The organism is Faecalibacterium sp. i25-0019-C1 (assembly GCF_042854225.1).
Classification (GTDB): Bacteria; Bacillota; Clostridia; order Oscillospirales; family Ruminococcaceae; genus Faecalibacterium; species Faecalibacterium taiwanense.
This window is the reverse complement of sequence record NZ_AP031428.1, coordinates 1,362,023-1,475,800: the sequence shown is the minus strand read 5'-3', so window position 1 is coordinate 1,475,800 and position 113,778 is coordinate 1,362,023. Positions and strand designations below refer to the sequence as shown.

At 56.0% G+C, this 113,778-nt stretch carries 111 protein-coding genes, 1 riboswitch and 1 other annotated feature (2 of these 113 only partly in view); of the genes, 72 read left to right on the top strand and 39 right to left on the bottom strand.

Going from position 1 to position 113,778, the window contains the following annotated elements:
• The 25 genes from ACGHUK_RS07365 to nrdR form a co-directional block, all read left to right on the top strand.
• Positions 1-642: the 3' portion of a S4 domain-containing protein gene (locus ACGHUK_RS07365; protein WP_097782147.1), read on the top strand. 177 nt of this gene lie to the left of the window's left edge; 642 of the gene's 819 nt are visible here — the last part of the coding sequence; its start codon lies off the left edge, out of view; its stop codon occupies positions 640-642.
• Between the two features lie 21 nt (positions 643-663).
• Positions 664-1,497 carry a DivIVA domain-containing protein gene (locus ACGHUK_RS07360; protein WP_223387554.1) on the top strand — a complete coding sequence of 278 codons (834 nt, stop codon included), beginning with the start codon at positions 664-666 and terminating at the stop codon, positions 1,495-1,497.
• 39 nt (positions 1,498-1,536) lie between these two features.
• The gene (gene ileS, locus ACGHUK_RS07355) at positions 1,537-4,332 is read left to right on the top strand and encodes an isoleucine--tRNA ligase (RefSeq protein ID WP_390573884.1); all 2,796 of its coding nucleotides are present in this window, start codon (positions 1,537-1,539) and stop codon (positions 4,330-4,332) included.
• Positions 4,333-4,422: 90 nt separating this feature from the next.
• The gene (gene lspA, locus ACGHUK_RS07350) at positions 4,423-4,908 is read left to right on the top strand and encodes a signal peptidase II (RefSeq protein WP_390573883.1); all 486 of its coding nucleotides are present in this window, start codon (positions 4,423-4,425) and stop codon (positions 4,906-4,908) included.
• Between the two features lie 3 nt (positions 4,909-4,911).
• On the top strand, positions 4,912-5,844 hold the full coding sequence (locus ACGHUK_RS07345; protein ID WP_005941869.1) for an RluA family pseudouridine synthase: 933 nt from the start codon (positions 4,912-4,914) through the stop codon (positions 5,842-5,844).
• Positions 5,841-6,671 (top strand): HAD family hydrolase, encoded by an 831-nt coding sequence (locus tag ACGHUK_RS07340; RefSeq protein WP_390573882.1) that lies wholly within the window; start codon positions 5,841-5,843, stop codon positions 6,669-6,671. Before ACGHUK_RS07345 ends, ACGHUK_RS07340 begins: the two co-directional genes overlap by 4 nt.
• A gap of 66 nt (positions 6,672-6,737) precedes the next feature.
• A complete protein-coding gene (locus ACGHUK_RS07335; RefSeq protein WP_120079340.1) occupies positions 6,738-7,097 on the top strand; it encodes a ComEA family DNA-binding protein in 360 nt (119 codons plus the stop codon).
• A gap of 41 nt (positions 7,098-7,138) precedes the next feature.
• Entirely contained in the window at positions 7,139-9,526 is a 2,388-nt protein-coding gene (gene ppk1 / locus ACGHUK_RS07330) for a polyphosphate kinase 1 (RefSeq protein ID WP_390573880.1), read from the top strand.
• 151 nt (positions 9,527-9,677) lie between these two features.
• Complete coding sequence (locus ACGHUK_RS07325; RefSeq protein ID WP_390573879.1) at positions 9,678-10,151, top strand: M23 family metallopeptidase; 474 nt, start codon at positions 9,678-9,680, stop codon at positions 10,149-10,151.
• On the top strand, positions 10,148-10,633 hold the full coding sequence (locus ACGHUK_RS07320) for a peptidase (RefSeq protein WP_338428401.1): 486 nt from the start codon (positions 10,148-10,150) through the stop codon (positions 10,631-10,633). The genes ACGHUK_RS07325 and ACGHUK_RS07320 overlap by 4 nt, the downstream gene beginning before the upstream one ends.
• Positions 10,634-10,698: 65 nt before the next feature.
• Positions 10,699-12,561, top strand: a complete 1,863-nt coding sequence (locus tag ACGHUK_RS07315) for a TIGR03960 family B12-binding radical SAM protein (RefSeq protein WP_390573877.1) — start codon at positions 10,699-10,701, stop codon at positions 12,559-12,561.
• Entirely contained in the window at positions 12,536-13,180 is a 645-nt protein-coding gene (locus ACGHUK_RS07310) for a TIGR03936 family radical SAM-associated protein (protein WP_338428403.1), read from the top strand. Before ACGHUK_RS07315 ends, ACGHUK_RS07310 begins: the two co-directional genes overlap by 26 nt.
• 215 nt (positions 13,181-13,395) lie before the next feature.
• Positions 13,396-13,737, top strand: coding sequence for a 50S ribosomal protein L19 (rplS, locus tag ACGHUK_RS07305; protein ID WP_022257134.1), 342 nt, complete (start codon positions 13,396-13,398; stop codon positions 13,735-13,737).
• 170 nt (positions 13,738-13,907) lie between these two features.
• The gene (gene lepB / locus ACGHUK_RS07300) at positions 13,908-14,456 is read left to right on the top strand and encodes a signal peptidase I (protein ID WP_097782138.1); all 549 of its coding nucleotides are present in this window, start codon (positions 13,908-13,910) and stop codon (positions 14,454-14,456) included.
• A complete protein-coding gene (gene ylqF / locus ACGHUK_RS07295) occupies positions 14,453-15,376 on the top strand; it encodes a ribosome biogenesis GTPase YlqF (RefSeq protein WP_005941918.1) in 924 nt (307 codons plus the stop codon). Before lepB ends, ylqF begins: the two co-directional genes overlap by 4 nt.
• Positions 15,373-16,020 (top strand): ribonuclease HII, encoded by a 648-nt coding sequence (locus ACGHUK_RS07290; RefSeq protein ID WP_097777741.1) that lies wholly within the window; start codon positions 15,373-15,375, stop codon positions 16,018-16,020. The genes ylqF and ACGHUK_RS07290 overlap by 4 nt, the downstream gene beginning before the upstream one ends.
• On the top strand, positions 16,017-16,379 hold the full coding sequence (locus ACGHUK_RS07285; RefSeq protein ID WP_120079326.1) for a YraN family protein: 363 nt from the start codon (positions 16,017-16,019) through the stop codon (positions 16,377-16,379). Before ACGHUK_RS07290 ends, ACGHUK_RS07285 begins: the two co-directional genes overlap by 4 nt.
• Positions 16,380-16,478: 99 nt before the next feature.
• Positions 16,479-17,939: a threonine synthase gene (gene thrC, locus ACGHUK_RS07280; RefSeq protein WP_390573875.1), complete on the top strand. Its 1,461-nt coding sequence runs from the start codon at positions 16,479-16,481 to the stop codon at positions 17,937-17,939.
• Between the two features lie 34 nt (positions 17,940-17,973).
• Positions 17,974-18,657, top strand: coding sequence for a metallophosphoesterase (locus ACGHUK_RS07275; protein ID WP_005941928.1), 684 nt, complete (start codon positions 17,974-17,976; stop codon positions 18,655-18,657).
• A 210-nt stretch (positions 18,658-18,867) separates the two neighbouring features.
• Entirely contained in the window at positions 18,868-20,184 is a 1,317-nt protein-coding gene (tig, locus tag ACGHUK_RS07270) for a trigger factor (RefSeq protein WP_249235965.1), read from the top strand.
• 146 nt (positions 20,185-20,330) lie between these two features.
• A complete protein-coding gene (gene clpP / locus ACGHUK_RS07265; protein ID WP_294647389.1) occupies positions 20,331-20,927 on the top strand; it encodes an ATP-dependent Clp endopeptidase proteolytic subunit ClpP in 597 nt (198 codons plus the stop codon).
• A gap of 41 nt (positions 20,928-20,968) precedes the next feature.
• A complete protein-coding gene (gene clpX / locus ACGHUK_RS07260; RefSeq protein WP_005941937.1) occupies positions 20,969-22,291 on the top strand; it encodes an ATP-dependent Clp protease ATP-binding subunit ClpX in 1,323 nt (440 codons plus the stop codon).
• Positions 22,292-22,521: 230 nt separating this feature from the next.
• Positions 22,522-23,805, top strand: coding sequence for an aminotransferase (locus ACGHUK_RS07255; protein ID WP_390573873.1), 1,284 nt, complete (start codon positions 22,522-22,524; stop codon positions 23,803-23,805).
• Positions 23,806-23,985: 180 nt separating this feature from the next.
• Entirely contained in the window at positions 23,986-26,322 is a 2,337-nt protein-coding gene (gene secF / locus ACGHUK_RS07250; RefSeq protein ID WP_298637918.1) for a protein translocase subunit SecF, read from the top strand.
• 38 nt (positions 26,323-26,360) lie between these two features.
• Positions 26,361-26,831 carry a transcriptional regulator NrdR gene (gene nrdR / locus ACGHUK_RS07245; RefSeq protein WP_044953681.1) on the top strand — a complete coding sequence of 157 codons (471 nt, stop codon included), beginning with the start codon at positions 26,361-26,363 and terminating at the stop codon, positions 26,829-26,831.
• 52 nt (positions 26,832-26,883) lie between these two features.
• Here the strand turns inward: nrdR and ACGHUK_RS07240 are convergent, their stop codons facing one another.
• Both ACGHUK_RS07240 and ACGHUK_RS07235 read right to left on the bottom strand, forming a co-directional pair.
• Positions 26,884-27,252 (bottom strand): DUF4363 family protein, encoded by a 369-nt coding sequence (locus ACGHUK_RS07240; RefSeq protein ID WP_291010797.1) that lies wholly within the window; start codon positions 27,250-27,252, stop codon positions 26,884-26,886.
• Between the two features lie 9 nt (positions 27,253-27,261).
• Positions 27,262-27,954 (bottom strand): DUF421 domain-containing protein, encoded by a 693-nt coding sequence (locus tag ACGHUK_RS07235; protein ID WP_101956489.1) that lies wholly within the window; start codon positions 27,952-27,954, stop codon positions 27,262-27,264.
• A gap of 78 nt (positions 27,955-28,032) precedes the next feature.
• Between ACGHUK_RS07235 and ACGHUK_RS07230 the strand changes: the two genes are divergently transcribed.
• The 3 genes from ACGHUK_RS07230 to ACGHUK_RS07220 are packed head-to-tail and all read left to right on the top strand — an operon-like array spanning position 28,033 to position 31,258.
• Positions 28,033-29,493 (top strand): spore germination protein, encoded by a 1,461-nt coding sequence (locus ACGHUK_RS07230; protein ID WP_390573870.1) that lies wholly within the window; start codon positions 28,033-28,035, stop codon positions 29,491-29,493.
• Positions 29,490-30,290, top strand: coding sequence for a hypothetical protein (locus ACGHUK_RS07225; RefSeq protein ID WP_390573868.1), 801 nt, complete (start codon positions 29,490-29,492; stop codon positions 30,288-30,290). Before ACGHUK_RS07230 ends, ACGHUK_RS07225 begins: the two co-directional genes overlap by 4 nt.
• The gene (locus ACGHUK_RS07220; protein WP_390573866.1) at positions 30,287-31,258 is read left to right on the top strand and encodes a hypothetical protein; all 972 of its coding nucleotides are present in this window, start codon (positions 30,287-30,289) and stop codon (positions 31,256-31,258) included. The genes ACGHUK_RS07225 and ACGHUK_RS07220 overlap by 4 nt, the downstream gene beginning before the upstream one ends.
• A gap of 1 nt (position 31,259) precedes the next feature.
• On the opposite strand, the gene ACGHUK_RS07215 is transcribed toward ACGHUK_RS07220, so the two are convergent.
• Genes ACGHUK_RS07215 through ACGHUK_RS07205 form a run of 3 tightly spaced genes read right to left on the bottom strand, consistent with a single transcriptional unit; the run spans position 31,260 to position 35,079 of the window.
• The gene (locus ACGHUK_RS07215) at positions 31,260-32,609 is read right to left on the bottom strand and encodes an ATP-binding protein (protein WP_097775631.1); all 1,350 of its coding nucleotides are present in this window, start codon (positions 32,607-32,609) and stop codon (positions 31,260-31,262) included.
• On the bottom strand, positions 32,606-33,295 hold the full coding sequence (locus tag ACGHUK_RS07210; RefSeq protein ID WP_120079316.1) for a response regulator transcription factor: 690 nt from the start codon (positions 33,293-33,295) through the stop codon (positions 32,606-32,608). The genes ACGHUK_RS07215 and ACGHUK_RS07210 overlap by 4 nt, the downstream gene beginning before the upstream one ends.
• A complete protein-coding gene (locus ACGHUK_RS07205; protein WP_097775629.1) occupies positions 33,292-35,079 on the bottom strand; it encodes a Na/Pi cotransporter family protein in 1,788 nt (595 codons plus the stop codon). The genes ACGHUK_RS07210 and ACGHUK_RS07205 overlap by 4 nt, the downstream gene beginning before the upstream one ends.
• A 297-nt stretch (positions 35,080-35,376) precedes the next feature.
• Between ACGHUK_RS07205 and hprK the strand changes: the two genes are divergently transcribed.
• The 7 genes from hprK to pta all read left to right on the top strand — a co-directional run bounded on the left by hprK (position 35,377) and on the right by pta (position 45,140).
• A complete protein-coding gene (hprK, locus tag ACGHUK_RS07200; protein WP_005941969.1) occupies positions 35,377-36,312 on the top strand; it encodes an HPr(Ser) kinase/phosphatase in 936 nt (311 codons plus the stop codon).
• 28 nt (positions 36,313-36,340) lie between these two features.
• Positions 36,341-37,237 (top strand): UDP-N-acetylmuramate dehydrogenase, encoded by an 897-nt coding sequence (gene murB, locus ACGHUK_RS07195; RefSeq protein ID WP_207698057.1) that lies wholly within the window; start codon positions 36,341-36,343, stop codon positions 37,235-37,237.
• Positions 37,238-37,271: 34 nt separating this feature from the next.
• Positions 37,272-38,135, top strand: coding sequence for an RNase adapter RapZ (gene rapZ / locus ACGHUK_RS07190; RefSeq protein ID WP_005941973.1), 864 nt, complete (start codon positions 37,272-37,274; stop codon positions 38,133-38,135).
• Positions 38,136-38,151: 16 nt separating this feature from the next.
• Positions 38,152-39,081, top strand: a complete 930-nt coding sequence (gene whiA, locus ACGHUK_RS07185) for a DNA-binding protein WhiA (RefSeq protein WP_154255706.1) — start codon at positions 38,152-38,154, stop codon at positions 39,079-39,081.
• On the top strand, positions 39,078-42,587 hold the full coding sequence (locus ACGHUK_RS07180) for a DNA polymerase III subunit alpha (protein WP_390575751.1): 3,510 nt from the start codon (positions 39,078-39,080) through the stop codon (positions 42,585-42,587). The genes whiA and ACGHUK_RS07180 overlap by 4 nt, the downstream gene beginning before the upstream one ends.
• Before the next feature lie 170 nt (positions 42,588-42,757).
• Complete coding sequence (gene pfkA, locus ACGHUK_RS07175; protein ID WP_005941980.1) at positions 42,758-43,732, top strand: 6-phosphofructokinase; 975 nt, start codon at positions 42,758-42,760, stop codon at positions 43,730-43,732.
• A gap of 382 nt (positions 43,733-44,114) precedes the next feature.
• Positions 44,115-45,140, top strand: coding sequence for a phosphate acetyltransferase (gene pta / locus ACGHUK_RS07170; RefSeq protein WP_207698061.1), 1,026 nt, complete (start codon positions 44,115-44,117; stop codon positions 45,138-45,140).
• Between the two features lie 238 nt (positions 45,141-45,378).
• Here pta and ACGHUK_RS07165 read toward each other — a convergent pair whose 3' ends face one another.
• Positions 45,379-46,461: a mechanosensitive ion channel family protein gene (locus tag ACGHUK_RS07165; protein WP_371292879.1), complete on the bottom strand. Its 1,083-nt coding sequence runs from the start codon at positions 46,459-46,461 to the stop codon at positions 45,379-45,381.
• Between the two features lie 168 nt (positions 46,462-46,629).
• A riboswitch (FMN riboswitch) is annotated at positions 46,630-46,749 on the top strand.
• A gap of 150 nt (positions 46,750-46,899) precedes the next feature.
• On the opposite strand from ACGHUK_RS07165, the gene ACGHUK_RS07160 reads away from it, so the two are divergent.
• The gene (locus ACGHUK_RS07160) at positions 46,900-47,499 is read left to right on the top strand and encodes an ECF transporter S component (RefSeq protein ID WP_005941988.1); all 600 of its coding nucleotides are present in this window, start codon (positions 46,900-46,902) and stop codon (positions 47,497-47,499) included.
• 126 nt (positions 47,500-47,625) lie between these two features.
• Here ACGHUK_RS07160 and ACGHUK_RS07155 read toward each other — a convergent pair whose 3' ends face one another.
• Positions 47,626-49,044, bottom strand: a complete 1,419-nt coding sequence (locus ACGHUK_RS07155; RefSeq protein ID WP_390575749.1) for an MATE family efflux transporter — start codon at positions 49,042-49,044, stop codon at positions 47,626-47,628.
• A gap of 171 nt (positions 49,045-49,215) precedes the next feature.
• Here ACGHUK_RS07155 and ACGHUK_RS07150 point away from each other — a divergent pair, with 171 nt between their 5' ends.
• On the top strand, positions 49,216-50,169 hold the full coding sequence (locus ACGHUK_RS07150; RefSeq protein WP_390575747.1) for a phospho-N-acetylmuramoyl-pentapeptide-transferase: 954 nt from the start codon (positions 49,216-49,218) through the stop codon (positions 50,167-50,169).
• Between the two features lie 107 nt (positions 50,170-50,276).
• Here ACGHUK_RS07150 and ACGHUK_RS07145 read toward each other — a convergent pair whose 3' ends face one another.
• Genes ACGHUK_RS07145 through ACGHUK_RS07135 form a run of 3 tightly spaced genes read right to left on the bottom strand, consistent with a single transcriptional unit; the run spans position 50,277 to position 52,341 of the window.
• Positions 50,277-51,131 (bottom strand): bifunctional 5,10-methylenetetrahydrofolate dehydrogenase/5,10-methenyltetrahydrofolate cyclohydrolase, encoded by an 855-nt coding sequence (locus ACGHUK_RS07145; RefSeq protein ID WP_390575744.1) that lies wholly within the window; start codon positions 51,129-51,131, stop codon positions 50,277-50,279.
• 11 nt (positions 51,132-51,142) lie between these two features.
• Positions 51,143-51,778, bottom strand: a complete 636-nt coding sequence (locus tag ACGHUK_RS07140; protein WP_337679064.1) for a cyclodeaminase/cyclohydrolase family protein — start codon at positions 51,776-51,778, stop codon at positions 51,143-51,145.
• On the bottom strand, positions 51,769-52,341 hold the full coding sequence (locus ACGHUK_RS07135; RefSeq protein ID WP_207698063.1) for a 5-formyltetrahydrofolate cyclo-ligase: 573 nt from the start codon (positions 52,339-52,341) through the stop codon (positions 51,769-51,771). Before ACGHUK_RS07135 ends, ACGHUK_RS07140 begins: the two co-directional genes overlap by 10 nt.
• A 250-nt stretch (positions 52,342-52,591) precedes the next feature.
• On the opposite strand from ACGHUK_RS07135, the gene glyA reads away from it, so the two are divergent.
• The 4 genes from glyA (at position 52,592) to ACGHUK_RS07115 (ending at position 56,000) form a co-directional block, all read left to right on the top strand.
• Entirely contained in the window at positions 52,592-53,845 is a 1,254-nt protein-coding gene (glyA, locus tag ACGHUK_RS07130) for a serine hydroxymethyltransferase (RefSeq protein WP_005942005.1), read from the top strand.
• 101 nt (positions 53,846-53,946) lie between these two features.
• Positions 53,947-54,462 carry a cob(I)yrinic acid a,c-diamide adenosyltransferase gene (locus tag ACGHUK_RS07125; RefSeq protein WP_097775481.1) on the top strand — a complete coding sequence of 172 codons (516 nt, stop codon included), beginning with the start codon at positions 53,947-53,949 and terminating at the stop codon, positions 54,460-54,462.
• A gap of 270 nt (positions 54,463-54,732) precedes the next feature.
• Entirely contained in the window at positions 54,733-54,993 is a 261-nt protein-coding gene (locus ACGHUK_RS07120; RefSeq protein WP_390575742.1) for a heavy-metal-associated domain-containing protein, read from the top strand.
• A 35-nt stretch (positions 54,994-55,028) separates the two neighbouring features.
• On the top strand, positions 55,029-56,000 hold the full coding sequence (locus tag ACGHUK_RS07115) for a ketopantoate reductase family protein (protein ID WP_390575739.1): 972 nt from the start codon (positions 55,029-55,031) through the stop codon (positions 55,998-56,000).
• Between the two features lie 66 nt (positions 56,001-56,066).
• On the opposite strand, the gene ACGHUK_RS07110 is transcribed toward ACGHUK_RS07115, so the two are convergent.
• The 3 genes from ACGHUK_RS07110 to ACGHUK_RS07100 all read right to left on the bottom strand — a co-directional run bounded on the left by ACGHUK_RS07110 (position 56,067) and on the right by ACGHUK_RS07100 (position 60,447).
• Complete coding sequence (locus ACGHUK_RS07110) at positions 56,067-58,553, bottom strand: ATP-dependent DNA helicase (RefSeq protein ID WP_390575736.1); 2,487 nt, start codon at positions 58,551-58,553, stop codon at positions 56,067-56,069.
• A 162-nt stretch (positions 58,554-58,715) separates the two neighbouring features.
• The gene (locus tag ACGHUK_RS07105; RefSeq protein ID WP_097781765.1) at positions 58,716-59,801 is read right to left on the bottom strand and encodes a hypothetical protein; all 1,086 of its coding nucleotides are present in this window, start codon (positions 59,799-59,801) and stop codon (positions 58,716-58,718) included.
• A gap of 70 nt (positions 59,802-59,871) precedes the next feature.
• Positions 59,872-60,447, bottom strand: coding sequence for a uracil-DNA glycosylase family protein (locus tag ACGHUK_RS07100; protein ID WP_005942018.1), 576 nt, complete (start codon positions 60,445-60,447; stop codon positions 59,872-59,874).
• A gap of 621 nt (positions 60,448-61,068) precedes the next feature.
• Between ACGHUK_RS07100 and ligA the strand changes: the two genes are divergently transcribed.
• The 22 genes from ligA to tyrS all read left to right on the top strand — a co-directional run bounded on the left by ligA (position 61,069) and on the right by tyrS (position 80,101).
• Positions 61,069-63,069 carry an NAD-dependent DNA ligase LigA gene (ligA, locus tag ACGHUK_RS07095; RefSeq protein WP_390575734.1) on the top strand — a complete coding sequence of 667 codons (2,001 nt, stop codon included), beginning with the start codon at positions 61,069-61,071 and terminating at the stop codon, positions 63,067-63,069.
• 128 nt (positions 63,070-63,197) lie between these two features.
• Positions 63,198-64,091 carry an ATPase, T2SS/T4P/T4SS family gene (locus ACGHUK_RS07090; protein ID WP_294647421.1) on the top strand — a complete coding sequence of 298 codons (894 nt, stop codon included), beginning with the start codon at positions 63,198-63,200 and terminating at the stop codon, positions 64,089-64,091.
• Positions 64,088-64,552 (top strand): hypothetical protein, encoded by a 465-nt coding sequence (locus ACGHUK_RS07085; RefSeq protein WP_294647422.1) that lies wholly within the window; start codon positions 64,088-64,090, stop codon positions 64,550-64,552. Before ACGHUK_RS07090 ends, ACGHUK_RS07085 begins: the two co-directional genes overlap by 4 nt.
• An 18-nt stretch (positions 64,553-64,570) precedes the next feature.
• Entirely contained in the window at positions 64,571-64,765 is a 195-nt protein-coding gene (gene spoIIIAC / locus ACGHUK_RS07080; RefSeq protein WP_005942027.1) for a stage III sporulation protein AC, read from the top strand.
• Complete coding sequence (locus ACGHUK_RS07075) at positions 64,762-65,145, top strand: stage III sporulation protein AD (RefSeq protein WP_097777774.1); 384 nt, start codon at positions 64,762-64,764, stop codon at positions 65,143-65,145. Before spoIIIAC ends, ACGHUK_RS07075 begins: the two co-directional genes overlap by 4 nt.
• Positions 65,142-66,224 (top strand): stage III sporulation protein AE, encoded by a 1,083-nt coding sequence (locus ACGHUK_RS07070; protein WP_154259854.1) that lies wholly within the window; start codon positions 65,142-65,144, stop codon positions 66,222-66,224. The genes ACGHUK_RS07075 and ACGHUK_RS07070 overlap by 4 nt, the downstream gene beginning before the upstream one ends.
• A 3-nt stretch (positions 66,225-66,227) precedes the next feature.
• Positions 66,228-66,698: a hypothetical protein gene (locus ACGHUK_RS07065; RefSeq protein WP_154259852.1), complete on the top strand. Its 471-nt coding sequence runs from the start codon at positions 66,228-66,230 to the stop codon at positions 66,696-66,698.
• Positions 66,695-67,228, top strand: coding sequence for a stage III sporulation protein AG (locus tag ACGHUK_RS07060; RefSeq protein WP_154259850.1), 534 nt, complete (start codon positions 66,695-66,697; stop codon positions 67,226-67,228). Before ACGHUK_RS07065 ends, ACGHUK_RS07060 begins: the two co-directional genes overlap by 4 nt.
• A 32-nt stretch (positions 67,229-67,260) precedes the next feature.
• Positions 67,261-67,887 (top strand): SpoIIIAH-like family protein, encoded by a 627-nt coding sequence (locus tag ACGHUK_RS07055; protein WP_390575730.1) that lies wholly within the window; start codon positions 67,261-67,263, stop codon positions 67,885-67,887.
• Positions 67,888-68,047: 160 nt separating this feature from the next.
• The gene (locus ACGHUK_RS07050) at positions 68,048-68,434 is read left to right on the top strand and encodes an Asp23/Gls24 family envelope stress response protein (protein ID WP_390575727.1); all 387 of its coding nucleotides are present in this window, start codon (positions 68,048-68,050) and stop codon (positions 68,432-68,434) included.
• A 74-nt stretch (positions 68,435-68,508) separates the two neighbouring features.
• Entirely contained in the window at positions 68,509-68,943 is a 435-nt protein-coding gene (gene nusB, locus ACGHUK_RS07045; RefSeq protein ID WP_390575724.1) for a transcription antitermination factor NusB, read from the top strand.
• Complete coding sequence (locus tag ACGHUK_RS07040; RefSeq protein WP_097781770.1) at positions 68,940-69,881, top strand: glycoprotease; 942 nt, start codon at positions 68,940-68,942, stop codon at positions 69,879-69,881. The genes nusB and ACGHUK_RS07040 overlap by 4 nt, the downstream gene beginning before the upstream one ends.
• A complete protein-coding gene (gene xseA / locus ACGHUK_RS07035; protein WP_154259848.1) occupies positions 69,869-71,092 on the top strand; it encodes an exodeoxyribonuclease VII large subunit in 1,224 nt (407 codons plus the stop codon). The genes ACGHUK_RS07040 and xseA overlap by 13 nt, the downstream gene beginning before the upstream one ends.
• Positions 71,070-71,285, top strand: coding sequence for an exodeoxyribonuclease VII small subunit (gene xseB, locus ACGHUK_RS07030; RefSeq protein WP_223387585.1), 216 nt, complete (start codon positions 71,070-71,072; stop codon positions 71,283-71,285). Before xseA ends, xseB begins: the two co-directional genes overlap by 23 nt.
• Positions 71,285-72,166, top strand: a complete 882-nt coding sequence (locus tag ACGHUK_RS07025; RefSeq protein ID WP_120079276.1) for a polyprenyl synthetase family protein — start codon at positions 71,285-71,287, stop codon at positions 72,164-72,166. The genes xseB and ACGHUK_RS07025 overlap by 1 nt, the downstream gene beginning before the upstream one ends.
• 32 nt (positions 72,167-72,198) lie before the next feature.
• Positions 72,199-72,666 carry a divergent PAP2 family protein gene (locus tag ACGHUK_RS07020; RefSeq protein WP_005942054.1) on the top strand — a complete coding sequence of 156 codons (468 nt, stop codon included), beginning with the start codon at positions 72,199-72,201 and terminating at the stop codon, positions 72,664-72,666.
• A gap of 68 nt (positions 72,667-72,734) precedes the next feature.
• Positions 72,735-74,618, top strand: coding sequence for a 1-deoxy-D-xylulose-5-phosphate synthase (gene dxs, locus ACGHUK_RS07015; RefSeq protein WP_154255699.1), 1,884 nt, complete (start codon positions 72,735-72,737; stop codon positions 74,616-74,618).
• A complete protein-coding gene (locus ACGHUK_RS07010) occupies positions 74,615-75,418 on the top strand; it encodes a TlyA family RNA methyltransferase (RefSeq protein WP_005942058.1) in 804 nt (267 codons plus the stop codon). Before dxs ends, ACGHUK_RS07010 begins: the two co-directional genes overlap by 4 nt.
• 38 nt (positions 75,419-75,456) lie before the next feature.
• Positions 75,457-76,308, top strand: a complete 852-nt coding sequence (locus ACGHUK_RS07005; protein ID WP_390575718.1) for an NAD(+)/NADH kinase — start codon at positions 75,457-75,459, stop codon at positions 76,306-76,308.
• An 18-nt stretch (positions 76,309-76,326) separates the two neighbouring features.
• The gene (locus ACGHUK_RS07000; RefSeq protein ID WP_005942062.1) at positions 76,327-76,809 is read left to right on the top strand and encodes an arginine repressor; all 483 of its coding nucleotides are present in this window, start codon (positions 76,327-76,329) and stop codon (positions 76,807-76,809) included.
• 21 nt (positions 76,810-76,830) lie between these two features.
• Positions 76,831-78,495, top strand: a complete 1,665-nt coding sequence (recN, locus tag ACGHUK_RS06995) for a DNA repair protein RecN (protein WP_120079272.1) — start codon at positions 76,831-76,833, stop codon at positions 78,493-78,495.
• 65 nt (positions 78,496-78,560) lie between these two features.
• Positions 78,561-78,816: a binding site (T-box leader), on the top strand.
• Between the two features lie 64 nt (positions 78,817-78,880).
• The gene (gene tyrS / locus ACGHUK_RS06990) at positions 78,881-80,101 is read left to right on the top strand and encodes a tyrosine--tRNA ligase (RefSeq protein ID WP_044953690.1); all 1,221 of its coding nucleotides are present in this window, start codon (positions 78,881-78,883) and stop codon (positions 80,099-80,101) included.
• 92 nt (positions 80,102-80,193) lie between these two features.
• On the opposite strand, the gene ACGHUK_RS06985 is transcribed toward tyrS, so the two are convergent.
• The 5 genes from ACGHUK_RS06985 to asd all read right to left on the bottom strand — a co-directional run bounded on the left by ACGHUK_RS06985 (position 80,194) and on the right by asd (position 84,941).
• Positions 80,194-80,661: an ACT domain-containing protein gene (locus ACGHUK_RS06985; RefSeq protein WP_097775498.1), complete on the bottom strand. Its 468-nt coding sequence runs from the start codon at positions 80,659-80,661 to the stop codon at positions 80,194-80,196.
• A gap of 50 nt (positions 80,662-80,711) precedes the next feature.
• On the bottom strand, positions 80,712-82,019 hold the full coding sequence (locus ACGHUK_RS06980) for a CapA family protein (protein ID WP_390575713.1): 1,308 nt from the start codon (positions 82,017-82,019) through the stop codon (positions 80,712-80,714).
• 54 nt (positions 82,020-82,073) lie between these two features.
• A complete protein-coding gene (dapB, locus tag ACGHUK_RS06975; RefSeq protein WP_097775500.1) occupies positions 82,074-82,832 on the bottom strand; it encodes a 4-hydroxy-tetrahydrodipicolinate reductase in 759 nt (252 codons plus the stop codon).
• 90 nt (positions 82,833-82,922) lie between these two features.
• The gene (dapA, locus tag ACGHUK_RS06970; protein WP_118527234.1) at positions 82,923-83,816 is read right to left on the bottom strand and encodes a 4-hydroxy-tetrahydrodipicolinate synthase; all 894 of its coding nucleotides are present in this window, start codon (positions 83,814-83,816) and stop codon (positions 82,923-82,925) included.
• 42 nt (positions 83,817-83,858) lie between these two features.
• A complete protein-coding gene (asd, locus tag ACGHUK_RS06965) occupies positions 83,859-84,941 on the bottom strand; it encodes an aspartate-semialdehyde dehydrogenase (protein WP_005942078.1) in 1,083 nt (360 codons plus the stop codon).
• Between the two features lie 170 nt (positions 84,942-85,111).
• Here asd and queA point away from each other — a divergent pair, with 170 nt between their 5' ends.
• The 7 genes from queA (at position 85,112) to ACGHUK_RS06930 (ending at position 91,693) form a co-directional block, all read left to right on the top strand.
• Positions 85,112-86,140: a tRNA preQ1(34) S-adenosylmethionine ribosyltransferase-isomerase QueA gene (gene queA / locus ACGHUK_RS06960; RefSeq protein WP_005942082.1), complete on the top strand. Its 1,029-nt coding sequence runs from the start codon at positions 85,112-85,114 to the stop codon at positions 86,138-86,140.
• A 97-nt stretch (positions 86,141-86,237) separates the two neighbouring features.
• Positions 86,238-87,383 (top strand): tRNA guanosine(34) transglycosylase Tgt, encoded by a 1,146-nt coding sequence (gene tgt, locus ACGHUK_RS06955; protein ID WP_005942084.1) that lies wholly within the window; start codon positions 86,238-86,240, stop codon positions 87,381-87,383.
• A gap of 73 nt (positions 87,384-87,456) precedes the next feature.
• Positions 87,457-87,768 (top strand): preprotein translocase subunit YajC, encoded by a 312-nt coding sequence (gene yajC / locus ACGHUK_RS06950; RefSeq protein WP_005942086.1) that lies wholly within the window; start codon positions 87,457-87,459, stop codon positions 87,766-87,768.
• A gap of 75 nt (positions 87,769-87,843) precedes the next feature.
• On the top strand, positions 87,844-88,239 hold the full coding sequence (locus ACGHUK_RS06945) for a TIGR04086 family membrane protein (RefSeq protein ID WP_390575708.1): 396 nt from the start codon (positions 87,844-87,846) through the stop codon (positions 88,237-88,239).
• Positions 88,240-88,264: 25 nt separating this feature from the next.
• Positions 88,265-88,978, top strand: coding sequence for a hypothetical protein (locus ACGHUK_RS06940; RefSeq protein WP_390575707.1), 714 nt, complete (start codon positions 88,265-88,267; stop codon positions 88,976-88,978).
• Between the two features lie 85 nt (positions 88,979-89,063).
• Positions 89,064-90,476, top strand: coding sequence for a DNA repair protein RadA (gene radA, locus ACGHUK_RS06935; RefSeq protein WP_082210849.1), 1,413 nt, complete (start codon positions 89,064-89,066; stop codon positions 90,474-90,476).
• Between the two features lie 11 nt (positions 90,477-90,487).
• On the top strand, positions 90,488-91,693 hold the full coding sequence (locus ACGHUK_RS06930; protein WP_390575704.1) for a tyrosine-type recombinase/integrase: 1,206 nt from the start codon (positions 90,488-90,490) through the stop codon (positions 91,691-91,693).
• 600 nt (positions 91,694-92,293) lie between these two features.
• On the opposite strand, the gene ACGHUK_RS06925 is transcribed toward ACGHUK_RS06930, so the two are convergent.
• From ACGHUK_RS06925 to ACGHUK_RS06900, 6 genes are all read right to left on the bottom strand, one after another.
• The gene (locus tag ACGHUK_RS06925; protein WP_390575702.1) at positions 92,294-93,103 is read right to left on the bottom strand and encodes an N-acetylmuramoyl-L-alanine amidase; all 810 of its coding nucleotides are present in this window, start codon (positions 93,101-93,103) and stop codon (positions 92,294-92,296) included.
• A gap of 166 nt (positions 93,104-93,269) precedes the next feature.
• Entirely contained in the window at positions 93,270-95,681 is a 2,412-nt protein-coding gene (locus tag ACGHUK_RS06920) for an endonuclease MutS2 (protein ID WP_390575699.1), read from the bottom strand.
• 15 nt (positions 95,682-95,696) lie between these two features.
• The gene (gene recO, locus ACGHUK_RS06915; protein WP_390575696.1) at positions 95,697-96,443 is read right to left on the bottom strand and encodes a DNA repair protein RecO; all 747 of its coding nucleotides are present in this window, start codon (positions 96,441-96,443) and stop codon (positions 95,697-95,699) included.
• A 194-nt stretch (positions 96,444-96,637) separates the two neighbouring features.
• Positions 96,638-97,576 carry a GTPase Era gene (gene era / locus ACGHUK_RS06910; RefSeq protein ID WP_154255692.1) on the bottom strand — a complete coding sequence of 313 codons (939 nt, stop codon included), beginning with the start codon at positions 97,574-97,576 and terminating at the stop codon, positions 96,638-96,640.
• A 46-nt stretch (positions 97,577-97,622) separates the two neighbouring features.
• Positions 97,623-98,114 carry an rRNA maturation RNase YbeY gene (gene ybeY, locus ACGHUK_RS06905; RefSeq protein ID WP_097775507.1) on the bottom strand — a complete coding sequence of 164 codons (492 nt, stop codon included), beginning with the start codon at positions 98,112-98,114 and terminating at the stop codon, positions 97,623-97,625.
• 53 nt (positions 98,115-98,167) lie between these two features.
• Positions 98,168-99,127, bottom strand: coding sequence for a PhoH family protein (locus ACGHUK_RS06900; protein ID WP_005942102.1), 960 nt, complete (start codon positions 99,125-99,127; stop codon positions 98,168-98,170).
• Between the two features lie 355 nt (positions 99,128-99,482).
• Between ACGHUK_RS06900 and ACGHUK_RS06895 the strand changes: the two genes are divergently transcribed.
• Positions 99,483-99,677, top strand: a complete 195-nt coding sequence (locus tag ACGHUK_RS06895; RefSeq protein WP_005942104.1) for a DUF3873 family protein — start codon at positions 99,483-99,485, stop codon at positions 99,675-99,677.
• 73 nt (positions 99,678-99,750) lie between these two features.
• Here the strand turns inward: ACGHUK_RS06895 and yqeB are convergent, their stop codons facing one another.
• The 10 genes from yqeB to ACGHUK_RS06845 are packed head-to-tail and all read right to left on the bottom strand — an operon-like array spanning position 99,751 to position 108,933.
• The gene (yqeB, locus tag ACGHUK_RS06890) at positions 99,751-100,566 is read right to left on the bottom strand and encodes a selenium-dependent molybdenum cofactor biosynthesis protein YqeB (RefSeq protein WP_118527061.1); all 816 of its coding nucleotides are present in this window, start codon (positions 100,564-100,566) and stop codon (positions 99,751-99,753) included.
• The gene (locus ACGHUK_RS06885; protein ID WP_390575693.1) at positions 100,563-101,618 is read right to left on the bottom strand and encodes an XdhC family protein; all 1,056 of its coding nucleotides are present in this window, start codon (positions 101,616-101,618) and stop codon (positions 100,563-100,565) included. Before ACGHUK_RS06885 ends, yqeB begins: the two co-directional genes overlap by 4 nt.
• 25 nt (positions 101,619-101,643) lie before the next feature.
• Positions 101,644-101,874: a DUF3343 domain-containing protein gene (locus ACGHUK_RS06880; protein WP_097775510.1), complete on the bottom strand. Its 231-nt coding sequence runs from the start codon at positions 101,872-101,874 to the stop codon at positions 101,644-101,646.
• Between the two features lies 1 nt (position 101,875).
• Positions 101,876-103,015: an aminotransferase class V-fold PLP-dependent enzyme gene (locus tag ACGHUK_RS06875; RefSeq protein WP_390575691.1), complete on the bottom strand. Its 1,140-nt coding sequence runs from the start codon at positions 103,013-103,015 to the stop codon at positions 101,876-101,878.
• Positions 103,012-103,617, bottom strand: a complete 606-nt coding sequence (gene yedF, locus ACGHUK_RS06870; protein ID WP_298637941.1) for a sulfurtransferase-like selenium metabolism protein YedF — start codon at positions 103,615-103,617, stop codon at positions 103,012-103,014. Before yedF ends, ACGHUK_RS06875 begins: the two co-directional genes overlap by 4 nt.
• An 18-nt stretch (positions 103,618-103,635) precedes the next feature.
• Positions 103,636-104,670, bottom strand: a complete 1,035-nt coding sequence (gene selD, locus ACGHUK_RS06865; protein ID WP_390575688.1) for a selenide, water dikinase SelD — start codon at positions 104,668-104,670, stop codon at positions 103,636-103,638.
• Complete coding sequence (yqeC, locus tag ACGHUK_RS06860; protein WP_120079254.1) at positions 104,667-105,374, bottom strand: selenium cofactor biosynthesis protein YqeC; 708 nt, start codon at positions 105,372-105,374, stop codon at positions 104,667-104,669. Before yqeC ends, selD begins: the two co-directional genes overlap by 4 nt.
• Positions 105,371-107,662: a xanthine dehydrogenase family protein molybdopterin-binding subunit gene (locus ACGHUK_RS06855; protein ID WP_390575685.1), complete on the bottom strand. Its 2,292-nt coding sequence runs from the start codon at positions 107,660-107,662 to the stop codon at positions 105,371-105,373. The genes yqeC and ACGHUK_RS06855 overlap by 4 nt, the downstream gene beginning before the upstream one ends.
• Positions 107,659-108,129 (bottom strand): (2Fe-2S)-binding protein, encoded by a 471-nt coding sequence (locus tag ACGHUK_RS06850; protein WP_005942122.1) that lies wholly within the window; start codon positions 108,127-108,129, stop codon positions 107,659-107,661. Before ACGHUK_RS06850 ends, ACGHUK_RS06855 begins: the two co-directional genes overlap by 4 nt.
• Positions 108,130-108,933: a xanthine dehydrogenase family protein subunit M gene (locus ACGHUK_RS06845; protein WP_097781789.1), complete on the bottom strand. Its 804-nt coding sequence runs from the start codon at positions 108,931-108,933 to the stop codon at positions 108,130-108,132.
• A gap of 99 nt (positions 108,934-109,032) precedes the next feature.
• Here ACGHUK_RS06845 and ACGHUK_RS06840 point away from each other — a divergent pair, with 99 nt between their 5' ends.
• Complete coding sequence (locus ACGHUK_RS06840; RefSeq protein ID WP_390575683.1) at positions 109,033-109,692, top strand: NTP transferase domain-containing protein; 660 nt, start codon at positions 109,033-109,035, stop codon at positions 109,690-109,692.
• Between the two features lie 3 nt (positions 109,693-109,695).
• Here the strand turns inward: ACGHUK_RS06840 and ACGHUK_RS06835 are convergent, their stop codons facing one another.
• The 5 genes from ACGHUK_RS06835 to ACGHUK_RS06815 form a co-directional block, all read right to left on the bottom strand.
• Entirely contained in the window at positions 109,696-111,045 is a 1,350-nt protein-coding gene (locus ACGHUK_RS06835; RefSeq protein ID WP_173014053.1) for a uracil-xanthine permease family protein, read from the bottom strand.
• Between the two features lie 299 nt (positions 111,046-111,344).
• Positions 111,345-112,187 (bottom strand): SDR family oxidoreductase, encoded by an 843-nt coding sequence (locus ACGHUK_RS06830; protein WP_390575680.1) that lies wholly within the window; start codon positions 112,185-112,187, stop codon positions 111,345-111,347.
• A gap of 68 nt (positions 112,188-112,255) precedes the next feature.
• Positions 112,256-112,561 (bottom strand): AzlD domain-containing protein, encoded by a 306-nt coding sequence (locus tag ACGHUK_RS06825; protein ID WP_005942135.1) that lies wholly within the window; start codon positions 112,559-112,561, stop codon positions 112,256-112,258.
• A complete protein-coding gene (locus ACGHUK_RS06820) occupies positions 112,551-113,336 on the bottom strand; it encodes an AzlC family ABC transporter permease (RefSeq protein WP_390575677.1) in 786 nt (261 codons plus the stop codon). Before ACGHUK_RS06820 ends, ACGHUK_RS06825 begins: the two co-directional genes overlap by 11 nt.
• Positions 113,337-113,474: 138 nt before the next feature.
• A protein-coding gene (locus tag ACGHUK_RS06815; RefSeq protein ID WP_390575674.1) for an SPOCS domain-containing protein crosses the window boundary here: on the bottom strand, positions 113,475-113,778 show its final stretch. It continues 1,217 nt past the right edge of the window; only the last 304 of its 1,521 coding nucleotides appear in the window; its start codon lies off the right edge, out of view; the stop codon is at positions 113,475-113,477.

Sequence of the window (113,778 nt, the reverse complement as noted above, 5' to 3'; positions counted from 1 at the left end):
GCACTGGGCCGTGCCGGTGTGCAGGAGGGCTTCCGGTTTGAGGGCGGCTGGCTGAATGCGGAGCGCAGGGTGCTCTGCATCGAGCCGGAGTACAGCTGCGGCGAAGCACCCATCTGCTGTGTGCGGCTGCAATGCCGTGCACAGGCGGGGGCTGCGCTGCCCGCCCACAAGGATTACCTGGGCAGTCTGATGGGCCTTGAGCTGCGGCGCGAGGCGCTGGGAGATATCGTTCTGCCGGAGGATCAGCCGGGCACAGCTTATGTGTTTGCGCTGGAACCGGCAGCACAGCTGATCTGCCGGGAACTGTTTCAGGCTGGACACACGGAGCTGACCACGGAACTGCTGACGCTGGACGAGGTGCCGCAGTTTCCGCAGGCGGAGCGTGAGATGCACAGTGCAACGGTATCGTCCCTGCGGCTGGACGCTGTGCTGGCAGCTATGCTGCACTGCAGCCGAGGACAGGCTTCGGAACTGATTGAGGCGGGCAGGGTGGAGATCAACCACCTGCCGGCGGATAAACCTCATGCGCAGGTATATGAGGGCGATGTGTTCACGGTGCGCGGCAAGGGCCGCTTCAACCTGACTGCACTGCCCGGCAAAAGCAGAAAAGATCGGTCAATCATCGAATTTTTTCAATATTAAAAGCAACGGGAGGAAATGACTATGCTGACTCCGCAGGATGTCCGTTCTGTGCAATTTGAGAAAAACCTCCGCGGCTACCGCACAGAGGACGTAGACCGTTTTCTGGATAAGGTGGAAGAACAGCTGCGGGACGACGATGCGCAGGCGGAACAGCTTCGCAAGCAGATTGCGGACCTGACTGCTGAAAACCAGAAGCTGCACGATGAACTGAAGAGCTTTGAGGCAGATGGTGAAATGCTCAAGAGCGCGCTGATCAATGCACAGCGCATGGGCGAAAATGTCATCCGCGAAGCAAACCAGAAAGCAGAAGAGATCATCCATCGTGCAAATCTGCGCGGTGATGATATCATCCGCGATGCCAACGAACTGCTGCAGAAGGCAAACGACCGTGCAGACGAGATCGAGAACGAAGCAAACGAGAAGCGCCTTGCAGAGGAGCGCGAGTATGACCGCGTGCGTCTGGAAGTGACCCGCTTCAAGTCTGATGTGCTCAACCTGTACCGCAGCCATGTGGAGTCGCTGAGCCGTCTGCCGGAGTTCCAGAAGGAAACGGCTGCACAGGATGCCGAACAGGCAGAGCCTGCTGCAGAGGAAAGTGAGCCTGCCGCTGCAGCCCAGCCGCAGGCAGCGGACGTGCAGGAGCCGGAAGCAGAGCCTGCACAGCCCGCACAGGAAGATGCAGAACCTGCTGCCGTTGTTGAAAATGACGACGACAAGGCAGCTGACAGCAGCGAGGATTTCTGGGCAAAGGATGAGAGCCAGCTCAAGCTGGACCCGCCGCCTGCGCCTCCTGCTGATTTTAAGCCGGACGAGCCGGACTACGATGCTTTTCAGGGTGTCAAGTTCAGCGAGTAAGGCAACCCCATAAGGAAATATAGAGGAGAGTGTAAACCATTGGCTAAGAACAAATCGCAGTACGATAGTACTCTGAACCTGCCCAAGACTCTGTTTGAAATGCGTGCCGGCCTGCCCAAGAAGGAGCCGGTCATGCTCAAGGATTGGGACGACAACGACCTGTACAATCAGCTCATGAAGCACAACGAGGGCAAGCCGCAGTTCATCCTGCACGACGGCCCTCCGTACGCAAACGGCAATATCCACATGGGTACTGCCCTGAACAAGATCATCAAGGATATCATTATCCGCGATAAGAACATGGAGGGTTTCCAGGCTCCCTATGTGCCCGGCTTTGATACCCACGGCCTGCCAATCGAGCTGAAGGCTCTGTCCTCCGTCGGTGATAAGAAGAAGGACATTTCCAAGCTGGAACTGCGCCAGATCTGCGAAAAGTTTGCTACTGAGCACATCGATATCATGAGCGACCAGTTCAAGCGTCTGGGCGTTATCGGCGATTTCGAGCATCCGTATCTGACCCTGAAGCCTGAGTTCGAGGCACGCCAGATCGAGATTTTTGGCGAGATGGCAAAGAAGGGCTACATCTACAAGGGCCTGAAGCCCGTGTACTGGTGCCCGGACTGCCGCACGGCTCTGGCAGAGGCCGAGATCGAGTACGGCGAGGACGACTGCGATTCCATCTTCGTGCGTTTCCACGTCTCTCAGGACCCCAACGGTGTGCTGGCAAAGCACGGCATCCCGATGGACAAGACCTACTTCGTCATCTGGACCACCACCACTTGGACTCTGCCCGCTAACGAGGCGATTTGCCTGAACGGCCAGTTCGAGTACTCCTTCGTCAAGATCGGCGATGAGTTCCACATCATGGCCACCGAACTGGTTAAGAGCGTCATGGATGCCTGCCACATCGAGAACTACGAGATCGTGGGTGAGCCGGTCTCCGGTGCCGAGTTTGAGCTGATGCGCTACAACCACGTCTACCTGCCCAAGGAGGGCTGGGTCATTCTGGGCGATCACGTCACGCTGGAGAGCGGTTCCGGCTGCGTCCATACCGCAGGCGGCCACGGCGTGGACGACTTCAACGTCTGCCAGAAGTATCCGCAGGTGCCCATCACCGTCCCCGTGGACGATGGCGGCTATCTGACCGAGCTGGCCGGTAAGTATGCAGGTCAGCGCGTGTGGGCTGCCAACAAGACCATTCTGGCCGATTTGACCGAGTCCGGTGCTGTCATGGGTCAGGTGCACATCAAGCATCAGTACCCGCACTGCTGGCGTTGCCATCACCCCATCATCTTCCGTGCAACGGAACAGTGGTTCTGCTCCATCGCAAAGTTCCGCGAGGATGTCTACAAGGCCATCGACACCGTTACCTGGATGCCGGATTGGGGCCATGACCGCATGAAGGGCATGGTGCGCGACCGCAACGACTGGTGCATCAGCCGCCAGCGCACCTGGGGCGTGCCCATCCCCGCATTCTACTGCAAGAAGTGCGGCACCTACCACATCACCGATGCCACCATCAAGGCTGTCAGCGACCTGTTCCGCAAGGAAGGTTCCGATGCATGGTATAAGTACGAAGCCGAGCAGATTATCCCCGCAGGCGAAGTGTGCGAAAAGTGCGGTGCTTCCGAGTGGACCAAGGACACCGACATCATGGATGTCTGGTTCGACTCCGGCTCCACCCACGCCGCTGTGCTGGAGGAGCGTCCGGAACTGCGCTTCCCGGCTGATATGTATATGGAAGGCGGCGACCAGTTCCGCGGCTGGTTCCAGTCCAGCCTGCTGACCAGCGTTGCAAGCAAGGGCTGCGCACCCTATAAGTCTGTTCTGTGCCACGGCTGGGTCGTGGACGAGCAGGGCAAGCAGATGCACAAGAGCGCCGGCAACGGCGTGGAGCCCAGCGAGATCATCAAGGACTACGGCGCTGACATCATCCGTCTGTGGGTGGCTTCTTCCGACTACACCGTGGATGTGCGTGCCGGCAAGAACATCTTCAAGCAGCTGAGCGAGGCTTACCGCAAGATCCGCAACACCGCTCGCTTCATTCTGGGCAATCTGGACGGCTTTGATCCCAACACCGACTGTGTGGCTGACGATCAGCTGCAGGAAATCGACCGCTGGGCACTGGCTGCTCTGGATGACCTGATGGTCAACACCAGCGCAGGCTACGCTGTGTACGACTTCAACAAGGTCTATCATGCAGTGTACAACTTCTGCGTTGTTGCAATGTCCAACTTCTATCTGGATGTGACCAAGGATCGCCTGTACTGCACCAACGGCGCAGGCCGCAAGGCTGCTCAGACCACCATGTACAAGATCCTTGTGGCTCTGGACAAGATCATTGCGCCCATCCTGTGCTTCACCAGTCAGGAGATCTGGGACTTCATGCCCAAGACCGAGGGCATGAACAAGTACGTTGTCTTTGAGGAGATGCCCAAGGCTGGCCAGTATGCCGCCGATGAGGCCTTCAAGGCAAAGTGGGCTCAGCTGATCGCCGTCCGTGATGAGGTGAAGAAGGTTCTGGAGCAGGCCCGTGCCGAAAAGGTCATCGGTGCTTCTCTGGAGGCTGCCGTCACCCTGTACTGCAATGATACTGTGTACAGCCTGCTCAACAGCATCCCCATGGACGAGCTGGCCGACCTGATGATCGTCTCTCAGGTAGAGCTGGTCAAGGGCGAAGGCGGCGCTGCATGTGCTGTTGAAGGCCTGGGCGTTGCTGCTGCACATGCCACCGGCGAAAAGTGCGAGCGCTGCTGGAAGTATTCTTCTTCCATCGGCAGCCATGCCGCACATCCCACCCTGTGCGCACGCTGCGCCAGCGTTGTGGAAGCCTAAGCGTTCCGCATAAAACAATGTTTTAAAGGGCGGCGCTCCCTTATACCGGGGAGCGCCGTTTTTTATACTGAATGATTTTGGGAGTATCCTATGGCATATGTTGTTTTTAATCTGCTCGCGGCAGCGGCACTCATTGGCATCGATCAGGCCATCAAGCTGTGGGCCACAAATGTGCTGCAGCCGGTGGGAGCCATGCCGCTGATCCCCCATGTGGTGGAGCTGCGGTTCGTGCTCAACCCGGGCATGGCGTTCAGCCTGCTCAGCGGCAAGCAGCTGTTCCTCATCATCGCTACCAGCATAGCGCTGATCTTTGTGGCCTATGGGCTGTTCTTCCGCAGCCGCGGCAGATACCTGCAGCAGGCTGCGCTGCTGCTGATCCTTGCCGGCGGCATCGGCAACCTGATCGACCGTGTGCTCAACGGCGAGGTGGTGGACTACATCAATCTGCTGTTCATGCAGTTTGCGGTGTTCAATTTTGCGGATATCTGCGTGTGTGTGGGCGTGGGCCTCTGGGTGCTGGTAATTTTTCTGGAAGAGCTGCACGCTGAGGACGGGCAGTCCCCGAAGGAGCAGTGAGCCATGGAACAGCGTGAATTTGTGGTGGAGCAGGAGACGGCAGGCCAGCGCATCGACCGCTTTCTGAGCGGCGAGGACACCGGTCTTTCCCGGTCTGCTCTGCAGGCGCTGGTGGCCGACGGTCATGTGTTGTGCAACGGCAGGCTGGTTGCCAAAAGCCTGAAGCTCAAGGCGGGCGACACCATCGTTTTGGAAATTCCGGACGCAAAGCCCATTGAGGCCGTGCCGCAGGACATCCCGCTGGAAATCGTCTATGAGGACGAGCATCTGCTGGTGGTCAACAAGCCCAAAGGCATGGTGGTGCACCCGGCTCCCGGCAACCCGGACGGCACGCTGGTGAACGCGCTGCTGTGGCACTGCAAGGGAAGTCTGTCCGGTATTGGCGGCGAGATTCGCCCCGGCATCGTGCACCGCATCGATAAGGACACCAGCGGACTGCTGGTGGTGGCAAAGGACGATGCAACGCACATCGGCCTTTCCCAGCAGATGGCGGTGCACAGTGTGGAGCGCGCGTATCGCACCATCGTGTACGGCGGCTTTGCACAAGATGAGGGCTTTGTGGAAAGCAATCTGGGCCGCAGCAAGACCGACCGCAAAAAGATGGCGGTCTACCCGGCCAGTGAGCCGCACACCAAATATGCCTATACCGGCTATCAGGTGCTGGAACGGCTGAACAACTTTACCATGCTGGAATGCCGCCTGAAGACCGGCCGCACCCATCAGATCCGCGTGCACATGGCATCCATCCAGCACCCGGTGGCGGGCGACCCGGTGTATGGCCCGCACAATTGCATCACCAGCCTGCACGGCCAGTGCCTGCACGCAAAAACGCTTGGCTTTGTGCACCCGATCACCGGCGAACATCTGCGGTTCGATTCGGAATTGCCGGAATACTTCACTCATTTTCTTGCAACGCTCAGGAGGGGAACGGTATGAACCATCTTTCTTCAACGCTTGTACTGTGTGATCTGGACCATCTGCTTTTGGGTGCCGACGGCAACCTGACGCAGGTGGTGCGGGATGTGCTGCAGCTGTTCGTCCGCCGCGGCGGACGTTTTACGGTGTTTTCCCAGCGCACGCCGCGGGCAGTGCGGTCCATTCTGGGCAGTGTGCGGCTCAGCGCTCCTGCGCTGGTGTGCGGCGGTGCCATGGCCTACCATTTTTCCGATGGCACCTGCCAGCCGCTGTGCACCTTTGCCGGGCAGGATGCCGACCTGTTCGCCCGCCTGCCGGTGGCAGAGGGCGTGGGCATTGCCCTGCAGATGACCGACGGTACCACCCGCGTGCTGCGCATGAGCGAGGCATTGGAGCGTCATCTGCGGCAGGAATGGACCCCTTATCTGCTGGCAAACGCGGCAGACATCAAGGGGGAAGAAGTGCTGCGGGTGCTGCTGTATCAGGACAGCAAGGCAGTGCCCATGATCTCGCTGCTGGAAAAATCTCTGGGCGACCGCACAGCGGTGCTGCTGGGCGAGCGTGCCGCAGCGGATACGCTGATCCTGACCCCCAGAACCGTCTCTGGCCGTGAAATGCTGGATGCCGTGTGTATGCCGGTGGGCACCGACCCGGAAGATGTGCTGGTACTTGCCGGAGGGCTGCCTATGCTGGACATGGTGCGCGCTTCCAGCCAGAGCACCGCAGCTGCGGATGCCCCGGCTGAGCTGCGTCTTGCTGCCCAAAAGGTCACTTTGACCGATGCTGCGGCAGGTTCTGCAGTGGAAGTGCTGTACCGTATGGTGCGGGATGCTGAAAATTTGGCGTAAAATTTGTGCAAGGCTTCTGCAAATTCTTTCGCAGAAGCCTTTCTTTTTGGAGGAAAGTCAGGTACAATGAGAGAAACGCATCTTCTGGCCCTGCAAAAGAAGGAAAAACTCTTTCTTGCGCTGTCGCTGGCGGCGGTGGTTTTGTGCACAGTGCTGGCCTTTGGCTTTGCCGTGCCGCTGCAGGCTGCCGAACCGCAGGTCCTGCCGGATACGACCGGGCTGGAACAGTATGTGCTGGTGGATCTGAACACTGCCGATCTCTCTGCGCTGTGCACACTGCCGGGCGTAGGGGAAAAGCGCGCACAGACGATTCTGGATTACCGGACGCAGAATGGCCCGTTTGAACGGGTAGAAGATGCAGCCAATGTTCCGGGCCTGACACAGACCATTGTGGATTCCTGGGCAGGAATGGCAACCGTGAGCTGAGCCGCAGCCGGCGGCCCGGCGCAGCAAAAAGGGGAATGATTATGAGTGACGATACCATTTTTATCAACCGGGAACTGAGCTGGCTGGATTTCAACCGGCGCGTTCTTGCGCTGGGCAAAGATAAAAATGTTCCGCTTGCAGAGCGGGTCAAATTTCTTGCGATCTACGGCTCCAATCTGGACGAGTTTTTTATGGTGCGCGTGGGTTCTCTGCAGGAGCGCGCCAATCTGGAACAGGAACAGGGCAAAAAGGTCAAGAGGGAAAACAAGACCAACATGTCCGCGGCGGAACAGCTGACTGCCATCATGCCCAAAACGGCACAGCTGCAGGAGGAGTGCGATAAATACTACGCAAAGGCGCTGGAAGCACTGGCGGAGTGCGGCTGGCGCAAGGTGGATCTTGACCACTTGTCCAAGGAGGACGAGCACTTCTGGAAGAAGTACTTCCAAACGGAGCTGTTCCCCATCCTCAGCCCGCAGATCGTGGATAACCGCCATCCGTTCCCATTCCTGCGCAATAAGGAGATTTACCTTGGCGTTCTGCTCAAGGAAAAACACCCGGCAGGGCAGAGCCTTGGCATCATTCCCATTTCCAGCCAGATGGAACGGATGCACGTTGTAAAAAAAGACGGCGAAACGCAGTTTGCACTTACCGAAGAGCTGGTGCTGCACTTTGCGGCCAGCATCTTTGGCAAAGAGACGATTCAGGAAAAATGTCTCTTCCGTGTTACCCGCAATGCGGATATCGACGTAAAAGAGGGCATGATGGATCATGATATCGACTACCGCGAGATCATGACCGAGTTGCTCAAGCGCCGCCGCAAGCTGGCTGCGGTGCGTCTGCAGATCACGCCTGCCCCGGCCCCGGAGGTAGAACGCCTGCTGTGCAACCGTCTGCTGCTCACCCATAAACGGGTGTTCGAGCAGAAAAGCCCGCTGGATCTGAGCTTTTTCTACAAGCTCACCGGCCGCATGGAAGCGGAGGGGCTGCCGGAACTGTTCTACCCGGCTGCACGGCCCATGCTGCCGCCGCCGGACTACGACCTTGCCGCTGAGGTGCAGAAGCACGATGTGCTGCTCAGCTACCCGTACCAGTCCATCCGGCCCTTCATTGCCATGCTCAAAAAGGCTGCCCATGATCCTGAGGTCATTTCCATCAAAATGACACTGTACCGTATGGCGCGGGAGTCCCAGATCGTGCAGGCGCTGATGGAAGCCGCTGAGAACGGCAAAGAGGTGGTGGCGCTGGTGGAGCTGCGCGCCCGCTTTGACGAGCAGAACAATATCGACTGGTCGAAGCAGCTGGAAAGCGCAGGCTGTACGGTCATTTATGGCTTTGATGATTACAAAGTGCACTCCAAGCTGACCCTTATCACCAAAAAGAGCAAAGAGGGCTACTCTTATATCACCCAGATCGGCACCGGCAACTACAACGAAAAGACCAGTGAGCTTTACACGGACTATTCCTTCATTACGGCAGACCATGGCATTGGCGAGGAAGCTTCCAATGTGTTCCAGAACCTTGCCGTGCAGAAGCTGACTGAGGAGAGCGACCGGATGCTGGTAGCACCGCTGCGCTTCAAGAGCGTATTGCTGGAAGAGATGGATCGTGTCATTGCCGCCGCCCACATGGGCCGTCCGGCATCCATAATCCTGAAAAACAATTCCATCAGCGACCGGGACATCATCCTCAAGCTGCAGGAAGCCAGCTGTGCCGGTGTGCGCATTGATATGATCGTGCGCGGCATCTGCTGCGTGCGCGCCGGCGTGCCCGGCAAGACGGAGAACCTGCATATCCGCAGCCTTGTGGGTCGTTATCTGGAGCATGGCCGCATTTACAGCTTCTTCGATGGTGCACATACCCGCATCTATATTGCATCCGGCGATTTCCTCACCCGCAACACCGAGTGCCGCGTGGAGGTGGGCGTGCGCGTGGAGGATCCCGTGCTGGTGCGGAAGCTTACCGACATTCTGCAGCTGCAGCTGCGGGATAATGTCAATGCCCGCGAGATGCGCCCGGACGGCAGCTACCAGAAGGTAAAGCCCGCTGAGGGCGAAGCACTGGTGAACGGCCAGATGGGCATGTATGAGCTGTTGAAAAATGACTGGACGCAGCCGGAGCCTTGGAAGCTTTCTGCCGCTGTGCAGGAAAAACAGCCTGAACCTTCTGCCAAAGCAGCAAAGCCAGAACCTGCGAAAACGGAAGCAGCTCCCGCTGCAAAACAGGCAGAAGCTTCTCACCCGGAATCTGCTGCGGCACCGGAAAGCGGCGACCGCTTTGACCAGCTGGAACAGATGGTCAATCATAAAAAGCGTACAGAGCCGCAGCCTGCCCCTGCAGCCAGGCCGATAAAGCCGGTGGTGGTGGAGACACCCGCCCCCAGAAGCCGCCTGAAACGGATTTTGGATTTTTTCAAGTTACGCAGATAATATTTGCAAGACCCGACAGAGCAAACCCTCTGCCGGGTCTTTTTGCGTGTTTGCCTGCATAAATAAAAAGCAAACGGAAGGCGGGAGGCAGAAGGTGCGGGCAAAGCGATGGGGACGAGCCGGGCACGGCAGGGAGCAGCCCAGACGGAGGGTGATTTTTCTGGCAGTTTTAGCCGGACTGCTGGTGTGCGTGGTGCTTCCGGTGCGGGCGCAGAAAAAAACGGGGAAGCTCTGTTTCCCGCTGGACACCACACAGTACCGTGTTTCGGACGGATACGGCTGGCGGCAGGATCCTTTTACCGGGGAAAGGACGTTCCATAAGGGCATTGATCTTGCCTGTGCAGAGGGAACAGAAGTGCTTGCTGCGGAAGGCGGTGCGGTGGTGCAGGCATACCGCAGCACAAGCTATGGCACCTGTCTGCGTGTTCTCCATACAGATGGCAGCGAGTCACTTTACGCCCATTTGCAGTACGCCTATGTCCGCCCGGGCGAGGTGGTGGAAGCAGGGCAGCTGCTGGGCGCAGCAGGGCGCAGCGGGCGCGCTACGGGAGCACACCTGCATTTTGAACTGTACCGGCAGGGAACAGCCTGTGACCCGGCGGATGGGCTGGGCCTTTCCTCATGAAGCTGCATGATTCCCGGCAGCTGGGGCCGCTGGTGTTCCGCGACCCGCTGCTTTTGTGTAGCGCACTGTATTTTCTGCTCTACTTTGATGCAAGCGGCTTTCTGCGGCTGGGGCTGCTGGCGGCGTTCCTGCACGAGTGCGGGCACATTCTGGTGTATTGTGTGTTTCTGCGCCGCTTTCCGGTCATTGAGGTGACCATGACTGGCTTTTGTATGCGGATGGACGCTCCGGCCCGGGGCCTTTCACCGGGGCGGCTCTTCTGGCTGGCTGCTGTAGGTCCGGCGGTCAATTTCATGCTGGCAGGCATCTGGGCACTGCGGCTGGAACAGGAACTGACCATCCGCGGCAGTGCCTTCTGGGCGGCAAATCTGCTGACCGGGGGATTCAATCTGCTGCCCGTTCCACCGCTGGATGGTGCACAGCTGGCATCCTGCCTGTGCGAAATGCGGCGTGTAGGCAAAAAGTTTAAGGGAAATGATTGAAAAAACAGCTCATTTCGGGTACAATAAAATGACGTGTAAAAATGGACTGTTTATTGGAGGACTCGATGTTTGATCCAAAACTGAAAGAAGCACTGGGACGAGTACAGAAGCCTGGTCGTTATACCGGCGGAGAACCCGGCAGTGTATATAAGGACAAAGAAAAAGTGGATGTCCGCTTTGCGTTCTGCTTTCCGGACACCTATGAGGTAGGTATGTCCTTCCTCGGCGAAAAGATCCTGTATGAGCTGCTCAACAGCCACGAAAACTGGTGGTGCGAGCGTGCTTTTATGCCGTGGCTGGATATGAAGGCCGAGATGGAGCGTCTTGGTCTGCCGCTCTACACCATGGAGAGCAAGGACCCGCTCACCGCTTTTGATGCAGTGGGCTTCACCCTGCAGTACGAGCTTTCCTATACCAATATTCTGGCCATGCTGGATCTGGCGGGCATCCCGTTCTATTCCAAGGATCGCGATGAAAGCTGGCCGCTGATCGTGGCGGGTGGCCCCTGCGCCTGCAACGCGGAACCCATTGCGGACTTTTTTGATGTGGTCCAGCTGGGTGAGGGCGAAAACCAGCTGCCCGGCATCTGCGCCGAGATCGAAAAGGCCAAGAAGGAGGGCGGCGTTTCCAAAAAGGAACTGCTGCTGCGCATTGCAAAGATCCCCGGCATCTATATCCCGGCGTTCTACGATGTGGAGTATTACGAAGATGGCCGGGTCAAGGCCATCACCCCCAATGAGCCGGGCATCCCGGCGCGCATCACCAAGGCGATCATCAAGGACCTGAACGAGTTTGCCCCGCCTACGAATTTCGTGGTGCCCATGGTGGGTGCCATTCAGGACCGCGCCAGCATTGAGGTGCTGCGCGGCTGTGTGCGTGGCTGCCGTTTCTGTCAGGCGGGCTTTCTGTACCGTCCCATGCGCCAGCGTGACGCGGGCCTTCTGAACAGGGCGGCGCAGGAGCTGTGCGCCAACACCGGCTATGAAGAACTGAGCCTTTCCAGCCTGTCCACCTCTGACCACGGCCAGCTGGAAGAGCTGCTGGACGATTTGAACGAGTGGGCACCCAAGGAGCATGTCAGTCTGTCGCTGCCTTCGCTGCGCGTGGACAACTTCTCCCAGAGCCTCATTGAAAAGACCACCAAGGTGCGCAAGAGCGGCCTGACCTTCGCCGCCGAAGCCGGCACCCAGCGCCTGCGCAACGTCATCAACAAGAATGTCACATGGGATGAGATCGAAAAGACCTGCACCATTGCATTCAACGCGGGCTACACCTCGGTCAAGCTCTACTTCATGATGGGCCTGCCCACTGAGACCATGGAGGACATTGAGGGCATCGCAGAGACGGCGCAGAAGGTGGTAGACCTCTATTATTCGCTGCCCAAGCGCGGCAAGGGCAAGGGTGTACAGGTGACCATCAGCTGTGCCTGCTTTGTGCCTAAGCCCCATACGCCGTTTGAGTTCGTGCCCATGGACACTGAAGAAATGCTGCGCGCCAAGCAGAAGCACCTGCTGGAAAGTGTGCGCAGCCGCAAGATCAAGGTCAACTATCACGACAGCACCACCAGCTTTCTGGAGGGCGTGTTCGCCAAGAGCGACCGCCGTCTGGCACCGGTCATTGTGGAAGCCTACAAGCGCGGCTGCTACTTTGACGGCTGGGAGGAGTGCTTCAAGTACGATACTTGGCTGCAGACCTTTGCTGATCTGGGCATCGACCCGGCATTTTACTGCCAGCGCCCCATCGGTCTGGACGAGGTAACGCCATGGTCCCACATGGATTACGGCGTCACCCACGAATATCTGGTGCGGGAGTACAAAAAGGCCCTTGCCGCCCAGACCACCCAGCCCTGCAACCGTGCCTGCCACGGCTGCGGTGCAAATCACCTGTTAGGAGGTCCCTGCTTTGATTACAGTAAGAATCTCGTTTGAGAAAAAGAATGAGGCCTCCTACATCTCCCTGCTGGACCTGCAGCGGGTGATGCAGCGGGTGCTCAAGCGCAGCGGCCTGCCGGTGTGGCATACGCTGGGCTTCAATCCCCACATCTACATGACCTTTGCCTGCCCGCTTTCGCTGGGGCAGGAGAGCGAGTGCGAGTGCGTGGACGTCAAGACCGAAGCGGAAGCTCCGGATTTTGAGCAGTGGAAAGCGGCCCTCAATGCCATCATGCCCGCAGGCATCGTGATCACGCACGTTGGCCCGGTGCAGATGAAGGCGGACCTCATTGCCTATGCATGCTATCGCATCACCTACCCGGCGGCAGCGGCTGCGGCGCTGGATCAGTACAACGCGCTGGAAAGCGCCCCGGTGGAAAAGCACGGCAAAAAGGGCAACAAGATCATTGAGCTGAAGGATCACATCCCGCAGGTGGAGTACACCACGGAGGGGGACAGCCTGCACATGGATCTGTGCATGCCGGCCGCACAGGAACTGAACCTGAACCCCTCGCTGCTCACCGGCTTTCTGGAAGAAAAATTCGGCCTGCCTGCCGTCAGCGCCAACATCCTGCGCAAAAAGTTTTTGACGGCAGATAAGCAGCTGTTTGTCTGATCGGAGCGTGAAAGACCGTCTGTTGGGCAAAACAGAAAATTTTTGCATTTATTTTGGTCAGAACGCTTGCATTTACGCAGGTTTTGTGATATCCTATTTAGGCGTTAGTGTCCGCTGAGACCACAGCGGGGTTAATGACAATATCATTAAACGGGCGGTCCTCTGACGGCAAAGTGCCGTGTATGAACGTCTAAAAACAAATGGAGGATTCAAAAATGGACGCACTGAAGATTATTTCTGAAGGCAGCATCAAGGCTGAAAAGCCCCAGTTCAACGTTGGCGATACCGTCCGCGTTGATGTTCGTATCAAGGAAGGCGACCGTGAGCGCATTCAGGCCTTTGAGGGCACTGTGATCGCAAAGAAGCACGGTGGCGTTGCTGAGACCTTCACCGTTCGCCGCGTTGCTTACGGTGTTGGCATCGAGCGTGTCTTCCCCATCAACAGCCCCTTCGTTGAGAAGGTCACCGTTGTCCGCAAGGGCAAGGTCCGCCGCGCAAAGCTGTTCTACCTGCGTGGTCGTACGGGCAAGGCTGCCAAGGTCAAGAGCGATATTTGATCATCCCCGATTTGAAACGGGAGAAAAGGGACAACCTTGTTGTCCCTTTTTTCTTTATCAAAATTTCGGAAAAAATGCGGCTTTTTGCAGGCACCGTTCTTGCGAAGAGCCTGTCGGCTGCGGTATAATCGGGTCAGCAGTGTAAAACCAGAAGGTGAGGTGTACCGGATATGGAAAAACAGGAACAGGCAAAGCCCGTGCGTGGGCAGAACCTGCTGGAATGGTACGAGGCATTGATCTCGGCAGCGCTGGTGCTGGTGCTGATCTTTTCGTTTTTCTTCCGCATCATTCAGGTGGACGGCAGCTCCATGGTGCCCACACTGGTGAACGGTGATAAGCTCATCGTGTGGGGAGCAGGCTATACACCGCAGCGTGGTGACGTGGTCATTGTGGACAGTTATACCTCCTACGGTAAACCGCTGGTCAAGCGTGTCATCGCCAAAGGTGGCGATACGGTCTCCATCGATTATGCGACCGGCACCGTGGCGGTGAACGGCGAGGTCTTGCAGGAGGACTACATTGCAGAGCCTACCTATCTTGGCTATGATGTAACTTTCCCGTATACGGTGCCGGAGGGCACGGTGTTTGTGATGGGTGATAACCGCAACCAATCACTGGACAGCCGTTCCACCTATGTGGGCTGCATTGACGAACGGGACATTCTGGGCAGGGTGCTTTTGTGCTTTATGCCCTTTACAGATTTTGGGGTGGTAAAATGAACGAAATGGATACCCGCTTTGCAAACCAGTACAATATTCAGTGGTTCCCGGGCCACATGACCAAGACTCTGCGCATGATGGAGCAGGAGATCCAGCACGTGGATGCCAGCCTTGTGCTGCTGGATGCCCGCATCCCGCTTTCCAGCCTGAACCCGGAGATCGAGCGCATCACGGCCCGCAAGCCGAAACTATACGCGCTGAACAAGGCCGATCTGGCAGACCCGGCTGTAACGGAAGAATGGATCAAGTATTTCCGTGCGGCAGATGCCGGCTGTGTGGCCATCAGCGCCAAGCAGAAGGGCGGTGCCAATGCGGTAAAGGCTGCCATTGAAAAAGAACTGGCGGGCCTGCTGGAACGCCGCCAGAACCGCGGCATGGGCGGTGCCAAAACACAGGTGATGCTGTGCGGCATCCCCAATGTGGGCAAATCCACCTTCATCAACACCTTTGCAGGCTCTGCCCGCGCCAAGGCGGCAGACCGCCCGGGTGTAACCAAGGGCAAACAGTGGGTCAGCACCGACAAATTTGATCTGCTGGATATGCCCGGTGTACTGTGGAAGAAGTTTGACTCCAAGACCATTGCGTCCAATCTGGCCTTTATCGGCTCCATCAAGGATGATATTCTGGATGTGGAAGAGCTGGCCATGAACCTGCTGGACGAGGTGCGCCGCAACTACCCCGACCTTGTGGCCCAGCGCTACAAGCTGGATGCCGAAACGCTGGCCCTGCCGCCCTACGAGCTGATGGAAGCCATCGGTCGCAAGCGCGGTCTGCTGGTGCGCGGCGGCGAGGTGAACACCGAGCGCTGCGCCATTATGCTGGTGGACGAGTTCCGCGCCTGCAAGTGGGGCCGCATCTCGCTGGAGCGTCCGCCGCAGCGGGATGATCTGGCTGATTTTGCCGAGGAGGATGACGAATGAAGCGCCGTTCCGACGAGGAGATCTCGGCTCCGCTGTATGAGTACGATGCCGCTGTACGCAGTCAGTATGGCTGCTTTGCAGGCGTGGACGAAGCCGGACGCGGCCCTCTGTGCGGCCCGGTGTGCGTAGCGGCCTGTATTCTGGACCCGGAGAATCCGGTCTTTGGCATCAACGACTCCAAAAAGCTTACCGAGAAAAAGCGGGAAGCTCTGTTTGATGAGATCATTGAAAAGGCGTTGGCCTACAAAATTGTTTTTGTGGGGCCGGAGATCATCGACCGGGACAACATCCTCAACGCCACCATGGGCGGCATGAAGCAGGCCGTGGAAGAGCTGGACATCGTGCCGAACCTTGTTCTCGTGGATGGAAACCGCACCCCGGCAGGGCTGCTGGTCCCGGCACAGCCGGTGGTCAAGGGCGATGCCACCAGTGCCAGCATCGGCGCAGCATCCGTCCTTGCCAAGGTCAGCCGTGACCGCTATATGCTGGAACTGGACAGACAGTATCCGCAGTATCAGCTGGCAAAGCACAAGGGCTACCCGACCAAGCTCCACTATGAGCTGATCGCCCAGTACGGCATCCAGCCGTTCTACCGCCGCAGCTTCCTCAAAAAGCAGGGCTACTGGCCGGAGAACGGAAAGTGAACCGCGCCGAGACAGGGCGCAGGGGAGAAGCAGCTGCGGCCCGCTGGTATCAGAAGCAGGGCTGCAGGCTGCTGGCACACAACTTCCACACCCGGATGGGGGAGCTGGATGTTGTGGTGCAGGAGCCGGATGGGACCATTGTCATCTGTGAGGTCAAGACCCGTGCGGAAGGCTCTCTGGCCAGCCCGGCAGAAGCGGTGGACCGGCCCAAACAGCGCCGCCTGATCCGTGCAGCACAGTGTTATCTGCAGCAGAACGGCCTGAGCGATGCGCCGGTGCGATTTGACGTGGCAGAAGTGTTCCCTCTTGACAGCGGGCGCTGGATGGTACATATTATAAGGGGCGCTTTTCTCACGTAAAGCAACGGCCCCGGTGGGAAAATGTACAGGCAGAGGGCTTCTCTGCCACAGCAGAAGAGCGTGCTTTGCACGTTCTACGGCGAAAAAGGAGCGACAACAATGCAGTTTTTTAGTACCAGAGACCAAAACCGCAAAGTGACTTCCTCGGAAGCAATCGCACAGGGCCTGTCCAACGAGGGCGGTCTGTTTGTACCGGAAAGCTTTCCGCAGGTGGATGTGAAGGCACTGTGCGAGCTGGACTACCCGGCCATGGCAGCTGCCGTCATCAAAGAATATCTGACCGACTACTCGCAGGATTTCCTGACCGAAGCTGCCCACAAGACCTACGGAGAGGCCTTTGGCGGCAAGGCAGGCTATCTTGCCCCGGTGGAAGGGGACACCTATGCCTTAGAGCTGTGGCATGGCCCTACCTGTGCATTCAAGGATTATGCTCTGCAGCTGATGCCGAAGCTTCTGGTGGAAGCCAAAAAGAATCTGGGCCGCACGGAAAAGACCCTGATCCTTGTGGCGACCAGCGGCGATACCGGCAAGGCAGCTCTGGACGGCTACCATGATATCCCGGGCGTGGAGATCGCAGTGTTCTATCCCACGGGCGGCACCAGCGAGATCCAGCGCCTGCAGATGGCAACGCAGGAGGGTGCCAACGTGGCAGTGTACGCTGTGCACGGCAACTTTGATGATGCACAGACCGGCGTGAAGAAGGTCTTTGGTGACACTGCCATTGCAGCAGAGCTTGCCAAGCGGAACATCCGCCTGTCCAGCGCCAACTCCATCAACTGGGGCCGTCTGGTGCCGCAGATCGTCTATTACTTTGCCGCCTATGCCCAGCTGCTCAAGGCGGGCAGGATCACCTTCGGCGATGAAGTGGACTTCTGCGTACCCACCGGCAACTTCGGCGACATTCTGGCAGGCTACTATGCAAAGCGCATGGGCCTGCCCGTGGGCAAGCTGGTCTGCGCTTCCAATGAGAACAACGTGCTGACCGATTTCCTCACCACCGGCACCTACGCCGCAAAGCGGGAGTTCTTCAAGACCACCTCGCCCAGCATGGACATTCTGGTGTCCTCGAACCTCGAGCGCCTTCTGTACCATGTCACCGGCAGCGATGCCGAGGTGGCGGGCCTGATGAAGAGCCTTGCCGAGACCGGCAGCTATACTGTGCGTCCGGAGACGCTGGCTGCCATTCAGGAGAACTTCTCCTGCGGCTGGAGCAGTGAGGAAGAAGTGGCAGGGGAGATCCGTGTCCGCTATGAGAAGGACAATTACCTGTGTGATACCCACACCGCCGTTGCGTTCCATGTGGCAGCGCAGAAAAAGCGCGAGGGCGTGCCCATGGTGGTGCTGTCCACCGCGTCTCCCTTCAAGTTCCCGCGCAGTGTGCTGGAAGCACTGGGCCGCACCGCCCCGGAAAATGATTTTGAAGCAATGCAGCAGCTGGAAGCAGCTACCGCGCATACCGCACCGGCAAGCCTTGCCGCGCTGCGCCAGAAGCCGGAGCGCTTTAACACCGTGATCGATCCTGCGCAGATCGCCGAGGTGGCGCTGGGCTATCAGGAATAACACATCCTGCTGCATTTAGAACAGGAGAAAAAACATGGCACTTTTTGTGCTTGGCGATACCCACCTTTCTCTGGGCGCTTCCAAGCCGATGGATATTTTTCCCGGCTGGAATGATTATGTGGAGCGCCTTGAGAAAAACTGGCGCAAGCTCATCAAACCAGAGGATACCATTGTATTGGCGGGCGATATCAGCTGGGCCATGCGCCTGACCGATACCCGTAAGGATTTTGAATTTCTGCAGAGCCTGCCCGGGCAGAAGATCATCATGAAGGGCAACCACGATTACTGGTGGTCTACCGTGAACAAGATGAATGCCTACCTCAAAGCAGAAGGCTTTGATACCCTGCACATTCTGCATAACAACTCCTACAGTGTAGAGGGGTATGCACTGTGCGGTACCCGCGGCTGGCTGTTTGATGCAGGCGAGGCCCACGACGAAAAGGTGATGAACCGCGAGATCGGACGGCTGCGCATGAGTCTGGATGCCGCCGAACCCGGGCTGGAAAAGCTGGTGTTCCTGCACTATCCGCCGGTGTATACCGGCACCAGTGCGCCGGAGATCGTGGCCACCTTAAAGGAATACAGCATCAGGACCTGCTACTATGGCCATCTGCACGGCAATGCCATCCGCTATGCGGTGCAGGGCGATGTGGATGGCATCCACTACAAGCTGGTCAGTGCCGATGGGCTGCGTTTTTGCCCGTACCGCATCAATTGAACCGTTAAAACCAATAAAAATTAACAATTTGGGCTGGCAATTGTGTCAGGAGCGTGCTATAATAGTTTTTGACGCGATTGTTGCACCCAATTGAGCGCGCGCGTCCCCGCATATTGCAAAAGCAAGTTCATCCAGGACGCAGTGCGCGGTTGCAAAGGGCAAAAAACTTCCTGCCCTGCGCAATAGAATTTTTGAGTGGAGGAAAAACAAATGAATTTCATCAAGTGTGAAAAGCTCGAGAAGAGCATGGCAGAACTGCAGTTCTCCATCGACGCAGAGGCTTTCAAGAAGGCTGTTGCCGATGTTTTCAAGAAGGAAGGCAAGAAGTACGCTGTTCCCGGCTTCCGTAAGGGCAAGGCTCCCCGCGCTCTGATCGAGAAGATGTACGGCGCTGATGTCTTTACCTATGATGCCATCAATGAGCTGTTCCCCGAGGCTTTCGAGGCTGCTGTCAAGGAAGCTGGCGTTGAGCCGGTCGGCCGTCCGGAGGTCACTGTTGACTCTGCTGATGAGACCAACGGTGTCACCCTGACCGTCAAGGTCGCTGTCAAGCCTGAAGTCAAGATTGGCAGCTACAATGGTCTGACGGTTGAAAAGACTGTCCATACTGTTTCTGACGAGGCTGTTGAAGCTGAGCTGAAGCGTGTGCAGGAGCGCAATGCCCGTGAGCTGACCCGTGAGGGCGCTGCTGAGAACGGCGACATCGCTGATATCGACTTCGAGGGCTTCGTCGATGGCGTGGCTTTCGAGGGCGGCAAGGCTGAGCACTACAGCCTGACTCTGGGCAGCGGCAGCTTCATCCCCGGCTTTGAGGATCAGATCGTTGGCCACTCCGCTGGCGAAGAGTTCGACGTGAACGTTACCTTCCCCACCGAGTATCAGGCTGCCGAACTGGCTGGCAAGGCTGCTGTGTTCAAGATCAAGCTGCACGAAGTGAAGTACAAGGAGCTGCCTGCTCTGGATGACGAGCTGGCTAAGGATTGCTCTGAGTACGACACTCTGGACGAGTTCAAGGCTTCCATCCGCAAGAACAATCAGGAGCAGCTGGACAAGCAGGACGATCTGGCTGTTGAGAACGCTCTGGTGGATCAGGTCATCGAGAGCATGGAGGGTGAGATCCCCCAGGCAATGTATGATGCCCGCATGGACGAGATGGTCAACGACTTCGCATTCCGCGTGGAGCAGCAGGGCCTGCGCCTCGAGGACTACCTGAAGTATATGGGCCAGACTATGGAGCAGTTCCGCGCTTCCTTCATGCCGCAGGCTGAGAAGCAGGTCAAGATCCGTCTGGCTCTGGAGGCTGTTGCTGCTGCTGAGAACATCGAGGCTTCCGAGGAGGAAGTTTCCGCTGAGATCAAGCGCATCGCTGACCAGTACAAGATGGAAGAGGACAAGGTTCGTGAGCTGGTCAATGTTGACGACCTGAAGAAGGATCTGGCCATCAACAAGGCCATCGACTTCATCAAGAGCCACGCAAACATCGTGGAGAAGGCTGCTGAGGAAGAGAAGGCTGCAGACGCTGAGTAATCAGCTCCTGTGTTCCTTTGAAGCGGGCAGTATGCTGCACGGTTTCAATCAAAGGTTGTAAAAATTGACCGATACGGCAGAACCGGCAGGGAAACCGTATCGGTCAATTTTGCAAATACTATATTCCATTTCAGGAGGCGAACTTTATGAGTTTTGTTCCTTACGTTGTGGAACAGTCGTCCCATGGCGAGCGTTCCTATGATATTTTCTCCCGTCTTTTGAACGATCGCATCATCGTTCTGAGCGAGGATGTCAACGATACCTCCGCCAGCCTTGTTGTGGCACAGCTGCTGTATCTGGAAGGGCAGGACCCGGACAAGGACATCAGCCTGTATATCAACAGCCCCGGCGGCTCCATCAGCGCCGGCATGGCTATCCACGATACCATGCAGTATATCAAGTGCGATGTTTCCACCATCTGCATGGGCATGGCAGCTTCCATGGGTGCCTTCCTGCTGGCAAGCGGCACCAAGGGGAAGCGTTTTGCACTGCCCAACTCGGAAATTCTGATCCATCAGCCGCTGATCGGCGGGCAGGGTGGCGGCCTTTCCGGCCAGACCACCGATATCAAGATCCATGCCGAGCACATGGTGTATATCCGCGATAAGATGAACCACATGCTCAGCGAGTACACCGGCCAGCCGCTGGAAAAGATCCAGCTGGATACCGAGCGCGACAACTATATGTCCGCACTGCAGGCAAAGGAATACGGCCTGATCGATGAGGTCATTGCCCACCGCTGAGCCGCCGACATTTAATTTACCCAGGATAAGGAAAAACAGCTATGGCAAATAACAATTCCGGCAGAGACAAAAACGAAAAGGATCTGGTCTGCAGCTTCTGCGGAAAGCATCAGGACGAAGTGGAGCGTATGATCATCGGCCCCGGTGTCAATATCTGCAGCGAATGCATCGGCCTGTGCCACGACCTGCTTTCCGACAAGCCGGATCAGCCCAAAAGCGCCCGACCGGCCCGCGGTGCAAACCGTGCACACATCCAGCCTGCGGACAATCTGGATATCAACATCCTGACCCCGGCCGAGATCAAGGAAGGTCTGGATCAGTATGTGATCGGTCAGGACGAGGCAAAGCGTGTGCTGGCCGTCTCGGTCTACAACCACTACAAGCGCATCCTCAGCGGCAAGGGCAGCGATGTGGAGCTGCAGAAGTCCAACGTGCTGCTGCTGGGTCCTTCCGGCGTGGGCAAGACCCTGCTGGCACAGACTCTGGCAAAAATGCTGGGCGTTCCCTTCGCCATTGCCGATGCCACCACCCTGACCGAAGCCGGTTATGTGGGCGAGGATGTGGAGAACATTCTGCTCAAGTTGATCCAAGCAGCGGATTTTGATGTGCAGAAGGCACAGATCGGTATTATCTATATCGACGAGATCGACAAGATCACCCGCAAGAGTGAGAACCCCTCCATCACCCGCGATGTGGGCGGTGAGGGCGTGCAGCAGGCTCTGCTGAAGATTTTGGAGGGCACTGTGAGCAATGTTCCTCCGCAGGGCGGCCGCAAGCACCCGCAGCAGGAGTTCATCCAGATCGACACCACCAACATCCTGTTCATCTGCGGCGGTGCATTTGATGGCTTGGATAAGTATATCCTGCGCCGCACCGATAAGTCCGCACTGGGCTTTGGCAGCAGCCTGAAGGATAATTCCAGCGAAGCGGAGAAGGCTCTGCTGCGCAAGGTGGAGCCCCACGATCTGGTCAAGTTCGGCCTGATCCCGGAACTGATCGGCCGTCTGCCGGTCATTACCGTGCTGGACGATCTGGACGAGGACGCTCTGGTTCGCGTGCTCAAGGAGCCGCGCAACAGCCTTGTGAAGCAGTATAAGGAACTTCTGAGCATGGATAATGTGGAACTGAACTTCACGGATGAAGCACTCCACGCCATTGCCCGCAAGACGATCGAGCGCAAGACCGGTGCCCGCGGCCTGCGCAGCGTGATGGAAAGCATTCTGCTGCCCATCATGTACGAGGTGCCCACCGATGCTACCATCATCCGCGTAACTGTGGATGAAGATACCGTGGAAGGCGGCGAAGCACATCTGGAATACGGCGCGGTGCGCAAGCGCTATAAAAATCAGGCCGCTCTGAGCTGACGCTTTTAGCGTACAGCAGGGGAGCAAAGACCCGGCATTCAAGCTCTGTTTCAAAAGCTTTTTGCTTTTGGCAGGGCTTTTTGCTTTATTATTCTTGTTTCCGAGGGCAAAATGTACTATAATATTAAGGTCTGGAATGGCATGGGGAACGCTCCCTGGCAGGAATGCTCCGCAAAATGCCGCTCTGGCGCTATGGGTAACAGGAAGTACGATAAAGGAGTGTGTTTTCAATGGCAAATTATCTTGCAATGAATCGTGATGAACTCACTGCCGAAAAGGCAGCGCTTGGGGCAAAGTACAAAGAATTTCAGGCCAAGGGCCTCAAGCTGAATATGGCCCGCGGCAAGCCCGGCCCTCACCAGATGGATCTGGCTATGGACCTGCTGAAGATGAATGACTATACCACCGATGCTGGCACGGATGCCCGCAACTATGGCGAGCTGGAAGGCCTGCAGGAGGCCCGCGTGCTGTTTGCGGATGTCTTTGGCGTAAAGCCGGAGGAAGTGTTCGTGGGCGGCAACTCCAGCCTGCAGCTGATGTATAACCTCGTCAATATCGGCTATGTGTTCGGTTTCCCGGAGTCTCCGTGCCCCTGGTCTCAGGTGGAGAAGCGCAAGTTCCTCTGCCCGGTGCCCGGCTATGACCGTCACTTTGCTATTACCGAGGAGTTTGGCTTTGAGCTGATCAGCGTGCCTATGACCCCCAATGGCCCGGATATGGACATTGTGGAAAAGCTGGTGGCCGAGGATCCTGACATCAAGGGCATCTGGTGTGTGCCGCAGTATTCCAACCCCGATGGCTACACCTACAGCGATGAGACCATCGAGCGTTTTGCCAAGATGAAGACCGCTGCGCCTGATTTCAAGATCTTCTGGGATGAAGCCTATATCGTCCATCACCTGACCGATGAGATCATCGAGACTCCGGTGCTGCTGAACGAGAGCAAAAAGTACGGCAACGAAAACCGTGTGTTCATGTTCACTTCCACCAGCAAGATCACCTTCCCGGGCGCAGGTGTCTCTGCCATTGCCTGCAGCGAGAGCAGCATGAAGTATATCTGCAAGCGCTTCTCGGTCATGATCATCAGCTACGACAAGATGAACCAGCTGCGCCACGTCCGCTTCCTGAAGAACAAGGAAGGTGTGCTGGCCCACATGGCAAAGCACCGTCGTCGTCTGGTGCCCTGCTTTGATGCCGTCAAGACCGCATTCAAGAACAACCTCATCCCCTGCGGGGATATTGCCCACTGGACGGACCCCAAGGGCGGCTACTTCATCAGCCTGTATGTGATGCCCGGCTGTGCAAAGCGCGTGGCGGGTCTGTGCAAGGATGCGGGCCTGACCCTGACCGGTGCCGGTTCTGCATATCCCTATCACAAGGACCCCGAGGATTCTCACCTGCGCATTGCGCCCACCTATCCCAGTCTGGACGAGGTGGAAACCGCTTCCGAACTGCTGTGCATCTGTGTGCGTCTGGCTGTGGCAGAAAAACTGCTGGCTGACAAGGCAGACTAACATTTTTTGATTTTATCTCCTCTGTGCGGCCCGTCTGGGCCGTCAGGGGAGTTTTGTCGCAAGAAAGCCGGCACGACGGCCCCCTTGCGGAAATGATAAGGCCCGCCGGAGCAGGCGGTCCGCACTAGAATACGGGCGGCAGCTGCAAGAACTGCTGCTTTTGGAGGTTCCCTGAATTTTATGAAAACAAAAGGAAAAGCATGGCATCTGATCGCCACAGTGCTGTTGATCGTGGTATTTGTGTATACTGCGTTCTTCGGTGTGTATGCCAAGTACGGCGATACGACCACGACCTATATCAAAGGTGCAAAGGATATCCGCTTCGGTGTGGATATTAAGGGCGGTGTCAACGTCACCTTTGTGCCGTCGGATGGCTACGATGCTACCGAAGAACAGCTGGAAGCAGCCCAGCTCGTCATTGAGAACCGTCTCGTGGCGCTGAACGTGACCGACTATGAGCTGTATGTGGACAACAATTCCGACAGCCTGATCCTGGAATTCCCGTGGCAGTCCGGTGAGACAGATTTTGACCCGGAAGCTGCGATCGATGAGATCGGCACCACCGCCTATCTGACCTTCCGCGAGGGAAGCAGTGCGGACGGTGAGCTGATCCTGGACGGCTCCATGATCGAGAGCGCCGCAGCTCAGTATGGCCCCGTCAGTAATGGCGGTGCTTCGGAATATTTCGTCTCCTTGAAGTTCACCGATGACGGTGCCAAGGCATTTGGCGATGCTACCACAAAGCTGGCTGCATCGGGCGGCACCATCAGCATCTGGCTGGACGATGAAAACGTGAGCACGGCCACGGTCAACACCGCTATTACCGATGGCTCTGCCATCATTACAAGCTCGGCTTCCAATCCTTTCACGCAGGAGCAGGTCGTCAAGATGGCCCGCCAGATCAACTCCGGCGCACTGCCCTTTGCACTGACGGTGGACAGCTATTCCACCGTCAGCCCCAGTCTGGGCGAGAACAGCCTGAGCGCCATGGTTCTGGCCGGCCTGATCGCCTTTGCACTGATCGTGGTGTTCATGACGATGCTGTACCGTCTGCCGGGCTTCCTTGCATGTATTGCACTGGCTGGTCAGGTGGCAGCAACGCTGGCGTTCGTTTCCGGCTACTTCCCGGTGTTTGAAAGCTTTACCATGACCCTGCCCGGCATCGCAGGCATCATCCTTGCCATCGGCATGGGCGTGGATGCCAATGTTATCACGGCAGAACGCATCAAGGAAGAGCTGAAAAACGGCAAGTCTCTGGATGGCGCGCTCAAGAGCGGTTTTGCCCGCGGCCTGACCCCCATCGTTGACGGCAACGTGACCATCGTCATCGTGGCCATCGTGCTGATGGGTGCCTTTGGCCCCTCGGACGGCATGTTTGCAAAGGCACTCCACTTTGTGTTCTTTGCCTTTGGCCCCTCCACCGCAGGCACTATTTATGCCTTCGGTTACACGCTGCTCACCGGCGTGCTGCTGAACTTTGTGTTTGGCGTGTTTGCTACCCGTGTGATGATCCGCGGTGCGGCATCCATCAAGGCACTGCGCAATCCTTGGCTTTACGGCGCTGAAAAGCCCGGCAAGGAAAAAACCGAGAAGAAGCCCATCGACTTTGTGGGCCTGCGCAAGCGCTTCCTGACGATCTCCTCCTGCCTGATGGCAGCCATCGTGCTGTGCGCAGTGGTTTTGGGTGTCCATCTGGATACCGAGTTCACCGGCGGTGCCATGATCACCCTGAGCTACGAGGGCAGCTTTACCATGTCGGATGTGCAGAAGGTTGCATCCTCTGCATTGGAGAATAACGGCCTGACCCTGCAGACCGGCGAGAATGTTGCTACCGGTGGCCAGACCCTGAAAATCTCGATGCCCGGTACCGAAACAGTGACTACCGAGCAGGTGGCCAAGCTGCTGGACAGCCTGAACGAAAGCTGCCCGGACAACAATTTTGAACAGCTGTCGCTAAGCAACGTCAGCGCTGCCATGGGCACCAAGTTCCTGCAGAAGAGTCTGGTTGCCGTGGTGTTTGCACTGGTGCTGATCCTGCTGTACATCGCCCTGCGCTTCAAGAACATCGGCGGCCTGACCGGCGGCATGATGGCAGTGCTGGCGCTTGTGAACGACCTGATGGTGGTGTTTGGCACCTTTGTGCTGCTGCGCACCGCGCTGGACGGCAACTTCATTGCAGCCATGCTTACCATCCTTGGCTACTCCATCAACGATACCGTTGTGGTCTACGACCGTATCCGCGAGAACCGCACCCTGATGGGTAAAAAGGCATCCTTTGAAGAGCTGGTGAACCACTCGGTGAACCAGTCCGCCCGCCGCACCCTGATCACCACCATTACCACGGTGATGGCGCTGGGCGTTATGTGCATCGTGGCAAAGCTGTATGGTCTGGACAGCATCTTTACCTTTGCGTTCCCGCTGATGATGGGCATGATCAGCGGCGTGTACACTTCGCTGTGCGTTTCCACCTCTGCGTGGGTGCTGTGGAGTGAGCGCAAGCCCAAGACCAAAGCCTAAAAACACAGCCCGGTCAGACCGGACAGGAGGAACAGAACATGAAGTGTCCCTATTGCGGAGCCGAGGAATCCAAAGTGATCGATTCCCGCCCCACCGAAGACAGTGAGCGCATCCGCCGCCGCCGCGAATGCCTGAGCTGCCATATGCGCTTTACGACCTATGAGGTCGTGGAGACTGTTCCGCTTGTGGTCATCAAAAAGGACAGCTCCCGTGAGCCGTTCGACCGGCAGAAGCTGCTCAACGCCATGGTGCGTGCCTGCGCCAAGCGGCCAGTCAGCTACGAATCGCTGGAGCGTGCGGTAAGCAGCATTGAGCAGACGCTGCTCAGCTCCTACGACCGTGAGATCCCCAGCGTGCGCATCGGTGAGCTGACCATGCAGGAACTGAAAAAGATCGACGAAGTGGCATATGTTCGCTTTGCATCGGTCTACCGTCAGTTTGCAGACGTGGAAAGTTTTTTCAATGAGCTGAAAAAGCTGATGGGCGACCGCAAGGAACCACAGAAATAATTCGCATCAGAACACCGGCTTTCGCCCAATGGGGCAGGGCCGGTGTTTTTGTTTATACCAGCCGGTGCGAGAGCCATTCCAGTGTTTCCACCTGTACCTGTGCGCGGCGCAGCTCACCAAAGGCTTCCTCTGGGGCACCCATTTCCAGGTGTCCGTCCGCCGCCCGCAGCGCAGCTTCCAGCTCGGTAAAATCTGCTGTGCGCAGCAGGTGGTTCATTTTGGTGCGCATTTGGTCGCACCGGTCGGCACCATCAGCAAGCGCCTGCCGGGCGGCAGGGTAGTCGGCATTGCGGATGGCTTCGGCGGCGGTGTCAAGGTCTGCCGAGATCACATCCGCAAAGCTCTGCACCTTCCAGCTGCTGTAAAAGGCCACGCTCAACAGTACGCCCACAATGGCGATACATGCATAGATCCGCTTCATCCGCTCACCTCAATGGGAGCCGCCGGCACGGCGGTTCTCTTTTTTTAGCAAAAAATAATCCTCGGTCTCGTTGCCGATCAGCAGCAAAATTTCTTCCGGCAGCAGGGTGTTGGCCTGCGCCGTGCGTTCCAGCCACGCGCGGTCCTTGCCGCACCAGCGCAGGTTGTCTTCCAGCACCTGTCCGTCCAACACAAAGGGAATGGTGGCGTTGGTATGGGTCACCTTCAGCTGCAGGTCAGCAAGACGGGCTGGCTCTTTTTCTGGCCGCAGTGCTGCCGAAAGGGTGCCGTTCGTCTCGATCACCGCGTAGGAGACCTCCCGTGGGTCAAAAATATTTTTACCGCGCAGCGCTTCCATCAGGTCAGCTGTGGTCAGCCGCAGCATCCGCAAGGCTTTCTGATCGATCTGCCCGTCCAAGATCACCGTTTTGGGTCTGCCGGAGAGAAAGTTGAAGAATTTCTGGCTGCGGAAGCTCAGCACGGAGCCCAGCAGTTCCAGCGCTGCAATGAGAAACAGCGGAATCAGGCTGGATGTGATGGGCACCTCTTCCGATTCAATGGAGATGGATGCCAGATTGGAAATGAGAATGGTGGACACCAGTTCTTCGGGCTGCAGTTCGCCCAGCTGGCGCTTGCCCATCAGCCGCATGGCAAACAGAACGCACAGATAAATGATGATAGTGCGGCAGATCAGAAGCTTCAAGTAACAAGACCTCCTGTCGTTTCTGGCGGAATGGATGCCGCTGCAGCCGGGCATACTGCTGTGCAAAGGAGTGGTTGGATGCGGCAGTTATCACAGAGCCTTGCGGCAAATCTTGCGGTGCTGGACAAAATGTTTGGCACCTCTGCGGATTATTATGCCAAGGAGATCACGATTTATCATTGCAGGGGAAGCATCCTGCTGTTTGACGGCATGGCAAGCCTGGATTCTTTGTGGGAGCTTTTACTGGATGCGGCCAGCCGTCAGGCACCGCCGCAGCAGGCAGGCCAGCGTTGCACCGGGCCGCAGGTATTTGAGCTGATCCTGCACGGCTCAGCCTTTCCGGCAGAAAGTGAGCCGGTAACAGATCTGGCTGATCTGATCAAACGAATGACGGCAGGCATGGCGGTCTTACTGCTGGACGGCTGCGCAAAGGGCATTGCCTTCTCGGTGCAGGGACTGAAGTTCCGCTCGGTAGACGAGCCTTCCGGTGAGGGCAATCTGCGCGGCTCCCGCGAAGGCTTTGCCGACCTGCTGCGGGTCAATCTGAGCCTGCTGCGGCGGCTCATCCGTACCGAACATCTGGTGCAGGAGGTGGCGCAGGCCGATACCGAAATGCAAACGGAATACGCCATCTGCTACTGCAAAAACAAGGCAGACTCCGCCATGGTGATCCGTGTGCGCAGAGCGCTTGCCGCTGCAAAGCCGGAGCTTTTGCTGGATTCCAGTTACTTTGTGCCGTGGCTGCTGCCGGGCAGGGCGCGGCTGTTCACGCCGGTAAGCTACACCGAGCGGCCTGCCGTGGCGGCGGCAAAGATCTGTGAGGGCAAGATCGTGGTGCTGGTCAACGGAAGTCCCTCTGCCATGGTGCTTCCGGCTCTTTTCTGCGAAAATTTTGAGTGCTTGGACGATTATGCATCCACCGCCGTGTTTTCCTCTTTTCTGCGCATCCTCAAATATGTTTCGTTCTACCTCACAGTATTTCTGCCGGGTGTGTTCGTCTGTCTGGCGGTCTACCTGCCGGAGCTGATCCCACCGCAGCTTCTGTACAAGATCGAAGCGGCGGAGAAGGCCACACCGCTGCCTCTGTTTGCGGAAATGCTGCTGGTCATACTCATTTTGGAGGTCATCCGGGAAGCAGGTCTGCGGATGCCGCAGTCGCTGGGGCATTCGGTCAGTCTGGTGTCCGCGTTGATCATCGGCGATGCTGCCATTGCCACCGGGCTTATGAGCACGCCGGTGATCTTTGTGGCAAGCATCACGGCCATCGCAGTGTTCGTCACGCCCTCTTTGTACGAGCCTGCTACGCTGCTGCGTCTGGGCGTGGTGCTGGCTGCAGGTCTTGCCGGGCCGGTGGGCCTTGCGGGGGCTTTTTTTGCAGTTCTGCTCAGTCTTTCCGGCACAGCCTGCCTGCAGGTGCCATATCTGGCGGAGCATCCGTTCCCGCAGCGGCCCATGGCAGAGGATGGCATCATCCGCCGCAACTACCGCCGTCTTTCAGCGCACGACTTTAATATCTGGCAGAAACGGGAGGGAAAATGATGCAAAAACAGAAAGGCTTTTCTGCTCCCGTGCTGGCACTGAGCGTGTGGACAGCTGCGCTGGCAGAAGAAATGCAGACCGGTATCTCTCCGCGTGGGATGATTATTCATGGAGCGGTTCAGGCTCTTTTGCTCACATGCATCAGTGGGGTGTTCTCTGCCTGCTGGCAGCGGGCAGCCATGCAGTGGGTCTGGCTGTTTTCCGCAGGAGCATGGTTTCTGGCAGAGTTGTTTGGAACCGTAATGCAGGCCCAGAACATCTGCCAGCAGGAGTTCCGCTCCATGGCGCTGATCGGCCTGCTGCCGCTTTTGCTCTGGGCAGGGTGGTGTATTCCGCCTTCCGGCTGGGATGCTCCGGCACGGGTGCTGTGGTGGTTCGTGCTGCTGGGTGGGCTGGTCTGTCTGACAGGGCTTGCCGGGCAGATGGACTGGGCGCACCTGCTGACGGCAGATGCTGTGCAACTGGCCCGCTGGCCGCGTGTTCCGCTGTATGCGGAGTATTTGTTCTGGCCGCTTCTTGCAGGTTATGAAGAGCCGCGCAGCATGTCCTGGCTGCCATGGCTCACCTTTCTGGCACAGGCGGGTCTTACTGCCGGGATGTGCCTCGTATTTGGCGCAGCGGATTACCCGGCACAGGAACTGCTGCGGGCATGGAGCGCAGATGTTTTCTCCCGCATGGATGCGCTGCTTTTGCTCATCTGGCTCACCTGCGCGATCTTCCGCATCGGCTTTCTCTGCGCGGCAGTGCGTACCGTGTGGCAGCGCGCGGTGCAGTGCGGGAAAGGAGCGGCAAAATGAAGCAGAAGAAACTGCGCTCTCTCAGTGCGATGCTTTTGATCGGGTGGTGCCTGATTTTTCTGCGCTGCGAGACCACCGAAAAAAGCATGGTTCGTGCGCTGTATCTTGCTCAGAAGGAACAGTCCATCACCGTAGGGCTGCTGTATCAGGCTCCGGAAGCCGCCGCCGATGCATCCGAGGCTTCTGGGGCTGTGCAGCTGCAGTTGGCGCAGGCGGACACGCTGGCAAAAGCGCTGGCGGCGGCTCAAAAGCAACTGCCGCAAAAGGCGGATTACCGCCTGTGCGATTATCTGCTGATCGATCAAAATGCATCGGCAGAGCTGCTTGCAGCGTATGAGCGTACGGTGCTGGAAAACAGGCAGGGCAGGGTATCGGCAAAAGTTTCTGTGCTGGAGATGGACGATGGATTTTTGGAGGAACTTCCAGCGGAAAAGCAGGAATTTCCGAACAAACTGCTTGAGTTGCTCAAGCAGTGCACAGACCAGATGCCGAGGCTTTACCAGTATCAGGACGGAATGCTTCTGCCGCAGCTGCGGGCAGAGAAACAGGAAGTGGCACTTGCAGATACAAGCATCCTCTGGCGAGTGGAAAACAGCATTGAGCTGGAGGCCCGGCAGGCGGAAACAGCGCGGCTTTTGCTGGAAATGGGAGGCGTGCATACTTTCTGGCTGGAAGGTGAGCCGGTAACGGTCCGCCGATGCAGCGTGTCTGTCACCCTGCGGGAAGAAACTGCCAGTCTGCGGCTGGACTGTCAGCGCAGCTATGATACGCCGCAGCCCAGCGCCGCACAGTGCAAACAGCTGGCAGAACTGTGCACGCAGACGGTGCAGTCTTTCTGGCAGCAGGGCATCGACCTTGTGCATCTGCAGCAGCGCAGTGCATTGCAGAACGGTGTGGGCAGAGAAAAGATCACAATAAAAAACGCCTGCCCGCAATTGCAGGCAGACGTGAGATTTTTACCGATGTGATTCAGTTGGCAGTGGGGAAGGTGACAGTAATGGTAGTGCCCACATCCACCTGACTTTCCAGCTTGATACGTGCGTTGTGGATGCGTGCGATATGCTTGACGATGGCAAGGCCCAGACCGGTACCGCCGGTAGCCTTGCTGCGGCTCTTATCCACACGATAGAAGCGCTCAAACACGCTGGACTGTGCTTCTTTCGGGATGCCGATGCCGTTATCGGCCACAGTCAGGGTGCAGTGTCCGTCGCGGCTGCAGGCTGTGGTGATCTGTACCTTACCGCCGGGACGATTATAACGGATCGCATTATCGCACAGGTTCTGGCATAGCTCGTCCAGCAGGGCACGGTTGCCGTGCACAAGAGCACTTTCGCCCAGACAGTTCAGTGAGATGTAAGCCCGGCGGGCATTCAGCTTCTGGCGCTCTACGCAGTCCTTGGCAACGGTAAGCAGATCCACTGTCTCCATCTCCGGCTCAGAACCGGCTTCGCTGGCGTTGTCCAGACTGGAAAGCTGCAGGATATCGTTCACCAGCTGGATCATACGGCTGGCCTCCACATGGATCTTCTGGGCAAAGCCCGGCACATCCTCAGGCTTTGCAATGCCGGTCTCGATCAGCTCCGCATAGCCGGAAATACTGGTCAGCGGGGTTTTCAGCTCATGGCTGACATTGGCAGTAAACTCCTGCCGCATCTTTTCATTGTTCTCACGGAGGATGCGGTCAGAGTGGATGCTTTCGGCAAAGGGGACAAGCTCCTTATAGGGAACATTGTCCTGAATATGATCCAGATCTTCGGTCATGCTCAGCACAGGGGAGACCAATGCACGGGTGAGCAGAGCTGCCAGCACAGCGGCGGCCAGCATGAGTGCAACGCAGCTCAGCACGATGGCAGGCAGGGTCGAATCATAAATAGACCAGACCGTTTCTGCATCCTGTGCCATGCGCAAAATCTCACCGTTGGGCAACAGTACGGCATAGTAATAGGTCTCGTAGCCCATGGTCTGGGAGTCGCGGATGTCCCGGCCCACACCTTCGGTCATGGCCTGACGGATCTCCGGGCGGGAGAGATGGTTCTCCATGGGCTGATCGGTAGCAGATTCAAATAGCACGCTGCCGTCCTGCGAGATCAGGGTGATGCGCAGATCATTGGTAACAAAGGACGAAAGCTGCTGCGGGTCCTGCACCAGATCATAACCGGCGCTTACCAGATCGGCTTCCCGCTCAAGGCTGGTCCATGCCTGAGCCGTGAATGCCTTGTGAAAAACAAAGATGCAAAGCGCCGCCGTGAACAGCAGACCAAGGAAGCCCATCAGGAACAGGCGGTAGCTGATCTTTTCTTCCATGCTGCGCAGCTTCATTCTTCACCGGCCTCCTCTTCATCGGTCAGCTTGTAACCCACCTTGCGCACAGTGCAGATGTATTTGCCGGCATCCCCCAGCTTTTTGCGCAGGGTGCGGATATGCATATCCACAGTGCGGCTCTCCACCGAAATGTCGGTGCCCCACACCACCTGCAGAATGGTCTCGCGTGTCACCACCAGATTGGCGTTCTCCAGCAGCAGGCGCAGCAGACTGTACTCCTTGTAGGTCAGCTCCACCGGCGTTCCGCTTACAGTCACGTTGTGACGGGCATTGTCCAGCAGGATCTCGTGAAAGCTGAGTACGTTGGGACGTGCTTCCGGAGCCGAGCGGCGCAAGGCGGCGCGCACCCGGCTCAAAAATTCCATGATGCCAAAAGGCTTTGAGATGTAATCATCTGCGCCGCAGTCCAGCCCGCGCACGGTGTCCAGCTCGCTGGACTTAGCCGTGACCATAATGATGGGCAGCCTGCGCAGGGAAGGGGTGTTGCGCAGCTTTTTCAGGATGGAAAAACCGTCCTCACCGGGCAGCATCACGTCTAAGATCACCAGTTCCGGCTCTGCAGCGTGCATGGCCTGCCAGAACGACTCAGAGCTTTCAAAGCTGGTCACTTCGTATCCGCTGGACTGCAGGGCATACTGTTCCAGCTCCCGGATGGCGGCATCGTCTTCAACAATATAGATCATTTGTCAAAATCCTCCGCAGATTGATTTTCAGGGAAGAGATAGCGTTCACGGTAACGGTCAAGACGGCGATGGAATTCCTCACTTTCCTTGGTGTCATTGCCGTGACGCAGCTCGTTGAGGTATGCGTGGGTATCAAAGCTGTCCTGTGCAACCTCAATCTGTGCAACGGCTACGTTGCTGCAGTGGTCGCACACACGCTCATAGTTGGTCAGCAGGTCGTCCAGCACAAAGCCATATTCAATGGAGCAGCTGCCGGCCTGCAGGCGGGCAATGTGGTGGGCCTTGATGGCACGTACCAGCTCGTTGACCACGGCTTCCAGCGGTTCCACCTTGCTGGCAAGATGCAGATCACCCTTGCGGAAAGCATCAGTGGTGCGGTTCAGAATATCCTGCACCGCATCCTCCAGCACCTGCAGCTCGTCGCGGGCATCCTGCGAGAACTGGATTTCTTTGGTGTGCATCTCTTCGGCGGATTCCATCAGGTTTACGGAATGGTCGCTGATGCGCTCAAAATCGCTGATGGTGTGCAGCAGGGTATTTACGCTCTGACTGTCGGCATGGTTCAGCTCACGGCTGGAAAGCTTGACGAGATAGGTACCGAGAGCGTCCTCGTAACGGTCTACCTGCGTCTCTTCCTCGCGGACTTTCTGCGCAAGTGTGTCGTTCCAATCATGAGTCAGGCTCATGGCCTGCATCACGCCCACACGGGCAAGCTCTGCCATTTCAGCAGTTGCAGAGCGTGCACGCTCCACAGCCACGGCAGGGGTGTTCAGCAGGCGGTCATCCAGCAGCGCAAAGCTTTCCTTTTCCGGCGAATCCGGAATGGTGAGGATGGCCAGCTTTTCCAGCAGGTTTGCAAAGGGCAGCAGCACCAGCGTTGCCACGATATTGAACACCGAGTGCACCACAGCGATGCCCCATGCCTCGATGGTGGTGTTCACAAAAGCAAAGTGGCAGACCGTATTCAGGCCGTAAAAGCCGACAAGGAAGATGGTCACACCGATGATGTTGAAGTACAGATGGACCATGGCAGCACGGCGTGCATTCTTGTTGGCACCCACAGAGGAGATCAACGCGGTAACGCAGGTGCCGATGTTCTGACCCATGATAATGGGAATGGCACTGCCGTAGGTGATCACGCCGGTGGCGCTCAATGCCTGCAGGATGCCGACGCTGGCGCTGGAGCTCTGGATGATGCCGGTAACAAGGGCACCCACCAGAACGCCCAGAAGGGGGTTGGAAAAGCGGGTGAACAGGCTGGTGAACCATGCCTCGTTCTGCAGGGGCAGGACGGCGTTAGACATGGTGGTCATGCCGGTCATCAGCACGGCAAAGCCGATGAGGATGGTGCCCACGCCTTTTTTCTTCTCACTCTTACACATATACAGCAAAATGCCGATAAATGCAAGCAAAGGACTGAAAGAAGTGGGTTTGAGCAGATTGATGAGGAGGCTGTCGCCCTGCAGGCCGGAAAGGCTCAGGATCCAGCTGGTAACAGTGGTGCCCACATTGCTGCCCATGATCACGCCGATGGCCTGATGCAACTCCATGATGCCGCTGTTGACAAAGCCGACCACCATGACCGTGGTAGCGCTGGAACTCTGGATCACAGCGGTGACGCACAGGCCAAGGAAAAAGCCTTTAAGGGGGTTGTCAGTCAGCTTGCTCAGGATCTTCTGCAGCTGGCCGCCGGCCTGCTTTTCCAGTGCTTTGCCCATGATGTCCATGCCGAACAGGAACAGGGCAAGACCTCCAAGCAGGGAAAAGACATTGAAGATGGTCATAAAGATTTCCTCACTTTTGTTTGACGTGTTTTTGATGTGTTTCTCCTGATTTTGAGTATACAGATGCAATGTAAAATCCAAAATCGAGGGAATGTAAAATCCGTGTAAAGGTAAGAAAAATGTAAAAAATCAGTACATGGCTGCGCTGCTGCGTGCATTCTTGCCGGGCTGCGAAAAAGCCGCCCGCACAATATTGTTTTTTACCGATCGTTCTATTATAATAATAAGAAGGAATCCTGTACGGTACCTGACAGCAGGCAGGGCTGTGCAGCAAAAGGGAGCACAGGAGGAACAAGAATGGGCACATTCAATGTCTCGCTCAAAACGCTGACCGACCGTGTCAGCATGGAAGTTGTCTATACGCCGAAGGAACTGGATCAGATCTGTGTGGAGATCGCCGAAGTGAACCGCCCGGGTCTGTTTCTGGCGGGCTATTATGATTATTTTGATAAGCTGCGTCTGCAGATCATGGGTCTGGCCGAGATGAACTTTCTGTCCGGCCTTTCACCGGAAAAACGCTACGAAGCGCTGGATCAGCTGTTCCGTCAGCAGCCGCCGGCTGTTATCGTCTGCCGCAGCGAAGAACTGACCCCCTTCCCGGAGATGCAGGAGCTGGCCCAGAAGCATGGTGTTGCACTGCTGCGCTCCAACGAGACCACCTGCACTCTGATGGGCAGCCTGATCAGTGTGCTGAATCTTGAACTGGCACCGCGTATCACCCGCCATGGTGTGCTGGTGGAAGTGTACGGCGAAGGCATCCTGATCCTGGGCGACAGCGGCATTGGCAAAAGCGAGCTTGCCATCGAGCTGGTCAAGCGCGGCCACCGCCTTGTGGCAGATGATGCGGTGGAGCTGCGCAAGGTGTCCAACCGCCAGATCATGGGTACTGCCCCGGAGAATATCCGCCACTTCATTGAGCTGCGCGGCATTGGCATCGTCAATGTGGCCCGTGTGTACGGCGTGGGCGCGGTCAAGCTGAGCGAAAGCCTTGACCTTGTGGTTCAGCTGGAAGCATGGGACCCCACTAAGAACTACCAGCGCACCGGTCTGGAAAACGAATACTACGACATTCTGGGCGTCAGTATTCCCAGCACCAGCATTCCGGTCTCACCGGGCCGCAATCTGGCTGTCGTGCTGGAAACTGCAGCCATCAACAACCGCCAGAAGAAGATGGGTTACAACGCAGCGCGTGAACTGCTGATCCGTCTGGGTCTGGACGATAAAATGGATTGATCCCACACCGCAAAAGGAGCAAGTTATCATGGAACGATTCAAGCAGAAACTGCAGGCAGCAGCGATCCCGTTCAGGGAGAATGAACCGCTTGCGGCGCACTGTACCTTTAAAATCGGAGGCCCGGCACAGCTGTTTGTCATGCCGGAAAACGAGCAGCAGCTCTGCAGTGCAGTTGCGCTTTGCAAAGAGCAGGCTGTCCGCTATTACCTGCTGGGCAACGGCAGCAACATCCTGTTTGCGGACGAAGGCTTTTCCGGCGTGGTGATCGATGTTTCGGCACTGGACGCAGAGATCGCGGTGGAAGATACAGTCCTGACCGCAGGCGCAGGTGTCCGCCTTGCGGCACTGTGTAAGGCGGCACTGAAGCATGGCCTGTCCGGGCTGGAATTTGCCTACGGCATCCCCGGCACGGTGGGCGGTGCAGTGTATATGAATGCGGGTGCCTACGGCGGCGAGATGAAGGACGTGCTCACCACAGTGCGGTATCTGGCGGCAGAAGGCGAGGTCAGAGAAGTGCCTGCCGCAGAGCTGGATCTCCGCTATCGCCACAGCATTTTTGAAGAGAACAGCGGCTGCATCCTCTCGGCACAGTTCCATCTGCAGCCCGGAAACGCAGCGGACATCCGTGCAAAAATGGATGAATTGATGGCCAAGCGTGTGGAAAAGCAGCCGCTGGATAAGCCCAGCGCCGGCAGCACCTTCAAGCGCCCGGCGGGTGCTTTTGCGGCTGCGCTGATCGACCAGTGCGGCCTGCGCGGCTATCGCCACGGCGGCGCAGCCGTCAGCGATAAGCACTGCGGCTTTGTGGTAAACCTTGGCGGCGCTACCTGTGCTGATGTGCTGGCACTTTGTGACGAGGTGCGCGCCATCGTAAAGGAAAAGACGGGCTACGACCTTGAAAAAGAGATCCGGGTCGTCCGATAACGGAAAAAGCAAAAAAGGAGCGGTAGATCAGATTATGGAGCTGTTGATCGTCAGCGGACTTTCCGGTGCAGGCAAGTCGGTGGCTATGAATGCGCTGGAAGATATCGGTTTTTTCTGTATAGATAATGTTCCGGCCGGACTGCTGCCCAGCATCACTGCATTCTCGGAAGCGGGCGACAGCCAGCTGGAGCGGGTGGCTCTTTCCATGGATGTGCGCGGCTGCCGCACCAGCGAAGAGATCGAGCGTGCGCTCGACAAGCTGGATGAGCAGGGTGTGGATTATAAAATTCTATTTCTGGATGCCCCGGACGATGTACTCATGCGCCGCTACAGCGAGACCCGCCGCCGCCACCCCATCAGCATTGCCGAGGGCATTTCCACCCGGGAGGCCTTTGCAAAGGAACGCAAAATATTGAAGCCTTTGCAGGAGCGTGCAGATTACGTCATCAATACCGCCCTGCTTTCTACAGCACAAAACAAAGAACGCATCTGCGATCTTTTTGCAAAAAATGGCGGAGCCAAGGGTGCCATGCGCCTGACCGTGATGTCCTTTGGATTCAAATTCGGCATCCCGCCGGAGGCAGACCTTGTGCTGGATGTGCGCTGCCTGCCCAACCCCTTCTACGTGCCGGAACTTAAGCATAAGACCGGCCTTGATCAGGATGTGGTGGATTTTGTCATGAGCCACCCGGAAGCACAGGAACTGCTCAAGCGGTATGAGAACTTTTTGCAGTATGCACTGCCGCTGTACGTCAAGGAGGGCAAAAGCCAGCTGACCATTGCGGTGGGATGTACCGGCGGCAAGCACCGTTCCATTACATTTGCGCGTAAGATCGCGGAGTATTGCACGCAACTCGGCTACGAGCCGGGCGTGCAGCACCGCGATGCCAAACGCTGACAGAATTCGAGGAAGTATGAGTAGTTTTGCATCCCGCGCGCGGGAGGAGATCGCGCAGCGCAGCATCCAGAAGGATTGCTGTGTGCGTGCGGCAGCTTATGGCATTGCGTGCTTTGCCAAATATTTTGATGCAAAGGGTCTGGTGGTGCAAACCGAGCAGCAGGAGACGGTGCAGGCTGCCCAGCAGCTGTTCGCACGCTGCGGCGTGCAGGGCGAGATCCTGCACAAGCAGCGGCCCAGCGGCGTGCTGTATGAATTCAACATCCGCGCACCGGAGCAGGTGGCCCGGGTGCACGAGCTGTTCGGCACCACGGGCAGCGAGACCAGCCTGCAGATCGATCCCCGCCTTATCCGCTGTCAGACCTGCGTCAGTGCGTACATTGGCGCAGCTTTTTTGTGCAGTGGAACGGTTATTGATCCGCAGAAAGAATATAATCTGGAATTTCTTACCTCCCGCACCAATCTGGCACGGGACTTTGAAGCGCTGCTGGCAGAGCATGAGTTTGCACCGCACCGCACCCGCCGCAACGGCGTGAACCTGATCTACGTCAAGACCGGGGCCAATGTGGAACGGCTGCTCAGCTTTATGGGCGCTGGAAACGCTGCAGAGGAAATGCATGCGCAAAAAGCCTTCAAACAGGTGCGCAACCAGACCAACCGACAGACCAACTGTGATACGGCAAACCTTGGCAAAACGGCCCGTGCCAATGCGCAGACGCTGAAGGCCATCCGCTTTCTGGAAGAGCGGGATGCCCTTAGCACTCTGCCGGAGGTACTGCAGGAGGCTGCTGCCAAGCGGATGCAGTACCCGGATCTTTCGCTCACAGCGCTGTGCGGCTGCTTTGAGCCGCCCGTGAGCAAATCCGGCCTGTCGCACCGGATGAAGAAGCTGGAGGCATTGGCCGAAACGCTGCGGCAGAATCTGGAACAGGAGGCAAAAGCATGAGCGAAGCATTAGCCAATACCCGGCCTTTTGTCCATCTGCACATTCACACAGAGTACAGCTTGCTGGATGGTGCCTGCCGCATTGACCAGCTGATGGATCGCGTAAAAGAGTGCGGACAGACCGCCATTGCCTGCACCGACCACGGCGTGATGTACGGCTGCGTGCAGTTTTATAAGGCTGCAAAAAAGGCTGGCATCAAGCCTATCATCGGCTGTGAGGTGTATGTGGCCACCCGCACCCGCTTTGACAAGGTAAATAAGATCGACGGCAACAACCACCTGATCCTGTTGTGCAAAAATGAGACCGGCTACAAAAACCTGATCAAAATGGTGTCGGCCGCCTTTGTGGAGGGCTTTTATTCCAAGCCCCGCATTGATAAGGAACTGCTGGAAAAATATCACGAAGGTCTGATCTGCCTGTCGGCCTGTTTGGCAGGCGAAGTTCCACAGGCCATTCTGGCGGGCGATTATGAGCGCGCCAAAGCAGCAGCGCTGTGGTATCGAGACCTCTTCGGCGAGGGAAACTATTATATCGAGCTTCAGGACCATGGTCTGGAAGAGGATAATACTGTGCTGCCGCAGCTCATCAAGCTTGCACGGGAGACCGGCATTCCCATGGCAGCCACCAACGACTCCCACTATCTGCGCAAGGAGGATGCCAAAATGCAGGGCATCCTGCTCTGCATCCAGACCGGCAAGACCATTCAGGATGCGGATAAAATGGAGTTCCAGACCGACGAGTTCTATGTCAAAACGACAGACGAAATGTACGAGCTGTTCTCCATGGTGCCGGAAGCCTGCGAGAATACCGCCAAAATTGCCGAACAGTGTAACTTTGATTTTGATTTTGGACACACTAAAATTCCATATTACAAAGCGCCGAACGGTATGGATAATCAGGCGTTTTTTGAAAAGCTCTGCTGGGAAGGTTTGGAGCGCCGCTACGGCCCCAATGTTCCGCAGGCCAACAAAGACCGTCTGGAATACGAGATCGGCGTGGTCAAAAAGATGGGCTACACGAACTACTATCTTATCGTGTGGGACTACGTGAACTACGCCAAGAGTCAGGGTATCCCGGTAGGCCCGGGCCGTGGCTCCGGCGCAGGCAGCATTGCGGCTTACAGCGTGGGCATCACGGATATCGACCCCATCCGTTATAACCTGATCTTTGAGCGCTTCCTGAACCCGGAGCGCGTCAGTATGCCAGATTTTGATGTGGACTTCTGCTACGAGCGCCGTCAGGAAGTGATCGATTACGTCAACCGGAAATATGGTGCCGACCATGTGGCTCAGATCGTCACCTTTGGCACCATGGCCGCCCGCAACGCCATCCGCGATGTGGGCCGCGTGATGGGCATTCCGTATCAGCAGGTAGATGTTGTGGCAAAGCAGGTGCCCATGGAGCTGAAAATGACGCTGAAGCGTGCGTTGGAGGTATCGCCGGAACTTAAGCGGATGTACGATACCGACCCGCAGGTCACAGAGCTGATCGACACGGCCTTGAAGGTGGAGGGCATGCCCCGCCATGCTTCCACCCATGCGGCGGGTGTCGTCATTACCCCGGAGCCTACGGACTACTATCTGCCGCTGGCCACCAACGACGGCCTGCCTGTGACCCAGTTCAACATGACCGAGATCGAAGAACTTGGCCTTTTGAAGATGGACTTTCTGGGCCTGCGCACGCTGACCGTCATTCATGACGCGGAAACTGCTGTGCAGAAGCACCACCCGGAGTTCTCCATCCAGAAGCTGGATTACGACGACCCGGACACCTACAGGATGCTGGGGCAGGGAGACACCGAGGGTGTGTTCCAGCTGGAATCTTCTGGCATGAAGCAGGTGCTTGTGGGCCTGCAGCCGCAGAACCTAGAAGACATTATCGCTCTGATCAGCCTGTACCGTCCCGGCCCCATGGATTCGATCCCCACCTACTTGCGCAACCGCCACGAGCCGGACAAAATCAGCTATAAGACCCCACAGCTGGCCCACATTCTGGATGTGACCAATGGCTGCATCGTCTATCAGGAGCAGGTCATGCAGATCTTCCGGGAGCTGGCAGGTTTTTCTTTTGGTCAGGCAGACAATGTCCGCCGTGCCATGAGCAAAAAGAAACATGCCGTCATGGAGGCCGAGCGAGAGCACTTTGTGTACGGCTGCACCGATTCCGGCAACGAATGCCCCGGCTGTGTGGCAAACGGCATCTCTGAGAAAGTGGCCAATGAGATCTACGATGAAATGTCCAGTTTCGCTTCATATGCGTTCAATAAGAGCCATGCGGCCTGCTATGCCTATGTGGCATTCCAGACGGCCTACCTCAAGTGCCATTATCCTAGTGAGTTCATGGCGGCTTTACTGACCAGTGTGCTGGATAACACGGATAAGGTCATTGAATATTCCGGCGAGTGTGCCCGCCTTGGCATCAAGGTGCTGCCGCCGGATGTGAATGTTTCCAACGGCGGCTTTACGGCGGATGGAAGCGGTCAGATCCGCTTTGGCCTGAATGCGGTCAAAAATGTGGGCCGCAACCTGATCGAGAATGTGGTGAAGGGGCGGCAGAATAAGCCTTACACCAGCCTGTACGATTTCTGCAAGCGGATGCATGGCAATGAACTGAACCGCCGGGCAGTGGAGTGCCTCATCAAGGCCGGCGCATTCGATCATCTGGGCAACAACCGCCACAGCCATGTGGAGGCCGTAGAGGGCATTCTGAAGAGCATTGAGACCGACTCTCGGCGCAATCTGGATGGACAGCTGGATCTGTTCTCGGTGATGAGCGGGGAAGCACAGAGCGGTGCTTCCGAGGATAACTATGAAATAAAGCAGCTGCCGGAATACAGCCATAAGGAACTGCTCCAGCAGGAAAAGGAAGTCAGCGGTCTGTATCTGTCCGGTCATCCGCTGGATGCTTACCGGGAACAATCGGCACGCATTGCATCCCACACCATCAAGGATCTTACAGGGGAAGATGCCCATGTGAAGGATGGAGAAAAAGTGCGCATTGTGTGCGCGGTGGTAAAAAGCCGCATGATGACCACAAAGTCCAACAGCATGATGGCTTTTACCAGCGTAGAAGACCTGACCGGCACCATGGAAGTGATCGTATTCCCAAAGGTGCTGGATGCTTTCCGGGATTCACTGCACGAAAATGCAGTCGTCGTGATCGATGGCAGACTGTCGGTACGGGAGGATGAAGCTTCCAAGCTGCTGGCAGAGAGCATCGTCCCGATCGATAATTACGATCCGGCCCGACTGGATAACGGCAGGCCGGACCCGATGAAAACGGCAGCAAAGAAGCTGTATATCCGTGTGCCTTCCCGCAGCAGCAGGGAATATGCAAAGGTGGTCAATCTGCTTGGCATTTTTGATGGGGACATGCCGGTGCTCCTGTATCTGACCGATACCAAGCAGTATCTGCGTGTGCCGCGCCATCTGTACGCATCCGGCCATCCGCTGCTGTTCAAAGAGCTGGAAAGGCTGGTCGGAACGGACAACATTGCAACAAAATGACATTTCCGTGCACGAATCTTAACGCAAATCCGGCGGGATGGCTGTTTCCAAAATAAGGCGTTTGTGTTATAATGATTCAAGGCAAATGAAGTGCTTTGGACAGCGTTAAAACGGAGAACGCTGTGATACCATTGGGTAAATGAAGAAACAAATTGGAGGGAAACTCTCGTATGGAAAAGCAGATCAAAACGATTGGCGTATTGACGAGCGGTGGTGATGCTCCTGGCATGAACGCTGCCGTGCGCGCCGTAGTCCGTACCGGCCTGCATAAGGGTTACCGCATGATCGGCATTCAGCGTGGCTACAATGGCCTGCTGAACGGCGAATGCTTTGAGATGAACCTGCGCAGTGTGTCGAACATCATCTCTGCAGGCGGTACCATTCTGTATACCGCCCGCTGTCTGGAATTCAAGACCAAGGAAGGTCAGGACAAGGGTGCAGAGAAGTGCCGCGAACTGGGCATTGATGCGCTGGTGGTCATTGGCGGCGACGGTTCTTACCGCGGCGCTCGTGAGCTGGCCCACCGCGGCATTCCGATGATCGGTCTGCCCGGCACGATTGACAACGATATTTCCTGCACCGATTACACCATTGGCTACGATACCGCCATGAATACCGCGCTGGAGATGATCGACAAGCTGCGCGATACCACCCAGAGCCACGACCGCTGCAGTGTGGTCGAGGTCATGGGCCGCAACGCCGGTTATATTGCTCTGAATGTTGCAATTGCTTCCGGCGCTATGGCTGTTCTACTGCCGGAGAAGGAATTTGACATGCAGCGTGATATTCTGGATAAGATCGCTGAGACTCAGAAGACCGGCAAGCGTCACTTCATTATTATTGTTGCCGAGGGTGTCGGCCATGCACAGGAGATCGCAAACGAGATTCAGGCACGCACCGGCATCGACTCCCGCGCCACCATTCTGGGCCATGTCCAGCGCGGTGGTTCTCCCACTCTGCGTGACCGTGTGAACGCTTCTGCAATGGGCTACCATGCCGTGTGCCTGCTGGAGCAGGGCAAGTATAACCGCATCGTCGGCATGAAGGGCGAAAAGCTGGTGGATTACCCTGTGGATGAAGCTCTTGAAATGACCAAGACGCTTGACCCGGTGCTGATCGACGTGTGTAACACCATTTCTATCTGATATTTATAAAGCTAATACTATGGAGCTGTTCCCTCGAAGAATCGGGAGGACGGCTCTTTTTTGCGTTTTAACGTAAAAAATACATGAGTTGACTGGAGCTTTCTGCATTTTTAAAAAAGAAAAATCGTGAATGAAAAGTGCATAGCTTAAAATTGAAATTTGTGGAAGGTGGTTTACGGGAAATTGTGAAGGAATACGCAGGGCGTGTTTTACTACTTTGGCAGGAAAATAACGATGATGCGTGAGGCAAAAATTGTAGCACAAAAAGCCAATTTTGTCTTGAACTTTTTGCCGTATGTGCTAGAATAAAAGAGAAAGGCATCCTTGTGTCCAACAGATATCTGGATGTGAATATTGGAAAGTAAATTCGGAGGTAATCACAATGGCTGATATGTTTGCACCGCTGGTAGCACAGCTGAAGGCAAATCCCAAGACGATCGTTTTCACCGAGGGCAATGATCCCCGCATTCTGGAGGCCGCTGCAAAGCTGCTGGCCGAGGGCGTGCTGAAGGTCGTCATGGTGGGCAACGAGGCTGAGTGCAAGGCTGCTGCTGCCGCCGGTAACTTTGATATTTCCGCTGCCGAGATCATCGACCCCGAGAACTATGCCGGTTTCGATGAGATGGTCAACACCATGGTGGAGCTGCGCAAGGGCAAGCAGACCGCTGAGGAGTGCACCGCTCTGCTGAAGAAGTCCAACTACTTCGGCACCATGCTGGTGAAGATGGGCAAGGCTGATTGCCTGCTGGGCGGCGCTACTTACTCCACTGCCGACACCATTCGTCCCGCTCTGCAGCTGGTCAAGACTAAGAAGGGCGCACATCTGGTCAGCTCCTGCTTCATTCTGGACCGTGACTGCGGTGAAGAGGGCCTGAAGCGCATTGCCATGGGCGACTGCGCTGTTAACATCGACTATACCGATACCATTGATAAGGCTACCGGCGAGGTCAAGATCCCTGCTGCTGCAAAGCTGGCTGAGGTCGCTGTTGAGACTGCCAAGACCGCAAAGCTGTTCGGCATCGATCCGAAGGTTGCTGTGCTGAGCTTCTCCACCAAGGGCTCCGGCAAGGGCGGCACCGTTGCTTTGAGCCATGACGCAGTGATCAAGGCTCAGGAAATGGATCCCGAGTTGGCTGTGGACGGTGAGCTGCAGTTTGACGCTGCCGTTGCTCCCGAAGTTGCACAGGTCAAGTGCAAGGGCAGCAAGGTGGCTGGTCAGGCCAACACCTTCATCTTCCCCTGCATCGAGGCCGGTAACATCGGCTATAAGATTGCTCAGCGTCTGGGTGGTTATGCAGCTTACGGCCCCATCCTGCAGGGTCTGAACGCTCCCATCAACGACCTGTCCCGTGGCTGCAACGCCGACGAGGTCTACAAGATGAGCCTGATCACTGCCTGCCAGTCTTGAGCTGACTGATTGAAAATAGCCGCCGCATTCACCGTACAAAACGGGCAGAATGTTGAGGCCTCAAAGGCAGATTTCAAAAAATGAGTATAGAAAAGCTGAGCATCTGTGAAAAAGCAGGTGCTCAGCTTTTTGCATTTTCAGTTCCGAAAAATTCTACTCTTTTTGAGGGAAAAAGATGAGATTTTTGCTTTCCGCTTTTCGTTGGCGCTATTTTGCAACAGCCCCATTACAGGTTTGCTCAGTTCTTTTCGATATACACGCTGGTGGAGGGGAACGCAAAATCCACACCGTCGGCCTGCATGATGTCCATAATGTTCAGGTTCAGGTCGTTCTGCATCTGCAAAAATTCCGCGTAGGCGTTAGTCAGCAGGTAGGCGGAGACCAGAATGTTGATGCTGGAATCGCCAAAGTTTGCAAGCTGTACGATGTTGGTACCCTTGTTGGTGTAAGGGCTTGCGTCCAGCATGGTCTGCAAGTCTTTCATCAGCTGTTCCAGCTTCGGGCGGGTGGTGCCATAGGTGACACCCAGATTGAACTTGTAGGGCCGCATGGTGCGCAGGGCGGCGTTCTGCACGGTGGAAGAGCAGATCTTACTGTTCGTCACCACATTGATGGTTTTATCCAGCGAGCGGATGCGGGTGGAACGGAAGTTGATGTCGATCACTTCGCCTTCCACATCGCCCACAGTGATCCAGTCGCCCACCGAGAAGGGCTTGTCCAGCAGAATCACGATGCCGGAAAACAGGTTGCTGGCGCTTTCCTGTGCGGCCAGCGAGATGGTCAGACCAACCAGACCGGCACCGGCGACAATGCTGCCGATGGGAAAGCCCACTTCTTGTGCCAACGCTGCCACGCACAGCACGATCACCAGCACCTTGTAAGCGGTGTCCAGCAAAGAGCAGAGTGTTTTGTTGGAGCGGATCTCCGGGCTGCAGGAAGCCAGCAGCAGGTCGGCCAGATCCGATGCCGCATACAGGCCCTCGCAGACCAGCAGGGTCATGACAAGGCGGAAGCAGACCAACAGCAGCTTGGCAATGCCGGGAATGGCCCAGGGCAGGGAAGCTGCCGCCAGATATACGCCAACCGCAGTGCACATGCGCTGGATGGGTACCGCAAAGCTGCGCAGCAGGATGGGAGTGCCGTTAAAGTGCCACTTGCGGGCCAGCAGTGCCGGAATGCCCCTTTTGCTCAGCCAGCGGCGTACCAGCCATGCGGCAAGCAGAATGAGCAGCGCGCACCCTGCGCGCGCAGCCAGTGCAAACCAGCCCTCCAGCAGCACAGAGCCAAACTCAAACGAAAGATCACGAATAGAAAAGATCATGATAACCTCCTGAATTTTATACGACCCATCTATGATACCATACCGCACCCACCCGGGCAAGAGCTTACAGAGAAGGGAGCTTGAAAGAATTACTTTGACATTTTTTGCACAAATTTTAAGATGTCCTCTTGACAAGCTGGGCCTGCCACGCTATACTTTGTGCCAGAAAGTTCGTTTCAGGGCGGGGTGAGATTCCCCACTGGCGGTAAAGTCCGCGACCACCCGCAAGGGTGCTGACCCGGTGCAACTCCGGGACCAACGGTATAGTCCGGATGCAAGAAACGGCAGGCAAATCGTTGTCTACGCGCCCTGTTGCAGTGTTTTTGTTGCAGCAGGGCGCTTTTCTATTTGTCCTTCCCGTTCCAAAAAACAAGATACGAAAAGAGCTTTCGGAACAATTTTTGTAAGGGGCATCTTACCCCGGGAAGGATCATTACCATGAAAAAAAGCACGACTCACAATCTTACTGTTGCCGCCATGCTCAGTGCGGTGGCCTTTATCCTGATGTTCATTGAGTTTCCCATTCCGATGCTCATCCCGTCCTTCGTCAAGATGGACTTTTCTGACCTGCCGGCTCTGCTGGGTGCCTTTGCTCTCGGCCCGGTGTACGGTGTGGTCATCAGCTTTATGAAGAACCTGCTGCACATCGTTATCAAGGGCACTTCCACTGCATGCGTGGGCGAGCTGTGCAACTTCATGCTGGGTGCGGTTTTCTCCGCTGTGGCAGGCGTTATCTATAAGCACCACAAGAGCCGCAAGACCGCCATCATTGGTGCTATTGCAGGCGCTGCAGCCATGGCTGTGTTCAGCGTACCGTCCAACTACTTCATCACCTATCCGGCCTATGTGCAGTTCTACCACATGCCGCTGGAAGCCATCCTCGGCATGTATCAGGCCATCCTGCCTTCTGCAGACAGCCTCATCAAGTGCCTTGTCATCTTCAATATGCCCTTCACGCTGGTCAAAGGCCTGCTGGATGCAGTGCTGTGCATGCTGATTTACAAGCCGCTGTCTCCCATCCTGCACGGCAGAAAGTAACTTGTTCTCCATTTTTTCTTCTTCTCAAATCATATAACCACAGCAAAACTCCCCGGTCAGGTCCCGCAGTGCGGTTCCCGGCCGGGGAGCTGTTATTTAGAGGAAAATATATCCGCCAGCGGTCGATCAGGCTAATGCCCCTTTGTCCAGCCACCTGCCGCGTACCAGCCGCACAAGGAACAGCACCCCGCGCATGGTCAGCTCAAAGCTCATGGCCATCCATACGCCCACCAGCCCAAAATGCGGAGCCAGCAGGGAAGCCAGCGTGAGCCGGATGCCCCACATGCTGACAAGGTTCAGCACAAAGCATCCCGTGCTGTCTCCGGCACCCTGCATGGCACCGCTGGCAACGATACTGGCACCGAACATCGGTTCGGCCAGTGCTTCAATGCGCAGCACCTGTGCGCCCAGCGCAATAACTGCCGCATCTGCGGTGAAAATACCCATCAGGTTTGGCGCAAAAATGTACATGCCAACACCGGTCAGCGCCATGATGCCTATGCCCATGCCGGTGCACAGCCAGGCAAAGTTTTTTGCCATATCCCGACGGTTTGCGCCCACGGCCTGCCCCACCAGTGCAAGGGATGCATCCTGAATGCCATAGCCTGCCATGTAGCACAGGCTTTCGGCGCTCACACCCAGACTGTTGGCAGCAATGGCGGTGGTGCCAAGGCCGGATACGATGCGGATGAGCAGCACCTGCGCCGAGGAAAGAACTGCACGCTCTGCGGCCAGCGGTGCGCCTACCTTCCACAGGTTCTGCAGGCAGGCTTTGGTAATGTGCCAGGAGCCGGGCTTGCGGATGCACAGCGGGCCGTCCCGCAGCAGCAGGATGGCAAGGGTCAGCACACCGCTGATAGCGGTAGCAAGGGCGGTGCCCAGTGCTGCGCCCGGTACCCCCCAGCCAAGGCCCCAGACGGTCATTGTGCGGCCAAACACCACCATCTCACGGGTGGGATTGATAAGGCAGAAGTTAAAGATCACATCCAGCACGCAGGTCAGCACGCTGATAAGGCCCGGTGTCAGGGCATCGCCGGAGGAACGCAGCATGGAAGAGTAGGTTCCCATGATCATCAAAAAGGGCAGGGAAGCCGACCAGATGGCAAAGTAGGCCGATGCATCCGCCTGCAGGGAAGGGCCGGCGCCCAGCCATCCGGGCAGAAAACGGCTGATGCCAATGCCGAAGGCCGCAGCTGCAAGGCCCACCACAAGGTTGAAGATCATAGATTGGCGCAATACACCGCGTGCATCGTTCTGCCGGTCTGCACCCAGATACTGTGCTACCTGAATGGCAAAGGACATATATAGACCGGCCAGCATTCCATGCATGAGCCACGTGCTGGAACTGACGATGCCAATGGATGCCGTAGCAGATGCACCAATATGCCCCACCATGGCTGCGTCGATGTACTCCACCGCAGTTACCACGATCTGCTGCAGGATGGATGGGATGCTCAGTGTGAGCACCACCTGCATGGTGTGCCGTAGCGGCACCTGTTCGCCCCGGCGCATCTGCGCCGAAAGCTGCTCAAGAGAGATGGACATGAGTTCTCCTTTTATAGAAACAAAAACTTTTTCGACAGACTGATATACTATTATAAGTGCGGCGCTGCAGAAAGTCAATCAAACGTGGATTTTTCTCCGGGAATGATTGATTTTTTATGGATAGCGTGATACACTTCTCTCACAAACATAAAAGAAAGAGGAACTTTGAATATGATCGAATTACTGCTTTCGGTCGTAGGACAGCGCGGTGTCGATGCTCTGGCATTCCTGCTGGCGTTTGCCCTTACGGCTTTGATGGACTCCGTTTTTCACGATAAGCTTCCGCACGACCATGGCCGCGAGTTTGCGGTGAACGGTGCGCTTTCCAAGGGTAAGGCCCGTGGTTCCGGCCTGATCTTCGTGCTGTGCATCGCACTGGTATCGCTGGCATTCCTGCCGTTCAAGGTGGAATACGTCATCTACAACATCCTGCTCATTGCATCCATGCTGTCCGGCTACTTTGACGATGCTGCTGAAACTGCATGGAATGAGTATAAAAAGGGTATCATTGATTTTGCCATTGCCATTGTTGCAGGTGTGACCTACCTCAACTTCAACGGCTGCGGTGTGAATTTCCTGCAGTGGAGTTTCACTCTGCCGTATGCTGTGTACCTGCTGCTGATCGTTATTCTGATCTGGACCAGCATCAATGTGGTCAACTGCACCGACGGCGTGGACGGCCTTTCGGCAAGTGTTGCAGTGGTGACCATCGGCACCTACCTGCTGGCCTATAAAACAGAGCTGGCCGAGTACGGCACCGCAGGCGTTGTGTTCATGGGTGCGCTGCTGGCCTATCTGTGGTCCAACGCAAAGCCGTCCAGCCTGCTGATGGGCGATGCCGGCAGCCGCGCAATGGGCTTCTTTATCGCAATGCTGTCCCTCAAATGCGGCCATCCGTTTGCCTTCCTGCTGGCAGCCATCGTGTTCATCGTGGATGGCAGTCTGGGCATCCTGAAGATCAGCCTGAAGCGCTTTTTGCACATTTCCATCCTCAAGAACACCCGCACCCCTCTGCACGACCACGCCCGCAAGAATAAGGGCTGGAGCGACGAGCAGGTGGTGGCCCGCTGGCTGATCATGCAGTGTGTGGCTTCGGCTTTGCTGCTGCTCATTGTCCGCGGCTAAAATATAGCAATCAAAAAAGACGCTTGGTCTTGTCTGAATATGTTTTCCCGGCAGGGAAGCATACAGCAGTGTATCAAGCGTCTTTTATTTTATAGTTCTATCATTCGTTACAGCCCGGCCTTTTTTGCTGCAGCCTGCACGACATGGCCCACCAGCACCGAGGTGGTCACAGTGCCCACACCGCCGGGTACCGGCGTGATGGCATCCACTACCGGCTCTGCTTCGCTGAACTTTACGTCACCGCACAGCTTGCCCTTTTCGTTCACATGGATGCCCACGTCTACCACGATCTGGCCCTCACGCAGGCAGTCGGCACCCACGGCACCCATCTTGCCCATGGCCACTACTACCACATCCGCTTCCTTGCAGATGGCGGGCAGGTTCTGCGTGCGGGAATTGCAGATGGTCACGGTGGCGTTCTCGCGGTCCAGCATCATGGCTGCGGGCTTGCCTACCACAAGGCTGCGGCCCACTACGACAGCGCGCCTGCCGGAAAGCGGAATGTTGTAATACTTCAAGATTTCAAGGCAGGCCTGCGCGGTGCAGGGAGCATAGCCGAGATCGGTATTAGTGAACACACCGGCCAGAGAATCGTCCGTGATGCCGTCAATGTCCTTTTCCGAAGCCAGCGCCGCACGCACAGTGCGGTCATTGAACTGCTTGGGCAGCGGACGGAACAGCAGGCATCCGTGGATGGTATCCTCTGCGTTCACCTCGGCGATCACCTTCAGCAGATCGTCCTGCGAAGCATCGGCTGGCAGAAGAAACTGCTTTACCTCCACGCCCACCTTGCCGCAGCGGGCGATCACGCCGCGCTCGTAGGAGAGGTCGTCCTCCCGCTCACCCACACGCACCATGGCCAGCGTGGGAGTGATGCCTTTTGCCTTGAGCTGCTCACACAGCGCCGCATTGCGTTCGTTCATAGCGGCTACAACGGGTGCGCCCTTCAAAATCGTTGCCATAATACTTTTCCTCACTTATTCCGCAATTTGTTCGTCACGGATGCAAAAACAGCGTCTGCCCGCGACACAAATTCATCCAGCAGTTTGTCTGTTTTTGCGTCCAACGCAGCAGCGCGCTCACGGTCTGCCATCAGCTTTGTGTTGATGAACACATTCAGGCTTGCGGCCTGCAAGGCTGCCTTGCACAGAGCGGCTGCACAGCCTGCGTCCGAGACGGCCATCACGCTGCCCTTGGCGGCGTATTCTTCCACCAGAGCAATGCCCTCGGCGCACTTTTCCATGACCTCAAGTGGCACGGCACAGGCGGCATCCAGCGCCTTTTCCAGCACGGCGGCTTTGTGTGCAGCCTGCTCTGGTGTGTCCTTGGGCAGGCCGTAGGCCGCAGCCAGCGGCGCAAAGGCATCGGCATCGGCCTGCACCAGCGCCTCCAGCTCTTTGCGCAGGGCATCGGCCTTTGTGTTCAGGGCCTGAATGTCTGCTTCCACGGCGGCATATTTCTTTTTGCCGGTGGTCAGGTTGCCCACCATATTGCCCAGCGCTACACCGGCAGCACCCACCAGCGCCGCCGTCCCGCCGCCGCCCGGCGTGGGGGCTTTGCTGGCCAGCTCTGCGAGAAATTTCTCACAGCTCAGCTTAGTCATTTCCATTTGTAAATACCCCTCTCTGTTACATAGGCATCCAGCCGCTGGTCGTGCTCGTCTACGGCAGCATGTTCCACCCGCTGTGCCTCAAATGCAATGCCGATCTTCACCGCGTTTTTGCAGCGGGGAAGATACCGGTCGTAATAGCCCTTGCCCATGCCGACCCGGAAGCAGTCTGCATCAAAAGCCGTGCAGGGTACAAGGACCAGATCCAGCGCTTCCGGCAGCAGAATCTCCGACCGGCTCAGGATGGGGGTGCGGATGCCGTACTGTCCCATCTCCCAGCCGTCCGGGCCGGGCACAGCGGCTGTAAGGGAATACGCCTCGCCGCACACCGGATAGGCCAACGTTTTGCCTTGCGCCTGCGCCTTTTCCGCAAGGGCAGAAAGGTCGGCTTCGGAACCAAACGCTGCGTATAGCAGGATGGTCTGCGCATTCTGCACGGCAGCCAGCTGCCAGAGGAATGCGCACAAAGCGGCATTTGCAGCCTTGCGTTCTTCCGGGCCGAGAGCCTTGCGTGCGGCACGGCCCGCTTTGCGCTGGGTCTGCTTTGCTTCACTGACCGTCACCAGAGAACACCTCACTTCATCTGAAGGTTGACTGACTTGAAAAATATACAAAAACGACACTGCATTTTTATACAAGTATAATAAACACTTCAGACGAAAAAAGCAAGCCTTTTGGCAAAATGGAAGTTGAAGATTCTGCAGCTTTCTGCTATGATAAAAGAAAGCAATTCGGTTCGTGCGCGGAGCAGGGTGGCTTGAAGAGATCCAGAGATCCGGGGCTTTCTCCGGAAATTGAGAGGGGTAGAATATTATGTACAATGAAATGATGGACACCATCGGTCTGGTCAATACCGTTGATCCGGAGTTGGCCGCAGCCATGGATCGCGAGCTGAACCGTCAGCGCCAGAACATCGAACTGATCGCCAGTGAGAACATCGTCTCTCCCGCCGTCATGGCCGCAATGGGCAGCATCCTGACCAACAAGTACGCCGAGGGCCTGCCCGGCAAGCGCTACTATGGCGGCTGTGTCTATGTGGACGAGGTGGAGAACATTGCCATCGAGCGTGCCTGCAAGCTGTTCGGCGCAAAATATGCCAATGTTCAGCCCCACTCCGGTGCACAGGCCAATCTGGCAGTTTATTTTGCTCTGCTGGATCTGGGCGATACTGTCATGGGCATGGACCTGTCTCAGGGCGGCCATCTGACCCACGGTTCTCCGGTAAACATGTCCGGCAAGAACTATAACTTTGTCTCTTACGGTGTCAATGCCGACGGCGTGATCGACTATGCTGAGCTGGAAAAGCAGGTTAAAAAGGTGCGCCCCAAGCTGATCGTGGCCGGTGCGTCTGCATATCCCCGTGCCATCGATTTTGAGAAGATCGCTGAGATCGCCCACGGCTATGGTGCATATCTGATGGTGGATATGGCCCACATTGCCGGTCTGGTGGCAGGCGGCTATCACCAGAGCCCTGTGCCGTATGCTGATGTTGTTACCACCACCACCCACAAGACCCTGCGCGGCCCCCGCGGCGGTCTGATCCTGACCAACAATCCCATTCTTGCAAAGCGCATCAATTCTGCCGTGTTCCCCGGCACCCAGGGCGGCCCGCTGGAGCATGTGATCGCCGCAAAAGCTGTCTGTTTTGGTGAAGCACTGAAGCCGGAGTTCAAGGAATATGCCCGCAAGATCGTGGAGAATGCACAGGCTCTGGCAGCAGAGTTGCAGGCACGCGGTGTCAAGCTGGTGTCCGGCGGTACGGATAACCACCTCATGCTGATCGACCTGCGTGACGAGGAGTGCACCGGCAAGGAGCTGGAAGCACGTCTGGACAGCGTGCACATCACCGCCAATAAGAACACTGTCCCCGGCGAGACCCGCAGCCCGTTCGTGACTTCTGGCGTGCGTCTGGGCACCCCGGCTGTTACCACCCGCGGCATGGGCGTGGCCGAGATGAAGGTGATCGCCGACTGCATCGCCGATTGCATCTGGCACTACGACGAGAAGAAGGACGAGATCAGTGACCGTGTGCTGAAGCTGACCCGGGATTTCCCTCTGTATCAGTAAATATCGCATTGTTTGAAAGAGGAAGCGCCTTCGGGTGCTTCCTCTTCCTTTTTTGCTGGGTTTGTGTTACCATAAACGCAAAGACAAAAGGAGAAATGACCATGAAGCGTACAGGGCTGTTACATCTATATTACGGCGACGGAAAGGGCAAGACCACCGCTGCCATGGGCCTTGCTTTGCGGGCCATGGGCAGCGGAAAGCGGGTGGTGATCCTGCAGTTCCTCAAAGGCGGCAAAAGCGGCGAGGTGCCGCTGCTGGAACAGCTGGGTGCAAAGGTGTACCGCGGCAAGGCGGGGCAGAAATTCGTGTTCCAGATGAACGAAGCGGAAAAGGAAGCCACCCGCCAGCTGCAGAATGCGAACCTCACAGCTGCCATGGCCGACCCTGCCGACCTGCTGATTTTGGACGAAGCAGGCAGCGCATGGGAACTGGATATGGTGGATAAAGCCCTGTTGCAAAAGGCTGTGCTGGAACGCCCGGCAGAGCAGGAATGCGTGCTTACTGCCCATGCTGCGCCGCAGTGGATGCTGGATGCCGCCGACTATGCCACGGAGATGAAGTGCCACCGCCACCCTTACCAGAGGGGAATTTCCGCCCGGCAGGGCATTGAATACTGACCACGGCAGCAGGATACCGGGTGCATGAGTGAAAAGCGCAAAAACCGGGATGGGGTATTTTTCATCTTGCATTTAGCCCACTGGTGTGATATGATGAAGACAAGAAATCATGCGTGCATTTTCTGAGCAGACCCACCACAGAACAGGGAACCGCTCCGCACCGCTGCCGGGCAGTTCCCGACGGCGTTTTGTTTGAAACTACGGTTAGCGCTTCCTAACAGATTCTGCGTCAACGGGCCGATGCGCGCAGAAGATCTGGAGGGGAATAAAATGATTGAAACGATCGTAAAAGTAGATGGTATGATGTGCGGCATGTGCGAGAGCCATGTCAACGAAGCCGTGCGCAAGGCCTTCCCGGAGGTAAAAAGGGTGTCGTCCTCGCAGGCAAAAGCCCAGACGGTGATCCACTCGGAACAGCCGCTGGACGAGCAGAAGCTGCGGGATGCCATCAATGCAACCGGCTATGAGGTCAAGGACGTAAGCAGTGCACCTTACGAGAAAAAAGGCTTTTTCTCGTTTTTGAAAAAGTAAGCAAACCTTAACACACATAAGGGAGGCGTATCTGGATGAGGATTCTGGTTTACGGTGCAGGCGTTTTGGGCTGCGAGCTGGCCCATGTGCTGATGCAGAACAAAAAGAACGTTGTCACGCTGCTTGCACGCGGAGAGTGGAAGGAAATGATCGACCAGAAGGGTTTGGTCATCCGCCACTGGGTGCAGCGCAAGACCACAACGGAACGGATCAAAACCGTGGACACTCTTGCCCCGGATGATTATTATGATCTCATCTTTGTGGTCGTGCAGGCGGGCCAGCTGCCGGATGTGCTTCCTGTGCTCAAGGCCAACAAGAGCCAGTATTTTGTGTTTGTGGGCAACAACCCGCAGGCAAAGCAGGTGCTGGAATTCATGCAGCGCCCGGCGGATAAGATCGCATTCGGCTTTCAGGGCACGGCAGGCCGCCGTGAACACGACCATGTGGTCAGTGTGTACGCCAGTGCCGGCATGACGGTGGGCGGTGCCACAACTCCGCTTTCTGGCACCTTCCGAACCCGGCTCAAGACCGCCTTTGACGGTGCAAAATACAAGCTGACCTTCTATGGCGATATGGATGAATGGCTCAAGTGCCACATTGCATTCGTTCTGCCGGCGTGCTATGTGTGCTATGCCTGCAACGGCGATCTGCACCGGGCCACCAAGCAGCAGCGCGGCGCCATTCTGGATGCCGCCTATGAAGCCTGCCTGATGCTCAAGGATGCGGGCATCCCGGTGAACGATGCCAACAACACCGATAATTTCCAGCCCGGCACATCGGCCCGCCGTAAGATGGAAGCGATGGTGTTTACCATGACAAAAACATCGCTGGGCAGATTGTGCGTTTCGGATCACGCCATGCACGCAGTGTCCGAAATGAAGTATCTGGACGAAGCGTTCGATGCTCTGCGCAGGCAGACCGGCACGGCAATGCCCATGTGGGAAAAGCTGCGCAATGAAATGCCCTCGTGGGATAGCCTGCAGCAGAACCGGAAAGCAGCAAAATAAAACAAAAAAGAAGCAAAGGCACTGCCGCTCCTGTTTTGGGTGCGGCAGTGCCTTTTTGTTTGGGTCTCATTTATTCCAGAAGTCCTGCAGGGCAGCGGCCAGTTCTTCGCAGCTGCGCAGATAGCGGATATGCCGCCAGTGAGGAGGGAACAGCCGGATGTATTCCTGCTGGGCAAACCGGTCGTCCAGCAAAAGCACCGCACCTCTGTCTTCCGGCGTGCGGATCACGCGCCCTGCGGCCTGCAGTACCTTGTTCATGCCGGGATAGCGGTAGGCATAATCAAATCCAAAGCCGTTCTGTGCGTCATAATAACGGCGCAGCATTTCCTGCTGCGGATTTACCTGCGGCAGGCCCACACCCACAATGGCGCACCCGATCAGGCGGCTGCCTGCAAGATCAACTCCCTCACCAAAGATACCGCCCATCACGCCAAAACCCAGAAGTGTTTCGGCCGGGTCCGGCACAAACTGAGCCAGAAATTCAGCCCGAGCGGCATCATCCAGACGGCTTTCCTGCACAAGGGTGCGAATGCCCGGGTAACGTGCTGCAAAATCTTCGTGTACCTGCCGCAGATATGCGTAGCTTGGGAAAAAGGCAAAGTAGTTTCCCGTTCTGGCCTGCACCAGCTGGGCCAGTGCATCCGAAACTGCCTGCACGCTGGCTTCGCGGTCGCGGTAGCGGGTAGAAATATTCGGCAGGCAATACAGCCCCAGATTTTCAGCCGGAAAGGGACTGTCCAGTGCGACGGCACGTGCATCGCTGCAGCCCAGAACACTGCGGTAGAACGAGGGCGGAGCCAGTGTTGCACTGAACAGCGCTGCGCTGCGCCCTGCGGCAAGGCTGGCATCCACAAAAGGTGCCGGGTCCAGACACAGCAGCTGCAATTCAAGCTCTCTGCCGCGCGCGGTAAGCTGAGTGACAAAGTGGCTGTCGTATCGTTCAGCAGCACGGGCGATGTCCTGTACAGCAAAATAAAGCTCCAGCAACTGTGCATGTACTTCGGCATCCGGGTTCGCTTCCAGCCAGTCCTGCAAAGGTGCCTGTACGGCCCGCAGCGGACTGAGCAGGGCAGAGGGCAGCTCCTGCAAAAATACAGTACTGTCCTGTGCATACAGCGGTTCGGGCAGTTCCAGTGCGGGGACAGTGTTTTCAGGCAAAAGACTGGTCTGTGCCGGGTCTGCGGCATCGGTCTGGCTGCTGTGCCGGGGTGCAAGCTGTATGCAGGCTTTCCGGGCTTCCAGCAGGGCTTTGTCTGCTTTGGTCAGAGCGGTCTTTAAAGCACTTTTGCCCTTGCCCAATGCGCGTTTTGCCTCGGTCAGGCTGCTTTTACAAAAGCGTGCAGAATACATTGCTCTGGCTCTGTCGGGCAGATTATGTGCTTCATCGACCAAAAACAACCAGTCGCCGGAAGAATCAAAGAACCGCTTCAGGTGCACCACCGGATCGAACAGGTAATTGTAATCCCCAATGACCACATCGCACCACTCGCTCAGGTCTAGCCCCAGTTCAAAGGGACACACCGAAAAACGCTTTGCCGCCCCGGCCAGCGCTGCGCGGTCAAAGCTGCCGGTACCGTCCAGCAGAGCTGTCAGTGCATCCTTGATGCGGTCGTAGTAGCCGTTGGCGTAGGGACAAAGCTCCGGCAGGCAGGCGGGATGTCCCTCTGCGTCCGGATGCAGGCAGACCTTTTCCTTGGCGGTCAGCGTCACACTGCGCAGGGCAAGCTCTGGCTGGGCCGTATGCAGCCGGGTCAAGGCATCCTCGGCGGCAGTCTGGGTCGTGTTGCGGGCCGTGAGATAGAACAGCTTTTCTCCGTTGCCTTCGCCCATGGCTTTCAGCGCGGGGAAAAGCGCGCTCATGGTCTTGCCAATGCCGGTAGGAGCCTGACAGAACAGCCGCGTACCGCCCTTGCAGTCGGCGGTCTTGCCAGCGCGGCAGGCGCGGTAGATCTCGCCCGCCATAGCCCGCTGTCCGGGCCGGTACTGCGCAAACGGGAACTGCAGTGCCTCAAGGCTCTGAGTACGCTTTACATCCCACTCTATCCGGCGCTGCGCCCACGGAGCATACTGGCACAATAATTTGTCAAGAAATTCATCCAGCTCCTGCTGCGTAAAGCGGCGGATAAAGCGGATGATCTGATCGGTGTCTATCTGATAATAAGTCAGCCGGACGTTCAGTTCCGGCAGGCTTTGCTGTGCGGCATAAATGGCACCGTACACCATGCCCTGTGCCCAGTGGCAGGGGTTCATATCCTCAGTGATCTCTTCCGGCGGCACAGTGGTGGTCTTGATCTCATCAATGACTACCGTGCCAGTCTCATCGGTAAAAATGCCGTCAGCCCGGCCCTCAAGGGTAAAATTGATGTCCTCTGCCTGCCGTTCTACGGAGAGAAATATCTCAGCCTGATAGCCGTCTCCGGCAGCTTTTTGCAATTTGCGGTGGATGTGGGCACCTTCCAGTGCACGGTCAAACCCTGTAAACCGGCTGTCAATGCTGCCGGTCCGCAGCAGAAATTCCACCAGCTGCCGGATGGGCAGATGAACCGTTGCCAAAGCATTTCACCTCCGCTTTTGGGATACACTGACGAACCGGTAATTTCTCTTTTCAGACACGATTCAGGCCATTCCATCGCCCGCCCGATTGCCTCACGGCAACAGGGTCCCATCCAAGCGGACGGTCTTCAGAGAAACTCCCGGTTCGTCGACGTAAACTGATTATTTCAGGCCGAACATCTCCATGCATTCTGCTGCCGCTTCATCCACTTTGCCAAAATCCACCGCTGCACGGTAATAGGTCTCCAACTCATCGTGGCAGCTCTTGGCCTGCGCCATCAGGGCACTGGCCTGTTCCAGCAGTTCGGCGGCAGCACGCTCGTTAAAGCGCAGCCGTGCCCGGTACGCTGCCAGATTTTCCCTGTCAAGGAAGCGGGTGCACCGCACAGCCTGCACACTGGGCAGATGCACCGGATGCCAGCGATTATCCGTCAGGAAGGCAAGCTTCAGCTCCGGGATCAGGATATGGTCGATCTTATCCTCCGGGTGCATGGCGCATGGACAGGTAATAATGTGGTAGCCCCGCGTCAGGGCTTCGGCGCGGATCAGCTCCAGCAGCAGGCGGGACACCGCGCCGTAATCATCCCGGAACACGATAAACTTATCCGCCAATGCCTGTGCAGTGCCCTGATAAAACATTTCACCCTTGGGGGTGACGGCGGAAAGCAGGCGCAGCTCTTCGCTGCCAATGCCTTCCGTGCGCGGCATCACCCGGGTGCACAGCCGTTTGACATAACGGCGCACCTTGTCGAAATTGGCGCTGCAGGCTTCGGCGCGGCGGCTGTCCAGCAAAAGGCTGCCTGCCGATGCAATATATCGTGCAGCGCGGCTGCGCAGCAGGGCGTTGCGGGCAAACAGCGCCTTGACCTCATCGGTGCACTGGTGCAGCTTTTCTGCATCGATGGTGTGGTACAAACTCACCACCACTTCGTCCGCACCGGGAGCATCCGGCTCCACCACATGGGGCGCAGTGGCATCCACGATGGCCCTGTGCTGCCCGGGCAGGATCACGCCGTCCAGACTGTCCGGGTCGCTGGCACAGTGGATGCGCTGCGTCAGTTCGCCGCGCTGTTCGGCAGCACGGGCAAGCCGCTTCATCAGGGTGGATTTGCCGCAGCCCGGCCCGCTTTTGATCAGGTACATCTGCATACCGGGTTCGTGGCGCAGCGGTTCAAAATAGCCCTTGAAACCGGCAGGCGTTGTGGCACCCAGAAAGAAATCAATGGAATCATGTCGTGCAGTTTCCATAATCGAACACCTCTCTTTTTGTTTTAGAGTATGCAAAAGGAAGGTGTTTGGTTCTTGCAGCGGGAATGATTCAGTCTTTATGATAGGTATGTTTGCACACCGTTTCAATGTTGTCCCGCAGGGCAGTAAAATCAGCAAAGGCTGCAGGCTTGTTCTGCGGGCTGCGCAGCAGAGCGGCAGGGTGGAAGGTACCCATGAACAGGATGCCGCCCTTTTCGTACAGCTGGCCATGCTCCTTGGTCACGGAGAAATCCTTTCGGATCATCCGCTGGGCGGCAATGCGGCCAAGGCAGACCACGATCTTTGGCTTCAGCAGGCGGAACTGCTCCCGCAGCCAGGGCATACAGGCTTCGCTCTCAGCAGGCTGAGGGTCACGGTTCTGCGGCGGGCGGCACTTGACGATGTTTGCAATATAGCAGTTCTTCGTGCGGTCAAGGTCGATGGCAAACAGATATTTGTCCAGCAGCTGGCCGCTGCGCCCCACAAAGGGCAGACCCTGCTCATCCTCATTCTGGCCGGGGCCTTCGCCCACAAACAGAACTTCGGCATCTTCCACACCCTGACCGAACACCACATTGGTGCGGGTCTTGCACAGCTCGCAGCGGGTGCAGGCAAGACAGCTTGATCTTAAAGTTTCCCAATCCATGGCAGCTTGATCTCCTCTTGAAACGGTATGATACTTAGTTCACAAATCGGAACAGCTTTTCTCCTAAAATAATAGTACAAAATCTAGGATGGTACGATGCATTGCATGAAGTGACGAATCCACTCAATGCCTCTTTTAGTATACGACTTTTCGGCAACATCATCAATACAGTGGCCGACAATCTTTTTAATGACATGCTCATCCATACCGGCTTTCTTTGCCGTGGTGACGAACTGAACACGACCATCATGAGGACGATGCCGGGGGGGACAAGGCCTAAAGCATTCACGACGAATGCGTTGCCCTTTCTGTGTGTTTTGGCTGGCGACTTAACGATACCATAGGACGATTCACTCGTCATGAATGCGTAGAAATCACACGATAATACGTTGTTTTATCAAAAGAATAAACAAAGAGTATCTCCACATGTTGATTTTAAATCAATCTGCAGCGATGACTGAAAACGATTACACGTGCGGATTTCAAAGCACTTATACAAATTGTATCCGCTTTCTCTTTGCAGAGCGCGGCTGGATGTGTTATAATCAAAATAGTTTTCTGCGATGCATTTTCAGGCGGTAGTGCCGGACGGCAGCGCGGGAGAAACCGGATAGCGGGAGAGTGGAACTTTTGGAGTTGGAACAGGCAAAAAAGCGCGTGGAAGAATTGCGCGCTGTGATCGAGAAAAACAATCGGCTTTACTATGACCAGGATGCCCCGGAGCTTGAAGATTTTGAGTATGATGCTCTGACCCGGGAACTGAAAGAATTGGAAGCGCAGTTTCCGCAGCTGGTCACGGCATCATCGCCTACCCAGAAGGTAGGCGGCACGGCCAGCAGCAAGCTGCCCAAGGTGACCCATGCGGTAAAAATGGAAAGCCTGCTGGATGCATTTTCGTATGATGAGCTGCGGGATTTTGACCGCCGCGTGCGGGAAGCCGGCATAGAGCCGGAGTATGTGGTGGAGATCAAGATCGATGGCCTTTCCTGCAGTCTGGAATACGAAAACGGTGAGCTGGTTCGTGCCTCTACCCGCGGCGATGGCGTGGTGGGCGAGGATGTGACTGCCAATGTCCGCGCCATCCGCAGCATTCCCAAAAAGTTGAAGGATGCACCGGAATTTCTGGAAGTGCGCGGTGAGGTATATATGCCGCATGGCGCGTTCCAGAAGCTGTGTGCAGAGCAGGAGCTGCAGGGCGCAGCGCCCTTTAAAAATCCGCGCAATGCGGCTGCCGGTTCGCTGCGCCAGAAGGATGCAAGGATCACCGGAAGCCGGGGCCTTTCTATCTTTGTTTTCAATGTGCAGCAGATCCGCGGCAAAACGCTTACCAAGCATGCTGAAAGTCTGGATTACCTCAAGAGCCTTGGCCTGCCGGTCTCGCCGCGCTATCATATCGTGCATGACATTGAGCAGGCCATTGCCGAGATCGAGCAGATCGGCCAGAACCGTGCCAAACTGGATTTTGATATGGATGGTGCAGTGATCAAGGTGAACGATTTTGCACAGCGCGATTTGATGGGTTCCACCAACAAATTCCCACGCTGGGCAATTGCGTTTAAGTATCCGCCAGAGGTAAAGGAGACAACGCTACGCAGCATTGAGGTCGCAGTTGGCCGCACCGGTGTTCTTACCCCGACGGCCTGCTTTGACCCTGTCTTTCTGGCGGGTACTACCGTTGCCCGCGCGACCCTGCACAATGAGGATTTTATCCATCAGTTCGGCCTTTGCATCGGCGATACCATTCAGGTGCGCAAGGCGGGTGATATCATCCCGGAAGTGATCGGTGTTACCCATCACGCAGAGGATGCACAGCCCTATGAGATGCCCACGGTCTGCCCCTCCTGCGGTGCACCAGTCGTCCATCTGGAGGATGAAGCAGCTCTGCGCTGTGTTAACCCCGAGTGCCCGGCACAGGCACTGCGCAATATCATCCATTTTGCTTCCCGTGATGCAATGGATATCGAGGGCCTTGGCACAGCAGTTGCCACCCAGCTGGTGGAGAAGGACATGGTGCACTCCGCAGCGGATATCTACACGCTGACACGGGAACAGCTTCTGACGCTGGATAAGTTCAAGGAAAAGAGCGCCGATAACCTGCTGAACGCCATCGAGGCTTCCAAGCAGAACAATCTGGATAAGCTCCTGTTCGGCTTTGGCATCCGCAACATTGGCGATAAAGCTGCAGCCCTGCTGGCAGAGCATTTCGGTACGCTGCAGGCTGTCCGGGAAGCAAGTGCAGAGCAGATCAGCGAGATCGATGGGTTTGGCGGCGTAATGGCGCAGAGCGTCGTGGAATTCTTTGCAAAAGAGGGAACGACCGACCTTGTCCATCGTCTGGCCGATGCCGGATTGAATATGCAGTGGAAGGGCGAACCGAAGGGCGATAAGCTGGCAGGGAAAACGCTGGTGGTCACCGGCACGCTGGAAACTCTTTCCCGCAATGAGGCGGAAGCACTGATCGTGAAAAACGGTGGTAAGGCCAGCGGATCTGTTTCAAAGAAAACGGCCTATGTTGTGGCAGGCACGGCAGCAGGCTCCAAACTGACCAAGGCGCAGGCGCTTGGCATCCCGGTGCTGACCGAGGCAGAATTTCTGGCAATGATCAGCGACGAAAACATCTGATAAAACCGTTCCAATGGATATCCCCGCAGTTTTGTGCTGCGGGGATATTTTTATGTCCGCAGGTTCTATCCGGCAGGGACAGGCATATACTCATAGCAGGCAATGAGCCTGAAAAAGGAGAGGACAGTGTGGATGAGTATTATCGGGCGATACGCCTGCTTCCCTCATGGCTGGCCGGGCCATTGGGACAGCTGCCAGCACAGACGGCAGCGCAGATCCATGAACTTCGGTTCCGGACAGGCTGTGGTGCTTTTGTTACACTGTCGGGTCGGCAGCTCCCGCTGCAGGACCTGCCGGAGTGCCCGCTGCAGCTGAGGGAGTGTGTATTGGATCAGTTTCAGATCGAAGAGATCTTTCACACCCTGTGCGGCGGCGCGGTACATGCACACCAGACGGAGCTTGCGCATGGATTTCTGACCACACCCTCCGGCTGCCGGGTGGGTGTGGCAGGACGCTATGTGGATCGCGACGGCCAGACGGTTCTGCAGCAGGTGCAGGGGTTGAACCTGCGCATTGCAAGGGCGGTTCCGGTACAGCTGCCGGACGAACTTCTGGTGCAACTGAAAAAGCATTTTATTGGGATGCTTTTGGTCGGCGAACCGGACAGCGGCAAGACGACGCTTCTGCGTCAGATCGCACGAGAACTGGCCGGGATGCAGCGGCGAGCCTGCGTGGTGGACGAGCGCTGCGAGATCTTTCCGCCGGGTGATTCCGAGAAGATGCCGCCGCTGGATCTGCTGTCCGGCATCCCTAAGGAACGGGCTGTGCAGATGGCACTGCGCACGCTTTCGCCGCAGGTTATTTTGCTGGACGAGCTGGGCACGCTTGCCGAAACTGCAGCGCTGGAACAGGGCTTTTACAGCGGGGTGGACTTTGTTGCAAGCGTCCATGCCGCAAGCGTAGAAGAAGCCGCCCGGCGGCCGCAGGTGCAGGCGCTGCAGCGGCATGGAATGCTGCGTGTATTTGTACTGCTGCACGGCTGCACAACGCCGGGAAAAGTCCGGCGGGTCTGCACGGTATGATGCGGCTTTTCCATTGGGCAGCGGCTGCACTGCTCCTGCTGTGCGGGTGGCTGACCGGCTCTGCATTTCAGGCCAGAACAGAGCAGCATATCCTGCAGTTGCAGCGCACCGTGGAGCTGCTGCAGCGCATCCGGCAGGAGATCGCTTACCGCAGGCTGGATCTGGAACAGCTGCAGCGGTGTCTCGTGCAGGAAAAGCTGTTGGAAAGCGATGCAGCACCTAAACTGCAGGAAATTCCGGCACCGGAAAGATTTGATGATGCGGAACGCCTTTGCTTTGAGCAGTGCTTTGCCGGCCTTGGCCAAAGCGAAGCGGCACAGGAATGCGAACGACTGGATTATTACTCTGCCCGTTTTGAAGCATTCCTGCACCAGGCGCAGCAGAAAGCGGCATCCGGGCAAGGCTTACCGTGCAGGCTTGGCCTTGCAGCCGGCGCGGTGGCAGCACTGATTCTTTTGTAGTGGCAGGAGGACGAAAACTTGGAGATCGACCTTGTGTTCAAAATTGCAGCGATCGGTATTATCGTGGCTGTCCTGAACCAGCTGCTGATCCGTTCCGGCCGGGAGGATCAGGCCATGATGACGACCCTTGCGGGTCTTGTGGTAGTGCTTTCCATCCTTGTCAAGCAGATCAGCGCACTGTTCGTTACCATCAAGTCGCTGTTTGCACTATGAGTACATCTTTTTCCATTCTGGGGGCAGTGGTCGTCTTTGCAGCGGCGCAGCTTCTGCTGCGGAAGGATGCACCGGCCTATGCGTTTCTGCTGTCCGTTGGCGCAGCATTGTTTGTGCTGCTGCAGCTTGGAGTGGCGGTGCAGGAGCTGCTTCGGAATGTACTGGCTTTCAGCCGCCGGGTGGACGGGCCTGCATTTGCCTGTCTGCTGCGCTGTGCCGGAATTTTGCTGCTGACCGATTACGCGCGGACCCTGTGCGAAGAAGCTGGTGCGGACACTTTGGCATGGTGCGCCGGGTTTGCGGGCCGATGTTTGGTTCTGGCGGCAGCATTTCCTCTGCTGGAAGAGATCTGCCAGAAGATCTGGGGGCTTGCCGCATGATAAAAAAATTCCTGCAAAAAGCGGCAGCGTTTGTATTGTGCACCGTATGCTTTCTGGCTTTTGCACCTGATGCCGCTGCGGCACAGCTGCAGGGCCTGCCCGGACAGGAGCTTTGGCAGCCTTATCTGGAAAAAGCTCCGCAAAGTGCAGAGTCCTTTGCCAAAGATCCGCTCAAATCTCTGCTCGCGCTCCTGCCGGGATCACCGGCAGAGATGATCCGGCAGATGGCACACTGCTATGCGGATGTTCTGCTGTTTTTACTGTTGCTGATCGTGCTTTCATTTCTGGTGGGAGGAGCAGCCGACAGCGCCTTGTTGGAGCTGGCTGCGGCTGTGGGCTGCGGCACTCTTTTGTGGGGAGATCTGATCAGCCTTGCACAGCTGATCTGTGAGCGGATGGAGGGGTGGAAAAACTACCTTCTGGGTTTTCTTCCGGTGTACAGCGGTGTGCTCGCTGCCGGTGGAGAGGTGAATGCCAGCACAGCGGCAAGCGGTCTGCTGCTGACCGGACTGTGCTTTCTGGCACAGGGTACGGTGCTTGTGGTCAGTCCGCTGCTGCAGAGCTACCTTGCGGTAAGCATGGCGTGCTGCATCAGCACCCAGCAGGGGCTTTCGGAAACGTGCCGTGCCATGGGCGCTTTGCTGCGCAGGGGGCTTGTCTGGGCTGGGCGGATTTTTGCAGTGCTGTTAGGGCTGCAAAGAGCGGTAACAGTTCAGCTGGACCGTTCTGCACTGCGGTTGGGCCAGCTGCTTACCGGCGGCGTGCCGGTGATCGGGCAGGCTCTGAGCGATACGGCAGAAGTATTTCTTGCCGGAATGCAGCTGCTCAAAAGCAGTCTGGGTTTTGCGGCACTTGCCGTGATCGGGGCCGAATTTCTGCCACTGTATCTGCAGCTTCTGCTCCATTTGCTATTCCTTGCAGGATGCAGGCTTCTGTGCGGCCTTGCGGAGAACCGGCGCTGTCAGGCGCTGTTTGACTGCATGGCCGAAGCGGTAAAATGCATGGCAGCAGTAACGGCACTGTTTTTTGAACTGCTGACGGTAGGCGTGGGGCTTCTGATGATGACGGGAGGCGGATAGGAAATGCACGCATTTCAGACGGCGGCATCGGCGTTCTGCATTGCCTGTATCTGTGCGGAGATCACGACGCTGTTGGCGGGCGCAGGCTGGGCGGGCAGATGCATAAAAGCCGTTGCCGGGCTATATATTCTAGTGATCCTGTTCCGGCTGGCCCCGCAGATGAAGCTGGAACTGAAAAGTGCAGCGGCGGCTGCTCCGGCAGCGGTCAGCATCCAGAGTACGGAGACATCGCTCTTGCAGGGAACGCAGGAACGGCTGGAAGCGGATCTTTGCGCAGAGTGTGAGCGGCGCTTTGGTACAAAGGTGAAACTGGAGATCACACTGACCCGGACAGAACAGACCGTTCGGGCAGAAAAGGTGCTTGTGATCCTCCCGGCGGCGTGCACATCCGCAGAGCAGAGCCGGATCGCGGCATATCTGCAGCAGGAGCTTGGCATGGCACCGATACTGGAAGTACAGGAGGGCACCGAATGAAACAAGCAGGGGGCATTTCGTTCGGAGATTCCGTGAAAGATTTTGCCCGGAAATGTAAAGGGAAACAGGGCAGAGCAAGGCTTGCTGCGGCAGTAGGCATTCTGGCAATGCTGTTGATCCTGCTGTCGGAACTTTTTCCGCAGAACACGGCAGCGGGCAGCACAAAAAACACAAAGTCTGCCCAGAGCAGCACGGAATATCAGGCACAGCTGGAGAACCGGCTGGAACATCTGATCTCACAGATGAGCGGTGCGGGCAAAACGACCGTGATGGTCACGCTGGAGACTGGAGAAGAAGCCATTTATGCGCTGGATACACAGTCCGGAGAAATGCAGTCCCAGCAGACCCATGTCCTGCTGGAAGATGGTTCAGCCCTGACCGAAACGGTATGTCTGCCGCAGGTGTGCGGTGTGGCCGTGCTGTGCGAGGGCGGCGGAGACATCCGCGTTGCTGCCCGGATCACCGAACTGGTAAGCGCACTGCTGGATCTGCCATCCAACCGCATTTGTGTGGAACAGCGCAAGGGCTGAGACCCTGCAGCTTTTATAAGGAGGAACGATTTATGAGAGCACTTTCCAGAAATACCCGCAGGGCCACAGCTGTTACATTGGCTGCCGCACTGGTGATCGCCGTATACTTGAACTGGCAGTACGCCCGCAGCGATGTGCCCACGGAACTGCCGGACAATGCTGCAATGGTCGCGGCAGAGGCTGAGAATGTCCCGGTACAGACGCAGACGGTTCTGGATGAGCTGCCCACAGAGGCCGAAGCGGTGTCCAGCGCCAACAAAAACTATGGTGAAGCGCAGCTTGTAAGCGTTGCCAGTGACAGTGGTGCAAAGTTTTTTGAGCAGGCTCGGCTTAAGCGACAGAAGGCCCACGATGAGTCGATGGATTCCATCAAGAAAACGATGAAATCCTCGTCGCTTTCCGCAGAGGAAAAGAAGGAATATACCGCCCAGATGACCGCAAATCTGGAAGATCTGAATGCGGAGAATGAGATCGAAACGCTGATCAAAGCCAAAGGTTTTGCAGACTGCCTGTGCTTTTTGCAGTCCGGCCGGGCAGACCTTACCGTGATGACCTCCGGTGAACCGCTCACAGCGGCACAGGTGGCACAGATCCGGGATGTGGTGCTGAACAAAAGCACTGTGACTGCCCAGAACATCACGGTGGTGGAGGTCAAATAAGAAGGTGCGGCAGAGTTTTCCGAAACAAGTATTGAAATCGCACCCGCTTTGATGGTATAATAACTCTATCAATAAAGAATGATGTTGTCCTGCGTATGGCATTGATCGTTTCAGGCAGGACCATTTCAAACAAGAAAAAGCAGGCTGTGCCCGCTTTTGAATGGAGGACAACACAATGGATTTTCAGAATACAGATCTTCAGGGCGGCAGCCTTCAGATCTCCACCGAAGTCATTGGCAAGATCGCACGCTGCGCAGCATTGGAAATTGACGGCGTTGCCGAGGTTTCCTGCGGCAGACAAAATAAAAAGCTCAAGGATCTGCTGGAAGCATCCAGCATCCAGTCTCCGGTCGTGGTGGAAATGCGGGATGGTACCGCAAACATCACTCTGAACCTGATGATGAGCTTTGGTGCACGCATTCCTGCTGTGGCCGAAAAGGTGCAGGAAAACGTGAAGAACGCTGTGCAGAACATGACCAATGTCACTGTGAGCCGCGTCAATCTGGTGATCGCCGGCCTTGCAGAAACCACTGCAGCAGAGAAGTAAAATAAAATTCAGAATTGGAAGCCGATCCTCTCTGTGCTCTGGCCGGAGAGGCTTCGTGCTGCGAGAGGAACATTATGGAAAATATTTTGCCCCGTAGAGAAGCACGCGAGAATGCATTTTTGCTGGCATTTTCGCAGACCTTTGGTGATATCCCGCTGGCAGAGGCCATTACCAGCCATGAAGAAAACGATGAAGAACACCCTGTGGATGGCTTCAGCAAGCATCTGCTGAACGCATATTACGATCATTCTGCCGAGGTGGATGATGAGATCCGTGCACATCTGCGCAACTGGACCATGGAGCGCCTGCCTCGTGTCAGCCTGACCATCCTGCGTCTGGCAGTTGCCGAGATGCTGTTTGGCGGCGAGAATAAGCCCGGTGTTGCCATCAACGAGGCGGTGGAACTGACGAAAAAGTATGGTGCGGACGAAGATTACCAGTTCGTGAACGGTCTGCTTGGCGCAGTAGCCCGGGATCAAGGTCTGGATGCGGAGCAGGCCGAACAGTGAGCCGTTATACGCTTGGCATTGATACAAGCAACTATGCAACCTCTCTGGCAGTGTTTGATACAGCTGGAGAGGTTGTTTGCGCAAAGAAGCGCTTTTTGCCGGTAAAAGCGGGCCAGCTGGGCCTGCGGCAAAGCGATGCACTGTTTCATCATACGGTCGCGCTGCCGGAGATGATGCAGGAACTGGCGCAGGAATTTGATCTGACGCAGATCGATGCTGTGGGCGTATCGCAAAAGCCCCGCCCGGTAGAAGGCAGCTATATGCCTTGCTTTCTTGCAGGTGTCAATGCCGCAACGGCTTTTGCACATGCAAAAGGGATCCCACTTGTGCTGACGACCCATCAGCAGGGTCACGCTGCCGCAGCGCTGTTTGCAGCTAAGGGGGAACAGCTGTTTGCTGAAAAAGTTCTGCTGTTCCATATTTCCGGCGGCACCACGGACCTGCTGCTCTGCGATCAGGTGCGCCGGATCACAACGCTTGGCACCAGCACAGACCTTTATGCCGGACAGGCTGTGGACCGTGTGGGGGTCAGGCTTGGCTTTGGCTTCCCGGCGGGTGCCGAGGTTTCCCGTCTGGCTGCACAGTGCACTGAGGAGATCAAGCCAAAATCCAGCGTGAAGGGGATGCAATGCAGCCTTTCCGGGCTGGAAAACCAGTGCAATGCCCTGCTTGCCGCAGGCAAAACGCCGGAATATGTGTGCAAGTACTGCCTGCTCTGTGTGGCGGATACAGTGGTAAAAATGACCAAAGCTGCACAGAAGGAATACCCCGGCCTGCCGGTGGTATGTGCTGGCGGAGTGATGAGCAGCGATATCATCCGTGCATGGGTGCAGAAACGTCTGCCGCAGGTCTACTTTGTGCCGGGACAGTATTCCAGCGATAATGCCATCGGTGTTTCGATCCTGGCAGCGCGGGAGGCCGGATTATGGCTGAAGTGATTACCGTTTCAGCACTCAACCGTTATGTAAAAACGCTGCTGGATGCCAACGATGCTTTGTTTGACCTTGCCCTGCGCGGCGAGATCGCAAATTTTGTACAGAATGCGCGCAGCGGGCACTGCTATTTTTCTCTGCGGGATGATGTCTGCAGCGTCAAAGCGGTAATGTTCCGCACTGATGCACGCCGCCTTGCTTTCCGCCCGGAAGAGGGAATGCGTGTAGTCGTGCGCTGCCGCGCTACCCTTTATGAGCGCGATGGCGCATTTCAGCTGTACGTGAACGATATGTTCCCGGATGGCATTGGCACCGCACAGCTTGCATTGGAGCAGCTCAAAGCAAAGCTGGAGCAGGAGGGCCTGTTTGCCCTGGAACATAAAAAGCCGCTGCCGGCATTCCCTAAATGCATTGGTGTTGTCACCAGCAAGACGGGAGCCGCATTGCAGGATATCCGCAATGTGCTCACACGGCGCTGGCCATCGGTACGGCTGCTGCTGTGTCCGGTGACAGTGCAGGGGTTTGAAGCCGCGCAGCAGGTGGCCGATGCCATCAAAAAGCTGGATCAGCGCAAAGAGGTGGACGAGATCATCGTTGCACGCGGAGGCGGCAGCCGGGAAGACCTGTGGGTCTTTAACGCAGAGATGATCGCCCGGGCTGCATACCGCTGCAAAAAACCACTGATCAGCGCAATCGGCCACGAGATCGACTATACCATTCTGGATTTTGTGGCAGACTGCCGTGCCCCAACACCTTCGGCTGCAGCAGAGCTGGCTGTACCGGATCGGGCAGAGCAGGAACGGATATTGCTGGATTTGCAGCAAAATATTCGCAAAAATATGCAAAAACGTTTTGATTTATGCTATAATGGTCTGGAACAATACAACTTTGTGTTGGAGCAGGGCCTTGCACGCCGAAACTGGCAAAAAAGTCAGGGTCAGCTGCAGCAGGTGCAGGATGCCATCCGTCAGCAGATGCAGAAACGCCTGCATTCTGCAGAATTGCAGCTGGGTCATGCGGCAGCACTTACTGGTTCGCTGGATCCATACAAGGTGCTGGCGCGCGGCTACACGATGGTCACAGCAGCCAACGGTACTATTTTAAATGCAGATGATCTGCAGCCGGAAAAAACAATCTATGTTCGCAGCGCTTCCCGCCGTGCAAAGTGCAGGGTGGAAGCGGTGGAGGAGATCAATGAGAACACCCAAAAGTTTTGAGGAAGGCATGGAACGGCTGAATACGCTCCTTGCACAGATGCAGAGCGAGGATACGACCCTTGCAGATTCGGTCAAACTGTATGCAGAGGCCGCTTCTCTGATGGAGTACTGCCATGCTGCACTGGAAAAAACATCGCTGCAGATTGACGAGATCGACGCAAAGCTTGCGGGCACAGTGCAGGAGGAAAGCTAATGGACTATCAGGAGCAGTATCAGAATTATCTGGCGCAGGCAATGGCCGCGCTGGAAAAGGCCTGCGGCCGTTTTCTGCCGGAAGAATCCGAGGTGTGCCGTGCGGCACGCTACAGCCTGATGGGCGGCGGCAAACGGATCCGTGCAGTTCTTGTTCTCAGCGTCTGCGATATGCTGGGCGGCAGTATGCAGGCGGCACAGCAGTTTGCAGCTGCTGTAGAAATGCTGCACTGCTATTCGCTCATTCACGATGACCTGCCCTGCATGGACAATGATGATCTGCGCCGCGGCCGTCCTTCCTGCCACAAGGCGTTTAGCGAAGCAACTGCCATGCTGGCCGGTGATGTGCTGCTGACAGAAGCATTTGAGACAGTCGCCAATGCCCCGGCAGATGCGTCTGTCTGTGTACAGGCAGCGCGGGCACTGGGTGCAGGCGCTGGCAGCCGCGGCATGGTCTATGGGCAGGAACTGGATCTGAAATACGAAGCGTTGGCCGCAACAGAAGACCAGCTTCGGCTGATCCACCGCAATAAAACGGGTGCGCTGATCAATGCAGCCATTCAGATGGGTGCGGCTGCGGCCAAAGCGGATGAAGCACAGTGCAGAGCGCTGGAACAGTATGCTTATGGTCTGGGTCTTGTTTTTCAGATCGTGGACGATGTACTGGATGTTACCAGCACACCGGAACAGCTGGGCAAGCCCATTGGCAGCGACAGCGAAAATGGAAAGACTACCTTTGTGACCCTTTATGGTGCGGAAGGTGCCATGAAGCTTGCACATGACCTGAATCAGGAGACCTGCACGGAACTGCACCGGAATTTTGGCGAAAAAGCTGCGTTTCTGGAACAGCTTGCGCAGCAGCTTCTTGTGCGTAAAAACTAAAAATAATCCATACAGAATAAAGGAAAAAGATTATGCAGCTTATTCAAAACATCCTGTCTTTCAATCAGATCCTTACGGTTTCACTGCTCGGCTGGCTTGTGGCGCAGGTGCTTAAAACCATCATCAATTTTATCCTGCTGGGCAAGTTCCAGTTGGAACGCATGTGGGGTGATGGCGGTATGCCCAGTGCCCACAGCGCAACGGTCTGTGCCATGGTCATTGCAACCGGACGCTGTGTGGGTGTTGACTCTGCCATTTTTGCAGTGGCAAGCGTGGTGGCAATCATTACCATGCACGATGCCATGGGCGTGCGGCATGAGACTGGCGAGCAGGCCAAGGTCCTGAACCAGATGATCGATCAGTGGATCGAAGTGAGCGAGAAGAATGCTCCTTTCCTGCAGAACATGCATCTGAAGGAGATGGTCGGCCATACGCCGTTGCAGGTCGTGGCAGGCGTACTGGTTGGCGCAGCCGTCGGCTTCCTGTATCCGCTGGCTTGAGGCATTCTTTTTTCACGCAGGAACGCACTGCAGCAACAGAAAATCTTCATTTGAAGGACGTGTGATTTATGGGAGCATTGCTGCTGGACAGCATCAATCAGCCCAGAGATTTAAAGCAACTGAATGAACAGCAGGTGAAACAGCTGTGCGCGGAGATCCGCCAGTTTCTGCTGGAGAATATTTCCAAGACGGGCGGCCATCTTGCCTCAAACCTTGGCGTGGTAGAGCTTACCGTTGCGCTGCACCGTGTTCTGGATACACCACAGGACAAAATCGTGTTTGATGTCGGTCACCAGTGCTACACACACAAGATCCTTACGGGTCGGCGCGGACAGTTTGATAAGCTGCGTCAGCTCGACGGAATCTCCGGTTTCCCGAACCCAAACGAGAGTGAACACGATGCATTCATTGCCGGGCACGGAAACACGGCGCTTTCGCTTGCGATCGGCATGGCGTGGGCCAAAAAGCTGCATCATGAAGCAGGGCTTGTGGTCGCGGTGATCGGCGATGGTGCCTTTACCGGCGGCATGGTCTACGAGGGCATGAACAACATTGAACAGCTGGACAACCTTCTTGTGATCCTGAACGACAACAAGATGTCCATTTCTAAAAATGTCGGTGCACTTGCCCGCTATCTGACTCATTTGCGCACGACCACGGCCTATTTTGATGCCAAGGATAATGTGCGCAGCTTTTTGGATGGAGTACCGCTGGTGGGCGCTCCACTGAAAAAAAATATCACCGAGTGCAAGACGCTTTTGCGTCGGGCAATGTACCACTCTACCATGTTCGAGGATATGGGCTTCCAGTACATCGGGCCGGTGGATGGCCACAACGTGGAAGAGCTAGAACGCACACTGCGCACCATCCGCAACCGGCAAGGGCCACATTTTCTGCACGTGATCACAAAAAAGGGCAAGGGCTATCAGCCGGCCGAGGTAAACCCCGGCAACTATCACGGCGTGTCGGCATTTGATCCGGATGGAATGCCTGACCCGGAGGTGGCACCAAAGGAATCGTTCTCGACGGTATTTGGCAATGCTCTTGTGACGGAAGGCGACCGGAACCCGAATATCTGCGCCATCACTGCTGCAATGAAGTATGGCACCGGCCTGCAGTTTTTTGCACACAGCCACCCGGAGCGTTTTTTTGATGTCGGTATGGCAGAGCAGCACGCTGTGACCTTTGCTGCCGGGCTTGCAAGTCAGGGCATGCTGCCGGTGGTATGCATTTATTCCACCTTCCTGCAGCGTTCCTATGACCAGATCATCCACGACGTAAATCTGCTGCGGGAAAATGTAGTTTTTGCCATCGATCGCGCCGGTTTTGTCCCAGCGGATGGCGAAACGCATCAGGGCATTTACGATCCCGCTTTCCTGAGCCAGCTTGGAATGCCGCTGTATGCGCCTTCCAATTATCAGGAACTGAATTACTGGCTGCAGCAGCTGTTGAGTGACCGCTTCCATGGCCCACGGGCAATTCGTTATCCCCGCGGTGGGCAGGATGCAGCTCTGGCGGAATTTGGCTGCACCGGCGAAGATTATGATTTCCTGCGCAAGGCGGATGATGCAACAATCGTTCTGGTGAGTTACGCCGACGAACTGGCCGACCTTTTGCAGGCAGAACGCGAATTACAGCAGAAAAGTATTGCGTGTGATGTGATGAAAGCTGTAAAGCTGTATCCCTTTACATGCAAAATGGTCGCTGATCTGTCGAAATATAAAATAATCCTGTTTGCGGAAGAATGCATTGCAAACGGAAGCATTGGTGAACATCTGGAATATGCTTTGCAGCAAAACGGATGGAATGGGCGCTTTATCCATTGTGCGGTGCGGAACGCGTGTCTTCCGCATGCCAGTGTGGCACAGATCAAACAGGCAACCGGTCTGGATGCAGCGCATCTTGTACAGGCCGTGCAGATGGCCGTGACGAAAGGAGAAAATTTACTGTGAAGATTCGATTGGACCAATATCTTGTTCAGCATGGTCTGACACAGAGCCGTGAGCGCGCAAAGGCGCTGATCATGTCCGGCATCGTTTTTGTCAATGAGCAAAAGGTGGACAAGGCCGGAGAGATGATTAAGGAAGATGCCAAGGTGGAAGTGCGCGGGCACGACATTGGCTATGTCAGCCGCGGCGGCCTGAAGCTGGAAAAAGCTATGAAGTGTTTCCCGCTTACACCAAATGGCAAGGTCTGCATGGACATTGGAGCATCTACCGGCGGCTTTACGGATTGTATGCTGCAGAACGGTGCCGTCAAGGTTTATGCGGTGGATGTCGGCTATGGACAGCTTGCATGGAGTCTGCGCACAGACGAGCGCGTAGTGAACATGGAGCGCACGAACATCCGCAATGTCAAACCGGAGGATCTTGCCGAGCAGATCGAGTTTTTCAGTGTGGATGTCTCGTTTATCTCGCTGCACCATATTTTCCCGGTGGCACAGGCAATCACAACGCCGGATGCCATGGGCGTTTGTCTGGTCAAGCCGCAGTTTGAAGCTGGACGCGAAAAGGTTGGCAAGAACGGTGTGGTGCGCGACCCTGCTACCCACCGTGAAGTGCTGCACAATGCCATGGGCTATGCTGCTGCAAACGGTTTTGCTGTACGCGGATTGGATTTCAGCCCGGTAAAGGGACCTGAGGGCAACATTGAATACCTGATGTTCGTGCAGAAGAGCGGTGAACCTTCCGTGCTGGACGACAGCGTTGCAGAGCAGGTGGTGGCGGCAAGCCACAGCACGCTGGACCGCTGAGCGGCTCTGCCATCAGACCAGAAAAAGGAGCTTCCCGCATGACGATCTATATTTCGCCGAATCCCGGCAAGACCTCTGCCAACGAGATCGCACTGCGCGCGGCGCAGATTCTAATGAACCATGGTGCAGCTGTTCTGATGTGTGAACAGCCGCGCGCAAGCTGCAGCACGGCCGGAGTGGTTTATCTGCCGCTGGAGGAATGCCTTGAGCAGGCAGATGTGATCCTGACCATTGGCGGCGACGGCACCATTCTGCATGAGGCAAATCTTTCGCTTCGGTACGCAAAGCCGATCTTGGGCATCAATCTGGGACGCTGTGGTTTTCTGGCTACCTGCGAAGTCAGCGAGATGGAAGCCAAGCTCTCCGCTGTTGCACGGGGAGAGTTCAGCGTAGACAACCGGATGCTGCTGTATGTCCGCGTTCTTGGCCACGATGGCTGGGAGGGCCACGCCCTGAATGACGTTGTGGTCACAAAGGGCCGCCTGCAGCAGGCGATCGATTTCAGCATTTACTGCGATGATATTTTAGTAGAGCACTACCGTGGGGACGGTGTGATCGTTGCAACGCCCACCGGCTCCACAGCGTATTCGCTGGCGGCGGGCGGGCCGATCCTGGATTCCCAGACGAAGGGCGTTGTTGTAACGCCTATCTGCCCGCACAGTCTGGCCAGCCCGGCCATGGTGTTTGCGCAGGAGCGCAAGCTGAATATCTGTGTGGGACAGGTGGCCGATGATGAAGTGTTTATCAGTTGCGATGGCAGAGCTGGCTGTCCGCTCAAGGCCGGCGCAACGGCTGAAGTAAGGCTCTCCGATCAGGTGGTAAAGCTGATCACCTTCGGAAAAGCAGATCAGTTCCAGGCCATTGACCAGAAGCTTCGCAGCAGACGATAAAGGGGAGGCGAGTTTACGATGGCGCGCAGCCGTAAGGAAGATGTAAAAAGCAAGGGAGAACGTCAGCAGGTGATTCTCCGGCTTGTGCAGGAACACCCGATCAGCCGGCAGGAAGTTCTGCTGGATCACCTTTCCAAAGAGGGATTTGAGGTAACACAAGCCACCGTTTCCCGCGATATCCGGGAGCTGTGTTTGGTAAAAGCTGCCACGGCAGAGGGGTATCGCTATGTCTCCAGCCGGAACGAAAGCTTCAACCCCAAAACGCAGGGAAGGTTTGAAACGATCTTTCATGAATCCGTGCTGGGGGTAGATTACGCCGGACATGTTGTGCTGGTAAAGTGCTATTCTGGCATGGCCAACGCCGCATGCGAGGTTTTTGACGCATTGCAGTGGAAAAATGTGGTCGGCACGCTTTCGGGCGACGACACGTTCCTGATCGTTGCACGGTCGGAGCGTGATGCAAAAACGATCTGCTCGGAACTGACGAGACACATTGGATAAAAATAACGCGGGAGAAAAGATATGCTGAGCAGCCTGCAAATTGAAAATGTTGCTGTGATCCAGAAGGCTGAAGTACATTTCAAGCCGGGCCTGAATGTTCTTACCGGTGAGACTGGTGCCGGCAAGTCGATCCTGATCGATTCCATCAATGCGATCCTGGGAAACCGCACTTCAAAGGATCTTGTGCGCACAGGGGCCTCCAAGGCGGTGATCCGTGCAGCCTTTGAGGAGGTGCCCGGTACGGTGCTGGACAGCCTTGAGAAGGCGGGCTACGAGCGCTCGGATGCACTGATGCTCAGCCGCGAGATCACAGCCGAGGGCAAAAGCACCTGCCGCATCAACGGAATGCCTGCAACGGCTGCGGTTCTGCGGGAGCTGTGTGGAGGACTTATCAATATCAACGGTCAGCACGACTCTGTGGGCCTTTTGAACCCGGCAAGACATCTGGGCATTCTGGATGATTATGCGCAGAACAGCGCGGAGTTTCAGGACTATTATGTCCTGTACCGGGAGCTTGTGCGTATCAAGCGGGAGCTGGATGCCATGATCACCGACGAAGCCGAAAAGCAGCGCAGGATTGATCTGTTGAGCTATCAGGTGCAGGAGATCGAGGATGCCGGACTGACCGCCGGAGAGGAACAGACGCTGGAAAGCCGCCGCAAGATCCTTGCCAATGCATCTGCCATCCGGGATAAGATCGCACAGAGCTATGCATTGCTTTCGGGCGATGACGAGGCCTCCGGCGCAGTCGATCTGCTGGGTGAGGCATCCAATGCAGTGGATGCTGCCGCGCAGCTGGATGATGCACTTGCCGGTGCATCCAGTCAGCTGCTGGATCTGTATTACAATGCAAAGGATGTTGCCGCAGATTTGATCGGTCGGCTGGATTCCTATGATACCAACGATGCGGAGCTGGACGAGATTGAGCAGCGTCTGGATCTGATCTACAAGCTCAAGCGCAAATATGGTGATACGGTAGAAGACGTGATCGCTTTTGGACAGAATGCAAGGGAAGAACTGGAGCGCATCCAGTCCTCACAGGAGCGGCATGACCACCTGCAGGCAGAAAAGCTCCGCCTTTATGCGCTGGCCCGTGAAAAGGCAGAAGCACTGACCCAGACGCGCCTGCGCGCTTTTGAAGAGCTGAACAAGCGTATTTCCGGCACGCTGGATTTTCTGAACATGCCGGGCGTGCGCATGACACTGCGCCATACCCGCGGCCCGCTGGCAAGCCATGGGCAGGACAGCATCGAGTTCTACATTTCCACAAACCCCGGTGAGGCGCCCAAACCCCTTGCAAAAATTGCTTCCGGCGGCGAGCTGAGCCGCATCACGCTGGCCATCAAAAATGCAATGGCCGATAAGGATGCCGTGCCTACTGTGATCTATGATGAGATCGACAGCGGTGTTTCTGGCAAAGCCGCCGGGCGTATTGGTGAGGTACTGCGCCAGAGCGCACAGGGCCACCAGATCTTGTGCATCACCCATACAGCCCAGATCGCTGCACTGGCGGACTGCCATCTGCTGATTCAGAAAAATGTAGCCAATGACCGCACCTATACCGAGATCCATCCGCTGGATGAGGAGGGCAGGGTGGAAGCACTGGCCCGGCTGATCTCCGGCGACCACGTTACCGAGCTTTCGCGTGCAAATGCCCGCGAAATGCTGGGTCTTGGCGCAAAATAAGCCAAAATAAGCCGCTGCAGATAAGGGGTTGACAAGCCCGAAGCATTGTGATAAAGTAGTCCTTGTTAATGGCGATGAAGGGAACAAGTACCTTGAAGTGTTCTGCCCAGAGAAACCCCGGTTGGTGTAAGGGGCCGCAGAGCCGCAGGGGAAATACCTCCCGGAGCTGCAGGCTGAATGCCGTTCAGGTTAATAGGCTGTGCCGCGTGCGAGCGTTACAAACGCAGGAGTGTCTCTCTACTCTGGGGTGTGCACTCGTGAGGTCGTTTCTGTGAGGAAGCGGCAAACAGAGGTGGTACCGCGAATTTTCTCGCCCTCTGCCAAATTCATTTTTGGCAGGGGGTGTTTTATTTTTCCCTCTGCCCACAAACAGGAGGAAAAAATCATGACTCTGTATGAAGAACTCAAGGCCCGCGGCCTGGTGGCCCAGATCACCGATGAAGAGATCATCGACCTGATCAACAATGGCAAGGCAACCTTTTACATCGGCTTTGACTGCACTGCCGACAGCCTGACCGCAGGCCACTTTATGGCCCTGACCCTGATGAAGCGCCTGCAGATGGCAGGCAACAAGCCTATTGCCCTGATCGGCGGCGGCACTACCATGATCGGCGACCCCTCCGGCCGTACCGACATGCGCAAGATGCTGACCAAAGAGGATATCGCCCACAATGCCGCATGCTTCAAAAAGCAGATGGAAAAGTTCATCGACTTCTCTGAGGGCAAGGCACTGATGCTGAACAATGCAGACTGGCTGCTGAACCTGAACTACGTGGAACTGCTGCGTGATGTGGGTGCCTGCTTCTCCGTGAACAACATGCTGCGCGCCAAGTGCTACGAGCAGCGCATGGAGAAGGGCCTGTCCTTCCTCGAGTTCAACTACATGATCATGCAGAGCTACGACTTCTACTACATGTTCCAGCACTACGGTTGCAACATGCAGTTCGGCGGCGACGACCAGTGGAGCAACATGCTGGGCGGCACCGAGCTGATCCGCCGTAAGCTGGGCAAGGACGCTTATGCTATGACCATCACCCTGCTGACCGACTCTCAGGGCAAGAAGATGGGCAAGACCGCCGGCAATGCCGTCTGGCTGGACCCCAACAAGACCAGTCCATTCGAGTTTTACCAGTACTGGCGCAATGTGGGCGATGCCGATGTGATGAAGTGCATCCGTATGCTCACCTTCCTGCCGCTGGAGCAGATCGACGAGATGAGCACATGGAAGGATCAGCGCCTGAACGAAGCTAAGGAAATTCTGGCTTACGAGCTGACCAGCATGGTCCATGGCAAAGAAGAGGCCGAAAAGGCCCAGAATGCTGCCCGCGCACTGTTCAGCGGCAGCGCAATGGATACCGAGCACATGCCTTCTACTCAGCTGACCGAGGCCGACCTGACCGATGGCTCCATCGGCATCCTGACCCTGATGGTCAAGGCTGGTCTGGCAGCATCCAACGGCGAGGCACGCCGTCTGGTCGTGCAGGGCGGTGTTCTGGTGGATGGCGAGAAGGTAGCCGCTCCCACCGTTGGCTTCACTGCTGAGCAGCTGGCAAAGGGTATTGTGATCAAGAAGGGCAAGAAGATTTACCACAAAGTCACTCTGTAAAAATATTGAACATGAAAATGCCGGTGTACTCTGTTTTGGAGTGCACCGGCATTTTTTCACTTGATGGAGGATTGCTCGCTTGCTTGCAGAATTTACAGCTCGTAAGCCTTCTTCAATGCTTCGTAAGCTGCATCCTCATTCTCTGCGTGGACCAGCAGGGAAATATCCAGATCGCTGGTGGTGATAAGCAGTACTTCAATGCCGGCCATTGCCAGAGAATTCAGTGCACGGGCAGCTACGCCGCAGCTGGTGACCATTTCTTCACCAAACAGGTTCAGCTTGGAATAACCCACGCTGATCAGCGGAGAAGCCTTGGCATCCTTGTCCAGATTTGCAACGGAAATAGCCTTCATCACCAGCGGAAGATCACTGCTGGAAGCGGTAAAGCTGAAATCGATGGTGGTGCCATGGGGTGCACTCTGGCTGATCATATCTACGACCACACCGTTATCTGCAAAGATCTGCAGGTAACGTGCGAGGCTGTTGCCCTTGAACTCTACATCCTGCACACTGATCATCATGAGGCTCGGCTCAATATTGATCTTCGATACTCCGTACATAAGGATCCTCCGTTCTGCCCGAAAGGCGGGCTTCAACAATACAAAAATATTCAGGTAAGCTGCAAAAACTCCGGGTCGATATTTTCCCGGGCAATGGACTGAATCATTTCCAGGCTGAAATCTGGATACGCCTGCCGTACTCCGTGGGCCTTTGTAAGGGCTTCGGTATAATCGCGGAACAGGTAGGTACGCACATTGGATTTGCCTGCATCATAGTGGGTCACCGTCGGCAGAAGTCTGGGAGAGAGCACGCTGCAACGGACAGTGCCGTCCGGTTCGGTCGTTTTTTCAAGCTGAACCGATAAAATTGCGCCGACCAGCTGATCGGGCTTTTCCTGCGTGCTGATAAAATTTCCCAGAGAATAGGCGGTGAATACCTTTCTGCCGTCTGCTGCAGTCAGCCACTGTGCATTTTGCAGCACATGCGGGTGGGTGCCAATGATCAAGTCTGCACCCCAGTCTGCAAGGTTCTGCGCCAGAGTTCGCTGCGGATCTGCGATGGCATGGCTGTTTTCTACGCCCCAGTGCACACCCACCACCACAAAATCTGCAAGCTGACGTGCCGCTTTTACCTGCTGCTCGATCACATCGGTCTGGCTGGTATAGATCACATTGGCCTGCATGGAGCTGTTCTGCGGGATGCCATTGGTATGCTCTGTGTAGGAAAGATATGCGATCGTTACACCATTGACAGTCTGCAGCGGGACATGACCGTAGTCGCTTTCTCCCTTCCACAAACCGATCGTTACAACATCCTCCGGCATACTGCCCCAGAAGCGCAGGGTAGCGGCAATGCCGGAAGCGCCTTTATCGTAGGTGTGGTTATTGGACAGGCTGAACACCCGCACACCCGCCCGGTAAAGCGCACGGGCGCAATCGCCCGGCGTAGAAAAGCATGGGTAGGAGGATGGCTCCAATTCATCCGTGCAGAGCGTTTCCTGATTGATCCAGTTCACATCATGCTGTGCATAAAAAGGCGCAATATGTTCGTAACAGTAATCGAAACTGTAAGCTTCCTCTCCGGAAGCGCGGCGCTGCGCCTGCTTATAAATGGGAGCGTGGATCAGATTATCTCCTGTTGCAGAAAAGCGGACAGTCTGAACCAGCGGCTGCGGTTCCGGCTCTGGCGCAGGCTCTGCTTCTTCCGGCTGTGATACAGTGGCAGAACCTGCAGAAGAGCTTTCCGTGCTCACCGGTTCTGCCGTCGGTATGCTTTCCTGCAGAAAGAACTTTGGCAGCAATGGCAGGCAGAACAGAAATACGATCAGCATCGCTCCGGCTGTCCAGAAAGCCTGCCTTCTGGCACGGCGTTTTGCAGTCGGTCTGCGCCGGTGCTGTTGCGGGGATTGTTTGCTCATCCGCGTCCACATCCTTCCACCATGTTTCTGCCAAAAGCAAAGCAATCAGGCTTTTTAAAGTGCAGCGATCATATCACCCATATTGTACAGGCCCGGCTCCTTTTTTGCAAGGTAAACTGCTGCATTCACAGCGCCGTTTGCAAAAATATTGCGGGAGTAAGCGGTGTGCTTGAGGGTGATCACCTCATCCGGACCGCAGAACAGCACTTCGTGATCACCCACGATGCTGCCACCGCGCACGGAACTGATACCAATTTCCTTCGGGTCGCGCTTCTGACGGACAGAAGAACGATCATACACATAGTGATATTCGCCATTATTCTGCTCGTTGATGGCATCAGCCAGCATCAGTGCAGTGCCGCTGGGAGCATCCAGCTTGTTGTGGTGGTGCTGCTCCACGATCTCAACATCGTAGTTCACACCCAGAATAGCCGAAGCGCGCTTGCACAGCTCCGACAGCACATTGATGCCCATGGACATATTAGCGCTCTTGAACACCGGCACCGTGCGGGATAGCTGCACCACCTTGAGCTGCAGCTCTTCCGAAAGGCCGGTGGTGCACACCACGATGGGCAGCTTGTGAGCTTCACAGTAGGGCAGAGCCTTTTCCACAGCGGCCGGAGAGCTGAAATCGATGATCACATCGCCCTTTCCGTCCAGCTTTTCCAGGCTGTCATACACAGGGATGCCGTTCTGTTCGCCATCCTTTATGTCGATGCCGGCGATCACGCGGCAGTCCTCGCGCTGTGCGATCATATCACACAGCACATGGCCCATGCGGCCGCCGATGCCCTGAATCACAATATCCGTCATAATTTTTATCCTTTCCTGCCCGTTTTGCATATCGGCATATCGCAAAATGCCCGGACAGAGCGCTCCGCCGGGCATTTTGCAGCCAAAAACTTATTCTGTAATAAGACCCTCTGCACGCAGAGCCTTTTCAATATACTCCTTGTGTGCCTCGCTCGGCTCTACCAGAGGCAGACGGCACTCGCCGGCCTCCCAGCCCAGCACATTCATGGCGTACTTCACCGGAATGGGGTTCACTTCACAGAACAAAGCGTCTGCCAGCGGCAGCATTTCCAGCTGCAGCTCACGGGCCTTTGCGGTATCGCCGTCAAAGAATGCCTTGCAGCAGTTGTGCACCAGCTCCGGCTTGACATTGGACACGACGCTGATGACACCCTTGCCGCCCAGAGCCAGCAGGGGAACCACCTGATCGTCGTTGCCGGAATAAATGTTCAGCTCGTCGCCGCACAGCTGTGCGATCTTGGCTACCTGAGAGATGTTGCCGGAAGCTTCCTTGATGCCGTTGATCAGAGGATGCTTGCTCAGTTCCAGAGCAGTCTCCGGGGCAATGTTCAGGCCGGTGCGGGAAGGCACGTTGTACATGATCACCGGGATGCCTCCGGCCTCAGCCATGGCGGTAAAGTGAGCAACCAGACCAGCCTGCGTGGTCTTGTTGTAATAGGGAGTCACCATCAGCAGAGCGTCTGCGCCGCATTCGGCAGACTTTGCGGCCAGTGCGCAGCCGTGGTCGGTATCGTTGGAGCCGGCACCGGCAATGACGGGCACACGATGGTTTACAACATCCACCGTATACTTGATGGCGGCAAGCTGCTCCTCATCGGTCATAGTAGAGCACTCGCCGGTGGTGCCGCAGATGATGATGGCATCGGTATGGTGCGCGATCTGATCCTCAATAATGCGGCCCAGCTCGTCAAAGTTGATGCTTCCGTCCTCGTACATCGGGGTGATAATGGCAACACCCGCGCCGGTAAAGACAGGATTCTTCATAGCCTAAAAACTCCTTTGTATGCGCTTTTGCGCAAAATATACTTAGTCGAAATAGCCCTTTGCGGCCAGCAGCTCTGCCAGCAGAACGCCGCCGCCTGCAGCACCGCGCAGGGTGTTGTGGCTCATGCAGGCAAACTTGTAATCAAACAGGGTGTCCTCGCGCAGGCGGCCGATGCACACAGCCATGCCGTTCTCGGTGTTGCGGTCCAGCTTGGGCTGCGGACGATCCGGCTCGGTGAAGTAATGCAGGAACTGCTTGGGTGCGCTGGGCAGGTCAAGCTCCTGTGCGGGGCCGCGGAAGTTTGCCCATGCCTCCAAAATCTGCTCCTTGGTGGGCTTCTTCTCAAAGCTTACAAACACGGCAGCGGTGTGGCCGTCGGAGACAGGCACGCGGAAGCACTGGGCGGTGATCACCGGCTTTTCGGCGTTCACGATATGGTCGCCCTCAATGTGGCCCCACAGCTTGAGCGGCTCGCGCTCGCTCTTTTCTTCCTCGCCGCCGATGTAGGGGATCACGTTGTCCACGATCTCGGGCATACGGTCAAAGGTCTTACCTGCACCGGAAATAGCCTGATAGGTGCACACCAAAGCCTTGCTGACACCAAAATCCTTCATCAACGGGTGCAGGGCGGGAACATAGCTCTGCAGGCTGCAGTTGGACTTGACGGCAATAAAGCCGCGCTTGGTGCCCAGACGCTTGCGCTGTGCGGGGATGATCTCGATGTGGTCGGCGTTGATCTCGGGCACCACCATGGGCACATCCGGGGTAAAGCGGTTTGCACTGTTGTTGGACACCACCGGGCACTCAGCCTTTGCATAGGCCTCTTCCAGAGCCTTGATCTCATCCTTGGGCATGTTGACTGCACAGAAGATAAAATCCACCTGAGAAGCAACCTCTTCCACCTTGGATGCATCCAAAACTACCATCTTCTTGACACTTTCCGGCATGGGGGAGGTCATGGCCCAGCGGGGACCGACAGCTTCCTCATAGGTCTTGCCGGCGCTGCGGCCGGATGCGGCCAGAACGGTCAGCTTGAACCAGGGGTGATTTTCCAGCAGCGTCACAAAACGCTGACCGACCATACCAGTCGCACCTACGATACCCACTTTATACTGTTTTTCCATTTCCAGCACCTTTCCTTTCGTGAAAGCGAACTCAATAAATATTTCTATTACATAGATTCACGGCTTGCAAACCGGACAGCGATGCAATATAATAGATACTGTTTATACAGATTTTATGATATCATTGATACGGTGTCCGTGTCAATCATCGGAAAGGCAAATTGCACGCTATGTTAAAAAAAGATTTTTGGTATGATTTACCCAAAGAACTCATTGCACAGGAGCCGGCTGACCCCAGAGACTCTGCACGGCTGATGGTGCTGAGCCAGAAAGACGACAGCATCCAGCACAAGATCTTCCACGATCTACCGGAATTTTTAGAGCCGGGCGACCTGCTGGTGGTAAACAATTCCAAGGTCCTGCCTGCCCGCATCGTGGGCGTCAAGCAGCCAACCGGTGCTGTGTGTGAGCTGCTTTTGCTGCGTCAGGTCAAAGGCGACCAGTGGGAATGCCTTGCAAAGCCCGGCAAGCGGATGCAGCCCGGCACGAAGGTGAGCTTTGGTGACGGCAGCCTGACCGCCGTGGTAGACGAGACCATGGAGGACGGCAACAAGTACGTTACATTTTATTACGATACCGAGACCCTTTATGAAAAGCTGGACGAATTTGGCAAAATGCCTCTGCCGCCCTACATCACAAAGCAGCTGGAGGATCAGAGCCAGTATCAGACTGTTTACGCAAAGGAGCTTGGCAGTGCTGCAGCGCCCACGGCCGGCCTTCATTTCACACCGGAGCTGATGGATACCATCCGTGCCAAGGGCGTGAACATTGCCGAAGTGACCCTGCATGTGGGTCTGGGCACCTTCCGCCCTGTACAGGAGGACGAGATCGCGGATCACAAAATGCACAGCGAATGGTACTGCATCGACGAAAAAACGGCGCAGATGATCCGCGATACCAAGGCTGCCGGTCACCGTGTGATCGCAGTGGGCACTACCAGCTGCCGCACGCTGGAAGCCGTTGCCGCAAAGTACGGTGAGATCCGCGCCTGCAGCGGCAACACTTCTATCTTCCTGTATCCAGGCGTGAAGTTCAACTGCATCGACGGCCTGATCACCAACTTCCACCTGCCGGAAAGCACCCTTATCATGCTGGTGTCGGCCCTGTATGGCTACGAAAAGACCATGGCAGCCTATAAGGTGGCTGTGGAGGAACGTTATAGATTCTTCTCTTTTGGTGATGCAATGCTGATTCTTTGATTATTTTTCCCGCTATTCTGTTGTTGATGAGCCTGATCCCGGGCTTTTTCATGAAGATCGCACGGCTGTTTTCCGTGCACAGAAAGGAACAAAAACTATGCCTTCTTTGACGACCTATAAGCTGCTCAAGCAGGAACACGACGCCCGGCGGGGCGAGTTCAAGACCGTGCACGGCACGGTGCAGACACCCGCTTTTCAGAACGTGGCTACCGCCGGTGCCATCAAGGGCGGGTTGTCTGCTCAGGACCTGAAAGACATTGGCGCACAGGTCATGCTGTGCAACACCTACCACCTGCATCTGCGCCCCGGCGACAAGCTGGTAGCCGATATGGGCGGTCTGCACAAATTTACCCGCTGGAACGGCCCCATTCTGACCGACAGCGGTGGATTTCAGGTATTCAGTCTGGCAAAGCTGCGCAAGATCACCGAAGAGGGCGTGACCTTTGCCTCCCATCTGGACGGCCACCGCATCTTTATGGGACCGGAAGAGAGCATGCAGATCCAGGCAAACCTTGGCTCTACCATCGCCATGGCCTTTGACGAGTGCGTAGAGAACCCCGCACAGCACGATTATTCCAAGGCCAGCTGCGAACGCACGACCCGTTGGCTGAAACGCTGTAAGATTGAAATGGCCCGCCTGAAGCACGAGGGCATTTCCGTGAATCCCGATCAGCTTCTGTTCGGCATCAATCAGGGCTGCACCTTTGCTGATCTGCGTGTGGAGCACATGAAGCAGATCGCAGACCTCGATCTGGACGGTTACGCCATCGGCGGTCTGGCTGTAGGCGAGCCCACCGAAGTGATGTATGAAATGATCAGTCAGGTGGAGCCCCACATGCCCAAGGATAAGATCCGCTACCTGATGGGCGTTGGCACCCCCGGCAATATCATTGAGGCAGTTTCCCGCGGCGTGGATCTGTTTGACTGCGTGATGCCCAGCCGTAATGCACGCCACGGCCACTTGAACACCTGGGGCGGTATCATCAACATCAAGAATGCAAAGTATGAGCGCGATGAACGCCCTATTGATCCTGCCTGTGGCTGTCCGGTCTGCCGCAGCTATTCCCGTGCCTATATCCGCCACCTGTTCAAAGCGGAGGAGATTTTGGGAATGCGCCTTGCCGTCATGCACAACCTGTGGTTCTATAACCATCTGATGGAGCGTATCCGGGATGAGCTGGATGCAGGCACCTTCACGGCTTTCCACGATAAATATGTAAAGCTTCTGGATACCCGAATTTGAGAATAAGTCTTGCAACAGGTCGTTTAAAAAGGTATAATAAGCTTATCTGAATTTTGAGAGGAGATTTTGCCCCATGCAATTTCTGACTACCACTTCCGAAGGCTACATCAGCCTGTTCTTCACACTGGCTCTGATGCTGGTTCTGCTGTACTTCATGATCTATCGTCCCCAGAAGAAGCAGGAGAAGAAGGATGCCGCAATGCGCAGCAGTCTGGAGATCGGCGATCAGGTCACCACCATTGGCGGTGTCATTGGCCGTGTTGTTGCAATCAAGGACGATACCTTTGTTCTGGAGACCGGTGCTGACCGTGTGAAGATCCGCTTCACCAAGACTGCAATTTCCGCTGTTGAAAAGCTGAACATGGACAAGGCTGACAAGAAGTAAGCTTTTTCTTCAAACAATTAAGAGCATATCAAACGCGTCTTCCTGCATAGATTACTGGCAGGGAGGCGCGTTTTTATGTCTGAGAAAAATCTTTTCCCGGCGGAACTCCGGGTTCTTCTGCTGGCGGGGGCAGTCGGCGTTATGGTAACAGCGGGCTGGCTGGCCGCAATGGCAGCGCTGATGACAGCACAGGGTTATTCTGGTGCCGCCGCACCGCCGCTGGCAACAGCAGCCGTTGGTGCAGGGAGCCTTTGCAGCGGTTGGATCGCTGCATTTTGCAAAAAGGAACACGGCCTGCTGTGCGGGCTTGTACAGGGCCTGTTTTATGCGGCATTGCTCGTGGTGCTCAGCGTTCCTTCCGGTACGCTTACGGAAGAGCCGCCGCTGCTGCGGTTTGCTGTGCTGATCCTGTGCGGCAGTATTGGCGGATTGCTGGGCATGGTGACCCGGGAGAAAAAGCGCCGCAGCTGAACAAATAAAACAAGGAGGTTCGATCATGTGGGTCTATCAGCAAACAGGAACGCCAGCGCACTTGCCAGAAGCTGCGCTTCTGCCGCAGCCGCAGAAAACGCTGCCGCCAGAACGATCTGCACCGGAAGTGCCTTCACCGCTGCAGAGACATAATACGGAAACCCGGCAGAAAACCTGCTGGCTGCTCGTCTGTGCCTTTCTGATCGGCTCTGGCTCAGCTGGCGTGCTTCTGGCTTTCTGCGAAAAGCAGCAGCCGGACTGGCTGCAATATTACCTGCAAAGCTGGCGCGGCCTGTTTGCCGCTGCAGATGCACATACTGCGGCCAGCCTTTTCGGAATGGAATATCTTACGCTGGCTGCGGCCACGACCCTTCTGTTCCTGATGGGCTTTTCCGCGCTGGGGCCGGTTTTAATCTTTTTGTTTATGATGTTCTATGGGCTGGGAAACGGGACGCTGTTTGTGCAGCTGCTTTCCGACACGGCGCTGAAAAGAGAAACGTGGCTTCTGCTGCTTGCATTTCTGCCTGCGGCAGCTGCTTCTGCAGGGCTGTGCACGCTCGGCACAGATTCTCTGCGGGTGAGCAGCCAGATCCGCGTCTGTTCCTTTTTTGCAGCAGGGCCTGACCGGGAGATTGTCCGGCCACATGGATTCATCCGGCAGTATCTGTTGACGCTGACGTTATTTGTGCCGCTGTGCGGCATTTCTGCAGCGCTTGCAAGCATTGGAAGCAGGCTTTGAGCAAGGGCTTTTCTTGCGGGTTTGCTTGTTATATGCTACAATAGAGAATAATAAAGCCAAGACAATGTAACAGGAGCTTTTTTTGATGAAGGAACCAAAACTGAAAACTGTATATGTGTGTTCCAACTGCGGCGAGACAAGCCCCCGCTGGATGGGCCGCTGCCCAAGCTGCGGCAGCTGGAACACGATGAACGAGGACGTTGTAGCGGAAGCCCCCAAAGCAGGTACTGCCGCAGCCAAACAGGCGGCAGCCGCTCGCCCGGAAGGGGTGACCACCCTGACCGCAAAACGCCTTTCTGAGATCAGCATGACCGAAGAAAAAAGCCGTATTCTGACCGGCATTTCGGAGCTGGACCGTGTACTTGGCGGCGGCATTGTGCTGGGCGGCGTTGTGCTTTTGAGCGGTGAGCCGGGTGTGGGCAAATCTACTATGCTTCTGCAGCTGTGCGGTGCCATTTCCAACCAGCACAGCGTTTTGTATATCACTGGCGAGGAATCGGTGCGGCAGGTCAAGCTGCGCGCTGCCCGGCTGAAAGTGCCGCAGGATAACATCTTTCTGGCAGCGGAGAATGATGTGGACGAGATCTGCGGCCTGATCGAAAAAGAAAAGCCGGATCTCGTGGTCATCGACTCCATCCAGACGATGCGCTGCATGGATATCTCGTCCTCCGCCGGTACGGTAAGTCAGGTCAAGGAAAGTGCGGCCCGCCTGCTGGCCGTGGCCAAAAAGCAGGAGATCCCCATGTTCATTGTGGGCCATGTGAACAAGGACGGTGCCATTGCAGGCCCCAAAGTCATGGAGCATATCGTGGATACGGTGCTTTACTTTGAGGGCGATAAAATGCTGCCGTACCGCATCCTGCGTGCGGCCAAGAACCGTTATGGCTCCACCAATGAGCTGGGCATGTTTGATATGACGGGGCAGGGCCTTGCTGAGATCGAAAACCCTTCACAGATGCTGCTGGAAGGCCGTCCTCTTGGCGTTTCCGGCAACTGTGTGGCCTGTACCATGGAGGGCAGCCGTCCCATTTTGAGCGAAATTCAGGCCCTTGCAACCAAAACCAATTTTCCAGCACCGCGCCGTGCCTGCAGCGGCTACGACTACAACCGCATGAATCTGCTGATCGCTGTGCTGGAAAAGCGTGCAGGGTATTTCTTTGGCAACCTGGATGTATATATCAACATCGTGGGCGGCATTGCGCTGCGTGATACTGCCTGTGATCTTTCTGTCTGCTTGAGTATGGTCTCCTCGCTGCTGGACAGGCCCGTCAGCGATAAGCTGATTGCCATTGGCGAGGTCGGCCTTGGCGGTGAAGTGCGCAGCGTACCCAATCTGGAACAGCGCCTGCATGAGGCAGAGCGTATCGGCTTTGAACGTGCGGTGATCCCGAAGCACAGCCTGAATCATCTGAGTCCGGCAGATTATCCTGGAATGCAGCTGATCGGCGCGGCTTATATCACCGATGCGATCAATGCCCTGAAATCTGACCGCTTATAAGAGGAAAAACAATGTCGATCTATCTGGACGAGAAAAATCCCGGCAAGCACAAGCCCTTCGATGATGCTGCGCCGGACATTGTAGAATACGTCCGCTATCTGGAAGTGATCGCGGGCAAAAGCGCAAACACGGCGTTCAGCTACTACTGTGATCTGCGCGGATTCAGCCGTTTTATGAAGCGCCGCCGTGGGCTTGTGCCCGAAGACAGCGAGATGAAGGATATCGACCCCAAAGGGCTGGACACCGCATTCTGGGCCTCCGTAACAAAGGAGGATATCTACGAATATCTGTACTTTTTAAACCGCGAGTGCGGCAACAAAAAGTCCTCAACGGCCCGGCGGCTGGCAAGCCTGCACGGCTTTTATGATTACCTGGTCAATCAGGTCAACCGGCTGGATGCTGATCCGACTGCGGCCATCCACCCACCCAAACAGGATAAGGTACTGCCCAAATATCTGACGGCGGAGCAGTCCATGGAGTTATTGGAAAGCACGCAGACCCAAAGCGATTTTCCGGAGCGGGATTATTGCATGGTGACGCTGTTTTTGAACTGTGGAATGCGTCTGGCAGAGCTTGTCGGCATGAATCTGGACGACATTGATTTGGAAAACCGCCAGATACGCCTGTTTGGCAAGGGCCACAAGGAGCGCATGGTTTATCTGAATGATGCCTGCATGGAAGCATTGCGGCTGTATCTGGGCAAACGCAATACGATGGAGGGACTTCTGCCACAGGAAAAGGCGGTCTTTATTACCCGACGGCGCAAAGAACGTATCTCGAACCGCAGGGTAGAACAGCTAGTGACCGGTGCAATGAAAGCAGCCGGATTAAAAGGCTTTTCCACACATAAGCTGCGCCACACTGCCGCAACTCTGATGTATCAGACCGGCAATGTAGATATCCTTACACTCAAGCAGCTTTTGGGCCACAGCAACGTGTCTACCACACAAATTTATACGCACCTACAGGAATTTCAGGTGCGCGCGGCTATTGAAGAAAACCCGCTGGGCAAGGTCAAAAAGCCCAAAGCATCTTCTCACATCTTGGATACAACAGAAAAGGAAACAGGGGAGACAGCAGAGGATTCAGCTCTGGATGAGGAACTTTCGTCTGCGCCCATGAAAGCCTTTGAGGGTGCGGCTCAGGATGGCATCGGGCTGGATTCTTCCGTGCTTGCAATGAAGCCTGATGCGAACGCTGGAAACGGAAATTCCTGAACCACATAAGAATACCCATAAAATGAAACGATACCGTCTGTGACGCGTCCAAGGTGCGGACATGTCATCGGCGGTATTTTTATAGATATATTTATATAAATAATGGAATGATAAGCTGTGATCTGGCCAGCGATTTGAAATCGTACGAGCAAATGGTCGTGCGCAGAAAAATAAAAAGATCAGAATGACCACAGAACTTATATCAACATAAAAAGAGAATCTGGAAAAATAAAATGCAATCGCGCATGGCAGCGGCAGACTGTGCAGCTTTTGTAATTTGTAAGTCCATAAAAAGATTGTAGCACCAAAATACTAATGAGACACAAAAATATAAAAAACGCAAAAGTTGAATCATACGGTATTACAGATGGCTGCAGATCCGCAGGTCGCGGAAAAAGGCCAGATTCAGGAAAATAGAGATTTTTCACTTCCCTATGTTTCGCATAACGTGCATTATACGAAAATTATACGCTCAAAAAAATAAGACCGCCCTTCTCTTCTGGTTATGAGTTCAGCGGTCTTAAAATACTGATGGCTGTATGGTGTTGGGTTCAGAATGTTATCGCTTCTTCTCCCTTGGTGATGCTATGCTAATACTTTTTAATTTAAAGTGAACCCGGCAAGCTGCTCGGCCTGCGGCTGTGTGCCAAAGTATGCACAGATCGCTTCGTAATAAACGCGGGCTGTTTTTTTACAACCTTCTTCACTGCCGAACTGTGCAACATCTGCTTCATTCGTTACAAAGCATTGCTCTGCCAGCACTGCCGGACAATTTACATCTTCCAGCAACGTAAAGCTTCGCTCTGCACGCACCTCGGTGTGGGTGCTTTCCACCAGTTGCTTCTGATCGTTTTCCAGATAATAAATGTATCGGACTCCCCCGCGCCCACGCAGAGATGCTCCTGCAGCCTGCATTCCTTTGGCAAGCAGCTGCGCAAAGTAAAAGCTTTCCTGATGCCAAGTCCGGCCCGGCACTGCCGGATAGCACTCAAAGCCGGATGCAGTGGAGCCATTTGCAGTTGAGTTGCCGTGGATGGAAAGCAGCAGCTGCGGTGCCTGTTCGTCCGCTCTGGCGGCACGCTGGGCGGGCGTAGTGGTTTCATCAAAGCTGTCACGGGTCTGCAGCGGAATAAAATTAGAGTCCTGCTGCAGCAGCCGGATCAGTTCCGAGGCGGTTGCTGCGGTCATATCTTTTTCTTCGATCACTCCCCTTGCACCCGGGTCTGCTCCACCGTGCCCGGCATCGATCACCACGCGGTAAGGCGGATCACCGACCTGCGGACGGAATTCTTCACCGGCGATGCTTTCCGCTGGCTGAGCTGTCTGCAGAGTCAGCGCTGCATGCCAGAGTGAGCTGCCAAACCAGATGCCCACTGCGCAAAAAAGCAGAATGACCGTATTTTTGAGCACATGAGAAGTCTGTTTTCGTCTTTTTGAGTGCGCGGCTCTGGAATATCGTTTTGCCATTTTGGCTTACATCCTTATATTAGCATTCTTTATAGAATACGATCCTGCTCTGCAAATTCCTTCAATGTGAGAAAAAGCTACCCGAAAAATCCTTCGGATAGCTTTTTCTTTATTTCAGCTCTACCACGGTCACGCCGCTTTCACCCTCGCCATAACGGCCCAGACGGAAGCTTTTGACCATGCGGTTGCCGCGCAGATGCTTGTGGATAGCTGTGCGCAGCGCACCGGTTCCATTGCCGTGGATCAGATAAACCACTGTCTGTCCGTTCAGGATGGCACGGTCGATAAAGGAATCCACCTCCGGCAGCGCTTCGTCCACCGTCAGGCCCAGTAGATTGCATTCCATCTTGGCGGAACGCTGTACCCTCTCTACCCTGCCGTTCGGGCGGTTGGCATCGCCGGTCAGGCGAGAATAACGCTGCTGTGCTTTAGTCTGCGGTTTCTTTTCCTTGACCAGCTTTTCCGGCTGTTTCAAGCCATTGAGCGGAACTTTGGTCTTGATGATGCCTGCACGCACCAGAACATCGCCGTTTTTATCCGGCAGGGCCAATACGGTGGCCAGCTGGTTCAGCTCTGCAATGCAGACCTCCTGCCCTACCTTGACCTCTTTCAGCGGCACAAATTCCTTGACGGGGTTATGCACAGCCTCGGAGCCGATAAACAGCTTTTCCGATTCTTTTTTGGCGATCTCGCGGGCGCGCTGAGCTTTCTGCTGGGTGCTCATGCGCTCGTCCTTCTGCAGCTGACGCAGTTCGTCGGTCAGGGCGTAAGCCTGACTTTCCACCTGCTGCGCCAACGCACGAGCCTTGGCACGGGCAGCTTCCAGTTCATTTTCGCCCTGACGGATCAGCTCATCACGCTTTTTCTGCGCGGCTTCCAGCTGGTGGGAAGCTTCATTTTTCAGCTCTTCCACCTCGTTCTGGCTTTCCTTCAGCTGCAGCTTCAGATCATCCAGCTGTCCCAGAACGGCATCCAGACGCTTATCCTCTGCGGAAAGATGTTGCTGTGCCGCTTCGATCACGCGCTCCGGGATGCCCAACTTTTCGCTGATGAGGAACGCATTGGATTTGCCCGGCACGCCGACGCTCAGCTTATAGGTCGGGCGCAGCGTTTCCAGATCAAACTCACAGCTGGCATTGACAACGCCCTTGGTTTCCAGAGCAAACACCTTCAACTCAGCGTAGTGAGTGGTGGCCATCAGCAGCACGCCGCGGCGGCGTAGCTCTTCAATGATGGCCACAGCCAGCGCAGCACCTTCGGCGGGGTCGGTACCGGCACCAAGCTCGTCCAGCAGCACCAGTGTGTGCGGCATGGCAAGCTCCAGAATGCCGGTAATCTTTTTCATATGACCGGAAAAGGTGGAAAGGCTCTGCTCAATGCTCTGTTCATCGCCGATATCCACCAGAAATTCGTCAAATACGCAGATCTCGCTGCGCTCGTCAGCCGGGATCAGGAAGCCGCACTGCGCCATGGCGCACAGCAGGCCCGCTGTTTTCAAGGTGACGGTTTTGCCACCGGTGTTCGGTCCGGTGATGATCAGCGAATCGTAATCCCTGCCCAGAGCAATATCCACAGGCACGCACTTTTTAGGATCGATCAGCGGGTGGCGCGCACGGATCAGCGAGAAGGAATCGTCGGTGCGGACAGCAGGCTTGAATGCCTTGAGATCCAAAGCCAGCCGTGCCTTTGCCAGCAGAACATCGATCTCCAGCATAGCCTTGTAGCTGTACTGGAACTGCGGCTCAATGGCGGCCACCTGTGCGGTAAAGGCCACCAGAATGCGCTCGATCTCCTGCGCTTCCTGCGCACGGTACTGCAAAATGCGGGCATTGGCTTCCACAACGGCCTGCGGCTCCACAAAGACGGTGGCTCCGGTAGACGAAACATCATGAATAATGCCGCTCACCTCACCGCGGTATTCGCTCTTGACCGGCACAACATACCGGCCATTGCGCATGGAAACCACGCTTTCCTGTAGATACTTGGAGGTATCCATATTGCGGACCATGCTCTCCAGACGGTCACGGATGCTGTTCTCCGTTGCGCGGATTTTTTTGCGCAGGTCGTTCAGGGTATGAGAGGCCGTGTCTGCCATGGCATCCGGTGCCAGAATGGCGCTGGAGATCTGCTGTTCCAGGCCCGGCTGCGGTGCCAGCGCATAGAACAGATCGTCTGTAGGCAGAGCGTCGTGCTCCGAAGCACCATACCAGCTTGAAAGATTCTGAAAATTGCGCAGTGCACCAGCCACCATCAACAGCTCGCCCATTGAAAGTACGCCACCTTTTACGGCGCGGGCCGCCAGCTGACTGACATTCTCCACGCCGCCAAAGCGCGGGGAGCCGTTTTTGATCAGCAGGGTGTTGATGGCATCGGTCTGTTCCAGCGCATAGCGCACCTCGTCCGGGTCGCACTGCGGCTGAGTGGCAAGCAGCATTTCGCGCGCTTCCTTGCACACGCAGCCCTCTGCGGCACGGGCGATGATCTTATCCAGTTCCAGAGTTTTTAAGTAACTTGTTTCCATAGGTTCCCTTTATGCTCAGGGCAGCAGGGTCTTTAAAAAGTCATAGCTTTTCAAAGGCTTATCCATATGGGTCAGTGCATAGCGCTCTGCCACTGCGGAAAGCTTTTCCAGACTGCCCACAGAAATTTTGAATGCAAATATTTTTTTGTCGTCCACAAGGCAGATGTGCCGCAGCGCATACAGTGCACCCTGATCAAGGTTGCAGGTCTTTCCTGCTTTTGCGGCGCAGTCTGCACAGAGCAGATGGCCTTCCTGCACATCCAGATAGAACGTAGCACCATCATAGGCGCTGCAATCGCGGCAGCACACGATCTGCGGCATAAAGCCGCACTCGCTCATGGTGCGCAGTTCAAACACGGCCTTGATCACCCGCAGGTCCGTTTTGCTCTCGCTGATCATATAGAAACAGTTGAGCAGCAGCCGAAGCTCCCGCTGTGCCTCCTGCCCGGTGGGCGAAAGGGTCATTGCCATTTCAGCCATATACATGGCAAGGCTCATGCCCTCAATGCTGGACGAGATGCCGTGAAAGACATTTTTCACTTCCGCTTCCCGCACAGTGTACATGTTGCGGCCCGGCACCAGTGTGAACTCGGAATAGCAGAACAGCCCGCACGCGCTGAACAGCTTGCTCTTCAGCCGCAGGCTGCTCTGCGCTGCTGCCGAGATCACGCCCAGTTCCGGTGTCAGGATCGTCAGAATGCGGTCTGATTCCTTATAGCGGGTCTCCTTCAGCACCAGACCCGTGGTTACAAAGGCTTCCATTTTCTTGGTCCTCTGCCGGGGTTTCTTCCGGCCGCTGTTGTTTATAATCGAGATAACGAAGAATGTTTCCCGTGCAGGCAAACGCCTGCCAGCTTGCTTGTGCATCCATTTGCAGCACCTCTTCCCTGTTACGGATAGTGTCAGGTTTATTTTAACCGTTCATCCAAGGGAATTCTGTCCTGCTTTGGCAAGTGTCAGCGGTTATTGGTGTTCTGCTTGAAGCCAAAGTTGTTCAGCAGGAACTCGTTATCGCGCCAATCGGATTTTACCTTTACCCAGCACTGCAGATTGACGCGGCAGCCCAAAAACTCTTCGCAGTCTGCACGGGCAGCACTGGCAATTTTTTTCAGCATTGCACCGCCTTTTCCAATGACCATGCCCTTGTGGCTTTCGCGCTCGCAGTAGATATTTACATCAATATCGATCAGGTCGGTGCCCGGGCGCTCTTTGAAGCGCTCCACCACAACAGCAATGCCATGGGGGATCTCGTCGCGCATGAACAGCAGGGCCTTTTCACGGATGACCTCCGCCACAAGCTCCTTTTCCGGCATATCCGTGTAGGCATCATCATCAAAATAATGCGGGCCTTCCACAGCATAGCGGCTCAAAGCATCGAACAGCACTTCGCAGCCGTCGTTATCACGGACGCTGATGGTGTAGATATCGTCGAATACACCCAATGCCTTCAGCTCTTCTTTGCGGGCTTCCAGATCAGCAGGCTCCTTGACAAGGTCGGTCTTGTTGATGACTGCAATTGCCGGGCCGCCGCTGCTGCGCAGCATATCCACCAGCACCATTTCCGATTCATTCAGTGCGCCGTAAGGCTCAAACAGCATCATGGAAACATCCACATCTGCAATGGAATCGCTGGCAGTCTTATCCATCCGTTTACCCAGTTTGTTGCGTGCCTTGTGCACACCGGGTGTATCCAGCAGCACATACTGCAGCGGCCCGCGGGTGATCACGCCGGTAATGCGGGTACGGGTGGTCTGCGGCTTGGAAGTGACGATGGCTACCTTTTCGCCAACCAGAAGGTTGGTCAGACTGGATTTGCCTACATTGGGACGGCCAATGACAGCCACAAAAACGGAAGAAGTATCATAATGCCCCTGAATGGGTGTAGCGTTACTCAAAATCTAGCTCCTGTCTGTATTGTGCGGCAACCGCACGGTGAATCTATTACTCGGTATAGCTTACGGTGCGCGGCAGGCCCAGCTGCAGCAGAACAGCTTCCTCTTTCTCACGCATCCGCATGGCTTCCAGACCGCCATTTTCGTGGTCGTAGCCCAGCAGGTGCAGCATGGAGTGCACCGTCAGGAACGCCACCTCACGCTGCAGCGGATGGCCGTAGAGGTTTGCCTGCTCCTGTGCACGCTCCATACTGATGACGATGTCACCCAGCATTTTGCAGCCGTTGTTCTCGTCAACATCATATTTGCCGTCTACACCCAGAGGGAAGCTCAGCACGTCGGTGGGCATGGGCTTGTTGCGGTACTGGTTGTTCAGCTCAGCAATGGCGGCGTTATCCACAAAGGTCACGCTGATCTCTGCAGGAGCTTCAAAATGCTCATACTCCAGCACGGCATTACAGGCACGGCGGATGAGAATGCGCAGACCGGAAGGAACCTTGACGGCCTTCTGTGAATTGGTGATCAAAACTTTATTGGACATAAATCAGTCCACTCCTTTCTGTTTTTGATGGCTTTATATGAATTCTGGTGATTTTATTTTTCAGGGTGTGCAGCCTTTTCGTAAGCCTTGATAATCTCCTGCACAAGACGGTGGCGCACAACATCTTTCTCAGTAAAATAGCACTGTGCAATCCCATTTACATTTTTAAGCACGTGCAGTGCATCCACAAGACCGCTGCGGGTGCGTTCCGGCAGATCGATCTGGGTCACATCACCGGTAACCACCACCTTGGAGCCGACACCCATACGTGTGAGGAACATTTTCATCTGCTCCGGTGTGGTGTTCTGTGCCTCATCCAGAATGATAAAGGAATCATCCAGCGTGCGTCCGCGCATATAGGCAAGCGGTGCAACCTCAATGATCTGCTTTTCCACAAGGCGCTCGTAAGTTTCGGCACCCAGCATATCAAACAGGCCGTCATACAGCGGGCGCAGATAAGGGTCTACCTTCTGCTGCAGATCACCGGGCAGAAAGCCCAGCTTTTCACCTGCTTCCACTGCCGGGCGGGTGAGCACGATGCGGGAAACATCCTTGGCTTTAAAAGCCTTTACCGCCATGGCAACGGCCAGATAGGTCTTGCCGGTACCCGCCGGGCCAACGCCAAAGGTGATGGCATTGGTGCGGATGGCATTGAGATATTCCTTCTGGCCCAGTGTTTTGGGCCGGATCGGCCGTCCCTTGACCGTTACGGTAACAAAATCTTCGGTCAGTTCCTTGACCCGCTTTTCTGCTCCGTCGTGCGCCAGACTGATGCAGTAGCGCACGGTCTGGTCTTCCAGCGGTGTATGATTCTCGATCAGAAGCAGCATTCCCTCCACAGCGCGGCTGGCCGCGGCAACATTGGCCGGTTCGCCTGAAAGCCGCAGCTGCGTGCCCCGGCAGACCGCCGTAACAGAAAATTCGTTCTCCAGCAGACGGATGTTCCGGTCGCAGTTGCCAAAAACAGCTGCGGCGACCTCTACACTATCCAGTTCAATATTCTTTTCTGCCATGTGCTCCTCCTGAAAGGATATATTTTAATGCTTCTATTGTACCACCAAAATCTCGAGAAGAAAACTGTGAAAAGTATACAAAATATTTTCATCCGTTCCATCGGTTTTTTCATACGCCAAGGCAGCTGCCCCTGCAAAGCGTCAGCGGCAAAAAAGAAAATGCAGGAACAGGAATGCATCCTGTACGAATGATCTTGTCAAGACCTTTTGTGCCACAACCGCAGAGAAAAACAAAACATATCTTTGGCCAAAAAGGCAATAGCAAACTTCTCCCCTGCGTGCTACAATAGCAAGCGTTGTGCGGCTTGCACCCGGCCGGCCGCTCCGGAATGCTGAAATCAAAGGAGAAGGAACCATGGAACAACTTTTTCTGATGCCCGGTGAAGAACGCTGCGAACGCTTCAAGGATGGCAACGGTATTCCGAGAGTTCACTACTCCTATCGCTCGATGCACGGTGCATTCTTCGACTGCGAGAGCCGCAGTTTGGAGGAAGCCCAGCGCCTGTGTGAGGACTGGCTGGTAGGTCAGGACCGCTGTTACCGCAACTGAAATGAAAAATAGAAACCTCCGCTTCCCTGTCGGTACTGCCGCTGGGAAGCGGAGGTTTTTGCTTTTTACAGGTTTATTTCCACAGTTGAGCGCAGACAAGTTCCAGCACACTGCCCGCGATGCAGCGGGCCTTATCCGAAATGAGAAAACAGTTGGAAAGTTCCTCTTTGCGGGGGTCTATATCGGCCACCTTAAAACCGGGCGTTACCGGATAACTGCTGCGCAGAAGTCCGCGCAGAATGCCCGTGATCTGCGTGGTCACAGAAATCATGGCACCATCTGCCGTGCGGATCTGCGCAATGGTCTCACCCGCTTCCACGATATCTCCAATTTTGCGGAGATCCATAAATATACCGGCCGTGCCGGCATGGATCACGCGCTCTTTGCCGTAGCCGCCAATGATTCCGGGAATGCCGGTATCAGGGATGGCACTGCCTTCCCGAATGATGCGTCCCAGCCGGTGGCCGCGTTTGGTCTCCACCACCACATCCACATCCTGCCCGGCCGTGAAACCGGGGCCGAGTGCAATGGTCAGGGGTGCCATATCCCGCGTTGTGCCAAGATTCTTTTTGGCAAGGATCGCATCCACAAGGACATCCGGCTTTGCCGGCGCAATGCTTTTTCCTTGTGGGTCTACCAGAACAGGAACGGCATTCTGTTTCCAGATTTCTTCTGCCTGCGCCAGAGTTTCGATCCGTACCGCACGCAGACCTTCAACGGCGGTCTCACCTTCATAAACGGCTTCGCACAGAGAAACCTGCCGCCGGATCGCCGCCGGATGCTCCGCTTCCAGCACCAGCACACGCAGGCCTGCGCTCCACAGCCGATGAATGGTGCCGGTAGCAAGGTCGCCGCCGCCGCGCACAAGGATCAGTGCATCCTTCTTCATTTGATCTCCTCTCCGGGCTGGAGTCGAGTCAATACGATCTCCATAGACCCACCGCAGGCAGCAATTGCAGCATCATCATTTTTGCCGTCTGCCGAAAAATGCAGCCGTTGATACGCCGGAGCCGCTCCCGTCAGCATTTCCTGTGCAGCCAGAATGGTGCGGTGCTCCATAATACCGCCGCCCACGCTGCCCACAATAGAGCCGTCTGTGCGAACCAGCATTTTTGCGCCGATTTCCCGCGGCGTAGAGCCGTGCCGCGCCGCAATCACAGCAAGCACCGCCTGCTGCCCGGCGGCATCTGTCTGAGCCATGGCTTCCAGAAGGGCAGATGAAAAGCCCTCCGTCTGCGGACGCGCATTCTTGATCGATACGATCTGTGCCAGAATGGAAAGTGCGATCTCCTCTGCCGTCTGTGAGCTGATGGAAAGCCCGATGGGGGCGTACAACGCCTCCACTCTTTCGGCATCGATACCGGCTTCCAGAAGTTGACGGCGCACCAGTGCGGCACGCCCGCGGCTGCCCATCATGCCAACATATGCTGCAGGCTTTCTTAATATCACCTTCAGGCAGTCCACATCAAATGCATGTGCCCGGGTGACGACCACAAAATAAGTCTCTGCGCCGTCAGGTACCTGCGCAAGCGCTTTATCAAACGGCAGGCAGAGCACTTTATCGGCTCCGGCCAGCCGCAGCTGCTGTGCATATTCCTCGCGGTCATCCATTGCAAGGACCGTCAGGCCCAGCAGCTTTGCAAGCTGCACAACGGCTGCAGCCACATGTCCACCGCCGCAGACTACCAGCTGCGGCACCGCGCCAAAGCGCTCCGCAAAGATGTCCGTGCCTGCAACAGAGTGGATACCAGCTGCTGTGCAGCCCTGCAGTTCTGTCAGGTGCTGCAGCAGTACGGTGCTGTCTCCCCTCTGCCACATAGGCCTGCCCTCCAGCAAAAGCAGCTGGCTCCCCGCGGCATCGCCCTCTAACTGGGCCACCATCGTCCAGCCGCCCGCAGAACGGGCTTTTTGCAGCATTGTATAAAGCGGCATTTTACCCATGCGTCATTCTCCTGTTTTATCTTTATTACTGTTCTACTGCTGCGGCCTGATCGTAACGTGCCGGGTCCAGCCGGTTCTGCCACTGCTCAAATTCTTCCGGCAGCATCCGCCAGGCAAGGCCGCAGCCTGCGGAGATCTCGCGCGGCAGTGGGATGAGCCTGCCCGGAACCTTCTCCGCAAGGCACTGCTTTTCCCATTCCATGGCATCCAGCGTTGTGCGGAATGAAAGAACAATATAAGTTTTTTTGATGCGCATATCAGATCTCCTGTGCAAGCTCCTGAACAGCGGCTGCGGTCTGAAGCACTTCGGCTTCCGTATTGAAATGCGAAAAGCTGAACCGTACCACGCCCTGTTCCACCGTGCCCAGCGCTTTATGCATCAGCGGTGCACAGTGCGCACCGGCACGCACACAGATGCTGTAGTCCTCCCACAGAATATCTGCAATGCGGGCTGAATCTTCGTCTCCAATGTTGAGCGAGATAATGGGAGCGTGCAGCGCCATTTCCGGGTCGCCGTAGATCTTCACGTTCGGCAGATCTCGAATGTTTTTATAAAAGAGCGCCGCCAGTGCAGTTTCTTTTGCACACAGCGTTTCCACACCCTGAGCCAGAATCCATTCCACACCGGCACACAGGCCCGCCAGACCCGGAACATTGAGCGTCCCGGCTTCCAGAGCGGTGGGCATCTGTGCGGGATGCTGTTCATCAAAGCTGTGTACGCCGCTGCCTCCCACTACCAATGGCTGGATGGAAAGCCCCGGGCGTACATACAAGCCGCCTGTTCCCTGCGGGCCAAGCAGCGCCTTATGTCCGGTGAAGCATAGCACATCAATGCCCAGTGCCTGTACGTCAATGGGCTGTGAACCCGCCGTCTGGGCCGCATCCACGATCAGCAGCAGGCTGTGCCGGTGCGCAAAACCCGCTGCTTTTGCAAGATCCGTTCCGTTGCCGGTCACATTGGAAGCACCTGTTACGACCAGCGCTTTTGTATTGGGCTGAACCAGCTTATCCCAGTCATCATATTGCAGCCGTCCGCGCTCATCCACGCCCGCAAAACTGAACTGCAAGCCCTGTTCCCGCAGCCGGTAGAGCGGCCGCAGAACAGAGTTATGCTCACATACCGTTGTGATGATATGATCGCTCGGTGCAAAAAGCCCACCCAATGCAATGTTCAAGGCCTCCGTTGCATTTGCCGCAAAAGCAATACAGGACGGGTCTGGTGCGTGGAGGAGCTTTGCCATTGCGCACCGCGCAGCATAAACAAGACGGCTTGCGTGCAGCGTTGGCTCATGGGCACCCCGTCCCGGATTGCCTGCCGTGCGCATTGCGTCCAGCACAGCCTGCTCTACCTGCGGCGGCTTGCGCAGGGTCGTGGCAGCGTTATCCAGATAGATCACGGTTTCACCACGTTGCCTGCCTGCGTCAGCTTTTCCACGATGGTGTACATGTTGGTCACACTGCCAACAGCAAGCTTTTCGGTCAGGCCATAGAAATTCAGGCAGGTGCCGCAGGTCATGATCTCCACGCCCTGTGCTTCCAGTGCCTTCAGGTCATCCAGCATGGGCGAACCCTCACAGGTCAGGGACGCGCCGCCGTTATAGAACAGCACTGTTTTGGGCAGCTGATCCTGCTGGGTAAGTGCGAACACAAAGGCCTTGAGCAGGGACTTGCCAAGGTCATCTGCGCCAATGCCCATTTTATCAGAGCTGATGGCAACCACCGTGTCCGTGCGGGTGTCCGGTGCACAGGCCGGTGCTTCTTCAGTGGGTGTTTCGGACGCTTCGCCGACCGTGAACAGCACGCGGTATTCCCGCTCGGCCAGCTTTTCGGCGCTGTACTGATAACCTTTCTGCTGGGCCATTTTGGTAAGGTTCTGCACGGCGATCTCATTATCCACCAGCACTTCCACCTCACCGGCACCCTTCAGTTCAGAGATCGCCTTTTTGGCTTTTACAACGGGCAGCGGGCATGTGTCACCACGGGCATCAACTTTCAGCATCATAATTGTAGGTCTCCATCAGTATTTTACAGTGATTTCCTGTTCGGTTTTGGGTATGATCTCACCCACGATCTTTGCGGGCAGGCCAGCGGCCTGCAGCTCTGCTTCCAGCGCATTTGCTTCTTCTGGCAACACGGCCAGCAATAGTCCGCCGGAAGTCTGTGGGTCAAACAGCACCTCTTCCATTGCAAACGGCACATTTTCAAAAGTGACATATGGGCCGGTATGGTTGCGGTTGCGCTGTCCGGCAGCAGTATACAAAAAATCATCTGCCGCTTTTTCGGCTCCCGGTAGAACCGGCACCATCCGTGCATCAATGATACAGGAAAGCTTTCCGCCCATCATCTCGTGCAGATGGCCCAGAAAACTGAAACCGGTCACATCGGTTGCCGCGTGGACCGTATACTTTCGGCTGATCTCGGCAGCGTTTTTGTTCAGCGTTGTCATGGACGCAATGGCACCGGCCATATCTTCCGATGCCGCTTCGCCCACACGGTTTGCCGTGCAGATCAGGCCCACGCCCAGAGCTTTTGTTAAAATCAGCTTGTCGCCGGGCCTGCCGGAATCATTCGTATACATTTTTTTCGGGTCCACAAGGCCAGTCACCGAAAGTCCGTATTTCACACCTGTATCGGCAATGGAATGCCCGCCTGCAAGGCTTCCGCCCGCTTCGGCCACCTTCTTGGCTCCGCCGCGCAGAATCTCGCCCAGAATGTTCAGATCCATGCTCTCCGGGAAGCAGACAAGGTTCAGTGCAGTCTTCACCTCGCCACCCATGGCATAGACATCGCTCAGGGCGTTGGCCGCTGCGATCTGGCCGAAGGTATAGGGGTCATCCACCATCGGCGGGAAAAAATCCACTGTCTGTACCAGCGCGATATCATCTGTTATGCGGTATACAGCCGCATCATCCCGGCTGTCGTACCCGACCAGAAGGCTCGGGTCTCTTGCACCGCGCGGCAGCTTTTCCAGAATACGGCTCAGCGCTCCGGCTCCCAGCTTTGCGGTACATCCGCCGCCGGTGCAGAACACGATCTTGCCTTCTTTGCTCATGCACGTTCTCCTTTCTCGAAATGAGACGTAGCGCAGGAAATCCGATAAATTTTTTTCAGAATATCAGCCACCTGCCGGGCCAGAGCAGCCTGCTCTTTTGTATCGACCTGATTGAGTACAACATAAAAGCTGCGATCCCCTACAGCCTTCCTTCCACCGGCTTCACTTGCAAGCAGATTTGCCAGAAGTTCCGGTGTCAACTGCGCATCCTGCGGAACACAAAGCAGCTCTGCGGCAAGCTCTGCCCGGAAACAGACCTCCCGGAGCGGATGCCTCAACGCAGAAAGCCCTGCTACGGCCAGAACCGTATCGCACTGCGGTAAAAGCACCGGCTCGTGCGCAGCGGGTGCCTTGCAGGGCATCCGTTTTGCGCCGTCCGCTTCAATGAGCACGATATCTGCAAGGGTCATCCAGCGCTCCAGCTGTGCCTGCGGCGGGGCCGTCAATTTGCCGCCGTGTGCAGCGGTTCCGGCCACGGCATAACTGCCGCACTTCCACAGGCGGAAAAGCTCTGCATCCGTCTGTGCCCAGACCCCGCCGGGCGGCTGCATAATATGGGTGGTGGTAGCGGCCAATACCCGCCAGCCCTTGCGGGCGCAGTGCGCAGCCAGATTGTACATCAGTGTGGTCTTTCCGCCGCCGCCCACCAGAGAAATAACATGTCCCTTCTCCGCAAGAAACGGAAAAATTTTTTCGTCGATCATTTCTGCTTTTCTGCAACTGCCATGGCGATTTTTTCCGGTGTGATGGGCAGCTCATAGAACCGGGTACCGATAGCGTTATAGATGGCATCGGAAATGGCAGGCAGCGGTGTGTTGATGACCACCTCACCAATGGACTTTGCGCCAAAGGGTCCGTTGGGTTCATAGCTGCTCTCGAATTCAACCTTGATCTTGCCCACATCGGTGCGGGCCGGAATTTTGTACTGGAACAGAGAATTCTCTTCCGGGTAGCCATTTTTATCGTAGGTGATGTTTTCGGTCAGAGTCATGCCGATGCCCTGCAGCAGACCGCCCTCAGTCTGCACACGGGTCAGGTTCGGGTTGATGGGCGTGCCGCAGTCCACACAGGCATCAAACTCCAGCAGCTTTACCTCGCCGGTCTCAGTATCCACTTCCACCTCAGCAGCACCAACCATGAACGGCGGCGGCGACAAAGGCGAAGTATGCGTTTCGGTGGCTTCCAGCGGAACCATATGGCCGAACTGAGAAGCATACGCGATCTCGCTCAGAGACTTTTTCTGTGTGGGATCTTTGCTCTTGAAAACATCTTTTCCATCAAATTCCACCTCGTCCTCGGTGCATTCCAGCAGCTCTGCGCCCAGCTTGCAGATCTGGCCGCGCAGCTTCATGGCACACTTTTCGGTGGCCTTTCCGGTAACGTAAGTGGTACTGGACGCATAGGAGCCGGAGTCATAGGGCGAGGTATCCGTATCAGCTCCGAAGACCGTGATATTGTCCAGCGGGCAGTCCAGCACTTCGGCGGCGATCTGCGCCAGTGTAGTGTCACAGCCGGTGCCCATGTCGGCCGCACCGATCATCAGGGTGTAGAAGCCGTCGTCATTCAGTTTCAGGGTGGCACTGCCCACATCCATGCCGGAAATGCCGGAGCCCTGCATCGCCATGCCCATACCGACAGCGCGCACCTTGCTGTTGCCCATATCACGGGCAGGGTATTTGTGCTCCCAGTCGATCATATCCCGCACCTTGACAAGGCAGCGGTCCAGCGCGCAGCTGGTGTTGACAGCCCCATAGTAGGCGGGCATCACATCGCCCTCCTGTACGGTGTTTTTCAGCCGCAGCTCAAAGGGGTCCATATTCAGCTTATGAGCCAGTTCATTGACAGCAGATTCTACGGCAAACAGTCCCTGCGTTGCGCCGTAACCGCGGTAAGCACCGGCAGACATGTGGTTCGTATACACCACATCACTGATAAAGCGGAAGGCTTCTGCCTTGCCGTACAGTGGGATGGACTTGTGACCGGAAAGGCCCACGGTCGTAGGGCCATGCTCACCGTAAGCACCGGTATTGGAAAGGGTGTACAGATCAATGCCCTTCACAACGCCGTCCTTCGTGGCACCCAGCCGCACATGGATCTCCATTTCGTGACGTGGCGAGGATGCGATCTGGCTTTCCACACGACTGAAAATGATCTTGGAGGGCTTTTTGGTCTTCCAAGTCACAAAAGCCGGATATACCTCACTGACCGCCGTCTGCTTGGCACCAAATCCGCCGCCGATGCGGGGCTTTGCCACGCGCACCATGGATTTGGGAATATGCAGTGCGTTCGCAATATTGCGCCGTGCATGGAACACGATCTGCGTGGAGCTGAGCACATTCAGCCGCCCATAGGTATCAATGGAGCAGTAGGTGCGGAAGGTCTCCATCATGGCCTGCTGGCAGGCCTTGGTGTGGTAAATGTGGTCAATGACTACATCGCTGGCCGCAAGCACTGCGTCGATGTCACCGGCTCCGCATTCATCATGGGCGCAGAGGTTGCGTTTGTTGTCGGCTCCCACCGGGCACAGACTGGCCCAGTTGTCCTCCGGATGCACCAGAATTGGGTTGTCCTTGGCAGTGTGATAGTCCAGCACTGCTTCCAAAACCTCATATTCCACCTTGATGAGCTTGAGAGCCTTATCCACGCACTTTTCGTCTTTACCGGCCACAATGGCCACCACATCGCCCACAAAGCGCACATGGCGGTCAATGAGCAGGCGGTCACGCGGACTGGCTTCCGGATAGGTCTGGCCAGCCTGCGTGTAGCGCGGCGCATCCTGCGGCACATCCTCCCATGTAAAGATTGCCTCGATGCCGGGCACCTTTTTTGCTACAGCCGTATTGATAGTTTTGACGATGGCATTTGCGTGCGGAGAGCGCAGCAGCTTTACGATCAGGCAGTCCTGCGGGATCACATCGTCCATATAGACGGGCTGGCCGGTGACCAGCTGCATGGCATCCTTTTTACGGAAAGGCTTGTTGATGGTACTCATTCTGCGGCCTCCTTCTGCTTTTTCCATGCCAGAAAGTTCATGATGCCGCGCAGCTGGCCCTCATAGCCAGAGCAGCGGCAGAGGTTGCCGGAGAGATATTCCTTCACTTCTTCCTCACTGGGGTACGGATTCTCGCGGAAGAGGGCCAGCGCGTTCATGATAAAGCCCGGGTTGCAGAAGCCGCACTGCTCTGCACCCTGATCCGCGATAAAGCCGCCGAACTCTGCGGCTTCTTCCTGCAGGCCTTCCAGTGTGGTAATGCTGTGGCCGCTGGCACGCGCTGCCAGTACCGAACAGGACAGCACCGGTTTCTCGTCCAGAAACACCGTGCACAGACCGCAGTTGGAGGTTTCACAGCCGCGCTTGACGCTCTTGCAGCCGTGGGCACGTACAAAATCGATCAGCAGCATATCTGCAGCCACATCCTCTGTGACCTTGATGCCGTTCAATGTAAGAGTGATCTGCATTTAATTTTCCTCCTGTGCCGTGCGTGCTTCCAGTTCCAGAACAGCACGCTTTGTCAGAACGCCTGCCAGATGGCGGCGGTACTCGGCATTGCCGCGCATATTGGAGCCAGTGACAATTTTTTGCTTTACTTCATCGGCAAAGTTCTGCGCCAGTTCCTGCGCAGAAACACCCGCCTTTGCCGGCAGCTCAAACAGCACAGCCTTGAGCGGCCGCGCACCGATCGCAATGCGATAGCTGCCGTTTTCCAGACGGGCGGCAGCGCAGGTAAGCACCGGGATATCAGTCTGGCTGTTGCGCACGGACTGATAGAAAAATTCTGCTTCTTCCTTTTTAACGATCAGCCGCACAAGGATGTCCCGATCATAAGGGCGCTCAGCATACTCCTGCAGGGATATGATCCCACCCTTGTACAACTCTACCGAACAGTCCATGGCCATAAACAGCGTGAGCACATCGGAAAAGCCGAACCGGCTGTAGATGCTGCCACCCACAGTTGCCAGATTGCGCAGCTGCACGCCCACGATATGCCGCAGCGCTTCCTTTACTGCGCCATGGGTATACGCAGCAAGACCGGCGTGCTCTTCCAGCTGGCGCAGTGTAACCATGGCACCAATGGAAAAGCTGCCCTCGGTCTCCTCTATGGTGTCCAGTCCCAGACCGGACAGGTCGATGGCTGTACCGACATTGATGTTCTCCATTTTGAGCCAGATCATGCCGCCCAGCACACGGTTGGCCTTTTTCTGGTTCAGCTGCCACGCTTCTTCCAGACTTTCGGCCTGCTTATATTCTCGGATCGTCATCATAGATGCAGGTTCCTCTCTCTTTTTTTCTCTTTTCTTTTATTTTAACACAGATTTCGATATAATACTATTGTGAATTCGTTTCAGAAAGAGTGGTACTATATGAAAGAACTTCTTCCGGTGGGCTGTGTCATCATGGCATCCGGTCTGAGCCAGCGCTTCGGCTCCAACAAACTCCTTGCGCCGTTCTGCGGGGAACCGATGCTATGCCGCGCATTTGCAGCGACCGATACTCCAAAGCTTTCGGCCCGCATCGTGGTGACACGTTCGGACGAAGTTGCGCAGCTTTGCCGCTCCCGCAATGTTCCGGTGCTGCTGCACGATCTGCCTGGTCGAAACGATACGGTGCGGCTGGGTCTTTCTGCGCTGCTGGAACAGGTTCCGGAGCTTTTTGGCTGCATGTTCCTGCCGGGAGACCAGCCGCTTTTGTGCCGCGAGACAGTGGAAGCCATGGCAGGCATCTCCGGGTGGGATCAAAGAACTCGGCTGGAACGACAAAAAGAAACAGAACGGGAGATCTTCCGTCTGGGATTCCGGACCCGTAACGACCCGTCTCCCCTTACTGGAAGTCCCGTTCTGTTTGAAAAAGGACTTTTTCAGGAACTGCTCACCTTGCCGCAGGGCATGGGCGGAAGTGTTCTGCTTCGGAAATATCCCGCGCATGTTCACACCGTTTACATTGCGGATCGGAATGAATTGGCCGACGCCGACACGCCCGAAGCACTGGCGCAATTGGAAGCACTGGCCCGGCAGAAGCTTTGAGCTTTATACTGCCTTGTCATCCTTCGGCAGCAGCACATTCAGCAGGATCGCCACAAACGCAGCCGGAACGATGCCGGACTCGCCGCAGATCAGCTGGAAAGCGTGCGGAGCCTGTGCCAGAATGCCGCTGTTGGCACCCATGCCGTAGCCAACACCCAGAGCCACCGAGACGATGGTAAGCTGACGCGGGGTCATCTTTTCCTTGGTGATGAGCTGGATGCCGCTGACCACGATGGAAGAGAACATCATAACGGCAGCACCGCCCAGAACGGCCTGCGGCATAATGGAGATCAGTGCGCCGAGCTTGGGGATCAGGCCGCACAGGATCAGGAAGATGGCACCGGAGGCCAGAGCCATGCGGTTGACCACTTTGGTCATGGCCACCAGACCCACGTTCTGGCTGAAGGAAGTGTTGGGCAGTACACCGAACAGAGCCGCAAAGGAGGAGCCCAGACCGTCACAGATCACACCGCCGGACAGCTCTTTATCGGTGGGCTCACGATTCATGCCGCCCTCCATGACACCGGAGATATCACCCACGGTCTCAACAGCGGTAACAACGAACATGATCATCACCGGCATAATAGCGCGCATATCAAACACGATCTTGACCGGCATTAGCTTGGGAATGGCAAACCAAGAGGCCTGTGCCACCTTATTCCAGTTGAGCACCCATGCCTTGGTAAACTCTACACCATCGGCAGTGACACCGGTGGTGGGCAGCACCAGACCCATGACAAAGGCCGCAACGTAACCGGCCAGAATGCCGATCAGGATCGCAGAAGAGCTGAGGAAGCCCGTGGTCCAGTGCTTGAAGATCAGAATGACCACCAATACGAACAGGGCAAGCAGAAGATTTTCCATGGAGCCAAAGTCTTTTGCGCTGTTGCCGCCGCCAAAGGAATTGATACCCACCGAGATCAGCGAAAGACCGATGGAAAGCACAACCGTACCGGTGACGACCGGCGGGAAAAACTTGCGCAGGGGCTTGAGGAAGAAGCCCAGCACGCTTTCAAAGATGCCGCCGATGATGGATGCACCCATAATGGCACCATAGGCCAGCACACCGCCGCCCATGCTGCCGACAACACTGTTGAACACGCCGATAAAACCGGAACTGGTGCCCATGATGATGGGCACGCTACCGCCCACGGGGCCGATGGTGAACAGCTGCACCAGTGTGACCACACCGGCCACGAACATGGCACTCTGCAGCAGCGTGACCTGCAGATCTGCGAACTCACCACCCGCAATGCCGCAGGCACTGGTGATGATCAGCAGCGGGGTCAGGTTGCCCACAAACATGGCGCAGACATGCTGCAGACCCAGCGGGATCGCCTGTTTCAGGGACATTTTTGCGTCGAACTGATACGCCGACTCTTCGAGCTTGACTTCCTTCAAATGTTCCACTCTCCTCAAATCTTGACAAAAATCATTCTTTTCGACTGCTTTACCAAAAAAGCGGATTTATTATAGCAAAACTGCGTATCCTTGTAAATTAAGTATGACTTTTTCGTGAACGGCTGTTTCCCGCTGAGAAACACAAAAAGCAGGGCGCTTTGTGCGTTTTTTCCGCTTTGGTCGGAAGAATTTCGCGCAGAACTCCTGCTTTTTTGTTTTGTTTTATTTGATTTTTGTGCGATATGGAAATTTTACAGCGTTCTCAGCCCGTAATCTTTTAAACAGCGCTGGATGCCCTGCTGAGTGGTGTCGAACCGGATGCCGAAGCGTTCCAGTTTTGTGGTGTCCATCACAAGGTTCCGGCCCCAGCTTTCTTCCTCGATCTGCACAGCGATTCCCAGCGTTTCGGCAAACTGCCGGGCGGTGCATACCATGTTTTCGGCATTGCCGCTGCCAAAATTGTATACTCCGCCTGACAGCGCCATGGCGGGCTCCAGATTTTCGATCACCTGCCGCACATAGGTCACGCCGCGGTGGTCGTTCCGGGAGAAGCGCAGAGCCTCTCCCTTCAGCGCGGCACGCAGAAGATTCAGCGGCAAATTGCCCCGGATGGGCAGCCCATAGCCGGGCAGGTCATACATCCAACTGGCACGCAGATGGACCGAGTCCGGGCAGAGCTCCAGCACACGCTGCTCTGCTTCCAGCTTGTATTGGCCGTAAATGTTTGCGGGATGCAGGGCCAGTATTTCCGGCAGCGGCCCCTGCTGCTGCACACCAGCATAGACCTGATCCGAGCTGAAAGCCACCAGCTTTGCCTTCGTCTGCTGCGCAGCCCGTGCCAGCCAGACTGGCAGCTCCACATTGGCACGGTAAGCTTCTGCCGGATGCTGCGCACAGTAACTGGTATCGGAAAGAGCGGCGGTGTGCAGGATCACATCCGGATGCAAAGCTTCCACCTGTGCACGGGTGAGAGCTTCATCGGCTGTACAGAAAAAGCCTTTTGGAAGGGCGCAAAGCTCGTACTTTCCCTGCCATTGCTGCAAAATGCGGGAGCCGACAAAGCCGCCTGCACCGGTGATAAGAATTTTTTTCATGATAATTTCCTCCTGCAGTGCAATGAAAAAGTGCCCAGCAGCATGACAGCCTGCCGGGCACAAAAATTTTAAAGGAACAGTTCCAGCACGAACACGACGGCACAGCAGGCCACAGATACCTGAAACAGGCTTGCGCCGAACCAAGCAGCTGCAATGCCTACCACCAGCGCCATGGCACCGGCAGCCGGGCTCTGGGTCGCGTTGACAATGGCCGGGAAGGTCATGACCGCCAGCGTCACATAGGGCACATAATACAGAAACGACTGAATGAAGCGGTTTTTGATGGGCTTGCGGATCAGTGTGAGCGGAAGGATGCGGATGGCATAGGATACCAGCGCCATCACTGCAATGTAAATGTAATGATTATGCGTCATGCTCTGCCTCCTGCTCGTCTGGATTTACCGGAAAAAGAGCTGCTGCAGCGCTGGAAATGAGCACTGTGAGCAAAATGGTGCGCGTGCCCTCCGAAAGAGCGGCGATACCCGGCAGGTAATTGCACACAAAGCTCAGTGCAAAGCTGATGGCAACAAGTGCAGCTACCACCCTGCTCTTACGCGCCGGAGGAATGATGATGGCAAGGAACATGCCGTAAAGGGCAACGCTCAGCGCACTGACAGCCCGCAGCGGCAGCAGATTGCCCGCAATGATGCCCAACGCCGTACCGATGGCCCAAGCCGGTGCCGCCAGCAGAATGGCACCGTAGGTATAATATGGGTTCAGGCTGCCGGGCCGTGCAATGGTGATGCCAAAAAGCTCGTCTGTCACATCATAACCGATGAGCAGCCTGTGCCAGAAGGGTGTGCCCGGCGCAAAGCGCTGGGCCAGTGCGCAGCTCATGAGCAGATAGCGCGCATTGGCGATCAGTGTGATGATGGCCACTTCCAGATAGGTCGCATTGGCCATGATGATGGCAAATGCAGCGTACTCGCCTGCCGAAGCGTTGTTCAGTAGGCTGACCAGAAAGCCCTGAAACGGGGTAAAACCTGCCCGGCGGGCCGCAATGCCCAGCGAGAAGGAAACAGCAAAATAGCCCAGCGCAATGGGAACGCCATCCCGCATGCCCTCACAGAAAATCTTTTTGCTGAAAGCCCAAACCGGCCTTTCTGCATTGACAAGCTCCGGGGCAAGGAGCTTACTTTTGGAATTCATCTTTGTTTTTTACTCCTTTCCTATTTCAAACACCGCTTTTTATTATACTCTCCCGCACACAGAGAAGAAAGGGCTTTTTCACTTTCTTTTCGGCACAAAAGGAAAACGCCGCCTGAAAAGGCAGCGTTCTTCGTCGATTTATGCGCCCGGCACCAGAAAATGCATCGCCTGCGGCAGGACCTGCGTACCGGCTTCCAGCCCATTTGCCGTCAGGATCTGTGCCGGTGACACATGGAACCGTCTGGCAATGCCGAACAACTCCTCCCCTGCCTGTGCATAGTAGATGCGCAGTGCGATCTCCGGGTCCGGAGTCGTCAGCGGTTCGCCCAGCTCAATGCTGCCGATGCCCGAATGTGTGCTCCGGCAGAGGATGGCTCCTTCGGCACGGGCGGTGACCGTCACTTCCAATGTGCCGCCAGTGCAGCTGCACTGGATGTTCTCG

Bases quoted from the DNA above. Each gene is read 5' to 3' on its own strand.
- ACGHUK_RS07360 (WP_223387554.1), top strand. From the start codon at position 664: ATGCTGACTCCGCAGGATGTCCGTTCTGTGCAATTTGAGAAAAACCTC.
- lspA (WP_390573883.1), top strand. From the start codon at position 4,423: ATGGCATATGTTGTTTTTAATCTGCTCGCGGCAGCGGCACTCATTGGC.
- ACGHUK_RS07345 (WP_005941869.1), top strand. From the start codon at position 4,912: ATGGAACAGCGTGAATTTGTGGTGGAGCAGGAGACGGCAGGCCAGCGC.
- ACGHUK_RS07340 (WP_390573882.1), top strand. From the start codon at position 5,841: ATGAACCATCTTTCTTCAACGCTTGTACTGTGTGATCTGGACCATCTG.
- ACGHUK_RS07335 (WP_120079340.1), top strand. From the start codon at position 6,738: ATGAGAGAAACGCATCTTCTGGCCCTGCAAAAGAAGGAAAAACTCTTT.
- ppk1 (WP_390573880.1), top strand. From the start codon at position 7,139: ATGAGTGACGATACCATTTTTATCAACCGGGAACTGAGCTGGCTGGAT.
- ACGHUK_RS07320 (WP_338428401.1), top strand. From the start codon at position 10,148: ATGAAGCTGCATGATTCCCGGCAGCTGGGGCCGCTGGTGTTCCGCGAC.
- ACGHUK_RS07315 (WP_390573877.1), top strand. From the start codon at position 10,699: ATGTTTGATCCAAAACTGAAAGAAGCACTGGGACGAGTACAGAAGCCT.
- rplS (WP_022257134.1), top strand. From the start codon at position 13,396: ATGGACGCACTGAAGATTATTTCTGAAGGCAGCATCAAGGCTGAAAAG.
- lepB (WP_097782138.1), top strand. From the start codon at position 13,908: ATGGAAAAACAGGAACAGGCAAAGCCCGTGCGTGGGCAGAACCTGCTG.
- ylqF (WP_005941918.1), top strand. From the start codon at position 14,453: ATGAACGAAATGGATACCCGCTTTGCAAACCAGTACAATATTCAGTGG.
- ACGHUK_RS07290 (WP_097777741.1), top strand. From the start codon at position 15,373: ATGAAGCGCCGTTCCGACGAGGAGATCTCGGCTCCGCTGTATGAGTAC.
- thrC (WP_390573875.1), top strand. From the start codon at position 16,479: ATGCAGTTTTTTAGTACCAGAGACCAAAACCGCAAAGTGACTTCCTCG.
- ACGHUK_RS07275 (WP_005941928.1), top strand. From the start codon at position 17,974: ATGGCACTTTTTGTGCTTGGCGATACCCACCTTTCTCTGGGCGCTTCC.
- tig (WP_249235965.1), top strand. From the start codon at position 18,868: ATGAATTTCATCAAGTGTGAAAAGCTCGAGAAGAGCATGGCAGAACTG.
- clpP (WP_294647389.1), top strand. From the start codon at position 20,331: ATGAGTTTTGTTCCTTACGTTGTGGAACAGTCGTCCCATGGCGAGCGT.
- clpX (WP_005941937.1), top strand. From the start codon at position 20,969: ATGGCAAATAACAATTCCGGCAGAGACAAAAACGAAAAGGATCTGGTC.
- ACGHUK_RS07255 (WP_390573873.1), top strand. From the start codon at position 22,522: ATGGCAAATTATCTTGCAATGAATCGTGATGAACTCACTGCCGAAAAG.
- secF (WP_298637918.1), top strand. From the start codon at position 23,986: ATGAAAACAAAAGGAAAAGCATGGCATCTGATCGCCACAGTGCTGTTG.
- nrdR (WP_044953681.1), top strand. From the start codon at position 26,361: ATGAAGTGTCCCTATTGCGGAGCCGAGGAATCCAAAGTGATCGATTCC.
- ACGHUK_RS07240 (WP_291010797.1), bottom strand. From the start codon at position 27,252: ATGAAGCGGATCTATGCATGTATCGCCATTGTGGGCGTACTGTTGAGC.
- ACGHUK_RS07230 (WP_390573870.1), top strand. From the start codon at position 28,033: ATGCGGCAGTTATCACAGAGCCTTGCGGCAAATCTTGCGGTGCTGGAC.
- ACGHUK_RS07225 (WP_390573868.1), top strand. From the start codon at position 29,490: ATGATGCAAAAACAGAAAGGCTTTTCTGCTCCCGTGCTGGCACTGAGC.
- ACGHUK_RS07220 (WP_390573866.1), top strand. From the start codon at position 30,287: ATGAAGCAGAAGAAACTGCGCTCTCTCAGTGCGATGCTTTTGATCGGG.
- ACGHUK_RS07215 (WP_097775631.1), bottom strand. From the start codon at position 32,609: ATGAAGCTGCGCAGCATGGAAGAAAAGATCAGCTACCGCCTGTTCCTG.
- ACGHUK_RS07210 (WP_120079316.1), bottom strand. From the start codon at position 33,295: ATGATCTATATTGTTGAAGACGATGCCGCCATCCGGGAGCTGGAACAG.
- ACGHUK_RS07205 (WP_097775629.1), bottom strand. From the start codon at position 35,079: ATGACCATCTTCAATGTCTTTTCCCTGCTTGGAGGTCTTGCCCTGTTC.
- hprK (WP_005941969.1), top strand. From the start codon at position 35,377: ATGGGCACATTCAATGTCTCGCTCAAAACGCTGACCGACCGTGTCAGC.
- murB (WP_207698057.1), top strand. From the start codon at position 36,341: ATGGAACGATTCAAGCAGAAACTGCAGGCAGCAGCGATCCCGTTCAGG.
- rapZ (WP_005941973.1), top strand. From the start codon at position 37,272: ATGGAGCTGTTGATCGTCAGCGGACTTTCCGGTGCAGGCAAGTCGGTG.
- whiA (WP_154255706.1), top strand. From the start codon at position 38,152: ATGAGTAGTTTTGCATCCCGCGCGCGGGAGGAGATCGCGCAGCGCAGC.
- ACGHUK_RS07180 (WP_390575751.1), top strand. From the start codon at position 39,078: ATGAGCGAAGCATTAGCCAATACCCGGCCTTTTGTCCATCTGCACATT.
- pfkA (WP_005941980.1), top strand. From the start codon at position 42,758: ATGGAAAAGCAGATCAAAACGATTGGCGTATTGACGAGCGGTGGTGAT.
- pta (WP_207698061.1), top strand. From the start codon at position 44,115: ATGGCTGATATGTTTGCACCGCTGGTAGCACAGCTGAAGGCAAATCCC.
- ACGHUK_RS07165 (WP_371292879.1), bottom strand. From the start codon at position 46,461: ATGATCTTTTCTATTCGTGATCTTTCGTTTGAGTTTGGCTCTGTGCTG.
- ACGHUK_RS07160 (WP_005941988.1), top strand. From the start codon at position 46,900: ATGAAAAAAAGCACGACTCACAATCTTACTGTTGCCGCCATGCTCAGT.
- ACGHUK_RS07155 (WP_390575749.1), bottom strand. From the start codon at position 49,044: ATGTCCATCTCTCTTGAGCAGCTTTCGGCGCAGATGCGCCGGGGCGAA.
- ACGHUK_RS07150 (WP_390575747.1), top strand. From the start codon at position 49,216: ATGATCGAATTACTGCTTTCGGTCGTAGGACAGCGCGGTGTCGATGCT.
- ACGHUK_RS07145 (WP_390575744.1), bottom strand. From the start codon at position 51,131: ATGGCAACGATTTTGAAGGGCGCACCCGTTGTAGCCGCTATGAACGAA.
- ACGHUK_RS07140 (WP_337679064.1), bottom strand. From the start codon at position 51,778: ATGGAAATGACTAAGCTGAGCTGTGAGAAATTTCTCGCAGAGCTGGCC.
- glyA (WP_005942005.1), top strand. From the start codon at position 52,592: ATGTACAATGAAATGATGGACACCATCGGTCTGGTCAATACCGTTGAT.
- ACGHUK_RS07125 (WP_097775481.1), top strand. From the start codon at position 53,947: ATGAAGCGTACAGGGCTGTTACATCTATATTACGGCGACGGAAAGGGC.
- ACGHUK_RS07120 (WP_390575742.1), top strand. From the start codon at position 54,733: ATGATTGAAACGATCGTAAAAGTAGATGGTATGATGTGCGGCATGTGC.
- ACGHUK_RS07115 (WP_390575739.1), top strand. From the start codon at position 55,029: ATGAGGATTCTGGTTTACGGTGCAGGCGTTTTGGGCTGCGAGCTGGCC.
- ACGHUK_RS07105 (WP_097781765.1), bottom strand. From the start codon at position 59,801: ATGGAAACTGCACGACATGATTCCATTGATTTCTTTCTGGGTGCCACA.
- ACGHUK_RS07100 (WP_005942018.1), bottom strand. From the start codon at position 60,447: ATGGATTGGGAAACTTTAAGATCAAGCTGTCTTGCCTGCACCCGCTGC.
- ACGHUK_RS07085 (WP_294647422.1), top strand. From the start codon at position 64,088: ATGATGCGGCTTTTCCATTGGGCAGCGGCTGCACTGCTCCTGCTGTGC.
- ACGHUK_RS07075 (WP_097777774.1), top strand. From the start codon at position 64,762: ATGAGTACATCTTTTTCCATTCTGGGGGCAGTGGTCGTCTTTGCAGCG.
- ACGHUK_RS07070 (WP_154259854.1), top strand. From the start codon at position 65,142: ATGATAAAAAAATTCCTGCAAAAAGCGGCAGCGTTTGTATTGTGCACC.
- ACGHUK_RS07065 (WP_154259852.1), top strand. From the start codon at position 66,228: ATGCACGCATTTCAGACGGCGGCATCGGCGTTCTGCATTGCCTGTATC.
- ACGHUK_RS07060 (WP_154259850.1), top strand. From the start codon at position 66,695: ATGAAACAAGCAGGGGGCATTTCGTTCGGAGATTCCGTGAAAGATTTT.
- ACGHUK_RS07055 (WP_390575730.1), top strand. From the start codon at position 67,261: ATGAGAGCACTTTCCAGAAATACCCGCAGGGCCACAGCTGTTACATTG.
- ACGHUK_RS07050 (WP_390575727.1), top strand. From the start codon at position 68,048: ATGGAGGACAACACAATGGATTTTCAGAATACAGATCTTCAGGGCGGC.
- nusB (WP_390575724.1), top strand. From the start codon at position 68,509: ATGGAAAATATTTTGCCCCGTAGAGAAGCACGCGAGAATGCATTTTTG.
- xseA (WP_154259848.1), top strand. From the start codon at position 69,869: ATGGCTGAAGTGATTACCGTTTCAGCACTCAACCGTTATGTAAAAACG.
- xseB (WP_223387585.1), top strand. From the start codon at position 71,070: ATGAGAACACCCAAAAGTTTTGAGGAAGGCATGGAACGGCTGAATACG.
- ACGHUK_RS07025 (WP_120079276.1), top strand. From the start codon at position 71,285: ATGGACTATCAGGAGCAGTATCAGAATTATCTGGCGCAGGCAATGGCC.
- ACGHUK_RS07020 (WP_005942054.1), top strand. From the start codon at position 72,199: ATGCAGCTTATTCAAAACATCCTGTCTTTCAATCAGATCCTTACGGTT.
- dxs (WP_154255699.1), top strand. From the start codon at position 72,735: ATGGGAGCATTGCTGCTGGACAGCATCAATCAGCCCAGAGATTTAAAG.
- ACGHUK_RS07005 (WP_390575718.1), top strand. From the start codon at position 75,457: ATGACGATCTATATTTCGCCGAATCCCGGCAAGACCTCTGCCAACGAG.
- ACGHUK_RS07000 (WP_005942062.1), top strand. From the start codon at position 76,327: ATGGCGCGCAGCCGTAAGGAAGATGTAAAAAGCAAGGGAGAACGTCAG.
- recN (WP_120079272.1), top strand. From the start codon at position 76,831: ATGCTGAGCAGCCTGCAAATTGAAAATGTTGCTGTGATCCAGAAGGCT.
- tyrS (WP_044953690.1), top strand. From the start codon at position 78,881: ATGACTCTGTATGAAGAACTCAAGGCCCGCGGCCTGGTGGCCCAGATC.
- ACGHUK_RS06985 (WP_097775498.1), bottom strand. From the start codon at position 80,661: ATGTACGGAGTATCGAAGATCAATATTGAGCCGAGCCTCATGATGATC.
- ACGHUK_RS06980 (WP_390575713.1), bottom strand. From the start codon at position 82,019: ATGAGCAAACAATCCCCGCAACAGCACCGGCGCAGACCGACTGCAAAA.
- dapB (WP_097775500.1), bottom strand. From the start codon at position 82,832: ATGACGGATATTGTGATTCAGGGCATCGGCGGCCGCATGGGCCATGTG.
- dapA (WP_118527234.1), bottom strand. From the start codon at position 83,816: ATGAAGAATCCTGTCTTTACCGGCGCGGGTGTTGCCATTATCACCCCG.
- asd (WP_005942078.1), bottom strand. From the start codon at position 84,941: ATGGAAAAACAGTATAAAGTGGGTATCGTAGGTGCGACTGGTATGGTC.
- queA (WP_005942082.1), top strand. From the start codon at position 85,112: ATGTTAAAAAAAGATTTTTGGTATGATTTACCCAAAGAACTCATTGCA.
- tgt (WP_005942084.1), top strand. From the start codon at position 86,238: ATGCCTTCTTTGACGACCTATAAGCTGCTCAAGCAGGAACACGACGCC.
- yajC (WP_005942086.1), top strand. From the start codon at position 87,457: ATGCAATTTCTGACTACCACTTCCGAAGGCTACATCAGCCTGTTCTTC.
- ACGHUK_RS06945 (WP_390575708.1), top strand. From the start codon at position 87,844: ATGTCTGAGAAAAATCTTTTCCCGGCGGAACTCCGGGTTCTTCTGCTG.
- ACGHUK_RS06940 (WP_390575707.1), top strand. From the start codon at position 88,265: ATGTGGGTCTATCAGCAAACAGGAACGCCAGCGCACTTGCCAGAAGCT.
- radA (WP_082210849.1), top strand. From the start codon at position 89,064: ATGAAGGAACCAAAACTGAAAACTGTATATGTGTGTTCCAACTGCGGC.
- ACGHUK_RS06930 (WP_390575704.1), top strand. From the start codon at position 90,488: ATGTCGATCTATCTGGACGAGAAAAATCCCGGCAAGCACAAGCCCTTC.
- ACGHUK_RS06920 (WP_390575699.1), bottom strand. From the start codon at position 95,681: ATGGAAACAAGTTACTTAAAAACTCTGGAACTGGATAAGATCATCGCC.
- recO (WP_390575696.1), bottom strand. From the start codon at position 96,443: ATGGAAGCCTTTGTAACCACGGGTCTGGTGCTGAAGGAGACCCGCTAT.
- ybeY (WP_097775507.1), bottom strand. From the start codon at position 98,114: ATGTCCAATAAAGTTTTGATCACCAATTCACAGAAGGCCGTCAAGGTT.
- ACGHUK_RS06900 (WP_005942102.1), bottom strand. From the start codon at position 99,127: ATGGCAGAAAAGAATATTGAACTGGATAGTGTAGAGGTCGCCGCAGCT.
- ACGHUK_RS06895 (WP_005942104.1), top strand. From the start codon at position 99,483: ATGGAACAACTTTTTCTGATGCCCGGTGAAGAACGCTGCGAACGCTTC.
- yqeB (WP_118527061.1), bottom strand. From the start codon at position 100,566: ATGAAGAAGGATGCACTGATCCTTGTGCGCGGCGGCGGCGACCTTGCT.
- ACGHUK_RS06885 (WP_390575693.1), bottom strand. From the start codon at position 101,618: ATGGGTAAAATGCCGCTTTATACAATGCTGCAAAAAGCCCGTTCTGCG.
- ACGHUK_RS06880 (WP_097775510.1), bottom strand. From the start codon at position 101,874: ATGCGCATCAAAAAAACTTATATTGTTCTTTCATTCCGCACAACGCTG.
- yedF (WP_298637941.1), bottom strand. From the start codon at position 103,617: ATGCTGAAAGTTGATGCCCGTGGTGACACATGCCCGCTGCCCGTTGTA.
- selD (WP_390575688.1), bottom strand. From the start codon at position 104,670: ATGAGCAAAGAAGGCAAGATCGTGTTCTGCACCGGCGGCGGATGTACC.
- yqeC (WP_120079254.1), bottom strand. From the start codon at position 105,374: ATGATCGACGAAAAAATTTTTCCGTTTCTTGCGGAGAAGGGACATGTT.
- ACGHUK_RS06855 (WP_390575685.1), bottom strand. From the start codon at position 107,662: ATGAGTACCATCAACAAGCCTTTCCGTAAAAAGGATGCCATGCAGCTG.
- ACGHUK_RS06850 (WP_005942122.1), bottom strand. From the start codon at position 108,129: ATGCAGATCACTCTTACATTGAACGGCATCAAGGTCACAGAGGATGTG.
- ACGHUK_RS06845 (WP_097781789.1), bottom strand. From the start codon at position 108,933: ATGATGACGATCCGAGAATATAAGCAGGCCGAAAGTCTGGAAGAAGCG.
- ACGHUK_RS06840 (WP_390575683.1), top strand. From the start codon at position 109,033: ATGAAAGAACTTCTTCCGGTGGGCTGTGTCATCATGGCATCCGGTCTG.
- ACGHUK_RS06835 (WP_173014053.1), bottom strand. From the start codon at position 111,045: ATGTCCCTGAAACAGGCGATCCCGCTGGGTCTGCAGCATGTCTGCGCC.
- ACGHUK_RS06830 (WP_390575680.1), bottom strand. From the start codon at position 112,187: ATGAAAAAAATTCTTATCACCGGTGCAGGCGGCTTTGTCGGCTCCCGC.
- ACGHUK_RS06825 (WP_005942135.1), bottom strand. From the start codon at position 112,561: ATGACGCATAATCATTACATTTACATTGCAGTGATGGCGCTGGTATCC.
- ACGHUK_RS06820 (WP_390575677.1), bottom strand. From the start codon at position 113,336: ATGAATTCCAAAAGTAAGCTCCTTGCCCCGGAGCTTGTCAATGCAGAA.